General features: G+C 54.5%; 102 protein-coding genes (1 of these 102 running past the window's edge). 50 read left to right on the forward strand and 52 right to left on the reverse strand.

Features of this window, described 5'->3' with window-relative positions; all coding sequences use genetic code 11:
• Nucleotides 1-770 precede the first annotated feature (770 nt).
• From Q4551_RS08365 to Q4551_RS08395, 7 genes are all read left to right on the forward strand, one after another.
• On the forward strand, nt 771-2,414 hold the full coding sequence (locus tag Q4551_RS08365; RefSeq protein ID WP_303433092.1) for an alkaline phosphatase: 1,644 nt from the start codon (nt 771-773) through the stop codon (nt 2,412-2,414).
• A 113-nt stretch (nt 2,415-2,527) separates the two neighbouring features.
• Nucleotides 2,528-3,463 (forward strand): stomatin-like protein, encoded by a 936-nt coding sequence (locus Q4551_RS08370; protein WP_303433093.1) that lies wholly within the window; start codon nt 2,528-2,530, stop codon nt 3,461-3,463.
• Between the two features lie 101 nt (nt 3,464-3,564).
• The gene (locus Q4551_RS08375; RefSeq protein WP_303433094.1) at nt 3,565-4,128 is read left to right on the forward strand and encodes a nucleoside 2-deoxyribosyltransferase; all 564 of its coding nucleotides are present in this window, start codon (nt 3,565-3,567) and stop codon (nt 4,126-4,128) included.
• Nucleotides 4,129-4,171: 43 nt separating this feature from the next.
• Nucleotides 4,172-4,636 (forward strand): NfeD family protein, encoded by a 465-nt coding sequence (locus Q4551_RS08380; protein WP_303433095.1) that lies wholly within the window; start codon nt 4,172-4,174, stop codon nt 4,634-4,636.
• Entirely contained in the window at nt 4,633-5,703 is a 1,071-nt protein-coding gene (locus Q4551_RS08385) for an RluA family pseudouridine synthase (protein WP_303433097.1), read from the forward strand. Before Q4551_RS08380 ends, Q4551_RS08385 begins: the two co-directional genes overlap by 4 nt.
• An 87-nt stretch (nt 5,704-5,790) precedes the next feature.
• Complete coding sequence (locus Q4551_RS08390) at nt 5,791-6,459, forward strand: response regulator transcription factor (RefSeq protein WP_303433099.1); 669 nt, start codon at nt 5,791-5,793, stop codon at nt 6,457-6,459.
• Nucleotides 6,459-7,784 (forward strand): sensor histidine kinase, encoded by a 1,326-nt coding sequence (locus Q4551_RS08395; RefSeq protein WP_303433100.1) that lies wholly within the window; start codon nt 6,459-6,461, stop codon nt 7,782-7,784. Before Q4551_RS08390 ends, Q4551_RS08395 begins: the two co-directional genes overlap by 1 nt.
• On the opposite strand, the gene Q4551_RS08400 is transcribed toward Q4551_RS08395, so the two are convergent.
• The 5 genes from Q4551_RS08400 to Q4551_RS08420 all read right to left on the reverse strand — a co-directional run bounded on the left by Q4551_RS08400 (nt 7,775) and on the right by Q4551_RS08420 (nt 15,515).
• Nucleotides 7,775-8,104 carry a DUF3240 family protein gene (locus tag Q4551_RS08400; RefSeq protein ID WP_303433101.1) on the reverse strand — a complete coding sequence of 110 codons (330 nt, stop codon included), beginning with the start codon at nt 8,102-8,104 and terminating at the stop codon, nt 7,775-7,777. The genes Q4551_RS08395 and Q4551_RS08400 overlap by 10 nt on opposite strands.
• The gene (locus Q4551_RS08405; RefSeq protein ID WP_303433102.1) at nt 8,101-11,154 is read right to left on the reverse strand and encodes an efflux RND transporter permease subunit; all 3,054 of its coding nucleotides are present in this window, start codon (nt 11,152-11,154) and stop codon (nt 8,101-8,103) included. Before Q4551_RS08405 ends, Q4551_RS08400 begins: the two co-directional genes overlap by 4 nt.
• A complete protein-coding gene (locus Q4551_RS08410) occupies nt 11,154-12,338 on the reverse strand; it encodes an efflux RND transporter periplasmic adaptor subunit (protein WP_303433103.1) in 1,185 nt (394 codons plus the stop codon). Before Q4551_RS08410 ends, Q4551_RS08405 begins: the two co-directional genes overlap by 1 nt.
• The gene (locus tag Q4551_RS08415; protein WP_303433104.1) at nt 12,335-13,564 is read right to left on the reverse strand and encodes a hypothetical protein; all 1,230 of its coding nucleotides are present in this window, start codon (nt 13,562-13,564) and stop codon (nt 12,335-12,337) included. The genes Q4551_RS08410 and Q4551_RS08415 overlap by 4 nt, the downstream gene beginning before the upstream one ends.
• Nucleotides 13,565-13,994: 430 nt before the next feature.
• Nucleotides 13,995-15,515: an aldehyde dehydrogenase family protein gene (locus tag Q4551_RS08420; RefSeq protein WP_303433105.1), complete on the reverse strand. Its 1,521-nt coding sequence runs from the start codon at nt 15,513-15,515 to the stop codon at nt 13,995-13,997.
• Nucleotides 15,516-15,866: 351 nt separating this feature from the next.
• Between Q4551_RS08420 and Q4551_RS08425 the strand changes: the two genes are divergently transcribed.
• The 4 genes from Q4551_RS08425 to Q4551_RS08440 all read left to right on the forward strand — a co-directional run bounded on the left by Q4551_RS08425 (nt 15,867) and on the right by Q4551_RS08440 (nt 20,805).
• Nucleotides 15,867-16,931, forward strand: coding sequence for a type I glyceraldehyde-3-phosphate dehydrogenase (locus Q4551_RS08425; RefSeq protein WP_303433106.1), 1,065 nt, complete (start codon nt 15,867-15,869; stop codon nt 16,929-16,931).
• 98 nt (nt 16,932-17,029) lie between these two features.
• On the forward strand, nt 17,030-18,190 hold the full coding sequence (locus tag Q4551_RS08430) for a phosphoglycerate kinase (RefSeq protein WP_303433107.1): 1,161 nt from the start codon (nt 17,030-17,032) through the stop codon (nt 18,188-18,190).
• Between the two features lie 73 nt (nt 18,191-18,263).
• Complete coding sequence (gene fba / locus Q4551_RS08435) at nt 18,264-19,328, forward strand: class II fructose-bisphosphate aldolase (protein ID WP_303433108.1); 1,065 nt, start codon at nt 18,264-18,266, stop codon at nt 19,326-19,328.
• A gap of 445 nt (nt 19,329-19,773) precedes the next feature.
• A complete protein-coding gene (locus Q4551_RS08440; RefSeq protein ID WP_303433109.1) occupies nt 19,774-20,805 on the forward strand; it encodes a hypothetical protein in 1,032 nt (343 codons plus the stop codon).
• A gap of 235 nt (nt 20,806-21,040) precedes the next feature.
• Here Q4551_RS08440 and Q4551_RS08445 read toward each other — a convergent pair whose 3' ends face one another.
• The 3 genes from Q4551_RS08445 to Q4551_RS08455 all read right to left on the reverse strand — a co-directional run bounded on the left by Q4551_RS08445 (nt 21,041) and on the right by Q4551_RS08455 (nt 23,691).
• Entirely contained in the window at nt 21,041-21,472 is a 432-nt protein-coding gene (locus Q4551_RS08445; protein WP_303433110.1) for a SufE family protein, read from the reverse strand.
• Between the two features lie 10 nt (nt 21,473-21,482).
• Nucleotides 21,483-22,700: a succinyldiaminopimelate transaminase gene (dapC, locus tag Q4551_RS08450; RefSeq protein WP_303433112.1), complete on the reverse strand. Its 1,218-nt coding sequence runs from the start codon at nt 22,698-22,700 to the stop codon at nt 21,483-21,485.
• A 127-nt stretch (nt 22,701-22,827) separates the two neighbouring features.
• Nucleotides 22,828-23,691, reverse strand: a complete 864-nt coding sequence (locus Q4551_RS08455; protein WP_303433113.1) for a Tim44 domain-containing protein — start codon at nt 23,689-23,691, stop codon at nt 22,828-22,830.
• 416 nt (nt 23,692-24,107) lie between these two features.
• On the opposite strand from Q4551_RS08455, the gene Q4551_RS08460 reads away from it, so the two are divergent.
• From Q4551_RS08460 to Q4551_RS08480, 5 genes are all read left to right on the forward strand, one after another.
• Nucleotides 24,108-25,922, forward strand: a complete 1,815-nt coding sequence (locus Q4551_RS08460; protein ID WP_303433114.1) for a TonB-dependent siderophore receptor — start codon at nt 24,108-24,110, stop codon at nt 25,920-25,922.
• A gap of 11 nt (nt 25,923-25,933) precedes the next feature.
• A complete protein-coding gene (locus Q4551_RS08465) occupies nt 25,934-26,194 on the forward strand; it encodes a hypothetical protein (RefSeq protein WP_303433115.1) in 261 nt (86 codons plus the stop codon).
• Entirely contained in the window at nt 26,194-26,487 is a 294-nt protein-coding gene (locus tag Q4551_RS08470; protein WP_303433116.1) for a hypothetical protein, read from the forward strand. Before Q4551_RS08465 ends, Q4551_RS08470 begins: the two co-directional genes overlap by 1 nt.
• Nucleotides 26,484-28,124: a PepSY domain-containing protein gene (locus Q4551_RS08475; protein WP_303433117.1), complete on the forward strand. Its 1,641-nt coding sequence runs from the start codon at nt 26,484-26,486 to the stop codon at nt 28,122-28,124. Before Q4551_RS08470 ends, Q4551_RS08475 begins: the two co-directional genes overlap by 4 nt.
• Before the next feature lie 207 nt (nt 28,125-28,331).
• Nucleotides 28,332-28,511 carry a hypothetical protein gene (locus Q4551_RS08480; RefSeq protein WP_303433118.1) on the forward strand — a complete coding sequence of 60 codons (180 nt, stop codon included), beginning with the start codon at nt 28,332-28,334 and terminating at the stop codon, nt 28,509-28,511.
• A gap of 42 nt (nt 28,512-28,553) precedes the next feature.
• On the opposite strand, the gene Q4551_RS08485 is transcribed toward Q4551_RS08480, so the two are convergent.
• Nucleotides 28,554-29,147, reverse strand: coding sequence for a glutathione S-transferase family protein (locus Q4551_RS08485; protein ID WP_303433119.1), 594 nt, complete (start codon nt 29,145-29,147; stop codon nt 28,554-28,556).
• A 50-nt stretch (nt 29,148-29,197) separates the two neighbouring features.
• A complete protein-coding gene (locus Q4551_RS08490; protein ID WP_303433120.1) occupies nt 29,198-29,647 on the reverse strand; it encodes a VOC family protein in 450 nt (149 codons plus the stop codon).
• A gap of 113 nt (nt 29,648-29,760) precedes the next feature.
• On the opposite strand from Q4551_RS08490, the gene Q4551_RS08495 reads away from it, so the two are divergent.
• The gene (locus Q4551_RS08495) at nt 29,761-30,657 is read left to right on the forward strand and encodes a LysR family transcriptional regulator (RefSeq protein ID WP_303433121.1); all 897 of its coding nucleotides are present in this window, start codon (nt 29,761-29,763) and stop codon (nt 30,655-30,657) included.
• A 70-nt stretch (nt 30,658-30,727) separates the two neighbouring features.
• On the opposite strand, the gene Q4551_RS08500 is transcribed toward Q4551_RS08495, so the two are convergent.
• The 3 genes from Q4551_RS08500 to Q4551_RS08510 all read right to left on the reverse strand — a co-directional run bounded on the left by Q4551_RS08500 (nt 30,728) and on the right by Q4551_RS08510 (nt 33,312).
• The gene (locus Q4551_RS08500) at nt 30,728-31,216 is read right to left on the reverse strand and encodes a CreA family protein (protein WP_303433122.1); all 489 of its coding nucleotides are present in this window, start codon (nt 31,214-31,216) and stop codon (nt 30,728-30,730) included.
• A 53-nt stretch (nt 31,217-31,269) separates the two neighbouring features.
• Complete coding sequence (locus tag Q4551_RS08505; RefSeq protein ID WP_303433123.1) at nt 31,270-32,328, reverse strand: MalM family protein; 1,059 nt, start codon at nt 32,326-32,328, stop codon at nt 31,270-31,272.
• Nucleotides 32,329-32,430: 102 nt separating this feature from the next.
• Entirely contained in the window at nt 32,431-33,312 is an 882-nt protein-coding gene (locus Q4551_RS08510) for a dienelactone hydrolase family protein (RefSeq protein WP_303433124.1), read from the reverse strand.
• A gap of 488 nt (nt 33,313-33,800) precedes the next feature.
• Between Q4551_RS08510 and Q4551_RS08515 the strand changes: the two genes are divergently transcribed.
• Entirely contained in the window at nt 33,801-34,490 is a 690-nt protein-coding gene (locus Q4551_RS08515; protein ID WP_303433125.1) for a hypothetical protein, read from the forward strand.
• Nucleotides 34,491-34,551: 61 nt separating this feature from the next.
• Here Q4551_RS08515 and Q4551_RS08520 read toward each other — a convergent pair whose 3' ends face one another.
• Complete coding sequence (locus Q4551_RS08520; RefSeq protein WP_303433126.1) at nt 34,552-35,100, reverse strand: VF530 family protein; 549 nt, start codon at nt 35,098-35,100, stop codon at nt 34,552-34,554.
• A gap of 62 nt (nt 35,101-35,162) precedes the next feature.
• Here Q4551_RS08520 and Q4551_RS08525 point away from each other — a divergent pair, with 62 nt between their 5' ends.
• The 3 genes from Q4551_RS08525 (at nt 35,163) to Q4551_RS08535 (ending at nt 38,073) form a co-directional block, all read left to right on the forward strand.
• A complete protein-coding gene (locus tag Q4551_RS08525) occupies nt 35,163-35,324 on the forward strand; it encodes a hypothetical protein (protein ID WP_303433127.1) in 162 nt (53 codons plus the stop codon).
• Between the two features lie 69 nt (nt 35,325-35,393).
• Nucleotides 35,394-37,382 carry a transketolase gene (tkt, locus tag Q4551_RS08530; protein WP_303433128.1) on the forward strand — a complete coding sequence of 663 codons (1,989 nt, stop codon included), beginning with the start codon at nt 35,394-35,396 and terminating at the stop codon, nt 37,380-37,382.
• 262 nt (nt 37,383-37,644) lie between these two features.
• The gene (locus tag Q4551_RS08535) at nt 37,645-38,073 is read left to right on the forward strand and encodes a hypothetical protein (protein WP_303433129.1); all 429 of its coding nucleotides are present in this window, start codon (nt 37,645-37,647) and stop codon (nt 38,071-38,073) included.
• A gap of 117 nt (nt 38,074-38,190) precedes the next feature.
• Here Q4551_RS08535 and Q4551_RS08540 read toward each other — a convergent pair whose 3' ends face one another.
• From Q4551_RS08540 to bioB, 3 genes are all read right to left on the reverse strand, one after another.
• Entirely contained in the window at nt 38,191-39,228 is a 1,038-nt protein-coding gene (locus tag Q4551_RS08540) for an NAD(P)-dependent alcohol dehydrogenase (RefSeq protein WP_303433130.1), read from the reverse strand.
• A 220-nt stretch (nt 39,229-39,448) separates the two neighbouring features.
• The gene (locus Q4551_RS08545; RefSeq protein WP_303433131.1) at nt 39,449-39,973 is read right to left on the reverse strand and encodes a Crp/Fnr family transcriptional regulator; all 525 of its coding nucleotides are present in this window, start codon (nt 39,971-39,973) and stop codon (nt 39,449-39,451) included.
• A 138-nt stretch (nt 39,974-40,111) separates the two neighbouring features.
• Nucleotides 40,112-41,191 carry a biotin synthase BioB gene (bioB, locus tag Q4551_RS08550; protein WP_303433132.1) on the reverse strand — a complete coding sequence of 360 codons (1,080 nt, stop codon included), beginning with the start codon at nt 41,189-41,191 and terminating at the stop codon, nt 40,112-40,114.
• Between the two features lie 332 nt (nt 41,192-41,523).
• Between bioB and Q4551_RS08555 the strand changes: the two genes are divergently transcribed.
• Together Q4551_RS08555 and glp are read left to right on the forward strand one after the other, a co-directional pair.
• Nucleotides 41,524-42,213 carry a fumarylacetoacetate hydrolase family protein gene (locus tag Q4551_RS08555; protein WP_303433133.1) on the forward strand — a complete coding sequence of 230 codons (690 nt, stop codon included), beginning with the start codon at nt 41,524-41,526 and terminating at the stop codon, nt 42,211-42,213.
• Nucleotides 42,213-43,448: a gephyrin-like molybdotransferase Glp gene (gene glp / locus Q4551_RS08560; protein WP_303433134.1), complete on the forward strand. Its 1,236-nt coding sequence runs from the start codon at nt 42,213-42,215 to the stop codon at nt 43,446-43,448. Before Q4551_RS08555 ends, glp begins: the two co-directional genes overlap by 1 nt.
• 204 nt (nt 43,449-43,652) lie before the next feature.
• On the opposite strand, the gene Q4551_RS08565 is transcribed toward glp, so the two are convergent.
• The 9 genes from Q4551_RS08565 to Q4551_RS08605 all read right to left on the reverse strand — a co-directional run bounded on the left by Q4551_RS08565 (nt 43,653) and on the right by Q4551_RS08605 (nt 53,990).
• A complete protein-coding gene (locus tag Q4551_RS08565; protein WP_303433135.1) occupies nt 43,653-44,609 on the reverse strand; it encodes a PDR/VanB family oxidoreductase in 957 nt (318 codons plus the stop codon).
• Between the two features lie 124 nt (nt 44,610-44,733).
• Entirely contained in the window at nt 44,734-45,525 is a 792-nt protein-coding gene (locus Q4551_RS08570; RefSeq protein WP_303433136.1) for a phytanoyl-CoA dioxygenase family protein, read from the reverse strand.
• Nucleotides 45,526-45,563: 38 nt separating this feature from the next.
• A complete protein-coding gene (locus tag Q4551_RS08575) occupies nt 45,564-46,379 on the reverse strand; it encodes an ABC transporter permease (protein ID WP_303433137.1) in 816 nt (271 codons plus the stop codon).
• A 12-nt stretch (nt 46,380-46,391) separates the two neighbouring features.
• Nucleotides 46,392-47,660: an ABC transporter permease gene (locus Q4551_RS08580; protein ID WP_303433138.1), complete on the reverse strand. Its 1,269-nt coding sequence runs from the start codon at nt 47,658-47,660 to the stop codon at nt 46,392-46,394.
• A gap of 63 nt (nt 47,661-47,723) precedes the next feature.
• On the reverse strand, nt 47,724-48,779 hold the full coding sequence (locus Q4551_RS08585) for a polyamine ABC transporter substrate-binding protein (RefSeq protein WP_303433139.1): 1,056 nt from the start codon (nt 48,777-48,779) through the stop codon (nt 47,724-47,726).
• Nucleotides 48,780-48,802: 23 nt separating this feature from the next.
• On the reverse strand, nt 48,803-49,957 hold the full coding sequence (locus Q4551_RS08590; protein ID WP_303433140.1) for an ABC transporter ATP-binding protein: 1,155 nt from the start codon (nt 49,955-49,957) through the stop codon (nt 48,803-48,805).
• Nucleotides 49,954-51,036, reverse strand: a complete 1,083-nt coding sequence (locus tag Q4551_RS08595) for an aromatic ring-hydroxylating dioxygenase subunit alpha (protein ID WP_303433141.1) — start codon at nt 51,034-51,036, stop codon at nt 49,954-49,956. Before Q4551_RS08595 ends, Q4551_RS08590 begins: the two co-directional genes overlap by 4 nt.
• Before the next feature lie 832 nt (nt 51,037-51,868).
• Nucleotides 51,869-52,633 carry a single-stranded DNA-binding protein gene (locus Q4551_RS08600; protein ID WP_303433142.1) on the reverse strand — a complete coding sequence of 255 codons (765 nt, stop codon included), beginning with the start codon at nt 52,631-52,633 and terminating at the stop codon, nt 51,869-51,871.
• Complete coding sequence (locus Q4551_RS08605) at nt 52,617-53,990, reverse strand: MFS transporter (RefSeq protein WP_303433143.1); 1,374 nt, start codon at nt 53,988-53,990, stop codon at nt 52,617-52,619. Before Q4551_RS08605 ends, Q4551_RS08600 begins: the two co-directional genes overlap by 17 nt.
• 260 nt (nt 53,991-54,250) lie before the next feature.
• Between Q4551_RS08605 and Q4551_RS08610 the strand changes: the two genes are divergently transcribed.
• The 3 genes from Q4551_RS08610 to Q4551_RS08620 all read left to right on the forward strand — a co-directional run bounded on the left by Q4551_RS08610 (nt 54,251) and on the right by Q4551_RS08620 (nt 58,564).
• Entirely contained in the window at nt 54,251-54,919 is a 669-nt protein-coding gene (locus tag Q4551_RS08610; protein ID WP_303433144.1) for a LuxR C-terminal-related transcriptional regulator, read from the forward strand.
• Nucleotides 54,920-55,139: 220 nt separating this feature from the next.
• Nucleotides 55,140-57,986 carry an excinuclease ABC subunit UvrA gene (gene uvrA / locus Q4551_RS08615; RefSeq protein ID WP_303433146.1) on the forward strand — a complete coding sequence of 949 codons (2,847 nt, stop codon included), beginning with the start codon at nt 55,140-55,142 and terminating at the stop codon, nt 57,984-57,986.
• Nucleotides 57,986-58,564: a tRNA-uridine aminocarboxypropyltransferase gene (locus tag Q4551_RS08620; RefSeq protein WP_303433148.1), complete on the forward strand. Its 579-nt coding sequence runs from the start codon at nt 57,986-57,988 to the stop codon at nt 58,562-58,564. The genes uvrA and Q4551_RS08620 overlap by 1 nt, the downstream gene beginning before the upstream one ends.
• Nucleotides 58,565-58,593: 29 nt before the next feature.
• On the opposite strand, the gene Q4551_RS08625 is transcribed toward Q4551_RS08620, so the two are convergent.
• On the reverse strand, nt 58,594-59,934 hold the full coding sequence (locus Q4551_RS08625; protein ID WP_303433150.1) for an adenylate/guanylate cyclase domain-containing protein: 1,341 nt from the start codon (nt 59,932-59,934) through the stop codon (nt 58,594-58,596).
• A 273-nt stretch (nt 59,935-60,207) separates the two neighbouring features.
• On the opposite strand from Q4551_RS08625, the gene Q4551_RS08630 reads away from it, so the two are divergent.
• Entirely contained in the window at nt 60,208-60,378 is a 171-nt protein-coding gene (locus Q4551_RS08630) for a hypothetical protein (RefSeq protein WP_303433152.1), read from the forward strand.
• Between the two features lie 34 nt (nt 60,379-60,412).
• A complete protein-coding gene (gene serB / locus Q4551_RS08635; protein ID WP_303433153.1) occupies nt 60,413-61,654 on the forward strand; it encodes a phosphoserine phosphatase SerB in 1,242 nt (413 codons plus the stop codon).
• A gap of 74 nt (nt 61,655-61,728) precedes the next feature.
• Here serB and Q4551_RS08640 read toward each other — a convergent pair whose 3' ends face one another.
• Nucleotides 61,729-63,831, reverse strand: a complete 2,103-nt coding sequence (locus Q4551_RS08640) for an EAL domain-containing protein (protein WP_303433155.1) — start codon at nt 63,829-63,831, stop codon at nt 61,729-61,731.
• A gap of 210 nt (nt 63,832-64,041) precedes the next feature.
• The gene (epmB, locus tag Q4551_RS08645; RefSeq protein WP_303433156.1) at nt 64,042-65,067 is read right to left on the reverse strand and encodes an EF-P beta-lysylation protein EpmB; all 1,026 of its coding nucleotides are present in this window, start codon (nt 65,065-65,067) and stop codon (nt 64,042-64,044) included.
• A gap of 35 nt (nt 65,068-65,102) precedes the next feature.
• Between epmB and efp the strand changes: the two genes are divergently transcribed.
• From efp to Q4551_RS08660, 3 genes are all read left to right on the forward strand, one after another.
• Nucleotides 65,103-65,669: an elongation factor P gene (gene efp / locus Q4551_RS08650; RefSeq protein WP_303433158.1), complete on the forward strand. Its 567-nt coding sequence runs from the start codon at nt 65,103-65,105 to the stop codon at nt 65,667-65,669.
• A gap of 127 nt (nt 65,670-65,796) precedes the next feature.
• Nucleotides 65,797-66,723, forward strand: a complete 927-nt coding sequence (gene epmA, locus Q4551_RS08655; RefSeq protein ID WP_303433160.1) for an EF-P lysine aminoacylase EpmA — start codon at nt 65,797-65,799, stop codon at nt 66,721-66,723.
• Nucleotides 66,724-66,821: 98 nt separating this feature from the next.
• Nucleotides 66,822-67,232 carry a hypothetical protein gene (locus tag Q4551_RS08660; protein WP_303433161.1) on the forward strand — a complete coding sequence of 137 codons (411 nt, stop codon included), beginning with the start codon at nt 66,822-66,824 and terminating at the stop codon, nt 67,230-67,232.
• Nucleotides 67,233-67,265: 33 nt separating this feature from the next.
• On the opposite strand, the gene asd is transcribed toward Q4551_RS08660, so the two are convergent.
• The 8 genes from asd to Q4551_RS08700 all read right to left on the reverse strand — a co-directional run bounded on the left by asd (nt 67,266) and on the right by Q4551_RS08700 (nt 75,182).
• Complete coding sequence (gene asd / locus Q4551_RS08665; protein WP_368501380.1) at nt 67,266-68,423, reverse strand: archaetidylserine decarboxylase; 1,158 nt, start codon at nt 68,421-68,423, stop codon at nt 67,266-67,268.
• A 70-nt stretch (nt 68,424-68,493) separates the two neighbouring features.
• The gene (locus tag Q4551_RS08670; protein ID WP_303433162.1) at nt 68,494-69,318 is read right to left on the reverse strand and encodes a sulfurtransferase; all 825 of its coding nucleotides are present in this window, start codon (nt 69,316-69,318) and stop codon (nt 68,494-68,496) included.
• Nucleotides 69,319-69,386: 68 nt separating this feature from the next.
• Entirely contained in the window at nt 69,387-70,415 is a 1,029-nt protein-coding gene (gene rsgA / locus Q4551_RS08675) for a small ribosomal subunit biogenesis GTPase RsgA (protein WP_303433164.1), read from the reverse strand.
• A gap of 137 nt (nt 70,416-70,552) precedes the next feature.
• Nucleotides 70,553-71,740 (reverse strand): acetylornithine deacetylase, encoded by a 1,188-nt coding sequence (gene argE, locus Q4551_RS08680; protein ID WP_303433165.1) that lies wholly within the window; start codon nt 71,738-71,740, stop codon nt 70,553-70,555.
• On the reverse strand, nt 71,733-72,407 hold the full coding sequence (locus Q4551_RS08685; RefSeq protein ID WP_303433166.1) for a DUF1028 domain-containing protein: 675 nt from the start codon (nt 72,405-72,407) through the stop codon (nt 71,733-71,735). The genes argE and Q4551_RS08685 overlap by 8 nt, the downstream gene beginning before the upstream one ends.
• Nucleotides 72,404-72,838, reverse strand: coding sequence for a RidA family protein (locus Q4551_RS08690; RefSeq protein ID WP_303433167.1), 435 nt, complete (start codon nt 72,836-72,838; stop codon nt 72,404-72,406). The genes Q4551_RS08685 and Q4551_RS08690 overlap by 4 nt, the downstream gene beginning before the upstream one ends.
• Before the next feature lie 13 nt (nt 72,839-72,851).
• Nucleotides 72,852-74,096: an NAD(P)/FAD-dependent oxidoreductase gene (locus Q4551_RS08695; RefSeq protein WP_303433168.1), complete on the reverse strand. Its 1,245-nt coding sequence runs from the start codon at nt 74,094-74,096 to the stop codon at nt 72,852-72,854.
• A gap of 153 nt (nt 74,097-74,249) precedes the next feature.
• Complete coding sequence (locus Q4551_RS08700; RefSeq protein ID WP_303433169.1) at nt 74,250-75,182, reverse strand: LysR substrate-binding domain-containing protein; 933 nt, start codon at nt 75,180-75,182, stop codon at nt 74,250-74,252.
• Between the two features lie 432 nt (nt 75,183-75,614).
• Here Q4551_RS08700 and Q4551_RS08705 point away from each other — a divergent pair, with 432 nt between their 5' ends.
• The 4 genes from Q4551_RS08705 (at nt 75,615) to Q4551_RS08720 (ending at nt 79,868) form a co-directional block, all read left to right on the forward strand.
• Nucleotides 75,615-77,132, forward strand: a complete 1,518-nt coding sequence (locus Q4551_RS08705; RefSeq protein ID WP_303433170.1) for an amino acid ABC transporter permease/ATP-binding protein — start codon at nt 75,615-75,617, stop codon at nt 77,130-77,132.
• Nucleotides 77,133-77,155: 23 nt separating this feature from the next.
• Nucleotides 77,156-78,028 (forward strand): phytanoyl-CoA dioxygenase family protein, encoded by an 873-nt coding sequence (locus tag Q4551_RS08710; protein WP_303433171.1) that lies wholly within the window; start codon nt 77,156-77,158, stop codon nt 78,026-78,028.
• Nucleotides 78,029-78,064: 36 nt separating this feature from the next.
• The gene (locus Q4551_RS08715; protein WP_303433173.1) at nt 78,065-78,910 is read left to right on the forward strand and encodes a transporter substrate-binding domain-containing protein; all 846 of its coding nucleotides are present in this window, start codon (nt 78,065-78,067) and stop codon (nt 78,908-78,910) included.
• Nucleotides 78,911-79,136: 226 nt separating this feature from the next.
• Nucleotides 79,137-79,868: a class II aldolase and adducin N-terminal domain-containing protein gene (locus Q4551_RS08720; RefSeq protein WP_303433174.1), complete on the forward strand. Its 732-nt coding sequence runs from the start codon at nt 79,137-79,139 to the stop codon at nt 79,866-79,868.
• A 77-nt stretch (nt 79,869-79,945) separates the two neighbouring features.
• On the opposite strand, the gene Q4551_RS08725 is transcribed toward Q4551_RS08720, so the two are convergent.
• The 9 genes from Q4551_RS08725 to urtA form a co-directional block, all read right to left on the reverse strand.
• Nucleotides 79,946-80,332, reverse strand: coding sequence for a zinc ribbon domain-containing protein (locus Q4551_RS08725; RefSeq protein ID WP_303433175.1), 387 nt, complete (start codon nt 80,330-80,332; stop codon nt 79,946-79,948).
• A gap of 90 nt (nt 80,333-80,422) precedes the next feature.
• Complete coding sequence (fmdA, locus tag Q4551_RS08730; RefSeq protein WP_303433176.1) at nt 80,423-81,655, reverse strand: formamidase; 1,233 nt, start codon at nt 81,653-81,655, stop codon at nt 80,423-80,425.
• A complete protein-coding gene (locus tag Q4551_RS08735) occupies nt 81,648-82,832 on the reverse strand; it encodes an AAA family ATPase (protein WP_303433177.1) in 1,185 nt (394 codons plus the stop codon). Before Q4551_RS08735 ends, fmdA begins: the two co-directional genes overlap by 8 nt.
• A 12-nt stretch (nt 82,833-82,844) precedes the next feature.
• Nucleotides 82,845-83,891, reverse strand: a complete 1,047-nt coding sequence (locus Q4551_RS08740; protein WP_303433178.1) for an aliphatic amidase — start codon at nt 83,889-83,891, stop codon at nt 82,845-82,847.
• Between the two features lie 28 nt (nt 83,892-83,919).
• Nucleotides 83,920-84,609, reverse strand: coding sequence for an urea ABC transporter ATP-binding subunit UrtE (gene urtE / locus Q4551_RS08745; protein ID WP_303433179.1), 690 nt, complete (start codon nt 84,607-84,609; stop codon nt 83,920-83,922).
• Nucleotides 84,610-84,639: 30 nt separating this feature from the next.
• Nucleotides 84,640-85,404 carry an urea ABC transporter ATP-binding protein UrtD gene (gene urtD, locus Q4551_RS08750; protein ID WP_303433181.1) on the reverse strand — a complete coding sequence of 255 codons (765 nt, stop codon included), beginning with the start codon at nt 85,402-85,404 and terminating at the stop codon, nt 84,640-84,642.
• Nucleotides 85,391-86,581: an urea ABC transporter permease subunit UrtC gene (gene urtC / locus Q4551_RS08755; protein WP_303433182.1), complete on the reverse strand. Its 1,191-nt coding sequence runs from the start codon at nt 86,579-86,581 to the stop codon at nt 85,391-85,393. Before urtC ends, urtD begins: the two co-directional genes overlap by 14 nt.
• An 11-nt stretch (nt 86,582-86,592) precedes the next feature.
• Nucleotides 86,593-87,522 (reverse strand): urea ABC transporter permease subunit UrtB, encoded by a 930-nt coding sequence (urtB, locus tag Q4551_RS08760; protein ID WP_303433184.1) that lies wholly within the window; start codon nt 87,520-87,522, stop codon nt 86,593-86,595.
• Nucleotides 87,523-87,639: 117 nt separating this feature from the next.
• Entirely contained in the window at nt 87,640-88,899 is a 1,260-nt protein-coding gene (gene urtA / locus Q4551_RS08765) for an urea ABC transporter substrate-binding protein (protein WP_303433185.1), read from the reverse strand.
• Nucleotides 88,900-89,092: 193 nt separating this feature from the next.
• Here urtA and Q4551_RS08770 point away from each other — a divergent pair, with 193 nt between their 5' ends.
• The 4 genes from Q4551_RS08770 (at nt 89,093) to orn (ending at nt 95,375) form a co-directional block, all read left to right on the forward strand.
• The gene (locus Q4551_RS08770; protein WP_303433186.1) at nt 89,093-92,485 is read left to right on the forward strand and encodes an ATP-binding protein; all 3,393 of its coding nucleotides are present in this window, start codon (nt 89,093-89,095) and stop codon (nt 92,483-92,485) included.
• The gene (locus Q4551_RS08775; protein WP_303433187.1) at nt 92,472-93,407 is read left to right on the forward strand and encodes a response regulator transcription factor; all 936 of its coding nucleotides are present in this window, start codon (nt 92,472-92,474) and stop codon (nt 93,405-93,407) included. Before Q4551_RS08770 ends, Q4551_RS08775 begins: the two co-directional genes overlap by 14 nt.
• A 160-nt stretch (nt 93,408-93,567) precedes the next feature.
• Nucleotides 93,568-94,767 (forward strand): leucine-rich repeat-containing protein kinase family protein, encoded by a 1,200-nt coding sequence (locus Q4551_RS08780; RefSeq protein ID WP_303433188.1) that lies wholly within the window; start codon nt 93,568-93,570, stop codon nt 94,765-94,767.
• A gap of 59 nt (nt 94,768-94,826) precedes the next feature.
• Nucleotides 94,827-95,375: an oligoribonuclease gene (orn, locus tag Q4551_RS08785; protein ID WP_303433189.1), complete on the forward strand. Its 549-nt coding sequence runs from the start codon at nt 94,827-94,829 to the stop codon at nt 95,373-95,375.
• Between the two features lie 44 nt (nt 95,376-95,419).
• Here orn and Q4551_RS08790 read toward each other — a convergent pair whose 3' ends face one another.
• The 4 genes from Q4551_RS08790 to Q4551_RS08805 form a co-directional block, all read right to left on the reverse strand.
• Nucleotides 95,420-96,331 (reverse strand): lysophospholipid acyltransferase family protein, encoded by a 912-nt coding sequence (locus Q4551_RS08790; RefSeq protein WP_303433191.1) that lies wholly within the window; start codon nt 96,329-96,331, stop codon nt 95,420-95,422.
• Nucleotides 96,332-96,364: 33 nt separating this feature from the next.
• Nucleotides 96,365-97,042, reverse strand: a complete 678-nt coding sequence (locus Q4551_RS08795; RefSeq protein WP_303433192.1) for a fatty acid desaturase CarF family protein — start codon at nt 97,040-97,042, stop codon at nt 96,365-96,367.
• A gap of 238 nt (nt 97,043-97,280) precedes the next feature.
• Nucleotides 97,281-99,551, reverse strand: coding sequence for a glucosylglycerol-phosphate synthase (gene ggpS, locus Q4551_RS08800; RefSeq protein WP_303433194.1), 2,271 nt, complete (start codon nt 99,549-99,551; stop codon nt 97,281-97,283).
• A 276-nt stretch (nt 99,552-99,827) separates the two neighbouring features.
• Nucleotides 99,828-101,162 carry an MFS transporter gene (locus Q4551_RS08805; protein WP_303433196.1) on the reverse strand — a complete coding sequence of 445 codons (1,335 nt, stop codon included), beginning with the start codon at nt 101,160-101,162 and terminating at the stop codon, nt 99,828-99,830.
• Nucleotides 101,163-101,810: 648 nt separating this feature from the next.
• Between Q4551_RS08805 and Q4551_RS08810 the strand changes: the two genes are divergently transcribed.
• From Q4551_RS08810 to Q4551_RS08825, 4 genes are all read left to right on the forward strand, one after another.
• Complete coding sequence (locus Q4551_RS08810; RefSeq protein WP_303433197.1) at nt 101,811-102,590, forward strand: ABC transporter ATP-binding protein; 780 nt, start codon at nt 101,811-101,813, stop codon at nt 102,588-102,590.
• A 125-nt stretch (nt 102,591-102,715) separates the two neighbouring features.
• Nucleotides 102,716-103,465, forward strand: a complete 750-nt coding sequence (locus tag Q4551_RS08815) for an ABC transporter substrate-binding protein (protein ID WP_303433199.1) — start codon at nt 102,716-102,718, stop codon at nt 103,463-103,465.
• 73 nt (nt 103,466-103,538) lie between these two features.
• Nucleotides 103,539-104,231 (forward strand): ABC transporter permease, encoded by a 693-nt coding sequence (locus Q4551_RS08820; protein ID WP_303433201.1) that lies wholly within the window; start codon nt 103,539-103,541, stop codon nt 104,229-104,231.
• Nucleotides 104,228-104,929 (forward strand): ABC transporter permease, encoded by a 702-nt coding sequence (locus Q4551_RS08825; RefSeq protein WP_303433202.1) that lies wholly within the window; start codon nt 104,228-104,230, stop codon nt 104,927-104,929. Before Q4551_RS08820 ends, Q4551_RS08825 begins: the two co-directional genes overlap by 4 nt.
• Nucleotides 104,930-105,061: 132 nt before the next feature.
• Here the strand turns inward: Q4551_RS08825 and Q4551_RS08830 are convergent, their stop codons facing one another.
• Nucleotides 105,062-105,973: a LysR family transcriptional regulator gene (locus Q4551_RS08830; protein WP_303433203.1), complete on the reverse strand. Its 912-nt coding sequence runs from the start codon at nt 105,971-105,973 to the stop codon at nt 105,062-105,064.
• 168 nt (nt 105,974-106,141) lie between these two features.
• Here Q4551_RS08830 and Q4551_RS08835 point away from each other — a divergent pair, with 168 nt between their 5' ends.
• Nucleotides 106,142-107,290 carry an MFS transporter gene (locus Q4551_RS08835; RefSeq protein WP_303433204.1) on the forward strand — a complete coding sequence of 383 codons (1,149 nt, stop codon included), beginning with the start codon at nt 106,142-106,144 and terminating at the stop codon, nt 107,288-107,290.
• A gap of 60 nt (nt 107,291-107,350) precedes the next feature.
• On the opposite strand, the gene queG is transcribed toward Q4551_RS08835, so the two are convergent.
• Nucleotides 107,351-108,427, reverse strand: coding sequence for a tRNA epoxyqueuosine(34) reductase QueG (gene queG, locus Q4551_RS08840; protein WP_303433205.1), 1,077 nt, complete (start codon nt 108,425-108,427; stop codon nt 107,351-107,353).
• 186 nt (nt 108,428-108,613) lie between these two features.
• Between queG and Q4551_RS08845 the strand changes: the two genes are divergently transcribed.
• The 6 genes from Q4551_RS08845 to hfq all read left to right on the forward strand — a co-directional run.
• Nucleotides 108,614-110,140 (forward strand): NAD(P)H-hydrate dehydratase, encoded by a 1,527-nt coding sequence (locus tag Q4551_RS08845; protein ID WP_303433206.1) that lies wholly within the window; start codon nt 108,614-108,616, stop codon nt 110,138-110,140.
• A gap of 107 nt (nt 110,141-110,247) precedes the next feature.
• Nucleotides 110,248-110,757, forward strand: coding sequence for a tRNA (adenosine(37)-N6)-threonylcarbamoyltransferase complex ATPase subunit type 1 TsaE (gene tsaE, locus Q4551_RS08850; protein WP_303433207.1), 510 nt, complete (start codon nt 110,248-110,250; stop codon nt 110,755-110,757).
• On the forward strand, nt 110,754-112,127 hold the full coding sequence (locus tag Q4551_RS08855; protein ID WP_303433208.1) for an N-acetylmuramoyl-L-alanine amidase: 1,374 nt from the start codon (nt 110,754-110,756) through the stop codon (nt 112,125-112,127). Before tsaE ends, Q4551_RS08855 begins: the two co-directional genes overlap by 4 nt.
• A 6-nt stretch (nt 112,128-112,133) precedes the next feature.
• Nucleotides 112,134-114,062, forward strand: coding sequence for a DNA mismatch repair endonuclease MutL (gene mutL, locus Q4551_RS08860; RefSeq protein ID WP_303433209.1), 1,929 nt, complete (start codon nt 112,134-112,136; stop codon nt 114,060-114,062).
• A 35-nt stretch (nt 114,063-114,097) separates the two neighbouring features.
• Nucleotides 114,098-115,018 carry a tRNA (adenosine(37)-N6)-dimethylallyltransferase MiaA gene (gene miaA / locus Q4551_RS08865; protein ID WP_303433228.1) on the forward strand — a complete coding sequence of 307 codons (921 nt, stop codon included), beginning with the start codon at nt 114,098-114,100 and terminating at the stop codon, nt 115,016-115,018.
• A 76-nt stretch (nt 115,019-115,094) separates the two neighbouring features.
• On the forward strand, nt 115,095-115,343 hold the 5' portion of the coding sequence (gene hfq, locus Q4551_RS08870) for an RNA chaperone Hfq (protein WP_303433210.1). 3 nt of this gene lie beyond the right edge of the window; the window shows 249 of its 252 coding nt (coding positions 1-249); it begins with the start codon at nt 115,095-115,097; its stop codon lies beyond the right edge, outside the window.

Consider the following 115,343-nt stretch of genomic DNA (forward strand, 5'->3'; position numbering starts at 1 on the left):
CGGTGCAAAACTGGAACCTGACGCTGTCGCAGCTGAGCATCCACTTCGAAGGACGGATCGACGGCTACGTGGATCTGTAAGTAATGTGTGACACAGAACTATGAACACCCTCGTGCTTTTCGGTTTATTCTGCCACCACACAGTCCGCTTGCGGTGAAATCCTTGTCAGCGAGATGATCCATATTCATAAAAACAGGGCCAAAAATGACGATGACAGCCAGATTTTTATGAGTGTGATCGACGTTGAAAAACTCTGTGCAGCTGCTGCCCCAAAAGAAAGCCGGATACCTGCGAATATGCTCTGCATCATGTGATTGCCAGCCGGGTTATTTTTCTGAAAATCATGCGGTTTGCAGGCCAAGGGGGGCATCTATTTAATCCGGTGCTCACTCTGGGCTACCGGATGGTTTCGAATCACGAAGCCGACTTGCAGGCCTGACGGGTCAAGTCAAAAGTCGGCGACACCGAGTCGAGATCATCCGGCAGTCCCCGAAGGGCGCGGGTTGCCGCCGTCCAGTGCGGTGTTGACGAATTTGAAAAGGACTCGTCATTTCGCTGCATTCGTCGCCTTGCCCTGAACAACGGCAACACTCGCGCAGAGCCGTGCAGGATTAAATGGATGTCCCCAAGGGTATTACCCCATCAATCTCAGTCGACTACCGCTGTCATCTATCTGACTCTAAATCGCAACATGAACGTCAAGGGCTGGCCATCGGGTTGTCATCGGCCAACGGCTTAATCCGGCTGATGAGATTTGTTGCGGAGAGACCATGGCCCTGACTCGTCGGGAGTTCCTGTTGGACAGCGCCAGTACCAGCCTGTTTGCCCCGGTAGTCAAGCCGGGTGGGAAACGTACGCCTTACCCGTTCCAGCATGGCATCGCCAGTGGCGATCCGCTGACCGATCAGGTCTTGCTGTGGACGCGTATCACGACGACCGGGAGTGCGTTTGGTATTTCCTATCGCTGGCTGATAACCACGGATCCGCAGCTGCAGCAGGTCGTGAAGGAAGGAACCGGTTTTACCGATGCCAGCCGTGATTTTACCGTCAAGGTGGATGTTGGCGGTTTGCAACCGGCCACTACTTATTATTACGCCTTCGAGGCCGACGGCCATTACTCCGATGTCGGCCGCACCCGAACCTTGCCGGAAGGGTCGGTGGCGCATTTGCGTATTGCCTACACCTCGTGCTCCAACTTTGCCAAAGGTTATTTCAATGTGTATCGGGAGCTGGCGCAGCGGGCCGATCTCGATGCCATTTTGCACCTGGGCGATTATATCTATGAATACGCTGATCTTGACGATTGTCTGCACAGTGGCCGTATTAACGTGCCTTTGCATGAGACTCGTTCGTTGCAGGATTATCGCCAGCGCCACGCCTGTTACAAGCAGGACAAGGACTTGCAGGAAGTGCATCGCCAGCATCCGTTTCTGGTGATTTGGGATGACCATGAAGTGGCCAATAATGCCTGGACGGGAGGGGCCGACAACCACGATATCGAGAGCGAGGGCGACTGGCGTTCACGTCTGAGTGGTGCGGTGCAGGCGTATCTGGAGTGGATGCCAATCCGTGAACCGTCGCAACCGGAGATGGGGATCTATCGCAGCTTCCGGTTTGGGGATCTGGTCGACCTGAGCATGCTGGACACCCGGCTGGCCGGGCGTGATGCCCAGGCCGAGTCGATGGAAGAGCGCAACTTGCCCGGTCGTACGTTGTTGGGTTACTCCCAGGAAGAGTGGCTCTACACCAATCTCGCCAACGCCCAGCAACAGGGAGTGACCTGGAAGCTGAGTGGTCAGCAAGTCATGGTGGCCCAGCTGGGCACCAATGATATGCCCTTCAATTACGACCAGTGGGATGGTTATCCTGCTGCCCGTCAACGCCTGTTTGATGCCGTCAGTCAGGCCAATGTCGATAACTGGGTGGTGCTCACCGGGGATATTCATTCATCCTGGGCGTTTGAGTTGTATCAGAATCCGTTTGCGGCGGAGGCGGGCAAACCACTGGGGGTGGAGTTTGTGACACCGGCAGTCACTTCGCCGGGTATCGAGAGTTATGCCCAGGCGCAGATGGCCGCTGCCTCGCTGGAAGCCTTGCTGCCGCATCTGGCGTTTGTGAATTTTTACTTCCGCGGTTATGTGTTGCTGGACATTACCCACGACCGTCTGCAAGCGGAATGGTGGGTGGTCGATAATATCGATAGCCATCGCTACAGCAGCGATTGCCTGCGGGCATTGCAAGTGCCACAAGGCAGTAACCAGTTACAACCGGCGCAGGGGATTACCCAGGCCAAGGCTGCGCAGCCTCTGGCACCGGCCTTTGCCGATGATCTGGCCTTTTTGCGCCACTGGAAACAGCGCTACAACCACCTGGATGGTGTGCTGGCGAACCATACCGAGCGTGGGGCACTCTGATCCAGAACGGTATCACCTTGTTGGCACTCACTGGCACAAATGCTTGTTGAGCGCTTGCGCCGAGTGTAAGAGCCGCCTCAGAATACAGGTCTTCTTCACACAGGATGTCCATCATGGATTCACTTTTCTCGCTGGTTTTTTCGGTCGAAGCTATTGTCTTGGTGTTTGTGCTGGTACTGGTGCGCAGCAGCATTAAATTTGTACCGCAAAACCGGGCCTGGCTGATTGAGCGATTTGGCAAATACCACTCCACCAAAGAGGCTGGCCTTAACTTTATTGTGCCCTTTATCGATCGGGTAGCCGCCGACCGCAGCCTCAAGGAACAAGCGCAGGATGTCCCCAGCCAGTCGGCTATTACCCGCGACAACATTACCCTGAGCGTTGATGGCGTGTTGTATTTCCGGGTACTGGATCCGTACAAGGCGACTTACGGCGTCGATAACTATGTGTTTGCCGTGACTCAGCTGGCGCAAACCACCATGCGTTCCGAGTTGGGCAAGATGGAGCTCGACCGTACCTTTGAAGAACGCAGCTTGCTGAACATCAATATTGTGACCTCCATTAACGAAGCCGCCGAGCCTTGGGGTATTCAGGTACTGCGTTACGAAATCAAGGATATTGTGCCGCCGCAATCGGTGATGCAGTCGATGGAAGCGCAGATGAAAGCCGAGCGGGTCAAGCGTGCCCAGATTCTGGAATCCGAAGGGGATCGCCAGTCAGCCATTAACGTGGCCGAGGGTGAGAAGCAGGCGCGGGTACTGGCGGCAGAAGCCGACAAGGCAGAACAGATGCTGCAGGCCGAAGGTGAAGCCCAGGCTATAGTGGCTGTGGCGCGCGCCCGTGCCATGGCATTAAAAATGGTTGGTGATATTGCCAATACCGAGGATGGCCAAAAAGCGATTCAGCTGGAGCTGGCTTCCAAGGCCATTGAGGCCAAGCACGCCATTGCCAAGGAATCGTCTGTTGTCTTGCTGCCCGATAGCGGCACCGATGCCAGCAGCATGGTGGCAACGGCCACTACGATTATCAACAGCCTGAACAAGGGCTAGCAAATACCGCGTCGGCGTCAGGCATCTTGTGCCTGACGGCTTTTGCCGCCACCATCCCCACTTATCACCAATACCACTAATATCACCAATCAGATGCTGCCATGACCACTGCTGTAATTTACCTTGCCGGGCCAGAAGTATTTTTAGCCGATGCTGTCGAACTGGGAATGGCCAAGAAAGCCTTGTGCCAGCGTCACGGTTTTATCGGCCTGTTTCCGCTGGATGCGGAAGTCCAGAGTCCGGACCCCGATGAATTACCCTGGGCGATCAGCCGAGGCAACGAAGCGCTGATCCGGCAAGCGGATATCCTGATTGCCAATCTGACGCCTTTCCGTGGCCCCAGTGCCGATGTGGGCACGGTATACGAGCTGGGTCTGGCGCGCGGGCTGGGAAAACGGCTGTCAGGCTACAGTAATGATCCTGCCTCTTTTCTGGCTCGCAGCTGGTCGCAATTTGGCCCTGCCGGACAGCCAGTCCCAGGCCCGGAGGGCGATATTCGTGATCGGGACGGATTAAAAATAGAAGAATTTGGTCTGCACGATAACCTGATGATCGAAGGTGGCATCCGTCAGTCAGAAGGGACGTTTATCAGTCACGCCGCCAGCGAGGCGACACGTTATACCGACCTGACGGCATTTGAACGTTTGTTGCAGCAGCTGGCGTGACCACCTTGCTCGCCTTAATCACCCTATTACAAGGAAACTCATCATGAGCTACCTGTTGTCACACCTTCCCCAGGCTTTGCTGGTGGCGGGGATTCTGGCTTTGATCGTTGAAGTCGCCATCCTGGGTTTTGCCTCGCTGGTGCTGTTTTTTCTGGGCTTGTCGTTGGTGGTATCGGGCTTGCTGATGCTGGTTGGTCTGTTGCCGGAAACGCCGACTTCGGCGTTATGGAGCAATGCCGCGCTGACTTGCGGCTTTGCCCTGGCATTGTGGCGGCCCTTGAAGCGATTACAAAACGAACAGCAAATCACCCCGGTCAACAGCGACTTTGCCCGTGATGCGTTTGTGCTGGAGCAGGATGTGGATCTCAGCGGCAACAGCAGCCATCGTTATTCCGGCATTGACTGGAAACTCAAAAGCCAACAGCCGCTGGCGGCCGGAACCACCGTCAAGGTGATACGGGTGGATGTCGGGGTGTTGTGGGTTGAGGCATTGGAGCAGGATGCTTGAGCCTGTCCAGAGCGGCAGCGTCTGACACCGGGCCTGACAGCACAACGATCAACAGCACGGCACCCGACAACACAGGGTTTGACGCAGATGGTTTCTGGCTGACAGGGCAGTGCTTCGATGATCAGCCCTTGGTCACCCTGTGGCCTCACTGGTGTGAGCGTCGCGATGGACTGTCGTTGGCTGCATCGCTCGACCGGGGCGAGATCTTGGTTGACGGGCAGCGCTGCCACGATGCCTCGTTGGTATTGAGGGCAGGGCAAGGGTTTGCCTTCTGGTTGCCCGGGCATCAGGAAGGCCCGGCCGATACGCGCTGGCAATTGCTGTGGCAAAGCCATGAGTTGATGGCGGTGCACAAGCCTCCCGGCTTGGCGGTGTCTCGTACCACCCGCAATACCTACGATACCTTGATCAATCTGGTGCGCCGTCAAAGTCCGGCGACCGAAGCACACTTGCTGCACCGGCTGGATGCGGAGACATCGGGCATTCTGGTCCTGGCCAAGCATTCCGCCGCCAACAAACGTTGGAAAAAACGCTTTGACCGTCTGCTGCAACGCAAGTGTTATCTGGCGCTGGTGTATGGCCAGCCGGATTGGCAGCAGCTGGATTTTGAATGTTATCTGGCGGAACGACGTGACAGCCCCATTCGTTGTCAGATGCATGTGGTGGACCCTGAGCAGGATCAGACTGCCTGCGTTGGTGCGGCAAAACTCAGTCGCACCCTGTTTCAGTGTCTGGCCAGTCAGGCCGGGATGACGCTGGTGCAATGCGAATTAAAAAGCGGCCGTAAACACCAGTTGCGGACGCAGCTGGCAGCATTGGGACATCCGATTGTGGCCGACAAGATTTACGCCCACGGCGGCCGCTATTATCTACAGCGCCTGCAGCAGGCGCTAACCCCGGCAGAGATTGCTGATTTGGGTGCATCCCATCATTTGTTACACGCCTGGCAGATTGAATTGAATGCTTATGGCCAGCGGTTCGATATTCAGGATGATCAGTTGTCGGAGCAGTGGCCAGCCTGGGTGCAGCAGTGGTTGAAGCGTACCCGGAGCCAACCGCCCCTCTGACATATGTTAGTCTTGGTTTCTGGATTAGTGGTTGTTTACTGACTCTGGCTGCGGGTGGTCTGGCGTCAGCGGGGTTGGAGGTTGTTGTTGAATATTCTGTTGGTTGAAGATGATCCCCAGCTCAGTCGGGATGTTGGACGTTATCTCAGCAAGGCTGGTTATGGTGTCGAGTATCTGGAGCGGGGGGACTGGGCTGCCCGGTATTTACCGGAGCATCAGGATGTTATCGGGTGTGTGGTACTCGACCTGGGTTTGCCCTATCTGTCGGGCCTGGAAGTACTGGCTGGCTGGCGTCGTCAAGGGATCAGCACACCGGTGCTGATTCTGACTGCGCGCAACAGTTGGCAGGAGCGGGTTGATGGTTTGAATGCCGGGGCTGACGATTACCTTGGCAAGCCGTTCCAGAGTGAAGAGCTACTGGCGCGGCTCGAAGCATTACGGCGTCGGGTTGAGCAACAGGGGCAAATTCAGCTGGTGGTGGATGGTCTGATTCTGGATGAAACCAAACAGCAGGTCTCTGATGGTGCCGGCATGTGTGCAAGCCTGACTGCTACCGAGTTCGCCATGTTGCGTTTGTTGATGCAAAAAGCCGGGCAAATTGTCTCCAAGCAGCAGCTGCTGGATACAACCTACGACTGGCAAGAAGAAAAGAATGAAAATCTGGTGGAGGTCTATATCCGCCGCTTGCGCAAGAAAATCGGCCAGCAACGCATCCACACCTATCGGGGTCAGGGTTACTTGATGGGGAAACGCTAATGTGGTCCTTGTCGGCCCGGTTGTTCCGCTCTTTGCTGGTGGGGCAGTTGGTGATCATCGTACTGATTGCCACTGCCACGGCTATCGCGCTGTTTGTATCCGCTACCGATTATTTCAAAACCCGGCTGGAGCATGATCGAGACCTGTTGTTGCAGGAGATTCACTGGCACGACGACCGCATGGATATTGATGAACATATTTTACCGCCCATCTTTGTTGCCCTGGAATCCGGCCATTATTACCAGGTGAACTGGAATGGCCAGCAACTGAAGTCGCCTTCGTTGGGGGATCGGGCGCTGGAAATGCAACGCCTGGCGGGAGAGACCTTGTGGAGCTGGCAGCAGGTCATACCGGAGCAAAACCTGTACGTGATGAGCCAGTCGCTGACGGTGGGGCAGCGGCAGGTAGAGTTGCAGATCGCAGAAGATTTCCTCCCTATTATGGACGTATTTGTACAGGCGTTTGTAACCTTGCTGCTGTTGCTGAGTGTACTGATGGCGGCTATTTTTGTCTGGCAGCGCCGTCAGCTCAACGAGGCGTTATTGCCCTTTGAACAGATCCAGCAGCAATTGCGCCAGTTGGCACGGCAGGAACGGGATCACCTGGAAGCACCCGAAATGCAGGAGCTGGAACCTCTGGTGGATGAAATCAACCGGCTGGGTGAACGGACCCGCGAACGTTTGTTACGTGCTCGTATGGCCAGCGGTAATCTGTCGCATTCGTTAAAAACGCCGTTGGCGGTGTTAAACAATCGCCTCAACGATGTCGCCCGCAGTCAGCCGGAAGGGGACTGGCATATTTCTCTGCAGCAAATCGAACAGATGAACCATATGATCGATAATGAAATGAAGCGGGCCAGAATCGCCGGGTTGATGAGTCGGGCACCGCAAATTGATCTGACGGAGCTGCTGCAGCAGCTTTGTCAAAGCATGGCCAAGTTGTATCCCGAGGTGATTATTCGCCAGCAATTACCAGCGGCGTTGCCTTTTCCCGGTGATCGGGAAGATATGTTTGAACTGCTGGGGAATCTGGTGGATAACGCCTGTAAATGGACCTCCACCACTGTTGACGTACAGGCCACCGAAATTGATGGGCAATTGCAGCTGACGATTACCGACAATGGCCCCGGCGTTGCACCGGAGCAATTGACGGTATTGCATCAGCCTGGGGTTCGGGGGGATGAAAGTGGCCCGGGTTTCGGCTTGGGGCTGGCTATTGTGGCGGATATTGTTGAGCAGTATCAGGGCCGGATCCGGTTTGAAAACGGCGCTGAAGCTGGGTTGATTGTCCGTCTGTCCTTGCCTCTTAATCCGGATTACCGCTGAGTCAGGCGACCACTGGCCAGCAGTGCTTGTACCCAATAGTGAATATCAAAACTACTGAACCTCTGGCGCAAATTCTCCAGGACTGCCTGGTATTGTGGCTCGCTCAGATGCAGGCTGATGAACGTACGGTTTTGTTTTCCCTGAATCTGCTCACTGATGGAAAGCTGGTCAAGGCGGTTGCTATGGCCCCAACCGGTCCAGGAGCTGAAGCCGGGTAATCCCTGTTGCAGTAACCAGTCGGTCACTACATCGGCCTGTCGGGGTGGCAGTGACAGGGTCAGCAAGGTGTGTGGTTGTGTGTTGGTCTCGGTTGCACTCATTGGGTGGCCTCCAGAATAAAACGGCGATAAAGCAGTGGCAGAACATACAGGGTCAGTAGCGTCGATGTGACCAGACCGCCGATAACTACAATGGCCAATGGCTTCTGGATTTCACTGCCCGGCCCAGTAGCAAATAACAACGGCAGCAAACCAACCGCACCGGTGCTGGCGGTCATCAATACCGGCCGCAGCCGTCCGGCTGCCGCCTCCAGAATCATCGCCAGTCCGCGCTGGCCCAGTGCCTGTAAATGCCGGAACTGATCAACCAGCACGACACCATTCATAACGGCAATACCTAATAAGGCAATAAAGCCGACAGATGCCGGTACCGATAAGTACTCGCCACTGAGCCAGAGCGCCAGCACTCCACCGATCAGGGCAAACGGGATATTACACAGGATCAGGAGAGCCTCGTTGATGCGGCCAAAGGTGGTAAACAGCACCAGTAAAACCAGTGCAATGGCTACCGGAACCATGACTGCCAGACGAGTATTGGCCCGTTGCTGGTTTTCAAATTCACCTCCCCAGTTGAGGTAATAGCCGCCGGGCAGGTCGATGTGTTGGCTGACAGCCAGTTGTGCGGCGGCGACATAGTCGCTGAGGGCGATGCCTTCGACATTGACGGTGACGACAGCAAAACGCTGACCATTTTCCCGTTTCACCAACACCGGGCCGGGTGCTTCGGTGGCGTTGACCAGTTCCGCCAGCGGTACGGCATCCCCCGCGGGAGTGACCAGCCAGTGTTCGTTCAGCAGGGCACTGATTTGTGCCGGGCGCGGATGGCGGAGCAGCAAGGGTACTTGCCTGTCCGGGTAAATCACTTCTCCAGCCCTGATACCTTCCAGAGCGGCCCGCAGAGATTGTTGGACTTCATTAACGGTCAATGCCAGCTGCTGGATACGGGTCGCATCCGGGGTAATGGTCAGATAGTGCATGCCATCCGCCTGGTTCAGCATGACTTCTGCTGTACCTGGCAGGGATTTCATCAGGCTGGCAATGCGTTCGGAGACCGCTTGCAGTTGTGACAAGTCTGCACCAAACAACTTGATGGCCAGGTCGCCGCGAGAACCGGAAATCATCTCGGACACCCGCATATCAATCGGTTGGGTAAAACCGTAGTTCAAACCGGGAAACTGTTCCAGAATGGTACGAATCTGTTCTCTCAGCTCTGCCTTGCTATTGGCTTGCCATTGTTCGACGGGCTTGAGCTGCAAAAACATATCGGTCTCGTTGAGTCCCATCGGGTCCATGCCAAGATCGTCAGAACCGGCGCGGGCAACAATGCGCTGGATATCCGGCACCGCTGCCAGCAAGGCTTTTTCGACCTGGGTATCAATGGCCAGCGAAGCCTCCAGATTGATGGTCGGAATTTTTTCCAGCTGTACGATCAGGTCTCCTTCATCCATCTCAGGCATAAATGCTTTACCGGTCTGAGTGAAAGCCACCAGGCTGGCCACCACGGCCAGAGCCAGACCTGTGAGCATTGGCCATGGGTTGGCTAACGTCCGTTCGAGTGAGTGGCGATAGGCCGACTGCAAGCCAGATACCCATCGCGGGGTGGTTACCTTGTCGGCCTGGATCAGCCAGCTGGTCAGTACCGGAATCAGGGTCAGGGATACCAGTAAACTGCTTGCCAGGGCGAACATAATGGTCAGCGCCACCGGAGCAAACAGCTTGCCTTCCAGACCTTGCAAGGTCACCAGCGGTGAAAACACCAGCAGGATAATCAGGGTGCCGGACACAATGGGGACAGCCACTTCGTGAATCGCCCGGAAGATCACATTCAGGCGGGGCAAACCGGCATGACTGGTTTGCAAGCGGGTTACGGTGTTTTCAACCACCACAACGGAGCCATCGACCAGCATACCAATGGCAATCGCCAGTCCGCCGAGACTCATCAGGTTGGCGCTCATGCCGAGTTTGTCCATGATGATAAACGTCATCAGCGCTGACATTGGCAGGTTCACAGCCACTACCAGTGCCGTACGGACATTACCAATAAACAGACCGAGCAAAACAATCACCAGTACTACGGCGATCCATAACGCTTCGGTGACAGTACCAACGGCCCGCTGGGTCAGGTTGCTGCGGTCGTAAAAGACCCCAATCTCCATTCCGGCTGGCAGGTTGAGGGTGTCGAGAGCTTGCTGGACTCCCTGGATTACTTGGCGGGCATTGGCATTTTTTAAAGCCACGACCAGAGCTTCGACAGTTTCGCCCTGACCACTGTCGGTAACACCGCCATAGCGGGTCAGGCTATCGAGCTGGACAGTGGCAACGTCACTGAGGCGTACCGGGCTGCCGTTACGATAGACCAGGACGCGATTCGCGAGGTCATCCCGCGTGGTGATGCGGCCGGTGCTACTGACCAGAATGGCTTCTTCGCCGTCTTCCAGCCGTCCGGCGCCGTCATTGCGGTTGTTCTGTTGCAGAAAGTGTTGCAAGTCGGCCAGAGTCAGATCGGCCTGTGCCAGGGCTGCCATATCGGGAATCACAGCCCAGGCTTCAACCTTGCCACCCAGGGCATTGATATCGGCGACACCGGGTACCGTGCGCAACAAGGGCCGGATTTGCCAGTCGAGAATACGGCGTTTTTCGGCCAGCGATTGTGGCCCGTCGAGGGTAAACATATACAGTTCGCCCAGTGGGGTGCTCATGGGGGCAATTCCGCCACTGATGTCGGCTGGCAGCTCAGGCCAGACAGCGGCCAGACGTTCGGATACCTGCTGGCGTGCCCAGTAAATATCGGTGCCATCGGCAAAGTCGACGGTAATATCGGTCAGGCCGTATTTTACGACGGAACGCAGGATCGACTGGTTTGGAATACCGAGTAATTCAACTTCGATCTTGCGGGTTACGCGGGTTTCCAGCTCTTCTGGCGGTAATCCCGGGGCCTTGAGGATGATCTTGACCTGGGTTGGAGATATTTCCGGAAAGGCGTCAATCCTCAGGTTCTGATAGCTGACTACCCCTGCGGCCAAGATGCCGAAACTGATCACCAGAATCAGTATCCGCTGCATCAGAACCGTTTGAATCCAGTGCGACAGCATTATTTGTCCTCCTCACTACTGGCTTGCCAATAAGACATCAGGGCCGCCGTGCCGCGGGTAGCCAGTGTTGGCTGCCGAGGCAAGGTCGCGGCCGGGATTAGCAAGTAGCCGCCGCCTTCGGCGATGGGCTTGACCGCCAGCGGTTTGATCTCATGATGCTGTTGTAGGAATACCCAGGATTGGCCCTGAGCCCGGACTCGGGCAGAGGCAGGAATCGCCCAGCCGGACTGCGCCGACGGAATGGTGACTTGCCAGCGTTGTCCGGGAACCGGTTGTCCTGTTTGTAGTTGCAGCCAGACCTGTTGCTGACCCGTGATGCTGATGCCTTGCTCAATACGCTGCACTGTTGCGGTGTGGGTGTCGGTCACGCTGGGGTCGTCGGAGCCGACAGGACGTACCGCTAACGACTGTCCAGGCTGTAGCTGTTGGGCCAGCCGGATCGGTACCTCAACCAGAATCGCCAAGGCGCTGTCTGGCCAGAATTCCGCCAGACTTGTGCCCGGGCTGGCGATTTGCCCTGTCTGTTGATTCAGCCGGATCAACCAGCCTGAGCTGCGGCTGTTAAGGGTAAATTCGGCGTCGTGAGTGTTCAGCCATGCGGATGGCAAATGGGTCAGCACCTGTTGGTTGCTGCTGACGCTGTCGCTCAGTTGCTGGCATTCGAGGGATTTTTCTTCGATATCAAGGCGGGTGCTCAGGCCGCTGCGCTGGCGATCTTGCAGATAGGTCAGTCGCTGTTGGCACAGCCGGGCGGTTTGTTGCTGGCGTTGATGATTCTGGATAAACGCCTGTATTTCGTGGCTGTGCAGTTGTAATAGCGGCTGACCGGCATTGAGATGCTGGCCGGAGGGTTGTAGCCACTGCTCGATCCGGGTTTCGAATGGCATTATCAGTTGCAGGCGCTGGTGGTCACTGACAGCGGTACTGCCAGGCAACACCGCCAGTGGCAGTTGGGCCTGGGTTGTCAGGGTGCTGAATTCGACCCCAAGTCGTTGCTGTTCGGTGCTATCGAGAGGTAATGCCTCGGCCTGATACGTTAGCAGCGGCAGGGCGAGGATACCGGTCAGGGTAACGATCAGTGTGGCGGATGCCAGATTAACCTGCTGTTGTGGTGTGTTGCCCACTTGGCAGTGTGCGGATTGATCTTGGCTCAAATGGCCAGACAACATATTCAAAAACGTCATTGTGGTATCACCCCCTGAAGTTGGTTCCAGTCACTGATGGCTTGTTGGTAAGTAAGGCGGGCTTCGTCAGCCTGTTGCTGCAGTTGCCAGATACTGTTTTGCACCTGTAGCCAGGCCAGCCCTGACAGTTGCCCTTGCTGCCAGGCCCGGTACTGGGCGTTGTACTGCTGGCTGGCGTCGGCGCTCAATTGCTGCAGCTCGGCTACCCGTTGAGCCAGAGCGGGTAACTGGCTGGCCAGCACCTGTTGCTGGCGTTGTAGTTGTTGGCGAACATCCCGTTCGGCCCGCTGTTGTTGTGCCACCTCACGCCATTGCGCCCGTTGGCTCTGGTAACCATCGCTGCCCAGAGGCAGGCTGAGTCCCAGCACAAGCAAATCACTGGTAGGGGTATCCGAGGTCGCGGCAAGATGCTTGACGCCTACAGAGACACTGGGTGTCAGTGCCTGTTGACGGCTGAGAGACTGGTTGAGCAGTGCGTATTGGCGTTGCTCTATCTGGAAACGCAGCAGCGGGTGTTGCTCCAGTGGTTGTGCCGCAGCGGCGGAAAACTGCCAATCGTCCGGCAGATCTTCCTGGCCTGTCCACTGGCGAAACTGGATGGATAAGTCGTGTTGCTGGCTTTGCAAGGTTAGCTGGCTGGCTTTTAATTGCTGCAAGGTTTGCTGCAAGGGCAGGCGATCCGCGGCCGGGCGTTCACCTTGACGAATCAGCAATTGCAACCAGTCGAGTTGCTGGGTCATTGCGCTCAGACGCTTGGTATTTCGCTGTTGCTGTAGCGATAGCTGTTGCCATTGCCACCACCAGTGTTGTAATCGCCCCGACCAAAGCCAGCGTTGATAGTCCCGTTCCGTGTGGATCAATCGGGCTGAGGTCTGGTTGAGTTGGCTGCGGGTGTGATATTGGTTGGGTTTGCTGAGTGTTGCACTCAGGCTTAACTGCCATTCGGAACCGATAGCGGCGGCCGGATCTCCCTGGGTGTAATCGACAGCCAGCTCTGGCGCACTGGTTAACCAGTCTGGGCGACGTTGTTGATACAGTGTTTGCGTGGCGCGCAGGGCCTGTTGCTCTGGAGTGGCTTGCCAGCTGGCTTCCAGTGCGGCGGTAAATGAAGGGGTGGCGTCAGCTTGGCTGGTGGCTGTTAGTAGCAGCAGGTACAGCAGCTGTTGTACGGCCTTTGGGCAGGCTGAGCGGCCAGCTGCTTGCTCTGGTTGGGGTTGCCTGATCATGGCGGAATCTCCTTGATTGATCACAAGAGATTACAAGGGGAGGCTGAACTGAAACTGAATATCACCGGAGGGGCGGCAAATCTGGGAGGCAAGAGGGGTGAAAAGGTCACCGGAGGCATCACCGGCAGATATCCGTCGATAGGTTAACCGGTTCAGGTGCGTGCTGGTTGAATGAGGTGTGGTCAGCTCAGGTCGACCAGTCAGGCTGGCTTGTATCGAGGCAGTTTGTGGCGCTGGTCATACAATAGGAGAGAAAAAACCGCTGCCACGGAGGGCAGCGGAAAGGCGTATAAAACGCCAACAGGCCTCTCTGAACGAGAGGTTGAGGTCTGAACAATACGCTAAACGATGTGCAGTCTGATCGTTGTCGAACAGTACGGACAGATCTGTCAATCTGCCCGTACTGGTTGCCGGCTAATCGGTTCCGGGCTTAGAAGAAACCCAGTGGATCAGTGCTGTAGCTGACCAGCAGGTTTTTGGTTTGTTGGTAGTGATCCAGCATCATTTTGTGGGTTTCACGGCCAACACCAGATTTTTTGTAACCACCGAAGGCAGCGTGAGCAGGGTAAGCGTGGTAGCAGTTGGTCCAGACCCGACCAGCCTGAATGCCACGACCCATACGGTACGCTACGTTCATGTCGCGGGACCAGACACCGGCACCCAGACCAAACTCGGTATCGTTGGCAATTTCCAGTGCTTCGGCTTCGTCTTTAAAGGTGGTTACTGCAACCACTGGTCCAAAGATTTCTTCCTGGAAAATACGCATCTTGTTGTTGCCTTTCATCAGCGTTGGCTGAATGTAGTAGCCAGTGCCAAGATCGTCAGCCAAGGTTTCTGCAGAACCACCTACCAGGACTTCTGCACCTTCATCACGGCCGATATCCAAGTAGCTCATGATTTTTTCATACTGCTGTTGTGATGCCTGTGCACCAACCATGGTATCGGTATCCAGCGGGTTGCCACGTTTGATCTGGGCAATACGCTCGATGACTTTGCCAATAAATTGTTCGTAAATGCTTTCCTGGATCAGCAGACGGCTTGGGCAAGTACAGATTTCACCCTGGTTGAAGAATGCCAGTACCGCACCTTCAACACATTTGCTGACGAAGCTGTCTTCGTGATCCATCACGTCGGCGAAGTAAACGTTAGGTGATTTACCACCCAGCTCAACCGTTGACGGAATGATGTTTTCAGCCGCACATTTCAGAATGTGGGAACCGACTGGAGTGGAACCGGTGAACGCGATCTTGGCGATACGGGTTGAGGTGGCCAGAGCCTGGCCTGCTTCGGCACCGATACCGTTAACGATGTTCAGGGTACCTGGTGGCAGCAAGTCGCCAATACACTCCATCAGAACCAGGATGGAAGCCGGGGTTTGTTCGGCTGGCTTCAGGACGATACAGTTACCGGCGGCCAATGCGGGAGCCATTTTCCAGGCAGCCATCAGCAGCGGGAAGTTCCATGGGATGATCTGACCAACGACACCCAGTGGCTCGTGGAAATGATAAGCCACAGTGTGCTCGTCGATATCACCGATGGTGCCTTCCTGGGCGCGGAGACAGCCGGCGAAGTAGCGGAAGTGGTCAGCGGCCAATGGCACGTCTGCTGCCAGTGTTTCACGTACTGCCTTACCGTTGTCCCAGGTTTCTGCAACGGCCAGCTTTTCGAGGTTGGCTTCAATGCGATCGGCGATTTTCAACAACACGTTGGAGCGTGCAGTAACGGATGTTTTGCCCCAGGCTTCTTTGGCAGCGTGAGCAGCATCCAGAGCCAGGTTGATATCGTCTTCGTCGGAGCGGGGAACCTGACAGAATACCTGACCGTTGATTGGGCTGATGTTGTCCAGGTAACGACCGTTAACAGGCTCGACCCATTGGCCGCCGATGAAGTTGCCGTAACGTTCTTTGAAGGTAACTACTGAGCCGTCTTGGCCGGGATTTGCGTAGATCATGTTAGTTCTCCGGGGAATTATTGTTATCGCAAACAGAGTTTATTGTTCAAGGGGCAGTACACGCTGACCTGAATCAATCGGAACGCTGTCAGTTTGCTGGAAGCTCTGGCATGCCGTCATTGACCATCCCTGTTTAAAAAGGCACTACCTTGGTACTAGTTCTCTGGGATGCCATCCTGGCGCATGCAGGCAAGATTCTGAGAGTGGGTAAATAGTGGCGCGACGAGAGGTGGCCTGAGTGGTAAGCCATACTGAATAGAACGGCCTGACATGCGCCTTGGTGGATTTGCTACTGAATGGCAATTACCGGAGAATAGCGCTCCCTGATATTGACTGACTCTGTCGGATTCTATGACTACCCGCATCGCCATTAACGGTTTCGGCCGTATCGGCCGCTCGGTTCTCCGGGCGCTTTATGAAAATCGTTACCACCCCCAACTGCAGATTGTGGCCATTAATGAATTGGCGGATATCGACTCCGTCAGTTATATGCTGCGTTACGACAGCACCCACGGCCGCTTTCCGGGCGAGGTGGTGGTCGAGGCGGATAATTGTCTGCGGATCAATGGCGATCTGGTACATCTGTACCACGAATCCAGTCCATCACGGCTGGACTGGTCCGAGTGCCAGGTGGATATTGTGCTGGAATGCAGTGGCCAGATTCGCACCCGGGCCGACGCCGAAGCGCATCTGCTCAGCGGTGCAGGCAAGGTACTGATTTCCAATCCGGCTGACAGCGCCGTCGACAACACCATTGTGTACGGCATCAACCACACGGATATTCGCCCAGAGCAGCGCATTATTTCCAACAGCTCGTGTTCTACCAACTGTCTGGTGCCGATACTGACCTTGTTGGAAGAAGCCTTCGGCATCGAACGGGGGGTGACGACCACCATCCACTCGGCCATGAACGATCAGCCGGTGATCGATGCTTACTCCTCGGATCTGCGCCGTACCCGGTCTGCGGGACAAAGCATTATTCCGGTTGATACCGGCTTGCCAAGAGGGGTGGCCCGGCTGATGCCAGCGTTGACAGGCAAACTGGAAAGTCTGCATTTGCGCGTCCCAACCATCAATGTGTCCGCTCTGGACGTCAGCTTGCAGCTCAAGTGCGACACCAGCGCACAGGCCGTTAACGAACTGATACAATCCGCTGCCAATGGTGTATTTCGTGGCCTGCTGGGTGTGACGTACGAGCCGCATGCTTCGATTGATTTTAACCATGACCCACGTTCCTGCATTGTTGATGCGACCCAGACTCGGGTCAGCGCCGGTTCAATGCTGAAGTTGCTGCTGTGGTTTGATAATGAATGGGGATTCGCCAACCGCATGCTGGATACGGCGCTGTATATGAAACAGGCGCCAGGCTTGGCAACAATATCCGGAGCAGGTGATACCGTAGCGGGTTCCATGTGAATCCGCGATGTCACCGCGTTGGGTCAATACACAAGTAATTACTAACAAAAACAGTCAGGGCGCTTGCGACGCCTGCAACACATATGAGGAAAGCCACAATGTCTGTGATCAAAATGACCGATCTGGATTTGAAGGGAAAGCGCGTTCTGATTCGTGAAGATCTGAATGTGCCTGTTAAAGCAGGCAAAGTGACCTCCGATGCGCGTATCCGTGCCTCTTTGCCCACCATTCAGCTTGCCCTGGCCGCTGGTGCTCGCGTCATTGTGATGTCTCACCTGGGGCGCCCGACGGAAGGCGTTTACGAAGAAGAATTTTCCATGCAGCCAGTGGCAGACCACTTGTCGGGTCTGTTGGAACGCGATGTCACGGTGGTGAAGGATTTTGCCAACGGGGTTGATGTTGCGGAAGGTGAGCTGGTGCTGTTGGAAAACGTCCGTTTTAATCCGGGCGAAAAGAAAGATGTCGATACGCTGGCACAAGCCTATGCGGCGTTGTGTGATGTGTTTGTAATGGATGCGTTTGGTACTGCTCACCGTGCCCAGGCCTCGACCCATGGCGTGGCAAAATTTGCTCCGGTTGCTTGCGCAGGGCCATTGCTGGCGGCAGAACTGGATGCACTGGGCAAGGCATTGGCAACACCCGCACGCCCGTTAGTGGCCATTGTCGGTGGCTCCAAGGTGTCAACCAAGCTGCAAGTGCTGGAGAGCCTGTCAGATATCTGCGATCAAATTATTGTGGGTGGTGGCATCGCCAATACCTTCCTCGCCGCTGCTGGTCAGCCGGTGGGTAAATCACTGTGTGAAGACGAACTGATTCCAGCCGCCAAGGCTCTGATGGAAAAAGTTTCCATCCCGGTACCTAGCGACGTGGTATGTGGTAAAGAATTCTCTGAAACCGCCGCTGCTACATTAAAACCGGCGGCGGATGTCACCGAAGACGATATGATTTTTGATATTGGCCCGGATTCTGCCGCCGCTTTGGCCGAACAACTGAAACAGGCCGGTACTATTATCTGGAATGGCCCGGTGGGCGTTTTCGAATTCGACCAGTTTGGTGAAGGTACCAAAGCCCTGTCATTGGCCATTGCAGAATCCGATGCTTTCTCGATTGCCGGTGGTGGTGACACCCTGGCAGCTGTTGATAAATACGGCATTGCCGATAAGGTGTCTTATATCTCCACTGGTGGCGGCGCTTTCCTGGAATTTGTTGAAGGAAAAGTACTGCCTGCGGTTGCGGTACTGGAACAACGCGCCAAATAAGAATCACAACATATAAACGGACTGACCTGATGTGCAGGTCAGTCAGCATAATCAGTTAGAAGGATAGTAATTTATGGCACTTATCAGTATGCGTCAGATGCTGGATCACGCCGCCGAATTCGGCTACGGCGTACCGGCGTTCAACGTCAACAACCTGGAACAAATGCGCGCCATCATGATGGCCGCCGACAAAACCGATTCGCCAGTGATCGTGCAGGCATCGGCCGGTGCACGTAAATACGCAGGTGCTCCTTTCTTGCGCCACCTGATTCTGGCCGCGGTGGAAGAATTTCCACACATTCCGGTGTGTATGCACCAGGATCACGGCACCTCGCCAGACGTATGTCAGCGCTCCATTCAACTGGGCTTCAGCTCTGTGATGATGGACGGCTCGCTGGGTACAGACGGCAAAACCCCCACCAGCTATGAATACAACGTTGACGTTACCCGTCGTACCGTTGAAATGGCGCATGCGTGTGGTGTTTCTGTAGAAGGTGAGCTGGGTTGTCTGGGTTCTCTCGAAACCGGTCAGGCCGGTGAAGAAGACGGTATTGGCGCAGAAGGTATTCTGAGCCACGACCAGATGCTGACCGATCCGGAAGAAGCTGCCGATTTTGTCAAGCAAACTGGCGTGGATGCTCTGGCTATCGCCTGTGGTACTTCACACGGTGCCTACAAATTTACGCGTCCACCAACAGATGACATTCTGGCTATTGACCGCATCAAGGCGATTCACCAGCGTATCCCGGGCACTCACCTGGTGATGCACGGTTCATCGTCTGTGCCGCAAGAATGGCTGGCCATCATCAACGAATTTGGTGGTGATATTCCAGAAACCTACGGTGTGCCGGTTGAGCAAATCGTTGAAGGTATCAAGTATGGCGTGCGCAAGGTGAATATCGATACCGACCTGCGTCTGGCTTCTACGGGTGCGATTCGTCGTTTTATGGCGGCCAACCCGAGTGAGTTTGATCCACGTAAATACCTGAAAGAAACCGTTACTGCGATGTCTGACATTTGTATCGCCCGTTACGAAGCCTTTGGTACCGCGGGTAACGCCAGCAAAATCAAGGTGGATTGCCTTGATGTGATGTATGAGCGTTATTTGACCGGCGAGCTGGATCCAAAGATCGTTTGATCTGAAGCCCAGCCCTGGCTGGGTTTATGATGAGCTGATGGTGGGCCGTATCCTTGCGGCGCGCCAATATCAGCAGCCATGCTGGCAGTCAGGGAGGTGTTTGAGCGCCTTGACTGTCAGCGGCGTTTGCATGATTGTCCTCTGAATATTTATCTTTCCCGCTTTGTATCACTGCCCGTATTGCTCCTGTCGATTACCTCTCACAACTGCCAATCACAACTCTTGATAGCAACTGCCAATCACGACCGTAGCCAGCTTTCTTCCTGCCGCAATTCGGGGAAGGTGTGATCCTCTACGCATAAAAATGTATTTATTTGGTAATGAATTGTATTGATATGTAATTACTGGTTATTATTTGGCCACCATAAACATTGGAATATATCCCCATTTACCGGTGCCCAGGCCCAAATAAAGCACCCTGTGATTAGCAAAAAGGAATCAAATCATGAACTGGACACATTCATTGACGAGCTGGATGTCTGTCGCTCTGCTCAGTAGTACGTTGGCCATCGCTGGTTGCGGTGGTAGTGATAGTAGTGGCAGCAGCAGTGACGACAACACATCAGATGCAACACTGGAAGGTACGGCGGCCACCGGTGCGGCGATTGACGGTTTTGTATATGTCACCGATGCCAGTGGTACCGAGGTCAATGTCGCGACTGAGGATGATGGCAGCTACACCATTACCGTTACCGGCATGACAGCCCCTTTCTTGCTGCGTGCTATTCCTGATGATGGCTCGGACGTACAGTATTCGTTTGCCGCAAGCGCCAACAGCGTTGCCAACATTACACAGTTGACGACACTGGCGATGTTCCTGGCCAATGGTGAAATCAGCCTGGAAGTGCTGCAGCAACGCTGGTCTGATGCCGCTGCCAGTTTCTCCAGCGACGATCTTGAGGATGCCCAGGCGCAGGTTAATGCCAATTTCAGCGAACAGTTTTCTGACAATGGACTGAATGCCGACAGCTACGACTTTTTTACTGCGGAGTTCAGCGCCAACGGCAATGGCTTCGATGCGGTACTGGATCTGATCAGTATTGATATCAACTTCAGCACCGGTTCTTTCACCGTGGCGGTGGATGGTGTGGTGTATGACTACGATATGGATATTGATGCAGGTACGGATAACGGCGGCATCGTTATTGGCGGTGATGACAGTGATCTGGATGGCGAGTGGACGCTGACCTTCAGTGGTACATTCAGGTCTGGAGCAACGACGACGGTTATTCCTGAGGTTACTATCGATGGGCTGGAGGCACCGGATTCCCTGTCTGAAATTGAAGATCGGGTCAGTGATAGCTATGAGGCATCTGGTTCTGAAATCAGCAATCTGGAAGTCACCACGCTAACCGATACCGATACACGCAAGACCTTTACGCTGAGCTTTACGCTGACAACAACCGTCGATGTTGGTGACTCTTCTGTGGATGTTCTCTCCGACTACGATATGACCTACGACTATCAGCTTGACTGATACTCGCAGCAGAGCATGACTATTGGTAAAGGGCGCTTCGGCGCCCTTTTTAATGGCTGGTGGCCAGTCAGTTTTGGTGTTGTTTTGGCGTTACTGCGGATAATCAGGCATGCCATACGCCATACCGTCGCAATCACCGCAATCACCGCCGCCAGTGTTGGCATGAAGAAGACAGACACCCCTTGTGGCAAGGGGTGTCTGTCGAGTCGATATGATTTTGTGGATGTGTACTGGCTCAGGCGTTTGCCGCAATCTCTTGAATTCGTTGCACCATGGCGCGGATACCGTTACCTCGGGTGGGGCTCAGGTGTTTGATCAGATCAATGGCGCCAAAGTAGCCGTCGATATCAAAGGCGCTGGCCGCTGCCGGGGTTTTGCCATTGTAGGCACTGAGTACCACGCCAAGCAGGCCTTTGACGATATGGGCGTCGGAGTCAGCTTCCAGTACCAGCTTGCCGTCAATGATATCGGAGTCAATCCAGACCTGGCTCTGGCAGCCACGAATCAGATGCTGTTCGGTTTTCTTGTCATCGGGCATTGGCGGTAATTGTTTGCCAAGCTCGATGATGTATTTGTAGCGCTCTTCCCAATCGTCAAAAAAGCCAAGGGTGTCAAGAATATCGTCGGTAGTAATCTCACTGCCGAAGGGATTCGGGGTCAGGCTCACGGTGCTCTCCTCAGGCTGATTCAGCCAGCTCGGCGTTCAGTGTTTCGATAAAGCTGCGGATACGTTGGGCAGCTTCACGGCATTCTTCGACGCTGGCGACCAGAGCCATACGAACACGACCGGCGCCGGGGTTAATGCCTTCGACGGTGCGGGAAATATAGGAGCCGGGTAATACCGTGATGTGTTGCTCGGCAAACAGGCGCTGGGCGAACAGGTCGTCGGCAATCGGGGTTTTTAACCACAAGTAGAAGCTGGCATCGGTTTGTTGAATATCGATCACCGGCTCGAGAATCTCGATAAAGGTTTTGAATTTCTCGGTGTACTGGCGGCGGTTTTCTTCCACATGAGCTTCGTCTTTCCAGGCGGCAATAGCGGCCATCTGGGTTTGTACGGGTTGCGCGCAACCATGGTAGGTGCGGTACAGCAGAAAGGGCTTCAGCAGTTTGGCATCACCGGCAATAAAACCGGAGCGCAGGCCGGGCAGGTTGGAGCGCTTGGACAGGGAGTGGAAGACCACACACTTGTCGTAATCGTCGCGGCCCAGTTCCGCGCAGGCTTGCAGCAGCCCGGCGGGAGCTTCTTTGCCATCGACCCAGAGCTCGGAGTAACACTCATCAGAGGCGATAATAAAGTTGTACTGATCGGCCAGGGCAATCAGTTCCTTGTATTGGGCAAGGCTCAGGGTCGAGCCGGTCGGGTTGCCCGGAGAGCAGACAAACAGCAGTTGGCAACGCTGCCAAATGTCAGCCGGAACAGATGCATAATCGGCATTAAATCCCGTGGCTTCGAGACATGGCAGAAAATAAGGCTCGGCACCGGCCAGATACGCTGCCCCTTCGTAAATCTGATAGAAGGGATTTGGGCTCAGGACCAGCGGCTGTGGCTGGCTGCGATCCACAGCGGCCTGGGCGAAGGCAAAAATGGCCTCGCGGGTGCCGTTAACCGGAATAACCTGGGTCACCGGGTCGATGGCGTTCAGCTTGAAACGGCGGCCGAGCCAATCGGCACAAACACTGCTGAGCTCTGGCAGACCCTTGGTGGTGGGGTAGTTTTCCAGTGACCGGATGCTGTCGATCATGGCCTGTTGGACAAAGACGGGCGAAGGGTGTTTGGGTTCGCCGATCGACAGGGATATGTGCTCCAGAGCCATATTGGGGCTGACAGCAGCTTTCAGTTTCGCCAGTTTTTCGAATGGGTAGGGCTGGAGTTTGCTCAGGTCTGGATTCATGTGACACCAACAAAGACAACGACAGGCAGCCACAGCTGCCGTGAAAAAGTGCTGGTGATTATACCTGCTGACATCGGAAAGAGCAGGTCATTATGACAAAAGTATGGCGGTGGCTGCGGTATGGCGATTATTCGCTGGCTTCAATCCCGGTGATCAGCCAGGGGGCATCGTCAATCGACATATCCCGTTCCAGGTGCCAGGTATCGCGAATACGGTCTTCGCTGTGGTCGCCATGATCCCGGCTATGGCCACGAAACAGCAAGCTGATCTTGCGTACGGAACCAACCTGGCGTGCCAGTACTATATCCGCGGCAAGATCGAGGACTTCCGTCTGGGGTGGCGCTGCCGCCATGGTAGCCCGTTGACGGGCCAGCAAGGTGTACAGCTCGGCAACGACGTATTCCCTGAGGGTGCGCATGTCACCATCATTCCAGGCCTGTTGTACCAGTCGATAGTGATCCAGCGCCCGCTGGACAAAGGCTGTGCGGTCAAAGTCCTGAGGCAGGTTGATCGGAGGTTCGTTGTTGATGGTTTGGTTCATTATCACGCTGAGATCCTGGCGCGGGTGATGCTGAGAGCCAATGGTATCGGCGACCGAGGACAGGAAGGTGCCGTGGTGTTGGTCTGCACCAGGAGGGTGTGCAGGTTGTCTGCGAAACAGTTTCAACAAGACCAGTCCGGTTAATACCAGCCACAGGATATCGATCCATTGGATGCCATCAAAAGCGCCGTTGGCAAACAGAAAAGCAAACAGGCTGCCACTGAACAAGCCATTCAACAGGTCTTTTATCAAGCTGCTTGTACTTGTTTGGGTCCACGGTCCTGTAGCGGCATCTGTCTGGCTGGCCAGGAGTGCCGACTTGGCTGGAACCGCGGCTATGAAGGTGTGATGGGTAAAGCTGTCACTGTCTATTTGGGGGGCTGCCTCGGCGGATTGCATCAGGGCCATTAATAGAAAGGCTGTCGCAAACAGGGACCAGAAGAACTTCATAATAACCTCTGTGAATGTCATCTTTGTCAGAGTGGCCGCCACTGTAACAGAATTGGCCGGCTTCAGAGGTCGGAAATATCAGACAGGCCAGAGCAGCCACGGAGAGGTTGTGCCGGGAGGAAGCACTGGGTGAACGCTAGTGCAGAGAATTGTAAGGTGCTGTCAGTGGGTGTATTTACCAGAAGACAATACAAATGATAGGTAATATCATTTGTGTTTGATAAGGACGTCGACGTCTAACCACCCACTAAGAGTAGAAATATATGCCCAAGTTCCGTTCTCGTTCTGTCTTTTCTCAAGGAGCTCACAGTTGGCTAACGCCTGCTTGTCTGACCCTTGGTTCTTGCTTGTCTGCTACTGCGATGGCTGATGATTCATCGAACATCGAACTCGAGTCCATGGTGGTTACGGCCACGATGAGTGCACGGCCAATCGAAACCGCACCGGCTTTTACAACCGTTTTGAGTGCTGAAGAAATTGAATCGGCTCCGGTTGATAGTCTGGGTGACTTGCTGCGAGCCAATGCAGGGTTGAATAATCTGACGGACAGTAATGGTCGGGATGATATCCAGATCCGTGGTTTGGACAGCGATTACACCATGATCCTGATCAATGGCAAGCGGGTGTCATCCGGCGGTGCATTTGCCAAAGGCAGTGATGTTGATTTCAACTCAATTCCTGTGTCCTCGATTGAACGCATTGAAGTGATCCGTGGGCCGATGGCGGCCTTGTATGGTTCTGATGCCATTGGTGGGGTGATTAATATCATCACCAAAAAGTCCGCTGGCGAGTGGCGCGGCAGTGTCAGTGGTGAATACACCGTGGTCGACTCTGGTGAAGATGGCGGCCGTTACCGTTTGGGCGGGACGGTTATGGGGTCTCTGAATGACAAGGTCAGCTTGTCAGTATCGGCGGACCAGTACAGCCGCGATGCCTGGTACGCCAATGATGCTGATGACGTACCGGAGCAGGAAGAAAAAACGGCCAGCAATCTGACGTCAACGCTGACCGTGGATCTGGATGAACAGCAAAGCATCGATATTGACCTCGGTTATAACCATGATGATCGTCCCTATCAGCTGTACGGCACCAGCTCGTACCGCGATCAGACCATCAATCGTTATGACCTGGCACTGACTCATACGGGTCAATGGAGCAATGCTTCAACCACCGCTTATATCAAATATGAGCACAGCGATGTTGACGACTACAACACCAGTTATGACATCCCCCAGCATCACACCAAGGAAACCAACCTGTACGCCAAGGCCTATGGCCATACCTCTCTGGGAATGAACGACCTGGTAGCCGGGTTCGATTTCCGTCATCAGGAACTGGAAGACCCGGTCAACTATGTGGAAACCGGCAAATACAGCATCGATCAGGCTGGTGTGTTTGTGCAGGATGAACTGGCGCTGACGGATCAGCTGACCCTGACGCTGGGCGGCCGCTGGGATCATCACGAAATCTTTGGTGGTCACTTTTCTCCGAAAAGCTATCTGGTTTACCAACTGAATGATGCCGTGACATTAAAAGGGGGCGTTGGCAAGGCGTTCAAAGCCCCGGATGGCCGTAAGTTAAGCCCGGAATACAACGAAATCAGTTGTGGTGGCAGCTGCTACATTCCCGGTAATCCGGATCTGGAACCAGAGACCAGTATCACCAAAGAGCTGGGGGTGGAAGTACGCCAGCCTTATTGGAGTCTGAGTGCGGATGTGTTTGATACCGAGGTCAAAGACAAGATCGAACGGGAACTGGGCGAAGCCGATGAGGATGGTGTGTACTCCCCGGTCTGGGTCAACCTGAGCAAGGTCACGTCGAAAGGTTATGAAGTAAGCGGTGATCTGGACCTGACCGATAGTTTGGTGATTACCGGTAATTACACCCGACTGATCGTCAAGGACGAAGACGACGCCGTGATTGAGTATCGTCCTGAGCATCAATCGAATCTCGGTATCAAAATGCAGGCGACGGATGCCCTCAGCGCCAGTCTTAATGTCAATTATGTAGGGGGTATGACCTATTCCTACTGGGCCGACTCCCAGACCAATGTGCGTAAGCTGTCGTATTACCGCACGGATCTGGGTTTCCTGATGGATATGAGTGAAGCGGTACAGCTCAAATTTGGCGTCAACAATATCGGTGATATCAATCTGACGGATATGGATGACAATATTTCCACCGTCGAGCTGGGCCGTAACTATTACTTTGGCGGCACTTACTACTTCTGATGGATGTTCTTATGACCACAATCACCTTGCTTATTGGCCTGACGACGCTGGCGGTGGCTTTGTTGTACCTGAGTTTGCCTAACCAGCGCTGGCTGGCACGGCCGCTACCGGCCAGATATCGGCCGTTGGTGCTGGCAGCACAGGGAGTGCCGTTACTGGGGTGGCTGCTGTCCGTGCCGCCACTGACTGCAGTCCTGGCCTGGCTGGTGGTGGTCATGCTTGCGCTGGGGTTACTCCCGGCGCTGTTTTTACTGTGGTGGAGGGCCGACTGATGGCAGCACGGGATTTTCGTTATGACTGGTGGTCAAAAAGCCTCAGCGGCATCATCGCCGGATTTTTGTTGGCACTGGGCATCAGTGGTCTGTTTGCCTGGTGGGGGCCGGGAGGGATTGATGCCACTAACAAGGTGCAATTCAACATGTGGTTGATCGTGCTGGTCTGGGTACCCTTGCTGGCAACCGTGTATTTGTTTCGTAATGGTGTCCGGGCCTGGCTGGTATTGGGGAGCCTGGCGCTGATCAGTCATACGGCACTGTATTTTGTTCGCACCGGAGGTATGGCATGAAAAACGGATTCAAGGTGCGGGGCGACATTCTGAAAATGTACAAGACCCTGCATACCTGGGTTGGTATCAGCTCTGGCATCTTGCTGTTTATCTGCTTTTTTGCCGGTGCACTCACCATGTTCGAAGAGCCAATCCAGCAGTGGTCGGAGGCGGCCAGTGACAAGCTGCAGCCGACATCACAGCTTTCTCCGGTTGAGCTGGACTCGCTGGTGGATCAGGTGCTGGCGCAGTATCCGGCAGCCCACCGGGGGATGACGCTGCAGTTGGGGGAGCATCCACAAGGCAATGCACCGCTGTTCTGGCAAGGAGGAGGGCGGAGCCGCGATTTGAATCTGTCGGCGGCACGCTGGCAAGCGAGTCTGGATAACGACGGGCAATTGCAGGTCCAGCAGCAGACCCCTGGTCAGCTGGGGGAATTGATTGATCTATTACATCGTACTGCCGGAATACCGGGACAGTGGGGCCATGGCTGGATTGGCCTGTATCTGATGGGCGTGGCATCGTTGCTGTACTGCCTGGCGCTGGTGTCGGGCATCGTATTGGTATTGCCCACACTGATACGGGATTTTTTGATTGTGCGGCCGGAAAAGAGCCGCAAGCGTTTCTGGCTGGACAGCCATAACCTGATTGGTATTACCAGCCTGCCCTTTCATCTGATGATTGCGGTGACGGTGGTGGTGTTTGCCTTCCATGACGAGCTTTACGATGCCTTGCAAGAGGTAGTGTACGGTGACAAATCCATGTTTGGTGTACGGGTGGAGGCGACGGAGCAGTCGGTCACCGAGCTGCCAGCGATCAGTCAGCTACTGGAGCAAGTGCAGCAGCAAGCTCCGGGGTTTGAGGTCAAGGCAGTCGAGCTGATGAATCTGGATTCGTCGCGAGCGATTGCCCGGGTTGCGGTTACTCATGACAGCTACCTGACCCGTGGCGCACGGGAAGGCTATGTCATTCTTGATCCTTATACCCTGGAGGTGATCAACACCAGTGTTTTGCCTGGGCAACAGGATGACTGGAGTATGCTGGTGAGCAGCTTCTTTGGTATGCATTTTGGCAGCTTTGGAGGCACCGGAGTGAAGTGGCTGTATTTTGCGCTTGGTCTCAGTGGTGCGTTTATTTTCTACAGCGGCAATGTGCTGTGGATTCAGAGTCGGCGCAAAAAATCCGGCAAGGCGGCATTAGCCATGGCAGAGCAGCCACGCTCGGTACGCTGGATGGCCAATGCCACGACCGGGGTTTGCCTTGGCAGTATCGCCGGGGTTGCGGTAGCCATGGCGGTGAGCAAGCTGTCGGAGGGGATGCTGGTTGAAAACAGTGAAGGCAATCCGTCGAATATCCTGCTGTTATGGGGGTATTACCTGACCTGGCTGGTCTGGTTGTTATGGGCCTGTGTACGGGGCAGTGAACGGGCCGGTAGCGAGTTGCTGCAGGCCACGGCGGTGAGTATTTTGCTGATTCCGGCTTGCAGCATGTTACTGGTGTTGTCGGGGGATCTGGATATTGCGGCAGTGACCGGGGCAAGCCTGGCTGTGGATCTGGTGGCATTGCTGAGTACAGGGTTGATTCTGCTGCTGGACTGGCGATTACGTCGACGGGCAGTGCCGGTCGGCGCGGCGCTGGCTGATGCGGTCACCAGCTGAAGTGAAATGAATCGCCAGTGGGGATGGATAGTCAGTGGGGATTGATAGTTGGTGATGGCGATAGTTGGTGATGTATTAATAGTTGGTGAAAATTGATAGTAATTTATTGATTGTCAAAGGCTATTAAGGCAAGAGATATATGCCATTGTTAGTGATAGAAAATAGCGATTAATCTGACTGTGTTGATAGACAAACAGAGGATTCGTTATGAACAGTATCTTGCGTTATATCTCCGTGGTGGCCCAGCCCGAAGCCAATCTGACAGCTGTAACGGCAACATCGCCAACCACCACTTCCCCTAAGGTTGACCGCCCGTCGCGCCAGGGGTGTAACTACAGTGACAACTATTACGGTGATCAGTGCTGTGGCCCTCATCACCGTTGTTGAATACACCATCAAACCCTTGCCCGCTATGGGCAGGGTCTGGATTTAGATACCCGGCATCGGAATAAATTTGGGCAACGCCTTGATACGGGCCATCCATTGGTTGATGTGCGGGTAGCCCGACAGATCAATGCCGCCTTCCCAGGCAATGGCAACGTATGGGAAAACCGCACATTCAGCAATGGTTGGACGTTGCAATGCCAGCCAGTCATGGGTTGTCAGGTGCTGCTCCAGCAAAGCCAGAATACGGTTGCTGGTGTCCAGAGTCTGTTGCTTGTTCAAAGCATAACCAAACTTGTCGACCAGTCGCGCGGAGTTTGGGCCATGCTGGATTTCGTTGGCTGCCGTAGACAGCCATTGCATTACCTCACCTTGTTGGGCCGCACCGTCTGGCCACCATTGATGACCGCCATATTCCCGGGCCAGGTACACCAGAATGGCCTGGGAATCACGCAGCGTGACATCACCATCGACTAATACCGGCAGTTCTCCCCAAGGGTTCAGATCCGTTACAGGGGCACGCTTGTGGGCTCCATCGAGAAAATCAACGGCGATCAATTCCAGTGGCAGATCGATCAGTGCCGCAAACAGCCGCACCTTGTAGCAGTTACCGGATGGTTCCAGATCATAAAGTTGCATGAGGTATTCCTTATTGTATTTGTTGTTGGAGTCTTGGGGCTGTGATGCCGTTACAGTACGGCATCGGAGTCGCTGTCAGGCACTGCCGGCAGCAATTGGTTAAATTCAAGCACATTGCCATCCGGGTCCCGGATAAACAGCGTAATTCGCCGTGGGCCAATGCGATGGATGCCTTCGGTAATGGCGATGCCTTCCGCCTTGAGCCAGTCTTGCAGGGCATAAATATCTTCGATCACAAACGCTGGGTGGGTGATGCCCGGTAATTTCACCGGTTCATCCAGCAGTGGATTGCGACCATGATGCAGTCGGGTGGCGTTAAAAATCAGGTTGATTCTGACGCCGCTGGGGGACTCCATCTCATTGGCTTCATGGTGGTCGAACAGGGCGGTTTGCCGAAACCCCAGTCGTTCATAAAAATGCACGGAACGCTGCTTGTCACTCACTCGTATGCCGACGTGGTCGTATTGCAGAACGGGTTGCGGGTTGCGGGCATTTATCAAGGTGTCGACCTGTCTTATGACGTGGATGCTGTTCAGTAAACACTCTTCGATAATCGCAATAAATAGGATTATCCTGATAGGTTTATTACGTTTTTTGCACAAGTGGGACAAGCATGGATAAATTCAGAGCGATGGCGACTTTTGTGGCGATTGTGGATAACGGCAGCCTGACCGCCGCTGCCAATACCATGAACCGCTCTCCTGCGGCGATTGTCCGGGCGCTGGCGGAGCTGGAAAAATATCTGGGAGTACGGTTGTTAAATCGCAGCACCCGCCGCATTGCCCTGACCGATGAAGGGCGTGAATATTTGCAATATTGCCGCCGGATTCTGGCAGATGTTGAAGCCGCCGAGTTTCGTTTGGATGTACGTAAAACCACGCTCACCGGCTCAATCCAGATTACGGCTCCGGTGATGTTCGGGCGTTTGCATCTGGCGCCATTGCTGAACCAGTGGCTGGTGGAACATCCGGGTATGGCGGCAGAGCTGGTCCTGCTGGACCGGATGGTGGATGTGATTGAAGAAGGGTTTGATCTGGCCTTGCGCATCGGCCATCTGGCGGACTCCTCGCTGATTGCATTGCCGCTGGGTATTACTCACACGCGCATTTGCGCCAGCCCGACATTGATTCAGCGGCTGGGCCAACCACAGCACCCGACTGACCTGGCCAATTGGCCCGGGATTCTGTTTGCGCCGCAGGGCAATCAATGGCGTTTTATTGATCATGAGAAGCTGGTTATCCAGGCTGTTACCCCGGTCCTGACCAGCAATCAGGTGGATGTGGTGCTGGCTGCTGCGGTGGATGGTCTGGGTGTGGCTCGGGTAATGTCGTATCAGGCACAGGGGGCGATCCAGAATGGGCAGCTATTGTCGCTGCTGGAGCCATATGCTCCGGCTCCTTTTCCGGTGCAGTTTGTCTACCCGCACAATCGTCTGGTGTCGCCCCGGGTACGGCAATGTCTTGACTGGATGGTGCCGCGCTTGCGCCAGCGTTTACAGGATCCGTCTTGATACATAGCCCGATAAGCCCCTGTGTCGGGTTTATGACGTCTGCACCGAGGCGTCCTGACTCGTTGTGCTATCAGTCTTTATAACCGGTGGTGGTCGGAGCGTGCCATTCCTGGATCGGCACCGTCGAAATACTGTTTTTGGGTGAGCCATCGACCATTTTGTCGGAGTAGACCAGATAGATCAGTGTGCTGCGTTTCTGGTCAAAAAACCGTACTACCTGCATGCTCTTGAACAACAGCGAGGTACGCTTGGTGAACACCTTGTCGCCGTCTTCCAGATCATCGAGAAAACGGATTGGACCAATCTGGCGGCAAGCGATAGAGGCGTCGGAGGTATCTTCTGCCAGTCCCAATGTGCCGCTGATGCCACCGGTCTGGGCGCGGCTCAAATGGCAAGTGACGCCGGAGACTTTGGGGTCATCAAAGGCTTCGATCACAATCTTGTGGTTCTTGCCGATCAATTTGAAGACGGTATCAACTTCTCCGACAACTTCGGCCTGGGTCATGGCAGACATCAAGGGAATCAGGCCCAGCAGGGTGGTACGTAGAAACGTGGTCATGGTTGGCACTCCAATACAAAATATAGTGATCCATCGGGTTCAAACACACGCATTTAATAATAATGGTATGTCATTGCTACCCCGATGGCGTCGCGGTTCTGAACTTCCCAGCCGGTTTGAGCCGCGATGGATCGATACGCCAACTCGAACCGTATGGCCCGACTGGCCTTGTATTCAATAAACAGTCGTGGGCTGAGTGTGTTACTGCGTATCGGGCGGCTATCATCCCTGCTCTGGTGGTGATGGGCAATGTCGAGCTGCAGGCCGACACCGGCTGACCAGTCGGGTAGCTGGTAACTGCTATCAAATTGCATCATCAGCCCCCGATGACGGTTATCACCACTGGCATAACGCATACCAAGCCTGGCCCTGGTTTCAATACGCGGGTTGACAGGCATGGCGTAGCCACCATAGAGCAGCAGGCCGGGGCTGTTGCCCTGGTGGTTTGAATCCATTCCCAGACCGGCTTCCCAGCCGTGATGCAAGTAGTTGGGGGCGGTATCGGTACGGGCTGGAATCGCCAGATCCAGCAGTGGACTGTCGGTGGTGAAATAACGATCCCGGTAAAGGTGGTGATATTGTGGCCGGTAGGGCTCACCCACCGCCAGCAGCCGGCTGTCTTCTTGGATCAATAGTAGCCGTCCCAACCAGTCAGCCTCGGTAAATACCACCAGATAACGGTCGCCCGGGGCGATTTCCAAAGGGAGATACACCGCCTCTGTGCGAGTCCGGGTCGGATTGGCCAGCACTGGACTGTTGTAGATGCTTACGGCGTTAAACTGCGCATCGAGCACCAGAACAGAGGGATAAAAGACAGTGTATTCGTCGATTAATGAGTGCAGGTCGATACGGATCGGGTGATCGTAGTGTGGCAGCTCCAGCCCGGTGGCGAGTACCTGATGCTGGCCCAACAAGAGTGGCTCGGTGGTTGGAATCAACTCATCCTGAAAGCCATATTCGAGCCGGTGGTAATGCAGTGTCGGCAAGCTGGCCAGCCAGTCCAGAGGAGAGGCCTGCGGCGGTGTGGGTGTCAGGGGAGCGGGAGCCGCCAGTACCGTATGGCTGAACAGCAGGCTCAGTAACAAGGTACAGAAAGAAAACGCATACGTCATTCAGGCTCCTGATCTGCCAATAATCGATAACGCTCGCGACTGTAGCGCAGAGCGTTATCCCGGAGCCAGTGGAATCAACCTGGCTGAGCTGTGGAATATGCCTCAGGTCAGCTGTTGCTGGAATAAATCCAGAGTGCGTTCCCAGGCGAGATCGGCCTGTTGCTGATTAAAACGTGGGGTGGAGTCGTTATGGAAACCATGTCGGGTACCTTGATATTGGTACATGGCAAAGTCTTTGTTATTGGCCGTTAATGCGGCTTTATAGTCCGCGCTCATGGCATTGATACGCGGGTCATCTTCGGCAAAATGAATCACCAGCGGCGCTTGAATGGCCGGGACATCCTGGCTATTGGCCGGGCGGCCGTAAAAAGGTGCGGCTGCGTTCAGGTCACCCCCCATGGTCACCGCCAGCTGATTCACAACGCCGCCGCCATAACAGAAACCGGTGGTTCCCAGCTTGCCAGTGGAGAGAGCGTGACGTTTGACAAAATACGCACTGTTAAGCATATCGGTAAACAGTTTGCCCTGATCCAGGCTGGCTTGTAGCTGCTTGCCGTCATCATCATTTCCGGGATAACCGCCAACCGGTGATAGACCATCCGGAGCCAGGGCGAGGAAACCGGCTACCGCCAGACGTCGGGCCACATCTTCGATATAAGGGTTCAGCCCCCGGTTTTCATGAATAACCACTACCGCGGGGAATGGGCCGTCGCCGCTGGGCTGCACCAGATACCCCCGCATTTTGCCCGACGTACCACCAGGGGAGTCGTAGTGCACATAGTTGGCCTTGATACGGTTGTCGGTAAAGGAAATGGTTTCGGCTTCGGCGTAGCGGGGGAGCAACGACTGCGCCATTATCAGTCCGGAGCCTGCGGCCAGTGTGAGGGCGGCAGCACGGGAAAGGAAGCTGCGGCGACTCATGTCGGAGTGGCAATACTCATCGTATAAATCGTAAACCTGTGGATCGATCGGATCGTTACTCATTGGAATATCCTGTGCGGGCTGTGGTGGTCGTTACAAGACAAGGGGGGCATCTATTTAATCCTGCACGGCGGCAACACTCGCCCTTCGGGGGCTGCCGGATGATTTTGACTCGGTGTCGCCGACGTTTGACTTGACCCGTCAGGCCTGCAAGTCGGCTTCGTGATTCGAAACCATCCGGTAGCCCAGAGTGAGCACCGGATTAAATAGATGTCCCCAAGGGTTGACCACAAAATACAAGATTTGTGGGTAAAAGCCAGACACGATGACGATGTAATGATCGTTGGTCGATTGTGCGGTATGAGAGGCATAAAACAGAATGACTGCACAATGTTCGGATTGTGCTGGTTAAAACCATTATTTTTGTGTGGATATTGGAGTTGGGCAAAACAGTAATCATTGATGTGCTAGGGTGAGGCACCACAAGCCTGAACTGCCACACTCTGTGCCGGTTTTGATTCGCGTGTGCCATCTGTCTCACCGGATCACTTATGAGTAAACGTAAAACCGCCAGTACCGGGCAGGATAACCAGGCCTGGCTGGCGATGTGGCGTAACGACCAGATCGAGTTTCATCAGAAAATAACCAGCAATTTGTTGGTGCGGCACTTTCCTGAGCAGACAACGGCGGGGAGATGCCGGGTTTTTGTGCCCTTGTGTGGCAAAAGTCTGGATCTGCTCTGGCTGGCACAGCAGGGATATGAGGTGATCGGAGTTGAACTCAGCCAGATTGCTGCCAAGGCTTTTTTTGTCGAGAACCGGATCGATTATCACCGCAGTCGTGAGGGCGATTTTATTGCTTGGCGCAGTGAACATATCACCATACTCAGTGGCGATTTTTTCCAGCTGACCATGGCGCAGTTAGGAGTGATTGATCTGGTGCTTGACCGGGCTTCGCTGACAGCATTAAATCCGGCGATTCGTCCACTTTATGTACAGCACATGCACGACATTCTGCCAGCCGGGCAATGTCCGGTGTATTTACTGACGGTAGAAGACCCGGATGAGCACGAACAGCTGTTTGATATCGACCAGGAATTGCTGGGGTTGTATCAGGCAACCTTCGATATAGAAGTTATCGATGCCGAGCGGTGTCAGGTCGCGGCGTTGGCGGATATTGTAACCACCGATACCAAGCTCTATCGTCTGCTACCGCACCAGATAACCGCAGACCTTTGTTGATCTGATCGGTTGATTGCGCAGGAACCAGAACAGCTCGAAACAGAAGGTACAGACATCAGGCCTATTCGAACTTGTTGCGTGCCTTGGCCCAAGGATCCGGCTTGCTGTTACTGTCAGAACCACTGGAAGGTTGAGCTGAAGAGGCCGGCGGTTCAGCCGATGTCGACGTGCTGTGTCGATAGCTGCTTGAGCGGGCGTGGTTGCTGGTACGTTTATTGTCCGAACGTGGTTTTTTACCGTGTTCCGCCGCCTGTTTTGCTCGTTTTTCCCGTAACCGTTCCGCATCTTCCAGACTCAGAATCGCCGGTTCACCAGGTTGCTGGTGGGCTGGAATAATCCGGTCTCGGGGTGGCAGGGCAAACTGGGTGGACGACGCTTTGGGCAGATTCTTGAACTGATACAAGTAAAAGACTTCCACCTTCTCACGAGCCCAGGTGGTTTTTTTCAAAAACTTCACACTGGCGTCGATGCTGGGGTTGGTTTTGAAACAGTTGATGTTCAAGTACGCAAACAGAATATCAAAACCATAATGGCCGACCAGCTCAACCAGCATCTGTTTTAATCCCACGCCATGTAATGGGTTGTTCTTGTAATTGATATCGTCGCTCATGAACCATCCGCAAAAAAAGTGAAGGCCGTGATTGTACCTGTTGCTGTCAGGAAAACACACGAATGAAATACTTGAATCAAACGGGACATCAGAGCGGTGCCACGGCTTTTTATTCTGTAAATAAAGGTCAGCGCACACGGGATAGAGGGATCAGCATTGCCCTTGCTGTAGCTCTGCGCGACAATGCGCGCCTTTACATGCCAGAGCAATTGTCAGGAGAGTGATTCCCATCGCCCGACGACCCGTCTGCTATCCTGTGCTGGCTAACCTTGACACAAACCAGGAGTCGTAACATGACCTCTCGTACAGAACTGGCTAACGCCATCCGCGCATTAAGTATGGACGCAGTCCAAAAGGCCAAAAGTGGCCACCCCGGTGCGCCAATGGGCATGGCTGATATCGCTGAGGTGTTATGGAACGACTACCTGAAACATAACCCGGGCAACCCCGAATGGGCTGACCGCGACCGTTTTATCCTTTCCAATGGTCACGGCTCCATGTTGATTTATTCCTTGCTGCATCTGACCGGGTACGACCTGTCGATCGACGACCTGAAAAATTTCCGTCAGCTGCACAGCAAAACACCGGGTCATCCGGAATATGGTTATGCCCCTGGCATTGAAACCACCACCGGACCTTTAGGTCAGGGGATTGCCAACGGTGTCGGTATGGCCGTAGCCGAAAAAGTGCTGGCTGCCCAGTTCAACCGTCCAGGGCATGAGATTGTTGACCATAACACCTATGTCTTTATGGGTGACGGCTGCATGATGGAAGGCATCTCTCACGAAGTGTGTTCACTGGCCGGTACTCTGGGGTTGGGCAAGCTGGTTGCCTTCTACGATGACAACGGCATTTCCATTGATGGGGAAGTCGAAGGCTGGTTTACCGATGATACCGCCGCTCGTTTTGAAGCCTATGGCTGGCAAGTGATACGTCATGTGGATGGTCACGATGCGGAAGAAATCCGTATGGCTATCGAGACAGCTCGTGCCAACACCGAGCAACCGACGCTGATTTGCTGCAAGACCATTATCGGTTTTGGCTCACCCAACAAGGAAGGCAAGGAAGATTGCCACGGCGCCCCATTGGGCGATGACGAAATCGCGTTAACCCGTGCTCGCCTGGGCTGGGAACATGGCCCATTTGATATTCCGGCTCATATCTATACCGGCTGGGATGCCAAAGAAAAAGGTGCCGCGGTCGAACAATCCTGGAAGGAAACATTTGCTGCCTATGCGGCTGCCTATCCGGAATTGGCAACTGAGTTTGAACGCCGTATGAAAGGCGACTTGCCTGCGGATTTCAGCGAGCAGGCCACAGCCTACATCGCCGAATGTCAGGCCAATGGTGCAACGATCGCATCCCGTAAGGCTTCCCAGAATACGTTAAATACCTTTGGCCCCTTGCTGCCAGAATTCCTGGGTGGTTCGGCGGATCTGGCGGGTTCCAACCTGACCCTGTGGTCGGGCGCCACTGGTATCAGTGCCGAGGATGCCAGCGGTAACTACCTGTTTTACGGTGTCCGTGAATTCGGCATGAGTGCCATGATGAATGGCGTGGCATTACACAAGGGCTTTATCCCTTACGGTGCGACCTTTTTGATGTTTATGGAATACGCCCGTAATGCGGTGCGCATGGCATCACTGATGAAGCAGCGTGCTATTTTTGTGTATACCCATGACTCCATTGGTCTGGGTGAAGATGGCCCGACTCACCAACCGGTCGAGCAGGTTGCCAGCCTGCGTAATACGCCAAACCTGGAAACATGGCGTCCATGCGATACCGTGGAAAGCGCGGTTGCCTGGAAGTCGGCAGTAGAGCGGGTTGACGGCCCATCGGCGCTGATCTTTTCACGTCAGGGGTTGCCTCATCAAGCACGTACTGAAGACCAACTCGCCAATGTGGCACGGGGTGGTTACATTCTGAAAGACTGTGATGGCACTCCGGATGTGATTGTAATTGCCACCGGTTCAGAAGTTGGTTTGGCGATGGCGGCAGCAGAGCAAGTGACCGATAAAGCCGTTCGTGTGGTTTCCATGCCGTGCGCTGAAATATTCTGTAAACAAGAAGCTGGTTATATAGAGTCCGTATTGCCTGCTGCAGTAACAGCACGAGTAGCTGTTGAGGCGTTGCACAAGGATTACTGGTACAAATTTGTTGGGTTGCAAGGTGCTATTGTCGGGATGGATACGTTTGGCGAATCCGCTCCGGCCGCTGATTTGATGGCTCACTTTGGCTTTACCGTAGACAAAGTGGTTAATTCCATCGCGACGGTTGGCTGAAAAACGGCGGGATCTGCGGGATACTTGCAGGAGCAGGTCCCTGACCATCAGGCTTGGCGTTAAATGATGGGCACTTGGCTGCTGATTTGCATCAATGGTGTTATAAGCATCAGACTGTATTCCGAAATTTCTACAATGTAATATGTAATCTGTCAGTAAGTGTTGCCGCGTTTCCCCTCTCAGGACCGGTAACACTTACTGGCTACCTCGCCGCTTTATAGGCACTCCGTATTGTAAGCCCCGTAAGCTGTAAGGATGCGTAATGGAAGAATCGACAGTCCGCTCACCGGCTCAGGCCAGACAAGGAAGCCACACGTTTCAGTTTGAAAAATTCAGTATTCGTGGTGCGACGCACAAAAACACCCAGCTGACTGTGTTCCCTACCGGGGAATGGAAATCCGTTAGCAGTGTCAGTACTCATGTAGCTTCTTTTAAACCCAGAATCAGTCTGTCCGTGGAATTTTTCCTGCGTGACGCTGGTATGGTCATACCGGTTGGTAATGTCCCTGAGGACTGGAGTCCCAAGCATCTGTGGAGCACCACCTTCGCCAAACTGGAAGACCGTGTTATTCACAGCTCCGGTAAAAGTGAATTTATAGCCAATCAATTTGAGACTCTGGCCCAGCATGCGGAAGGCAAGTTGAAGTTACGCTTGCAGCATAAACAAGGTTTTCTGGGGCGCTTTTTCTGAGCCCTGATCACGCCTGTTATCCTGGCCAACGGCCAGCGACAATAAAAGCCCTGTAAAAAAACCCTGCCAGATGAACGGCAGAGCCTCTCAATATTCGCCGCCAGGATTGGCCCGGCATTATGCGGAAGCTGAATCCAGCCCGGATATCACATCGGGTTGGACAACGTCCTGTTGCAACACAATACGGTAACGTGGTTTACCAGCCTCCAGATGGCTGAGTGCCTGATTGATGGCACTCATTGGCATCACTTCTGTTTGCGGTACGATGCCGTGGCGGGCGGCAAAATCAAGCATGGTCTTGATGGTGCCCGGACTGCCCACTTCCGATGCCATCACCGCCCGTTGGCCAATCAGGCTGATATCCAGTGGCTCCAGCAACACCCCCAACAAAACCAGCTTTCCTTTAGGCTTGAGCGTGGCGATATAACGTTGCCATTCGAGTTTGACATTGACGGTCGAAATAATCAGATCGAAGTGGTTGCGGGCGGCCTTCAGAGCGCTGCTGTCGCGGCTGTTGATAATTTCATGAGCGCCAAAACGACGCGCTTCTTCCGCTTTGTCTGGTGATGAGGTAAAGGCAGTGACCTCACAGCCCCAGGCTTTAAGAAACTGCAGCGCCAAATGCCCCAAGCCACCAATACCAATCACAGCAACTCGGGCAGTAGGAGATAACTGCTGCTGCATCAAGGGGTTAAAGGTTGTTACACCGGCACAAAACAATGGCCCGGCCTGTTGCAGCGGAATACCGGGCGGGATCGCAACCACACTACTGGCTGCTGCCCGAACACGGTCGGCAAAACCTCCGTGGCGGCCAACAATGGTTTCTTCAACGGAATAACACAGGTTGTGGTCACCGTTCATGCAGCAATCGCAGGTATGGCAAAAGCCGGATTGCCAGCCCAAGCCAACGGCATCCCCCACCGTAAACTGTGTGACCAGTTCACCAACCGCAGCAATGCGGCCAACCGCTTCATGACCAGGAATAAAAGGGTATTGGCTGACACCCCAGTCGTTATTGATCATGCTCAGATCACTATGGCACAGGCCGCAATATTCCACGGCAATCTCAACCTGATGGCTGCCTAATGGGCCGGGGTCGTACTGATAGGGGCGTAATGTTCCACCGGCTTCAAATACCGCATAACCTGTAATCATGATCTGCTCCTGGCGAATATTGAAACGGCTATTGTGACCTTAATCCGGCATCGGGCTATCAGAGAACGGCAAGTTTTTGCCGCGTGCTGGCGAGATTGGTTAACCGGGATCGCAAAAACCGACAGATCGTATGGCGCCCGGCAAAAGTTGTCTTGGGTGATCTCCGGATCATTCCAGGCAGAGGGATGGCAAGAAAGAAGCGCGGTCGGGAACCGGACCGCTAGAATTTTGAAGCGGTTTCGAGGATATCCGGGTGAGTGGCGGCTAACTTGGCATTAAGGAAGCGCAGGCGGCGGCTGATTTCCCGCAGCATATTCATTTGAATCAGGGTGAACTGTTCGAGATCGTATTGATACAGCTCATAGAGTGCTGCTGTGGGTAACTCAAGGGCGATACAGTCGGTAATTGCCCGCACGGTTGCACCACGAGGGTTCATGTCGACAACAGCCATTTCGCCAAAACTGTCACCCGGCCCAAGTTGCCGTAGCTGGCGCATCTCGTCACCGCATTGTTTCATTACTTCAGCACGGCCGGTTTCCAGGATGAAAATAGAGCTGGCCGGATCGTCTTCGTAAAAAAAGACTTGTTGTGCCTTGAGTTGTCTCGGGATACAGCGTTGTTCGATAAAATTGATGGCATCCGCACTGAGAGCGCCAAAAATTGGACGATTCTGCAGTAACTGCAGACGTTGTGGACTCAGTCGGGCAGTTGTGGAGGAGCGGGGACTGGCAGAGTCAGGAATCATGGCGATCACTTGTGACTGGAACCTGATTCCCATGGTACTGCCAAGCAGCATATAAAGGAAAGCAGAACCATGTTCCGGGCGGTGATGGCCTATATGCTGGCAGATTCTGCCAGCACTATCGGTCTCAGTGGGCGCTGATCAGGCGCCTAAACGTTCGTATAATTCCGATTCATCCCGGGGTTCTGGAATCAGGTCATCCAGTTGCTGTGGTGCCTGGGTGACCTTGTGTTCCGAGTTGATACCCAGTTTGCGAAACAGCTGCTGGTCTTTGTTGGCAGCAGGGTTGGGTGTGGTCAGCAGGCATTCACCGTAGAAAATGGAATTGGCACCGGCAAAGAAACACATGGCCTGCATTTCTTCGCTCATTTCTTCACGTCCGGCACTTAACCGCACATGGGACCTGGGCATCAGGATACGGGCCACGGCAATGGTGCGGATAAAGTCGAGTGGGTCAACGTCGGCTTCATGTTCCAGTGGCGTACCGGCGACTTTCACCAACTGGTTAATGGGCACAGAGTCCGGGTGTTGTGGCAGATTGGCCAGCTGGCGTAACAGACCGGCACGGTCCCGCTGGCTTTCACCCATTCCCAGAATCCCGCCAGAGCAGACTTTCATACCGGCTTTACGGACGTTATCGAGAGTTTCCAGGCGGTCGCCATAGCTGCGGGTGGTGATGATTTCACCGTAATAGTCGGGTGAGGTATCCAGGTTGTGATTGTAATAATCCAGACCGGCTTCGCCCAGACGGTTGGCCTTGTCGGCATCAAGCATGCCGAGGGTCATGCAGGTTTCCAGACCAAGCTCCTTGACGCCTTTTACCATGGCCAATACGTAAGGCATGTCTTTTTCACGCGGCGAGCGCCAGGCGGCTCCCATGCAAAAGCGGTCGGAACCGGCGGCTTTGGCGGCCTTGGCTTTTTCCAGAACCGCTTCCACTTCCATCAGGCGTTCTTTTTCGAGGCCGGTATCGTAACGGGCACTTTGCGGGCAGTAGGCACAGTCTTCCGGGCAAGCGCCGGTTTTGATCGACAGCAGGGTGCTGACCTGTACGGCGTTGGGATCAAAAAACTGGCGGTGTACGGTTTGAGCCTGGAACAGCAGGTCATTAAACGGCAGATTCAGCAATGCCTGTACCTCGTCCAGAGTCCAGTCATTGCGGATGGCCGCGTTGTTTGGCTGCGAAGAGGACGGAAAGTTGGCTGCTACGGCACTGCCCATGGCGGTCTCCATTTGCTGATACAGGAATATAAAGGTGAATACTGCAGCCTGCCGAGGCAACAGGCAATTTGGGGCCAGCCATTTGCTGACTATTGTTTAAAAAACGTTCGATAGTCAGCTGCCAAGGTCGGGGGCGTCAGTCGGAACAGGCCGCTGAAACAAACCGACGAAATAGTCAGGAGTCATGGCGGCGACCAGGACAAAGAGCGCTGTTGCAACCACTGAATGGAACACGGGTGGCTGGAGCGGGTTTGGTATCGGTGCTCATGGTCGGTTTTAGGCGATTTCGCGTTATAGTAGCAGCTTGATTTTGCTGTCAGTCGAGGTTTGCCGTGTACTACCCATTTCTGAATGATGCACCCTTTGCGTTTGCGACAGGCAAGGCTGTCTGTGTGGGTCGCAACTATGCTGCTCATGCCGCTGAATTAAATAACCCCATCCCGGAACAGCCGCTGCTGTTTATCAAGCCCGCCGATGCGGTGGTCGCCATGGAGGGGGACATCTCGATCCCCGACGGTATGGGGGCCGTGCATCATGAACTGGAAATTGCCTTGCTGATTGGAGAGACACTGTCCCAGGCCAGTGCCGATGAGGCTCTGGCTGCCATTGCCGGGGTGGGCCTGGCTCTGGATTTGACCTTGCGCGATGTACAAAGCGGGCTCAAAAAGAAAGGCCACCCCTGGGAACGGGCCAAGGCATTTGATGGTGCTTGCCCGGTATCCCGTTTTATTGCCGCAGAACAGGTGAGTGACTGGGGGGATCTGGAGCTGTCCCTGACGCGAAACGGTACCTTGCAGCAGCAGGGCAACAGCAAGGCGATGTTGTTTCCAGTGGCGGATCTGCTGGTCGCGATCAGCCAGCAATTTACGCTTAATCCCGGGGATCTGGTGCTGACCGGCACCCCGGCCGGAGTTGGGCCGCTGGAAGCAGGGGATCAGTTGACTGCGACCTTGCAGGACTGGTTGTCGGTCTCATGCCAGGTAGAGGCTCGACCGTCCAGTGCCATACAAGGAGGTCAATAATGGCTTCTTGTGATGCCCCGGGCCTGCAAAGCCTGGATGAGGCTCTGGAACAAATCCTGTCGTCGCTGACGCCTCTGACCGAAGAAGAGTGGGTGCCACTGTCCCAGGCTGACGGCCGCATATTGGCTGCCGATGTGCAAAGCTGTCTGGACTTGCCACCGACCGATAACTCCGCCATGGACGGTTATGCCGTGCGGGTAGAGGATCTGACCGAATTTGATTGGCTGGACGTTAACCAGCGTATTCTGGCGGGAGATGCCACAACCCAACCGATATTACCCGGAGAATGCGCGCGTATCATGACCGGCGCGATGCTGCCGGAAGGCGCCAATACCGTCATCATGCAAGAAGATGCCGAACTGGATGACGACGGCAAGGTGCGCTTTCTGGCGGCGGTCAAACCATCAGCGAATATTCGGCGGCGCGGAGAAGAAGTGGCCGTTGGTGATATCGTTCTGGCCGCGGGTCGGCGTTTACGGGCGGCTGACATCGGATTGCTGGCCAGTCTTGGTATTGACCAGGTAGTGGTACGCCGTCGGGTACGAGTTGCCATTATGGCCACCGGTAATGAACTGGTGACACCGGGGCAGTCGTTACAAGCCGGGCAGATTTATGAGTCCAACAGCCAGGTACTGGCCGCCTTGCTGGTACGGTTGGGCTGCACCGTCATTCATTTCGGCATTATCGCGGATGACCCGCAGGCATTACGGCAAGCCTATCAGAATGCCGACAGTCAGGCGGATCTGGTCATTGCTTCTGGCGGCGTCTCAGTGGGGGAAGCAGATTTCAGCAAGCAGGTGCTGGATGAACTGGGCCAGGTGGGATTATGGAAACTGGCCATCAAACCGGGCAAACCGTTTGCCTTCGGTCGTTTGCCAAACAGCTGGTTTGCCGGTTTGCCGGGCAATCCGGTATCGACCATGGTGACGTTTGATCAGCTGGTGGTGCCGATATTGACAACATTGGCAGGAGACAATACTCCACCACGGCTTGCCCTGCGCGCTCGTCTGACCTGTGGGTTACACCGTCGTCCGGGGCGGTTGGAGTTTCAGCGTGCCGTAGTCTCAACGACCGAAGACGGAGTGCTGCAAGTCACACCATTGGCACGTCAGGGATCTGCACTGCTAAGTACCATGTCGGCAGCCAACGCGTATATTTTGCTGGATGGCGATAGCTCCAGTCTGGAGAAAGGCCAACCTGTCCGTATTGAGCTGTTTGATGGGCTGTTATTGTAGGGAGCGTTATTGTAGGGGTTGGCACTGTGCTTATTCCTGATCGGCGCAAGTACAAACAGCAGAGTGAGCAGGGCAAGGTGTTTTACAAGGAAAGGAACGGCACTTCCAGAGATTGGCTGTCGATGCTCTGTTGGGGATCGTCATGATGTTGGGTACTGCAATGATCTGGCGGCCAAACATAAAAAAGATGTCCGCCTGATATTTTTAGAGATCGAGCGTTAATTTGGCGCTCTTGCAGCCCGAGACACAGACCATCATGGTGGTATTTGTTGCCTGTTCGCTGGGTGACAAAACACTGTCACGATGATCCACTTCGCCGTCGATAACAGTCACTTCACAGGAACCGCAGAGCCCTTCCTGACAGGCAAAACCAACATCAACGCCAGCATCCAGAAGGCGATTCAGCAAATTTTCTCCAGCCTGGATCTGTAACGTTTGGCCGGATTGGGCCAGTTCAACCTCATAACTTGTCCGAGCATCCGCTGACGCTGCTATCTCTGCTGCTGTGAAGCGTTCGATATGAACAAACTCATAGCCCAGTTGCTCACAGGCAGCGTGAAAGGCATCCAGCATGGCTACCGGGCCGCAACCGTAAAAATGGCTGTCTTTATCATATCCGCGCAAGAGCGCCTGAAGGTCTGGAGCGGAGCCGGACTCATCGTCGAAATGATAATAAACCTTGCCACCCAGAGCCGTGATTTCGTCCAGCATGGCTGCCTCTGCCCGCGACCGTGCGCAATATATCAGCACTGGGGAACTCCCCTTCAGAAGCAGCTCCCGGTACATACAAAAGATAGGCGTTATGCCAATGCCGCCTGCAAGCAGTACATTTTTCTGCGCTGATGCATTCATCGGAAAGTGATTACGTGGCGCTGATATCACCAGCTCAGTACCGACCCGCAACTTGTCATGGATCCACGCTGAACCACCGCGACTGTTCTGGTCTCTCAATACCGCGACCACATAGCGATCCAGAGTGTGCGGTGAACCCAGCAAGGAATAGCTGCGGTTAATACCGCAAGGCAAGTGCAGATCAATATGCGCTCCCGGCTCAAATGAAGGGAAGACAGCATCAGCCAAAGGGCGCAGTTCAATACTGATTATCCCTTGTGCTTCATAACGAATCCCATGCACCAGTGCGACTATATTTTTATCAGCCATCGGTTTTCTCATTTAAAGATTGAAGTGGGCCAGTCTCTGGCCCGGGGTGTCAGTTCCTCCCTTGCAGGAGACGGTATCCCCGGTGGTTGTGGCTACCGTGTCTCCTGCGATACCAGCCAGGGTTTTAGAGGATAAAAGGGAACTCGTCCTCTGGCAGAGGATCACCGTTTTTCAGGCGGCCGATCAGCTCTGGAAAAGGGGGTGAGGTTTCACCTCCGCGGTCGACATAACAGGCGTTATCGCCGAGCCAGCGGGTAGAAATAACGCGTCGTGATGTGTCTCTGGATGCGTTACCCGGCGCACCGTGTACCGTCAGGTAGTCAAACGCGATTGCGTCACCAGGCTCCAGATCCCAGCCCAGAATCGTGTAGTCGTCCTTGTTGGCTTCAATATCGGGCATGACTTCGAGGTTGGTTGCCTTGTGGTCATAATCCACCCCGGTAAACTTGCGCGGACGAAACAGCTTGCCCCAGCGATGGGAGCCAGCAACAAATTCAACACTGGAGCTGCGTGGTACCGGATCAAGAGGCAACCAGATGCTGACGGTTTGATCGGCTTTGGTACAGTAATACGGCTCATCGTGGTGCCAAGGGGTCAGTTTGGTATTGCCCGCCTCCTTGATAAGCACGTGTTCATGGAAAATCCGTACCTGCTTCGATCCCATGACCTGCTGGGCCACACTTGCTGCTGGTCCTTCCTGTACAAATTGGCGATAGCCCGGGTTATTTGCCCAATTACAGTAGTCTGCGATGAAGCGCCCTTTGCTCTGATCTGGCGTGTAGTTCTTGAAGAAAGGCCCTGGGTGCGCCAGATTGTAATCGACCGCTTCCCGCAGCGGTTCAATCCAGTCTTTGAATAGCCCGCGAATGACCACGGCGCCATCACGGGCAAAATCCTCACGTAATGTCTTGTTCACAGTTTGCTCCTTGGTTCTGATCATGGTTTCAGGTTTTCTTACGGCATCTCGTTCCGGTGACGATTGCTCAGCCAGCTGGCACAGCCGTACAGCGCCAGAACAAAGAGGATGAGCAATGTGGCAACCGCGAGGATTGACGGGTCAATCTGGTCGCGGATGCCGCTCCACATCTGGCGTGGCACGGTGCGTTGTTCGGCACCGCCGATAAACAGCACGACGATCACCTCATCAAATGAGGTGGCAAATGCAAAGATGGCTCCGGTGGCAACGGAGGGGGTAATCAATGGCAGGGTGACGCGGCGAAAACAGACCCAGGGTGTGGCACCGAGGCCACTGGCGGCGCGGGTCAGGCTGTGGTCGAACGACTGCAAGCCGGCACACACGGTAATCACCACAAACGGCGTGCCCAGTACGGTGTGAGCGAGAATTACACCCAGATACGAATCCACCAGGCCGAACGGCGCAAAAATGTAGTAGAAGCCGGCGGCCACCACCACAATGGGAATAATCATCGGCGAGATCAGCAGCGGCATGATTAACCCGCGCAAGGGGAATCCGGGCCGGGTCAGCCCCAGTGCTGCCAGTGTCCCCAGTATGGTGGCCAGCAGTGTGGAGGCAAAGCCAATCCCCAGGCTGTTCAGCAAGGCCCGCTGCCATTGATCGTCAAACAGGGCAGCCTGGTACCAGCGCAGCGATACACCATCCATCGGATAGGAAAAGTAGGTGCTGGTATTGAACGACAAAGGGATGATGATCAGGATCGGTGCGATCAGGAAAAACAGCACCACTGCTGTGTGTACTCGAACCCAGCGTGCACTCCAGCGCTCAAGGCGCGACCAGTAATGAGATTTCATAAACTTCTCCGGTTAGCCGAAGCGCAGGCGGTCAATACCGACCAGGCGATTAAAAATGAAGTAAAAGATGGCGGTGAAAATCACCAGGTAAGCCGATAATGCTCCAGCCAGGCCCCAGTTCAGCTGCTGGTTCGTCTGTATCGAAATCAGCTGGCTGATCATTTCATCACCTGCGCCACCGAGTAGCGCTGGCGTGATGTAGTAGCCCAACGATAGGACAAACACCAGAAAGCAGCCGGCACCGACACCGGCAAGGGTTTGTGGTACGTAGACCCGGATAAAGGCGGTCAGTGGCTTGGCACCCAACGACTGGGCAGCCCGTAAATAGACGGGTGATATGCCTTTCATGACCGAATAAATGGCCAATATCATGAACGGCAACATAATATGCGTCATGCCAATCAACACGCCGGTACGGTTGAAGACCAGCGGTATGGGCTGGCTTACCAGTCCGAGACCACTGAGCAGGCTATTGATTACGCCATTGGGTTGCAGCAATACATACCAGGCGGTGGTGCGTACCAGTAGCGATGTCCAGAAAGGGATGATGACCAGCAGCATCAGCTTGCGGCCTTGACGTGCGGGCAAATTCGCCAATAACCAGGCCACTGGGTATGCCAGCAGCAGGCACAGCAGGGTCACGCTGGTACTGATCCAGATGGTCCGGGAGAAGGCAGCGAGGTAGACCGACTCTTCTGGCGGCAGACTGGCCACACTCCCGGTCTTGTCGACATAGCTGTCTACCGCATTGAGCAGGTAATCAGGGGTCGGGGATTGTCCGGCACGCTTGAGTACGCGCCAGATTTCCTTGTCACCCCAGCGGGAATCGCTGGCCAGTAACGCTGCCTGAAGATCATCGCGTGAATCCCGTTTCAGTTTTCGTGCTGTTTTCAACAGCAAACTGCGCATGGCCGGGTTGTAAAAATTCATGCGTCGGGCAACCCGCCCCAGCTTCCCCTGTTTACTGGCCTGCACCAGGTCCTGTGCCATCGCGGCATAAATATCAGCACCAGGCATTGCGGCCTCATCCCAATGCTGTAACAGCTTGGTGGCCTCTGGCAGCGCCAGCGGCACTTCTGGATTTTGTACGCTGCGCAGAAGCAGAGTGCCGATAGGAGCAATAAAGGTAATCAATAAAAACAGCAGCAGAGGGGCGGCCAGCAATAAGGCTTTGCGTGATTCCTGCCGTTTTACTCGGCGATACGCCTGAAGCCGTTCGGCATCATTCAATGCGTCGGGTGCAGCCAGGCCACCCTCTGGCGTGGGTATAGTCTCATTCATACGGAACTCCGGGATAATGCAAGCATCGGTGCTGGCCACCGATTGGTGGCCAGCCGAGGTCTGTCAGCGAGCTAGCCACACCTGGAAGCGCTTGTTGATGACGTCAAAGTTATCGACCCAGAAATCCACATCAATCTGGACTGCATTCTTGAAGTTGGCATCAGCCGTTGGCAGGTCTTCGAGAATGTCCTTCTCAATCAATGGCAAAGCATTTTTGCGCGGTGGCGCGTAAGAGATGTAACGGGAGAGCTGGGAGGTGACATCCGCGCGAGATGCATAGGCGATGAACTCAAATGCCTCTTCAGCATTCGGGGCACCAGCCGGTACACCCCACCATTCATAATCGTAGATCTGTCCGTCCCAGACCGTGACAAAGGCACTGCCATCGTTTTTCACGGAATCATGAATACGGCCGTTATAGGCTTGCGTCATCACAACCGCGCCATCGGCAAGCAGTTGAGGAGCTTGTGCGCCGGATTCCCACCAGATGATATCCTGCTTGATGGCATCGAGTTGACGGAATGCACGGTCCAGCCCTTTTTTGGTTGCCAGGACGTCGTAGACCTTGTCTTTACTGACGCCATCGGCCAGCAGAGCCCATTCCAGCGTGCCTTTGGGGCTTTTGCGCAAGCCACGTTTGCCAGGGAATTTGTCCGTGTCAAAGAAGTCGCTGATCAGAGTGGGGCCAGTGGCCAGCGCCTCTTTGTCATAGGCAAATACGGTCGACCAGATCATGCTGGCAACGGCACAGTCGCCAATGGAGCCGGGAATAAAATCACTGGTGTCTCCCAGAATGGATTCATCCAGTGGCATCAGCAGTCCTTCATCGCAGCCGGCAACGGCGTCGTTGGACTCCAGATCAATAAGATCCCAGCTGGTATTGTTGGCCTGAACCATTGCAGCCAGCTTGGCCAAGCCGCCGTCATAGGCTTCAAGACTGAATTCAGTTCCTGTCGCTTTTGCATAAGGCTTTAAATAGGCTTCTTGCACAGCGTTCTCAAAGGCACCACCGTACGTGACCACCGATAACGTTGTCTCTGCATGGAGAGGCCCGGCAGCGAGTAAAGTGGCTAGCATTGAAGCGCCTGCCAGGAAATTGGTTTTGGGCATGGTTTTCATATCAGTCCTTCTATCAGTTAGAGTTAACAGGGAGAGGAGGTGCTTTGATGAGACGCAAGCAATGGGGATAAAACCTTGCAATCATCGATTCGCCAGGTGACGTTCACTGTACTTCCGGCAATTGGCAGGCAATGTTCCCGACTATTGGGGAGCTTACACAGTAGTCGATCCGACTCGCCCAGACGCAGATGAACACGATGGTGATCACCGCAGTAGACGATATCTTCCACCAGTCCTTGCACGCGGTTGCCGAGATTGAGGTCGCCATCCGCGATGCGAACTTGCTCCGGGCGAAGAAACAGCATTCCCGGTGTGTCCTGTCGCAGGTTCTGGCTGACGCCACCACGAATTTTTGTGCCGTTTGATAACGTCAAAGTGGCTGTGGCGTGATCGATCTCAGTAATCCGGCCATCGAGCCCGTTATTTTCACCAACGAAGTTGGCAACGAAGGCATTGTGTGGGGACTCATATAATTCATGGGCCGGCGCAATTTGCTGGATACGACCATCGAAGAACACGGCAACACGATCGGACATGGTTAATGCTTCGGATTGATCGTGTGTCACATAGACGGTGGTGAGCCCCAACTCACGGTGCAAACGCATTATTTCGTACTGCATTTGTTCGCGCAGGCGCTTGTCCAGCGCTCCCAGGGGTTCATCCATCAAGACCAGACTGGGCTCGAACACCAGTGCCCTGGCCAGTGCAACCCGCTGCTGCTGGCCACCGGAGAGCTGCGACGGGCGGCGGTTCGCCACATGGGACAGCTCCACCATATCGAGTGCCTGTTTGACCCGGGTTTTGATCTGCTCGCGTCCGACCTTGCGTACCGACAGGGCAAAACCTACGTTTTCCGCAATCGTCATATGAGGGAACAAGGCGTAGTTCTGGAAAACCATACCGATATCGCGGTTATAAGGCGGCAGATCATCCAGACGTTTGCCACCCATACGTATCTCGCCCTGGCTCGGCGTTTCGAACCCGGCCAGCATCATCAGGGTGGTGGTCTTGCCGGAGCCTGATGGCCCCAACAGTGAGACAAACTCGCCCTTGTTGATGGTCAGATTCAGGTCATACACCACATAGTCTCTGCCGTCGTATGACTTGCAGACATCGCTCAGATTGATAAAGGCTTGTGAATCCTGAGGCTGGTCGGCATGGTTCATTGCTACATTCATGCGCTGCCCACCTGCTCGCTAATATAGCGGGCGAAATCATAGAGCGGACGCTCCAGATGACTCAGTTGTCCGGCCTTGGCCAGCGGTGCGCGAACCCCACGCATTACCGCTTCAACCCCTGTGCGATCTTCGGCATTGACCACATCCAGCATGTCTTTCAGAGCGCTCAGATACTCGGCGGCTTTGGGATCATTGATGTATTCCGGTGCCATGCCGCCGCCAAAGCTTATGCTTACCTGATCGGCGCCGCGGGGTTGCAACACCAGATACCAGAAATATCCCGGCGTCAGGGTAATCAGATGGCTTGGATAGATAGAGATTAACGCCGATGTCTTGCGCCAATGGCCTTCGAGGTGGTGGTTGTCGGGATGGGCATTACCGATTGCCAGGGTCGCTTCCTTGGTAAACCAGTGATAATTGAACGTCGGGTGTCCAGGAGGGCATTCCACTTCACTCAGGCGTGTATGTGGTCCCACGGTCGCCTTGTGCACAATGGGCAAGTGGTAACTTTCCATGAAGTTTTCAGCCAGAATTTTCCAGTTGCAGTCCCAGACGTGCTCTTCGTGGAACGCCTCGACATAACCTTCCATATGGTAGTGTCCAACCAAATCGGCCAGCGCTGCGAGCTGCTCCTTGACCGGTGGCAGTGCTTCATTCAGGGTGATGTAGATCCAGCCTTGCCATTCTTCGCAACGCACAGCGGGCAACTGATAGTGACTTTTGCAGAAACCATTTTGCTGGTTCATCTGCGGGGCTCCCCGTAGTTGCCCTTCAAGGTTGTAGCCCCAGGCATGGTAGGGACATACAATTGAGCTGACGTTGCCTGTGCCTTGCAACAGCTCGGACATACGGTGCAGGCACACATTGGAGAGCGCACGTATGTGCTCGTTATTGTCACGCAGCACCACGACTGGTTGATCGCCAATAGTACTCGTCAGGTAATCCCCGACATTCGGCAAGCGCGATACGTGGCCAACGCACAGCCATTGCTTACGGAAAATATTGTTCTGTTCCAGATCGGTAAATTGCGCAGATGTGTACACCTCTGGCGGCATGGCTCGGGCATTCGTAAAATCCAAATCGCAATTCTCACGGAGAGCAGCAACAAGCTCACCGACTGGCTTTGGACTGTTCAACTGCGTCATTAGAGGCTCCTTGATTTAGAAGTTGAAATAGGCAACGTGTACCTCCAACACGTACAGCACCGGTGTGGCTTATGTGTCTGGAGGGAAGGCTTGAAATGAATAGTGTCCGACTGGAACTGATAAATAAAATATTAAAAATGTTCTTATAACATTTGAAAATAGTATTCAGATATGCGCCATTAATGTGCTCATTGCGCCATTTGTGTGCATAATTAAAACAAGACCGGAGGATATTAAAACCCATGATCAATGTTGTTGATTAAGCAATCAGCCAACGGATCTCAGGCTGTATTACAGTTCCCAGACAAGGCGGAAGCTTGATAAAAGAGAAGGCTGCTCCCCTGAATATAGCGGGATTCAGAACAGCGGAGCTGCTTCACTGACAAGGGTGTGTTGTGGCCAATGTAGCCAGGATATGCTTTCAGATTAATATCATTATTTAATAATTATCGCCGTTGCAGGCTATTAAATATGAGGTGCAGGTCCATGCGGGCAGCCAGCCCATAACAACGATATGTCGCGCTGCTGCTATCAAACAACGGATGTTATTGCATGATAAGTTCATGATTCAGCGTGCGATGGATATCGATATGTCTGGTTATCGGTTTTCGTGTTTATTGCCGTTTGTCAATCAGAGACGGCTGAATTTATTTATCAGACCGTACACCAGATAATACCCAATGTTTATCCTGGCTCCTGTGGAAATAACAAAGCCCTGTGGTTACAGGGCTTTGTTAGAGTTATTCAGCGTTATAAACAAGAATGACTAGAACGGAATATCATCGTCAAAATCATCAAAGCTGTTGCCCTGTTGTGGTGCCGGTGCTGCTTGAGGTGCAGGGGCTTGTTGATAACCACCGGGGGCTGGCTGCTGTGGAGCCCGTTGTTGGGGCTGTTGCGGTGCCTGCTGTGGTGCTTGTTGTGGCGGCTGTTGCATTGGTGGTTGTTGAGGTTGGGGAGCCGGTTGTTGATACGGCTGCTGATACCCACCCTGAGGGTTGTTATGCATGGGGGCTTGTGGTGGTGCTGGTCGCTGTGCAGGCTGTTGCGGCGCTTGCTGTGGTTGCTGGCCATAACCCTGACCTCCCATACCACCCTGGGCTGGTGGTGGAGTCGGGTTCATCATGCTTGCAGCCCCTTGTGGCGGGTAGCCAGCACCAGCGCCCATGCCGTTGCTCATGTCGCCACCATTGCTGTTGCGGCTGTCGAGCATCATCATGTCGTTACAGATGATTTCCGTGGTGTAGCGTTTGACGCCGTCTTTTTCCCATTCGCGGGTTCTCAAACGACCTTCAAAGTAGGCTCTGGAACCTTTTTTCAGATACTGCTGGCAGATTTCTGCCAATTTGCCGTACACGGTCAAACGGTGCCATTCGGTTTGTTCTACCTTTTGGCCGGTTTGTTTGTCGTTATAGCTTTCATCGGTCGCCATCGTCATGTTGGCAACGGCATTGCCATTCGGCATGTAGCGTACTTCCGGGTCTCGGCCCAGAGTACCAATCAGTGTCACTTTGTTAACGCTGCGACCCATGAGATTCTCCTGTGGTATGTGTAATGGCGCGTGCCAGTTCCTGATCAAACTCGCTGGCAGTCACTTTTAGATAAACAGCCTGCTCTTCTGGTAATTCGGTGAGTTCGGCGACGCCGTTGAGCGCCAGCAAAGCCCGGTGCTGATACTGGGATAATGGGCTCGGCAGAGTGATTCGCACACTGCTGAGGTGACGCGGAGCAGGTGTCATCAGCATCAGTAATCCCCATAACAACACGGCGGCAGCAAAAATGGCAAATACACTGCTTGCCCCCCAATGAGACAGCACCCAGCCACCGATAGTGCCACCGGCGAAGGCACCCAGGAATTGCATGCTGGAATAAATCCCCATGGCACTGCCTTTGGAACCAGCCGGGGCAATTTTACTAAGCCAGGACGGCAGGCTGGCTTCCATCAGATTAAAGCCGAGGAAGTACAACAGCATCAATACGGCCCAGTGCCATAACGAAACTGCTTGTGTCATCAACAGTAGAGCAAGCAGAATCAGAGCGGCAGCGATCAGTACCACATTTTTCATCTGACGGCGTTTTTCCGCAATAATAATCAGTGGAATCATCAGGCCAAAGGCCAGTATCAGTACCGGCAAATACAAGTAACTATGGTGCTCTGGTGGCAGATCAAGATTGCTGAGTTGCAACGGGATGGCGACAAAAATAGCCACCATCAGGGCATGTAACACAAAGATGCCAATATTTAATGGCCAGAGAGACTTGTTGGCGAGCTGCAGCCGCACTTCACTGAGCACGGCGACGGAGTCACGGTGGCGGGTTCGTGGTGGCGAAGGAATCAGCAGCAGGGTGACAGCAATACCGCCCAGCGCCAAAACACCGGTTAGCGTAAAAATCAGTGACAGTCCGCCAATGCCAGCCAGCCAGGGGCCAACGACCAGCGCGACCGAGAACGACAAGCCAATACTGGCACCAATAAAGGCCATGGCTTTCATGCGGCTCTGTTCATTGGTGAGATCGGTGACCAGTGCCATGATGGCACTGGCAATCGCGCCGCCTCCTTGCAGGGCGCGACCAATAATCAGGCCATAGACACTCTCGGCATTGGCGGCAATCAGGCTGCCAGCGGCAAAAATCAGCAACCCGGCGATAATCACGGGTTTGCGGCCAATACGGTCAGACAAGGCGCCCGCAGGAATTTGCAGCAGTGCCTGGGTCAAGCCATAGACCCCCATGGCCAGACCAAGCAGCTCGGGGGTGGCATCTTTCAGCGTCAGGCCGTCCAGCATCAGGACGGGCAGTACCATAAACAGGCCCAGCATACGCAGGGCGTAAAGGGCAGCGAGTGAGGCGATGGCGCGCTGTTGTGCAGATTCAGGTATGGCGGTCATGCGATGTCCAGTGAGAGGAGCCAGCCCTGGCTTCCGGGGTCGGTAACGGCAGTCGAGTTTAAAAAGTGCGCCAGTTTAACAGGAATAACAGCCAGTTTTCAGTAATGACGTAGGGGAGTTCGTGGTTCCGTTGGAATTTTTTGAAAACTAGGAATTGTGTCTGTTTCATGCTCTTTTTTTGAGCGTTTGATTGGGTAGAATTATTCTCAACCGTCATGGGCAGGGTATGCCGGTGGCAAGTCAGGTCAAGGAGAGACGTTATGGATCGGCAATACAGTACTGACAGGCGCTACATCCTGTTATTCGGACGCCAGAATCTGCAGAACGCGATATTGCTGGATTATATTCAGACCCACCTTGGGCTGCATGCCCAGCTGGTGCATAAACTGGCCTGGCCCCCCGCGCATTTTCCTGCTGATGGACAGACTTTGCTGATGTTTGACACCGATGGTGTCCGGCCAGAGCGGCTGGCCAGAATCCTGGATGAGATTTATGAGGCCGATGCCGTGTCGCTGATCGGGTTATTTAATGTGCCGGAGCATCATGCACTGGAAGAGTTTATTTGCTGGCCGCGAGTCAGTGCCCTGTTTTATCGTCATACAAGCCAGAGTCTGCTGTTTGAGGGTATCAAGGCCGTGTTTAATGGCGAATTATGGCTGCCTCGCAAGTTGGTGAATGATCACCTTGAGCGGACGCGGCAGCGGCCACGGGCGCTTGAGCCGCCTCCTGTGTCACTGACGGGGCGGGAAGCTGAAATTCTGCATCTGGTAGAAACGGGTGCCACCAACCAGGATATCGCCGATGCCCTGGAAGTCAGTACCCATACGATAAAAACGCATCTATACAATCTGTTTAAAAAAATAGGCGTCAAGAACCGGGTGCAGGCCATTAACTGGGCCAAGGAGCACCTCAGCAGTATCACTGTCTGATTGGCAGGTTAAGCTGGATGGCTACCGTATTGCTGGGGATTGCTGGCGACTTCCGTTGCATTAATGGTGCAGCAATCGTGTATCAATGGCGCATCAATGCTTGATACGGAAGGCATGGCAGCGTTGGATGGCGGCTCTGTTGCCCGAATAAACAGATCAATCCTGTATCTGGGCACAGGTTCTATTACAATAGCGCTTTTGCCTTGGTGTAAAGAGCTGCATGGACAAGATTCTGGTCAGGGGTGCGCGCACTCACAACCTCAAAAACGTTGATCTGGATATTCCACGCGACAAACTGGTGGTGATTACTGGCCTGAGCGGGTCGGGTAAGTCCTCGTTGGCATTTGATACGCTGTATGCCGAGGGGCAGCGCCGTTATGTTGAGTCGCTATCAACCTACGCCCGCCAGTTTCTGAGTGTGATGGAGAAGCCCGATGTCGATCTGATCGAAGGGTTGTCCCCGGCGATTTCCATCGAGCAAAAGTCCACCTCGCACAATCCTCGTTCCACGGTGGGTACCGTCACCGAAATCTACGATTATTTGCGCTTGCTGTTTGCTCGTGTCGGCACGCCGCGTTGCCCGGATCACGGGGTTGCCCTGGAAGCCCAAACCGTCAGCCAGATGGTTGATGGCATCCTGACGCTGGCGGAAGACAGCAAGCAGATGATTCTGGCTCCGGTGGTACGTGACCGCAAAGGTGAGCATGCCAATATCTTCGATAGCCTGCGGGCGCAAGGGTATGTGCGTGTACGTATCGATGGCCGTATCTATGATCTGGACGATACCCCGGATCTCGACAAGCGGCGCAAACACAGCATTGAAGTGGTCGTCGATCGCTTCAAGGTCAAACCCGGTCTTGAGCAACGGTTGTCGGAATCCATCGAAACCTGTCTGGAACTCAGTGGTGGCCTGGCGCTGGTGACACCGATGGATGACGACGATGCCGAGCCGTTATTGTTCTCATCACAATTTTCCTGCCCTCATTGTGGTTACAGCCTGTCGGAACTGGAACCCCGGTTGTTTTCGTTTAACAACCCGGCTGGTGCCTGCACCACCTGTGATGGTCTGGGGGTCAAACAGTTTTTTGATCCGGACCGGGTGATTACCGACCCGAGCCTGTCGATTGGCGAAGGGGCGATTCGTGGCTGGGATCGCCGCAGCGTCTATTATTTTCAGCTGCTGAGCGCCGTCGCCGAGCATTATGGCTTTCAGCTGGATGTCCCCTTTGCCGAATTGAGCGTGCAGGCCCAGGAACAACTGCTGTACGGCAGTGGTGATGAAGAAATCGGTTTTGTGTATGTCAATTCACGCGGCGACCAGATTCGCAAACAGCATCCTTTCGAAGGGGTGTTGCCCAACCTTGAGCGGCGTTATCACGAGACCGAATCACAAACCGTCCGGGAAGAGTTATCCAAGTACCTGAGTGTACAGCCCTGCCCGGATTGTGGTGGCTCGCGCTTGCGCCAGGAAGCCCGCAATGTCTTTATTGAAGACAAGAACATCCATGCCTGTACCAGCATGTCGATTGAAGATGCCCACGCCTATTTTAGCCAGCTGGTGTTGGCGGGTAACAAGGGCGATATCGCCGAGAAAATCCTCAAGGAAATCCGCGAGCGATTACGCTTTCTGGTGAATGTCGGGCTGGAATATCTGAGCCTGAACCGCAGTTCCGATACCTTGTCTGGGGGAGAATCCCAGCGGATTCGTCTGGCTTCCCAGATCGGTGCCGGGCTGGTGGGAGTCTTGTATATTCTGGATGAACCTTCCATTGGTTTGCATCAGCGTGACAACGACCGTCTGCTGCAGACGCTGTTTCATTTGCGGGATCTCGGCAACACCGTGTTGGTGGTAGAGCACGATGAAGATGCCATGCGCAGCGCGGACTATCTGATCGATATTGGCCCCGGTGCCGGTGTGCATGGCGGTCAGGTGATTGCCCAGGGGACGCCGGCACAAGTGGCAGCGGATCCGAACTCGGTGACGGGGGAATACCTGTCGGGGGCACGGGCTATCCAAGTGCCGGAAACACGGACGCCGTACCCACTGAGCAAGGAACTGAAACTCAAGGGTGCTCGTGGCAACAACCTGAACGATGTTGACCTGACCATTCCGCTGGGGCTGATGACCTGTATCACCGGGGTATCCGGCTCAGGCAAGTCGACGCTGATTAACCGGACTCTGTATCCGCTGGCAGCCACGGCCCTGAATGGCGCCACAACACTCAAGGCTTCTGAACACGACAGCATTCAGGGGCTGGGCCTGCTCGACAAGGTGGTCGATATTGACCAAAGTCCGATCGGTCGTACCCCGCGTTCCAACCCGGCCACTTATACCGGTATTTTTACCCCGGTACGTGAGCTGTTTGCCGGTACCCAGGAAGCCCGTTCCCGTGGTTACAAGGCTGGTCGTTTTTCCTTTAACGTCAAGGGTGGCCGCTGCGAAGCCTGTCAGGGTGACGGGGTCATCAAGGTGGAAATGCACTTTCTGGCTGATGTGTATGTGCCATGTGATGTCTGCCACGGCAAACGTTATAACCGTGAAACACTGGATGTGCGCTACAAGGGCAAAAACATCCACGAAGTGCTGGATATGACGGTAGAAGATGCCCGCGACTTTTTTGATGCCATCCCGGCGGTGGCGCGTAAATTACAAACCCTGATGGATGTTGGCCTGAGCTATATTCGATTAGGGCAGGCTGCGACGACCTTGTCAGGAGGCGAAGCGCAACGGGTCAAACTGGCGAAAGAGCTGTCGAAGAGGGATACCGGCAAAACCCTGTATATCCTTGATGAACCAACCACCGGGTTGCACTTCCACGATATTGAGCAGCTGTTGGCGGTGCTGCATCGCTTGCGTAATGACGGTAATACCGTGGTGGTGATTGAGCATAATCTGGATGTGATCAAGACCGCGGACTGGGTGGTCGATCTTGGCCCGGAAGGCGGTTCCAAAGGGGGGTATATCATTGCGGAAGGTACGCCGGAAATGATCGCCGCGAGTGAACAATCCTACACTGGCCGTTTCCTTGAACCATTGCTGGACGTGGCCAGGCAACGCCAGAGCTGATGGCCGGGCGGTTGATTTGTCGCGCTTGTGAACGCCCCGTCAGCGTCTGTTTGTGTGAGGCGCTGGTGCGGCGGGAAGCGCCACTGGATCTGGTGATCTGGCAAGATCCGAATGAAGCGCGGCATCGTTTGTCGACGGCGCCACTGCTGCATAAAAGCATTATCAACAGTCGGCTGGTGGTGGCGGACCGGTGTGACCCGGTCGCTTTGCTCGGGCCAGACTGGCATCAGAATACGGTGCTGTTGTTTCCACTGGAGGGCAAGCCTGAATGCCCGTTAGACCAGGCTCGGCAGTGCCGGCAACTATTGATACTGGATGGTACCTGGCGCAAGGTCAGGCGCTTGCTGTTGTTAAACCCCTGGCTGACCCGTCTGCCACATTTGCAGCTCACTCCGGCAGAGCTCAGCCGTTATCACCCCATTCGTAAATCCCCCCGGCCGGATGGCCTGTCAACGCTGGAGGCTGCGGTGGCAGGACTGAATCGCCTGCAGGGGACATCTGGGTTTGATGACGTGGTAGGGGTACTCGACCGGTTGGTGGAGTTGCAATTAGCGGCCCGGAAAACACCGGGCCAGTAAGTGCGGGCTAATCCGAGCTCAATGGCACGTCAGGCTTGCCCTGCCATATTGGCAATCCGTAAGATCTGGCGATCAATCAGAGCCTGACTTTTTTCAGGTAACGTTGTGAGCCAATAGCCCGGTTGGTTATCACCATTCAAATCCGGTACTGCGGCGCCGGCTTCCCATTCCAGCCCGTATTCGGGCGGCAATTCACTGATCAGAGCCTGACTGGCCAGCAGCCGGAATGCTTCGCTGCGGCGGGCCAGGGTGGATGCCCAATACAGGCTATCACCGACCAGCCGGTGGCCATGGCTGTCGTCAGCAGAATCGGTCGGCGTGAGTAAGACCGGCCCCCAGTGCGCCGCTACCCGAAAATGGATATCGGCCAGTTGTGGGTTTTTCTGGCTAGCGTTACGCATCAGTCCCAGACACAGCTGGGCCGCGTAGACGCAGTGCAGCGTGTCACGTTCGCTTTCATCGTTGAGACCAAAAATCATCACAACACCGTCGTCCTGATAATGATCCAGCTTGCCGTTATAGAGTTTGGCGGCCTGATTTAACAAACGATGATATTCATTCAGAAGCTGCACCAGCTCATCCGTATCGAGCTGGGCCTGCAGGGTCGCCAGTTCGGTCATTTCGATATAGATCAAAGCGCAGTGCTGATAGCACAGGGTTTGGCCTGATGGGGGAGTACCCTGATAACGAAACTGGCCGAGGGCTTGGGCCATGGCCTGACGGTGACGCTGGTCGTCGCGCAAGACTGACAGGCCGCCGTGTAACTGCTCAAACTCCTCTATCGCTGCCGGTGGTGGAGGTAGCTGCAACGGTTGGTTGTGACGGCTGTTTTTCAGGGCTCGGGACAACTGCTGTAAATAATGGGCGATCTGTTCTGCCAGAAAATAGCCCGCCAGCCCGGCAAGCATGGCACCAAGGCCGGTTGCTATCAGTGCCAGGGACAAATAATGGCCGCTGTCTCGGCGAGCAGGTGCCAGGTTGATATCCGCCTGGATAATCCCGACCACCTGATTATCCTGAGTGATGGAGCGGCTGATATTGATACGGTCGTCCAGGGTTTTACCTATTTCGGCAATAACCACGCCGTCGGTATCGAGCACTCGCAAGGCACTGATTTCTTCACCACGATGCCATTCTGTCAGCGCCAGATTGAGGCTGATCCGGTCACGTTGAATCAGGCTGTGAGCCAGCGTCATGGCGAGGCGTTGGGTTTGCTGGGTGGCATCCTGTTCCAGTCGCTGTTCCAGCTGATTGCTGAGATTGCTATAGGTCAGAAATGCGAGCAGTAGTCCGAATATCAGTACTTGTGTGGCTGCGGCGCAACCGCAGAGCAGGCTGAAATGAAAACTACAGGGCAACTTGAGCTGCATCGGGTCCGCCATTACGGTCTTGGAATTGGCTCTGACCGGAGATCACTGACGATAAGGGTGATGAGGTTACAACCGGGAGGTCGTACCGGTCGTTACCAACGCGGGTAACGTTGGAAATATTTCATCGGCCACAATCAGTACCATCGCAGTGATAGTCAGAGGTGTCTGAGGTGGTATTATAGGCGCCGCCCGATAGATGGCCAGAACCGAGCGGCCGTGATGCCAATCCCGTCGGGCTTCGGACGACCCATACAGAACCCAAGAGGAACCGCCATGAGCGACACCAAGCAATCTCTGCAAGAAAAACTGGAACAGCTGGAAAAAGGCCTGTTTCTGATGAGTGTTGACCGCCACCGTGCATTGTCTACTCATGAAACTACCGATCTGATTGAAGAGCTGCGTATCGTGCTGGCTGCGGCCAAGACCGATTTGGGCAAGCTGTAAACCGACAACCGCCTGAGGGCAACAGGAACGCATTGTGACTGAATTGGTTCTTATCCGGGTAACCGGTGCTGACAAACCCGGCCTGACCGCCAGTATCTCCGCGATTCTGGCCCAGTATGGTGTCACCATACTGGATATCGGCCAGGCTGAAATTCACGATACCTTGTCTTTGGGTATTCTCGCGGCGATTCCTGACAGTGCAGAATCCGCTCCGGTATTAAAAGATGTGTTGTTCAAAGCACACGCGCTGGGGCTTTCTATCCGCTTTACGCCGGTCACCGCCGAAAGTTACGAACACTGGGTGGCTGGTCAGGGTAAATCCCGTCATATCATTACGCTGTTGGCCCGTACCATTGAGGCCGATGCCATTGCCAGTGTGACCGCGATTGTGGCTGAGCATGGCCTGAATATCGATCAGATCAGCCGACTGTCTGGCCGGGTACCGCTGGATCAGGCAGAAAGTTGCCACGACAACACCCGTGCCTGTGTCGAATTTTCGGTTCGGGGCGAGGCTGACCAGAGTGAATTACGCGCCCGCTTTTTGGATATCGCGAATGAGCTGGGGGTCGACGTGGCGTTTCAGGCTGACGACGTGTATCGCCGTACGCGCCGGTTAGTGGCTTTTGATATGGATTCCACCCTGATTGAAACCGAAGTTATCGACGAGCTGGCCCGTGCTGCCGGTGTGGGTGATCAGGTTGCCGCCATCACCGAGCGGGCAATGCAAGGGGAGCTGGACTTCAAACAAAGTTTTGCCGAACGCATGGCGCTACTGAAAGGCCTGGATACCCGTGTACTGGATGGTATCGCTGAGCGCTTGCCTATCACCGAAGGGGCCGAGCGGTTGATCTACAATCTGCGGGCGCTGGGCTACAAGACCGCTATTTTGTCGGGTGGATTCAATTATTTTGGCCGCTATCTGCAACAGCGTCTGGGCATTGATTATGTCTTTGCCAATGAGCTGGAAATAGAAGATGGCCTGGTTACCGGACGTGTGATCGAGCCGGTGGTGGATGGTCAGCGTAAAGCCGATCTGTTACGGGAGCTGGCCAAAAAAGAAGGTATTCGTCTGGAGCAGACAATCGCAGTAGGGGATGGTGCCAATGACCTGCCGATGCTGAGTATCGCTGGTCTGGGCATTGCGTTTCGCGCCAAACCTCTGGTGCGGAAAAACGCCCGCAATTCGATCTCGACGCTGGGGCTGGATGGCATTCTGTATCTGCTGGGTTATCGGGATCGGGATATTGCTGAACCCGGTACGACTGAACAGGTATAAACACAAACACCGCCGTTACTGCTTATGTGGCTGACCCCATCGTTGGGTTGGCGAGCTTGTCAGGCAGCTTCTGATCAGAAGCTGCTTTCTTCTTCGAAGTTGTAATTCATGCTGCTTTGTGGCGCTTGTACATAATCCCCTTGCACAAAATGAACCCCCATTTGCCATAGACTGGCCAAGGTTGAGGCGCTGTCGACCATCGGGATAACGGTTTTCTTTTCTGCTTCGTGCAAAGCGGTTAACAGGGTTTGCAGCTGTTGCTGATTTTCCGGGCTTTGGCCCAGCTCACTGGTGTAAGAGCCATCGAGCTTAACGTACTCAACCGCCAGATGTTGCAATGTACGTAAGGGGTTCAGAGAGCAACCAAAGTGATTGAGCGCAGTGGTAATACCGCTGGCATTCAGTTCGGAAACAAAGTGTTGGGCCTGCTTCAGTACGCGGGTAGCACTGTCTTCGGCCAGCTGTATGACCAGTGAACCTTTTGGCAGGCGGGCTGCTCGCATCGCAACACTGATCCAGTTGGGCAGGCTGTCATCCTGGATGGACGGGGTCGCCAGATTAACAAAAACACGGGAGTTGTGACCCTGTTGTCGATGTTCTCCCAGCTGCTTGAGGGTATTGAGCAAGACCCAGCGATCGACCTTGCGTTTCAGGCCCTCATTGATATCCGGGTTGTTCATCAGCTCATCAGAGCTGATACAGCGACCATCGGCCAGAGGCAGTTGCATCAGCGCTTCGTAATGTTCAACGTCCTCACCACGCAGGCTGATTTTGGGCTGAAACAAGAGCTGGAAGCTGTTCTGGCGCAGAGCGTCGGTCACGGCTTCTTCGATACTGACATCCGCGACGACGACATCTTCAGGGATGTCCGGTACAAATAACATGACACCATTGCCATTGTGATGATCTGGCTGTTGATGTACTTGTTCACTGGCGGTGTGGGCATTTTGCAGCACATCTTCCGGGCGTGAACAGGTGTCGTTGATCAAGGCGACACCGATACTGGTGGTGACGGTGATGGTACGATCGCCAAGATCGATAAGCAGGCCTTCTACATGGCTGCGCAGTTGTTCTGCCAGTTTCATCGCCTGGTCAGAGCTGTAGCCAGTGAGGATGGTGGCAAAAATATCTTCGCTGATGCGGGCCAGACTGTGATCGGAGCCAATGGTTTTCTTGAGTGATTGGGACAGTTCGGACAGTACGGTATCGGCACGACTGATGCCGACCTCACTTTTGATTTTGCCAAAACCATCGATGTTCATATAAATAATGGCGCCGTTGCTGCCTCCAAGTACGGCATTATCGACGGCAATTTCCAGCTGGGCGATAAAGTAGGGCTTGTTGTACAGGCCCGTCATCATGTCGATATTGCTGACTTTGCGCAGCTTGTCTTCGAGAGCTGTATTCTTGGCGTGGGAGTGAATCGTGACCATGGTGCAACGTTCTTCGGCATAGCTCGCAGGTGAAAAATTCATTTGCATCGGAAACAGCTGCCCATCGCCGTCGACCCCAAGCGTGCTGAGCTCGGATTCTTTATGAGGGGCGTTGAGGTATTTTTTGAAGAAGCGTTTAAAGTCACTCTGACCAGAGCTATCGACCATATCCATCAAGGGCATGCCTTCCAGCTCATCGACGGATGAATAGCCAAACATGGACAGATAAGACGGGTTGGCAAAAATATGCATGCCGTCATGGACATAGGCAACGGCATCGCGAGAGCTTTCCAGCAGGGCCTGGGCGCGTTTTTCGGCGTCACGCAGGCGCACTTCGATGGATCGTAATTCCCGGCGATGTTTCAGATGACGCAGTTCACGCTGAATGGCCAGTACCATCAGGTTGCTTTCATCCCGGGGGACAACACTGCAGACACCGTGTCTGAGCGCGTTTTCCATGGCAATCAGATCAATCTCTTTACTGATCAGAATAATGGGCAAGTCTTTGTTAAGGCGGCGAATGCGCTCTTGCAGGGATGGGTAATGAACGCCGTTGGCGCCATCCTCGGCAATCAGCAGATCCCAGGATTTTTGTTCCAGCTGTTCGTCAAGGTCTTCCAGCGAGCTGATCTGGTGCGCGCGAGTGGCATTGCCTGAATTTCGTAGCAGGCTGACAATACCCTCTGCATCATTCTGGGATTGGGTATGAATCAGCAGGTGTAGTGTCTCTTGGTTGGTCGCCATGACTCGGGTCACTCAGTCTTATTGTTCGGGTCCGACCTTCCTGTCAGTTTTGCCCAAATGGGTTATCAAAGCCGGTTTTGATCAAAAACCGGCGAAGGCAGTACAAATAGCTGTTTGTGCGCATTTTGTGACAATAAACAATAATAACAGACAGATATTGTCACAATCATGATTGTAGCGGTATATGACCATTAAAGAGGGAAATGTCTGTCAAAATTTGTCATTAGTCATAATTAGAGACTTGCCAGCTTTGCCAGCCTCCTCCCGTACCAGCCTGGGAAGCAGGTAGCCGGGCAATTGCTGATGCAGTTGCTGGTAAATAGCCAGCGCCTCGGCAGTCGGAGTATCAAACTGGTGTGTGCCTGTGACCGGGTCGAGCAGATGCAGGTAGTAAGGCAGGATGCCGGCATCAAATAACGACTGGCTCAGTTCGATCAGGGTAGCGGCCTGGTTGTTGACGCCTTGCAGCAGTACCGACTGGTTCAGCAAGGTGATGCCCGCCTGGCGCAGTGTCTGGAGGTGTTGACGAAACAGCTCGTCGATCTCATTGGCATGGTTAATATGTAATACCACACTGATCGACAGGCGGCTGTGGCCGAGCAACTGCGCCAGGGCCGGGGTCAGGCGCTGGGGAATCACCACCGGCAGACGGGTATGAATACGCAAGCGTCGCACGTGAGGTATCTGCCCGATGGTATCAACCAACTCTGCCAGCGCCTCGTCTTTCAGCATTAATGGGTCGCCACCACTCAAAATCACCTCACTGATGGATGGGTCATCACGAACATAATCCAGCGCACTTTGCCATTGCCGGCGGCTGAGACGATTGTCGGCATAGTCAAAATGACGGCGAAAGCAGTAGCGACAGTTAACTGCACAGCCCGTCGCCGCCAGTAACAAGAGCCGACCCTGATATTTGTGAACGATACCGGGGGTGATATTGGCGTGTTGCTCATTCAGTGGATCACTGACATAACCCGGCATGGCGATAAGCTCTTCAGCGTCTGGCAGTACCTGGCGCAGCAAGGGATCGTGGGGGTTGCCAGGTTCCATTTTTTGCAGATACGGCGCAGGAACGAGCACCGGAAACGTACTGGCAGCCAGCTGTCGGTCGCTCAAATGAGTCGGAGCAAGATGCAGTGCCGAGAACAATTGTTCGGGGCTGCGAATGGCGCTGGCCAGAATCTGTTGCCAGTCTTGCTGCTCAATGGCAGCAGATCGCGTTATGATGTGCACTTTATAACAATGTCCTACTCTAATTGGATTGCGAAATGGCGAACTATTCTACCAACGAATTTAAACCCGGTCTTAAAGTCATGATGGATGGAGAGCCGTGCTCCATTATTGAGAACGAATATGTAAAACCCGGCAAAGGTCAGGCATTTAACCGCGTCAAACTGCGCAACTTGCGTATTGGCCGGGTGATTGAAAAAACCTTCAAGTCCGGCGAATCACTCGAAGGTGCCGACGTGATGGAAGTCGACATGGAATACCTCTACAACGATGGCGAATTCTGGCACTTCATGGCCACCGATGGTTCTTTTGAACAGCATGGTGCCTCTGCTGAAGCGGTTGGCGATACCGTCAAATGGCTGAAAGAGCAAGACCAGTATGTCGTCACTCTGTTTAACGGTGCCATCCTGACCGTTGCGCCAGCCAACTTTGTTGAGCTGGAAGTGGCAGAAACCGACCCGGGCATGAAAGGGGATACGGCACAGGGTGGCAGCAAGCCGGCGACGCTGGTGACCGGTGCGGTTGTGAAAGTCCCACTGTTTATCAATATTGGCGACATCTTGCGGATTGATACCCGCTCAGGTGAATACGTCAGCCGTGCCTGATCGATAACCGTGACTGATCCAAAGGGAGCCTGACGGCTCCTTTTTTTGTGTCGGCGTCTGGTGCGGCTGGCCGATAGTCTGACCTGACTTTATCATTTCATGACTGGATACATGCGTAGAGAATCTTATGACCAAATGCTGGACCCCGACGGCTTCCCTTGCCGCGCTTCAAGCCAGAGCCTTGATGTATCAACAGATCCGTCAGTTTTTCGCCGAGCGGCAGGTGCTGGAAGTAGAAACTCCGCTGTTGGCCCAGGCTCCGGTGAGTGATCCGAATATTGAACCCATAGCCACAGCCGATGGCCGTTATCTGCATACCTCGCCGGAGTATGCGATGAAACGGCTGTTATGTGCCGGTAGTGGTGATATCTACCAGATCTGTAAAGTTTTCCGCCGGGGTGAAGCCGGTCGCCGCCATAACCCGGAATTCTCCATGCTGGAATGGTACCGGTTGGACTGGAACGAGCATCAGTTGATGGATGAAGTAGCGGATATTGCCGTCCTGATGCTGGGACTGCCATCAACACCGCCCCGGGTGATGCTGACTTATCAGCAGGCATTGTTGCAGTACGCCGGTCTGGACCCGTTGCAGTGTCGTGATGTGACGATTGCTGAGTGTGGCCAGCAGCTGGCTGGGCAAGATCTGTCGCTGGATCGGGATGGCTGGCTCGACGTTATCATGAGTCATGCGGTTGAGCCTGCCTTGCCACGGGATACCCTGGTATTTGTTTACGACTTTCCGGCATCCCAGGCGGCACTGGCTAAAACCCGCCGGACGGTCGATGGTCATGATGTGGCTGAGCGTTTTGAGCTGTTCTGGAACGGTGCAGAGTTGGCCAATGGTTATCATGAATTGACGGATGTTGCTGAACAGACGCGCCGTTTTGAGCAGGAAGCTAACGGTCGTCCAATCGATAAGCGGCTACTGGCGGCACTGGGTTCCGGCTTGCCGCCATGTGCCGGGGTAGCCATGGGACTGGATCGGTTATTGATGCAGCGGTTACAGGTCTCCACAATTGCTGAGGTATTAAGCTTCGATTGGCTGCAGGCCTGACATTTTCGCGCAAACATTTTCAGTAACTTACCGCTTGCCAGACCTGATTGACAGAAGGTTATGGTCAGATTTCCCCTCACGTAGTGAGGGTAGATAGGATGACTGGAAAGCAGGCGTTAAGCCGGTTGCTGTTGATGGTGGGGATTGTGACGGGCGCGGTGATGGCCATGCATTCACCGCTGGTGGCAGCTGCAGGAATTGATTGTGAACTGATGATTGCCCGGGTGGGCGTTGGCGGTGGTTTGCAAGTCCGGGTGCCATTAACCCGTATGGTGGCTGAGGATCAGCAAACCCTGCAACACCTGAAGTCGGCTGACGCCGAACAGATTGCCCATTTGATGACGTCACTCAGCCGGGTTATCTGGCCGGGTCATGAGCAACAGAGCGAGCAATGGCGTTTTGCTGATATGCATCTGGATGGTAGTCAGCAGTGGCTGGTCTTGCGTATCCGGCCACAAGGCAGCTTGCCGGATATGCCCGGTGGTTGCCTTGTGGCCAGTCGGCACTGATAAAGAGATACCGATAAACCGACGCTGACGTTATCAGGTACGGGGTTTGTCGGTGTCTGACTCCGGGGTGTGTTCATCAACAGGTGACGGTTGGTCGGTACCGTCGGGAGCTTGTGTTTCTTCTTTTTTGAGCTCTTCTGCTTCAATAGCTTCAACGGCTTCAACCGTATCCGTTACCGGCTGCTCTGTTGCCGGTGTCAGGGTTTCCGGTGTTGCTGAAGTGCTGCTTGGGCTGCTGTGAGTGTCTGTTTCTGCTTCAGCTTGTTCTGTTTCTGGCTCTGGCTCTGGCTCTGTTGTTTCTTCTGGCTCTGCTGTTTCCGGTTCATCAGGGCGCAGTGCACTGATTGAGCCCAGTCGGCTACCCATTCGAATCGGGCTACCGGCCTCCAGCTCCTTGCTCCAGTCGACCATGCCATCCGGGAAACACAGCACCACAGTGGAGCCAAGGCAGAAGCGACCCATTTCTTCACCCTTATCCAGTTCCACCGGTTGCGGATCACGATAATCCGTTACCTTGATCTTGCGCGAGGCCGGGGTGATCTGGCCAGCCCAGACGGTTTCAATGGCCGCCACAATCATGGCACCCACCAGCACCATGGCCATGGGGCCGTGTTCGGTATCAAAAATACAGACCAGTCGTTCGTTACGGGCAAACAGACCGGGAACCCGTTCAGCAGTGGTCTGATTGACCGAAAACAGTGCTCCGGGGACGTAGATCATTTCTCGCAGTTTGCCGGGCATCGGCATATGGACACGATGATAATCCCGTGGCGACAGATACAGGGTGGCAAACTGGCCACCGGCAAAGTCTTCAGCGCGCTGACGCGAGCCACCCAGTAATTCAGTCAGGGAAAAAGCCTGACCCTTGGCCTGGAAAATACGCCCGTGCTGAATCCGGCCCAATTGGGAAACCGCGCCGTCAACCGGTGACAACAGGCTGTCAACGGCTTGATCCTGGGGTCGGGCTTCGGGCAGCAGTTCACGGGTAAAAAAGTCGTTAAAACTGCGAAAGTCCTGCGGGTGCTGACGCTGGGCTTCATCCAGGCGTACGTCGTACTGACGGATAAAGCGGGTGATCAGCTGGTTTTTGAGCCAGCGGCTTTCACAGGCAGCCAATTTGCCAACCAGACGAGACAGCCAGTGGTGAGGCAGCACGTATTGGCTGGCAATAAACAGATCATCTTTTAACAAAGGGGGACTCTCTTTTATTAGGCCAGGCACGTCCTTGGCCGGAATGGGTGATCATTACTCGTGTGTCGACTCAGGGCTGATCGCCAGTGGTCACCGGGGTGTTGGGGTCGTTGCCCCACTCAGACCAGGAACCAGGGTAGGCTTTGATATTCAGCCCCAGAATCTTGCCCACCAAATAGGTATAGCCAGAGCGGTGATGAGTCTGGCAATGGGTGGCAATTTCCTTGTCGGCAGTCAGTCCCATGTCTGACAGCAGTACACGGAAGGGTTCCAACGGGTTGATACGCAAACCATTTTCCGGGTCCATTCCCCGCGTCCATTCGTAGTTGACGGCACCGGGAATATGGCCACCTCGGCTGGAAATAACCTTGTCGCCGCAGTACTCCGCCTGGGAACGGGCATCCCAGATGGCGAAGTCTGGCTGGCCAATACGGGCGAGGATATCGTCTTTGCTCAGCGAGAAACCATCGCACAGCTGTTCGACCTGATAGCTGGAAGGTACAGGGGCTACATTACCGGCTTCTGTGGGCAGACCGTCCTGCAACCAGGCCTTGATACCACCATTCAGATAGCTGTAATGACGATGGCCAATCATATCGAGTACCCAGATCAAGCGACCAGCCCAACCGCCACCCTCATCGTCATAAGCAATAACGTGGGTGTCCGGGGTTAACCCCAAGGCGCTGAAGACTTCGGACAGTTGTGGTAACGAGGGCAGGGCACCGGGTGTTGGAGCAATGCCCAGCTGCAGGCGCTTGAAGTCCAGGTGTACGGCTCCAGGAATATGATGCTGGAGATAGCTGTCGAGTTTGCTCTGATCAATGATCAGCACGTTATTCAGCGGCAATTGCTCAGCAAGCGTTTGAGCTTCCAGCAGCAGTGGCAGTGGACTCATGAATAATACTCCGGATAAACAGGTCGCAAAGAAGCAGTGTATCCAAGCCGGAGACCGCTGTCAGGCGTTCAGAGCTCCGACAGGGTCTCGACAATCCGTTTGTAGCTGATAAAGCGTTCCTGACTGATCAGTTCTTCATCGACGGCTTGCAGCAAGGCACAACCGGGTTCGGATTCATGATGGCAATCACGGAAGCGACAATGTCCCGCCAGTGCCCGTAACTCACGGAAACCGTACAGCACGTCGTCTTCGCTCATATGCCAGAGACCAAACTCACGGATTCCCGGGGAGTCAATCAGGTCGCCACCGGCGGGAAAATGATACAGCCGGGCGGTGGTGGTGGTGTGTTTGCCTTTGCGGGTATTTTCCGACAGCGGCCCGACCTTGAGTTCTTCACCGGGTAACAGGGTGCCAATCAGGGATGACTTGCCGACCCCGGATTGGCCAACAAAGACGCTGACGCGATCGTTAAGGAATTCTTTTAATTCCCCAAGGCTTTCCGGTTCATTGGCACAGACCTGCAGTATGCGATACCCCAGATCGGCATAACGCTGTAGCAGTGGCTCCAGATGGAACAGACTGAGGTCGTCCAGCAGATCGGTTTTGTTGAGCAGAATAATGGGTTCGATGTGGCAGTTTTCGGCGGCCACCAGATAACGGTCAATCAGATTGGCGTGCGCGTGTGGTTCGGGGGCAATCACCAGCACAATAAAGTCGATATTGGCGGCTACCGGCTTGATCTCGTTGTACGGGTTGGGGCGTGACAGCTCGGAGTCACGTTGCTGCACCATTTCAACGACGCCCTGATTGACTCCCTGGGCATTGGCCGGTGCCGGGCGGAAGACAATTTTGTCGCCAGTGACCAGAGAGCCAAGGTTGGCCCGCAAAAAACAGCGGTAGGTATTGCGGTCGTTGTCTTCCACTTCTACCTGGGCACCAAAGTGGGCGATCACCTGGCCGTGCATCTCGTCGCCGAGTTCACCGGCGTTGAGCTGGTCGGAAATCACCGCCTCTTTTTGCTGGGCGCGCTGGGCTTTTTCTTCCTGAATCTTGGCAATACGCCAGGATTGTTTTTTGGTGAGTTTTCGTTTGGCCATGCATTACTCAGAGTGTCGGTTCGGCCGTCATTCTCCGTGCTGGCTGCAGGAAGCGCAAGCGTTGGCCAGCGGTGATTCTGGCCAGAGTCAATGCACCGGCTGCACAATGGCTGCCGGTGCCTCGTTATCCGGGTGGCTCAGTGGCTGACCATCCAGTTACGCAAGTTTTCCAGCATGTCGCAACAGCGCCCAAGCTGCCCGATCGTGACGAACTCATCCGGCTTGTGTCCTTGATCCATACTGCCAGGGCCACAGACCAGCGTGGCCACACCAGCCTGATCGAACAGTCCACCTTCGGTACCAAAAGCGACGGTGGTGAAGTCATGGCTGCCGCTCCATTCGCTGAGCCATTGGGCAAAGCGGGATTGCGGATCAGTGAGCAACGGCGGGTAGGATGCCAACATCTCAAAATGAATCCCTGCGTCCGGGTGCACGGTTTGCATTGCCGGCTGCAGGGTTGAAGCGGCAAAGTCCTTCAGTTTGTCCAGTGTTGCGTTGACATCGGTATCGGGCAGATAGCGCATTTCAAAATCAAACTGGCAGGCTTCCGGTACGATATTGAGCGCCACGCCACCCTGGATCTTGCCCGTTTGCAGCGTGCTGTAAGGGGGATCAAAACGGCGATCCTGTTGCTGCTTCAGCGGCTCGGCCAGATCCGTCAGCTTGCCGATCAGCCTGGCTGCATACTCAATGGCATTGACTCCCTCGGGCGCGTAGGCCGAATGGCAGGCATGGCCCTTGACCTTGCAGCGCATACCGACCTTGCCCTTGTGACCATAAACCGGCTGCATGCTGGTTGGCTCGCCAATAATGCACATGGCAGGATGGTCCGGTGATGACTGGATATGGTCAATCAAACCGGGTACGCCAAGGCAGCCGACTTCCTCGTCGTATGAGAAAGCCAGATGCAAAGGCATGGTCAGGGCGGATTGCTGAAAGCGGGGAACCGCCTCCAGTACACAGGCAATAAAGCCTTTCATATCGGCGCTGCCGCGGCCGTAACAACGGCCCTCGTCTTCGGTCAGCTGGAAGGGTGGGTAAGACCATGACTGGCCATCCACCGGCACCACATCCGTATGGCCGGATAACATGACGCCGCCGTCCCCAGCCGGGCCAAGCCGGGCATACAGGTTGGCCTTGGTGCGCTCTGGGTTGAAGATCAACTCTGATGGGATACCGAGTTGATCGAGGTAGTCCCGGATTGATTCAATCAGCGCCAGATTGGACTCGCGACTGGTGGTGTCGTGGGCCAGTAGCATGGCCAACAAATGGCGAAGTTCTTCGCTCAGTGTTGGCCTGGCTTGGCTGGTGGTCGGGTTATTCATCGCCGGGAACGCCATAGCTGGGGGCGTCGCGGGGGTCCAGTGCCCGAGTTACATAAGCCTGCATTTGTGGTTCATAGTCTTGCCACAGTTGTTCGAGTACGCCAATGGGGTTCTCGTCTGCCCAGTCGACACGCAAGTCGACCAGCGGCCAGATATAATCATCGACAACCTTGACGGCCGCAGAATGCACCGGCCCAGCTTCGCCACCCTGGGCAATCCCGGCCGCCAGCGCCTGGATCAGGCGGCCGGTCAGCTCACCGGAGGAGGCTTCAAAGGCACTGATCATGGCATCGATAACACCGTCATTCGCGAGCATGTTTCCCGCTGCAACACAGTGCAGGCCTTGTTTCATGGCGGATGTGCCGAGGGTTTCGGTACCACTGAAACAGGCGCGGACCCCTTTGTTGTCGATCACTGTCACCTGGCGATAGGCACTGAAACGGTCGTCGGCCAGAGCAGCTTTCAAGGCCTGTTCGGACGACTGGTTTTGCTCCAGTCGGGCGAGAATGGCAGGCCCCAGTGCGGGCAAGGTGATGTTCTGGCTGGAAACCGCGCCAATGCCTGCTTGCAACCAGGGGCAGCGGGCGCCAACGGCAATACTGGATGAACTGATTGCTACGCCCAGTTGACCGGTTTCCGGGCAATAGGCGGACAGGGAGACGGTCATGCTGGCTCCTTGTCTGCTGCCTGATCTGGAATCACGGCGATGACGTCGATTTCCATCAACCACTGAGGCTGTGCCAGACCGGCCACTACCAGTCCGGTAGAGATAGGGTAAACCCCTTTGAGCCAACGACCCACTTCCCGGTACACCGGCTCACGGTAACGCGGGTCGGTAATGTAGGTCGTGGTTTTGACGATATGACTCAGGTCGCTACCGGCTTCTGCCAGTAGCTGTTTAACGTTTTTCATTGCCTGCTCGGCCTGGGCTTGCGGGTCTCCCAGGCCAACCAGATTACCTTCGAAGTCGGTACCGACCTGACCACGAACATAGACGGTATTACCCGCTCGTACCGCCTGGCATAGATCGTTATCCAGCGTCTGGTTCGGGTAGGTTTCTTTAGTGTTGAACATGCGGATACGGGTATGCGTTACCATGATGATTCCTGTTTCAGCTGTGACGGTAGTACTGGTATTGACGTTGGATAACGATCTGGTCAGCGATGTATTTGGCGTCATGCCATACGCCCCAGATAAAGGTTGAGCCGCGGCGGGAGAGCCATGGCAAGCCGAGGAAGTAGACACCAGGCTCGCTGGATACGCCGCGATGATGTTTGGGTTGTCCCTTGTCATCAAAGGCATCGACCTGCAGCCAGCTGTAATCGGTGGCATAACCGGTCGCCCAGATAATGGCGGTGATACCTGCTTGCTTGAGATCCAGCTCCAGCGTCGGTTGGGTCATGCACTCCGGGTCGGCAAGGAATTCCCGAGCCTGTGGTTCTTCGGGCAAATCCAGTCCGTGACGGCTGACGTAGGCATCGGCGCGGTCGAGTAACGATAGATAATTGGCGTCACCGGCCTTGATATTGTCGGCCAGGTCGTTGCGGAAGCAGGCAACACCGTTGTCGAAAGACTCAGTACGGCCAACCAGGTTCAGGCCCTGTTGTGCCAGCTGGCGGAAGTCGATGGTTTGGCCACCGTGGGCACCACTGACCGCAATGGTAACGTGTTCCTTACCGGGTTCGTTGGCAGCGGCATCCCACAAACCCAGCACACCCAGCCACCACACAAAGTCGCGGTCGCGGTAGCTGCGGGGTGGACGGTCGTGAGGTCCGACCGACAGATATACTTTTTTGCCTGACCGTTGCAGCTCGTCGGCAATCTGTACGCCGGACGAACCGGCACCAATTACCAGTACCCCACCTTCTGGCAGCTGTTCCGGGTTACGGTAGTGGGCGGAATGAATCTGCAATAATTCCGGGTCTTGCGGGGCTGCGGCAGGAATCACCGGAATCTGGAAGGGGCCAGTGGACGATACCACTCGCTGGGCCTGGATAATGCCGTCGGATGTCGTGACGGTAAAACCGCCAGCGCCTTCGTTGCGCACGACGCTCAGGACTTCGACGCCGGTACGAATCGGCGCGTTGAATTTTTCTGCATAGGAGACAAAATAATCAGCCACCTTGTCTTTGGGGACAAAGCTGTCAGCATCGGCTCCGGGAAAGGTCATGCCCGGGAAACGGTCATGCCAGGCTGGGCCATTGGCGACCAGAGAATCCCAGCGAACGCTGCGCCAGGCTTCAGCAATACGATTCTTTTCCAGAACCAGATGAGGTACCTCCAGGCGCGTCAGATGCTCACTCATGGCGATGCCTGCCTGACCAGCCCCAACGATAAGGGTATCGATGTTTGTCATATTTTCTGTCATGTCTGCATGCCTTCTAAATGCCAGGCTTTATTACCTTGGGATGAATAAAGCTAGGTTATGGCAGACAATAAATTCAGTAAATTATTATAAATATACGATCTCGATAGAAAAAATATCTCGCACCAGCAGTGATCATTCAGGCTAATAATTATTAGCTGTTTTTATGGTGGATTCGCCCAGATTGTAATTACGGCAATAGTCCATAAACAAGCGAGCAGGGTGAGTGGGTTCATTGTTTTTAAGATAAGCCATAATCAGGGTAGAGCTTTCCATTTCATCTTCAATCTCCACATGAGCCAGCTCCTGGCCGTCGTAGGTTGTATTGGTCAGTGGCCGGGTAACCAGTATTGAAAACCCTTGTCCCTGACCCACCATACAGCGGACCATTTCAATAGAAGGCGAAGCGTAGGCGACTTCCGGGTGGAGTCCTTTTTCGGTAAACAGGCTTAAAAAATAGTTTCTGCTGGGAATGACATCCAGCAACACCATAGGCTCCCGGCTCAGTTCGGTCAGGGTCACTGATGGCTGCTGGGCCAGCGGATGGCCGATGGGCAGCAGGGCATAGGGGCGATGGGGCGCATTCAGGGCTTCCCGTCGGATGGAGTTGTCCAGCTCCAGGTCGTACAGAAACGCCAGGTCAAACTGGCCCCGGTGCAAACCGATCATCAGTTCGTGCTGCTCGCCATCATGCAGTTGTACATCGATGCCCGGGTACACTTTCTTGAATCCGGCAATCAGCCGGGGAATATACAGCGGTGCAACGGATTCAAAGCTGCCAACCGTGATTTTACCTGAGGTCTGGTCACTGCTGGCCAGTGAATTTTGCTCAAATTCATAGGAGAGGCGCAGGAGCTCTTTGGCTTTTTCATAAAAGCGGCGACCTCCTGGTGTCAGCGACACCCCTTGGGCATGATGCCGTATCAACAGCTGCTGGTCGAAGGTGTCTTCAAGGTTCTTGATGGCGATAGATATAGACGGTTGGGCAATGTGCAGCCGACGGGAGGCCTCGGCGATACTTTGGGTTTCAACGACCGTGGTAAAGTAGTGCAACTGCTTCAGCGTGAAGTTTTTCATGGATGAATCATCTATAAAATATTGTCAGTGTATTAGTTCCTATATATTTTTTATTTGCAATAGGCATGCCATGATCGGAATGAATTGGCCTGTTCGCTAGCGGAAGTGATTTGGACCGGAATGCCCTGAAATATGCCGGTTTGGCTTTGGATATGGTACTAATAAATCAATATGTGTGCGTTGTTTTGGGGCGTTGTGATTTCTGCTGGTGCATAAAATGCCATGTATTCGGGTGCAATTTGGTAATGGGCGTAAAAGGTTTGTGAAAAATTGATCTGGATACTACCTATTTTTTTTAAATCTAGAAGCTCAAAAAATAATAATTGTTTACGATTTGTATATTCCTTCATAGTAATTACACCTATTTGAAACCCGCTTGCTCTTTGGAAGAGCATAGACGGTTTTATAATTTTATTATCAGGTGGTAACCCTATGGCATTTGATTGGGACTACATGTTCAGTCTATTCAGTCTAACCGATTTCTGGTTGGCAACCTGGACCGTTATCAAACTCAGTTTGGCCAGTTGGGGGTTGAGTGTTGTCGTGGGCTTTTTACTGGCCTTGGGGAAACAATCCAGTCGACCGCTGTTAAATATACCGGCGAGCTTTTATATCTGGCTGTTCCGAAGTGTACCGTTACTGGTACTGCTTATTTTTGTTTATAACATGCCGCAGGTATTGCCGATCAGTAGCGTGATCATGAGTGATCCTTTCTGGGCTGGTCTGATTGCCCTGGTGCTGTGCGAAAGTGCCTATGTTGCTGAAATCCACCGGGGTGGTTTGCTGTCGATCCCCAAAGGACAGGGTGAAGCGGCCCGTGCTCTCGGGGTGCGTTTTTTTGGTATCCAGTGGCTGGTGGTGATTCCCCAGGCATTACGAGTGGCGTTACCCTCCCTTGCCAATGAGTATATTTCCATCGTCAAACTGACGTCGCTGGTCTCGGTGATTTCGCTGACGGAAATTCTGATGGTGGGTCAACGCCTGTATTCCCAGAACTTTCTGGTGTTGGAAACCATGGCAGCGGTGGCAGCGTTTTATGTCTTTATCGTTACCTTGTTTGATTTTTTGCTGAAGCGTCTTGAAGGCTATCTCGACGTGACCAACAAGAAAAGCAAGGTCCCATCAGCAGCACTGACCGCCGCTGTCAATCAGGCGCCGGCGGCTGCTCTGACACCACCCAATGAATTTGATGGCCCGGCGTTGCAGGTATCGCAGCTACACAAGGCCTTCAATAATGTTGAAGTCCTTGGGTCGGTCGACCTGAGCATCAATCCCGGAGAAGTGGTGTCCATCATCGGGCCATCCGGCTCCGGCAAAACCACCCTGATTCGGCTGATGAATGGTCTGGAGCAACTGGATCATGGCGAAATCGATCTGAATGGTCAGCCGTTTCTGCAGCTGCATCACCATGGGCCAGATAAGTCCCACTTTGTTGAGCACTCAGAGCATCGCCGCAAGATTGGCATGGTGTTCCAGAGTTTCAACCTGTTTCCACACCTCAGTGTGCTCGATAACCTGATGCTGGCACCCTGCTATCACCGCATCGCCGACCGGCATGAGCTAGAGATGCAGGCTTACCAGCTATTGAACAAGGTGGGCATGCTCGAACACGCCTGGAAATACCCTCATCAATTGTCCGGTGGTCAGCAACAGCGGGTCGCAATTGCCCGGGCGTTGATGATGCGGCCGCAAATCATGTTGTTCGATGAGCCGACGTCGGCGCTGGACCCGGAGAAGGTGAACGAGGTGCTGCAGGTGATTGAAGACCTGGCACGAGAAGGCATCACCATGGTGATTGTTACCCACGAGATGAACTTTGCCTTCAAGGTATCCGATCGCATTGTCTTTATGGAAAAAGGGCGCGTGGTGTGTGACGACACGCCCGAGGTATTACGCAGTGGCCAGAACCCTCGCGTGGATGCCTTTTTGAAAGATGTTTCTTTGGCCTGATTTAATATATTTGGGAGTGACTCATGATTGAACAATGGCAAATAGACCAATATCACGAACAAGGTTTTCTGCTTGTTAACAATGTACTGAACCCGGATGACGTTGCGGCCCTGCAATCCGAATTTGATGGTTGGGTAGAAGAAAGCCGCAAGCACGAAACCCCATGGGGTGAAACGATTGATGGGCGCGCCCGTTTTGATATCGAAGGTGACCACGCAGCGGATCACCCATCGCTGCGACGCGTCAGCTCGCCGACTGAGATTTCAGACGTCTTCAAGCGTATTGCGCTGCAATCACGGGTTGCACAAATTGCCGGTCAGCTGGTCGGCAGTCGCGGTGCCCGCCTGCACCACAGCAAGGTGAACTCCAAACTGCCACACACTGCGACGGAAGTGAAATGGCATCAGGATTTTCCGTTTACCCCCCACAGCAATGATGATCTGGTGACCTGTCTGCTGATGATCAGCGAAGTCACTCCGGCCAACGGCCCTTTGCAAGTGGTACCGGGCAGCCATCGTGGCCCGCTGTTCTCCCACTGGCAGCATGACCGCTTTACCGGCACGGTTGATGACGCCGTGATCGCCGAGCACTGCCAGCAACCAACCTCTTGTTACGGCCCTGCTGGTTCCGTGTGTTTTATGCATACTCGTGTGTTGCATGCTTCCAGCCCGAATGAAACCGAATTGCCTCGCACCATTTTTATCAATGTGTACGCCGCTGAAGATGCCTTGCCATACGGGGACAACCCGCTGCCGAGCATCCATTCTGGCGAACTGGTATGGGGTGAAGAAAGTGGTGAAATACGCAGCACCAACAATACCCTGCGTCTGCCAGAAAAGCCCAAGGGCGCCTCGTTCTTTGTGCAACAGGCGGGTAATGATCCGCTCAACTACTGATTCCTGATTCCCAATAGACTCTCGAGAGAAATGATCATGACGTTTTTTGCCCGTACTGCAGGTTCAACGGTGCGTTCTGTCGCCGTAGGTATTGTTGGAGCAGCGCTGTCGCTGACATCCCTCAGCACCTTGGCATTCAAGGAACCTGGTAAAATCATCGCTGGTTCAGATATCACCTTTTTTCCTTATGAATATATGGAAAACAACAAACCGAAGGGGTTCGATATTGAATTCCTGGAAGGGCTTGGCAAGGTCATGGGCCGGGAAGCCATTAATATTGATACTCGTTGGGCTAACCTGATTCCCGGTTTGCGGGGTGGCCGTTTCGACATCACCAACTCGTCGATGTACATCACTGCCGATCGTATGAAAGTGATCGACATGATTCCTTACCTGAAAAGTGGTGAATCCATTCTGTCGATCAAAGGCAGTGACTATCAGCCTGAAATGCCAGAAGATTTCTGTGGTCACCGCATTGGTTCCATGGCGGGCACGGCCTGGCTGAAACAGTTGCAGACGCTGTCGGTAGAATATTGTGAAGCCAATGGACTGAAGCCAATCGCGATCAGTGAATACCCAACCGATCCCCAGACTACCCAAGCAATGCTGTCGCATGCAGTAGAAGCCCAGATTACCGATGCGGCTGTTGCTCGGGGTGTGGTGGAGAAACTGGGTGGTCGAGTTGTGATTTCTTCCAGGACGCTGATTTATCCGGTGCTGAACGGTTTCGGGGTGAAAAAAGGCAACGACATCGTTCGCAACGCCCTGATTGCAGGGATCGAAAAATTCAGTAAAACGCCGGAATACGCCGCGTTATTGAAAAAATACAACTTCCAGGCACCGACCGCGGCCGATATTGAGTCGTTGTTGCCGAAAAAATAAGCCTGCTTTTGAGGGTTCAATACTGGGTTCTGGTTGCTGTTGCCGCATCAGAATCCAGGGTTGGAGCCACGGGTATGAAGAGCCAGCGTCAATCGCTCTGGATACCTGGCTACCCATAACAATCCCCATTGGCTGGCAGTCAACACATCATTATCGACAGCAGCCCCTATCAACGCTGACGCATCATTGACGTATAGCGCAAGTACGCATTTTACCGGAGTAACCTATGTCGCTTTCTCTCGAAGAGCAGTTGCGGATCGATCTAGCAGCCAGCCTCCGCATTGTTGCCCACCTGGGTATGCATGAGGCTGTGGCTAACCATTTCAGTGCCGCCGTTTCCGACGATGGCAAACAGTTTCTGATGAACCCCAAGTGGAAACATTTTTCCCGCGTCTGTGCCAGCGACATGCTGTTGCTGGATGCCGACGATGCCAGCAACGCCGAACGGCCTGAAGTGGATGCCACCGCCTGGTCGATCCATGGCCAGCTGCACCAGCGTTTGCCCCATGTCCGTGTTGCGATGCATCTGCACCCGGTGTACACCACCGCTATCGCGACGATGAAGAACCCGCACATTCCTGCGATTGATCAGAACACCGCCCGGTATTTTAACCGGATGTCTGTCGACACCCTGTTTGGCGGCATGGCCAATACCGTGGAAGAAGGGGCGCGTTTGTCCGGCCTGCTGAAAAACAACAGCCGCTTGTTGATGGGTAATCATGGCGTGATGGTGACCAGTACTGATATTGGCGTGGCGTTTGATGATATCTGGACACTGGAACGCGCCTGCCAGATTCTGGTGGCCGCCTGGTCAACGGGTCAGCCGCTGAATATCCTGCCGGATGAGGTGGCGGAGAAAACAGCACGGGACTGGGAAAGTATCCCGGACTTTTCGCGCCAGCACTTCGAGGAAATGAAGCAGCTGATGATCGTTCAGGACCCATCGCTGCTGGATTAATGGTACCGGGGCCGGGCCGGCTTTTTTGCCGCGCAGCCTTGCACCAGACGGCAGAGCTGCACGGGTCATAACCAGCCTCAATGGCTGATCATCCAGGGCCGCATGCCCGGGAACATTTTTTCGCCATTGGCGGTGTACATCAGGTTACTCTTGCGCTTGCTGCCACAGCCGCAGCCCTTGTCATGCTTGTGACGGTTATCAAACAGGTGTTGCTGCTTTTTCTCGTGCTCTTTTTCCTGGTACTGGCTGGCGCTCATGACATCGGGTGCTTCGCGGGATTTCTCGTTACGCTCCATGGCGGCGCGGGTTTCCTTCAGCACTTTGGCAATGGCCGGGGGCAAAACAATGACCCGGGCCGAACGGGTGTGGCATTGAGGGCATGGCTGGGGCTGGTCGTGCTCTTGCATCGGGGCCAGTTCCTGAAAAACCCCGTGGTGCGGGCATTTGTAGTCATACATGGGCATGGTGGCTATCTCCGGCAGTCTGTCAGTGCACATCATGGGAAAACAACAGCAGTGGCGCGGTTACCCGGCCACTGCCAATGGGCGCGTGGATCAGTCGAGATCGGCTGCTTTGGGAATATCGATGGAGCCATCCAGATGCTTGATGGGGCCATCGGCAGACGGTTTGATATCAAATTCGAAGATATCGGTCGGTAACCACAAGGTGGCGCAAGAGTTCGGAATATCCACGACGCCACTGATGTGTCCCTGAATCGGTGCACAGCCAATAATGGCGTAACCCTGGGCTTCGGTATAACCGAATTTGGTCAGGTAATTGATGGCGTTCATACAGGCTTGCTTGTACGCCAGGCTGGTATCGAGGTAATGCTGTTTGCCGGCATCATCCACTGAGATACCTTCAAAAATCAGATAGTCATCGTATTTGGGAACCAGAGGGCTGGGTTTGAAGATCGGATTTTTGACCTGGTATTTGGCCATGCCATCCTTGATCAGGTTGACGCGCAAATGAATCCAGCCGGCCATTTCAATGGCGCCACAGAAGGTGATTTCACCATCTCCCTGGCTGAAATGCAGATCGCCAACCGATAAACCGGCACCGTCCACATAGACCGGGAAATACACCTTGGCACCACGGGTCAAGTCTTTGATGTCACAGTTACCCCCGTGCTCTCGTGGCGGTACGGTCCGTGCGCCTTCGGCGGCTGCGGCGGCTTTTTCGTCCCCTTCCAGTCGTCCCATATGAGCGGTGTCGGCGTACGGCAGGCAGGCGAGCGCCGGTTCCCGGTCCGGGTCGGTATCAAACAGTTCTTTTTCCCGGTGATTCCAGGTATCCAGCATGTCCCGTGAAGGCAGACAGCCAATCAAGCCGGGATGCAGAATGCCCGCAAATTCAACGCCGGGAACGTGGCGGGATTTGGTGTAGATGCCGTTAAAGTCCCAGATGGATTTTTGCGCTTGCGGGAAGTGGTCGGTCAGGAAACCGCCGCCATTTGTCTTGGCAAAAAAGCCGTTGAAGCCCCATTGTTGCTCGGCAAAGGTGCCGATATCGAGAATATCCACTTCCAGTAAGTCTCCGGGCTGAGCGCCTTCCACCGCGACCGGGCCGGAGAGAAAATGCACCTGGGTCAGGTCGACATCACGGATGTCTTCGGCGTTGTCGTCGTTCTTGATCTGACCGCCTGTCCAGTCATAGCACTCGATAATAAAGTCATCGCCGGGCTTGACGGTAGACACCATGGGAATATCCGGGTGCCAGCGGTTGTGGACGCTGTCGTTCTCGTAAGCAGACTGGTTAAGGTCAATTTTGATGATGGTATCAGTCATGGTTAGCTCCTTGATGGGCAAGTACGGCTTTGGAAAAAACGTGTGGATCGACGGCGACCGGGCCGTCTTCGCGGGTATTGGAGGGTGAAGGCGCTGAAGCGTGTGTGGCCGGGTCGGCCGCGGCGCTTGGCATGGGGCCTGCGCTGAACGTCAGGGCGTCGTTGCGTAGCAAGGCGCGCAGCTGGCGAGGATGGGCGCAAGACGGCAGGGTGAGCAGGTAGCTGGCCAGTGGCACAACAACCTGGCGTTGAAACAAGCGCTGAATGGCCCGGGCACCGTAGTGCTGGTCAAAGTCGCCACGACTGAGCCAAAACAGGCAGGCGTCGTCGAGCAACAGGGTCAGCTGATGTCTTTTCAGGCGCTGGTTAAGCTCATTCAGCAGGGTGGTGACTACCTGTGGCAGTTGTTCGCTGCCGAGGCTGGCAAAACGTTCGATGCAATGAATCCGGTTGAGGAATTCGGCATCAAAGTGATTATCGAGGGCGCGCTGCTGCAACCGGTGTTTGAGTCTGGCCTGCCATGCGGGTGGCAGCCATGGGCGCAGCGGGTGGCGCTGCCATGCCCGTGAACCCAGGTTGCTGGTCATGAACACCAGAGTGTTACGGAAATTCAGTGCTTTCTGACCCGATGCCAGAGTCAGCTCGCCGTTATCCAGAATATTCATCAGGCTGCGGACCACGTCCGGGCTGGCTTTTTCTATTTCATCAAACAGCACGATGCCGGGGCGGCTGTTGCTGCCCTTGATCAGCTCCTCGTTGAGCAGCGTCAGGTTGTCCTTGCTGCCGACGTAGCCCGGCGGCGCCCCGGTAATGGCGGCGCTGTAATGGCTCTGCGACAAGGTATTCATGTCGATGCGGCAGAAGTGGTTGGCATCACCATGCAGGGCTTCGGCAATGCGGCGCACCATTTCGGTTTTGCCCACTCCGGTATCGCCAAGGAACAATGCCGTCAGCAGTGGGCGACGATCGTCACTGAGCCCTGCCTTGAGCACATCCAGCTGGCGGCACAAGCTATGAATAATTTGCTGCTGCCCCACCAGATGACGCTCCAGTTGCTGTTGCAGCTGCGCCGGTTCGAAAGCAAAGCGGGAGTAAAGCGCCGGGCGTTCGGATGCCGCGGCGTCACTGGTGTGGGACTGGCGCTGTTGTGATTGCAGACGATCGTTAATAAACACCATGGTCGTCGCGCCTCAGGAACCGGATTCCATGGTTTTTTCCGGTGTCGGAATACCACCTACCGGGCATTCTTCCGTACCGATGGTGCTGCGCGTCATGGCCTCGACGTCGTCGCGGGCCTTCTCGGCATCGGTGACCCAGGTGCGGTAAAACTCGAACGGGCAATCGGCAACGCCACGGTCACCATCACCGGAGGCGTGCATGCCGGTGTAACCCCGGTGCAGCAGCTTGAACAGATGATTCTGGGACTGATCGTTTTTGCGGGCATCGCGGATTTGTGACAGCGATAACTGGGCGTATTGGATGCCCATGTCTTCTTCGCCACATTCACCAAGGGTGCGGCCATCAAAACCAATAATGGCGGAGTGGCCAAAGTAGGAATAAACCCCGTCGAAACCGGCGGCGTTGGCCACGGCGACGTAGCAGTTGTTGGCCCAGGCCATGGACTTGGACATCATCACCTGCTGCTCTTTGGCCGGGTACATATAGCCCTGGCAGCGCACAATCAGCTCGGCGCCTTTCATGGCGCAGTCACGCCAGATTTCCGGGTAGTTGCCGTCGTCACAAATGATCAGGCTCAGCTTCATGCCTTTGGGGCCATCACTGACGTAGGTACGATCGCCGGGATACCAGCCTTCGATCGGGCACCAGGGCAGGCATTTGCGGTATTTCTGGACGATGTCACCGAGATTGTTGATCAGCACCAGGGTGTTGTAGGGCGCCTTGTTGGGGTGTTCTTCGTGCTGCTCGCCGGTGAGGGAAAACACCCCCCAGGTGTTGGCCGCACGACAGGCAGCGGCAAACATATCGGTTTCCGGCCCTGGAATGGTGGTTGCGGTGGCCATCATTTCGTCGTGGTCGTACATGATGCCCATGGTGCTGTATTCCGGAAATACAATCAGATCCATCCCTGGCAGACCTTTTTTGATGCCCTGGATCATATCGGCAATGCTGGCCGCGTTGTCGAGCACATCGGCCCTGGTGTGCAGGCGGGGCATCTTGTAGTTCACCACGGCGACGCCGACGGTATCGTTGCTGCTTGAAATATCACCATGACGCATGGTTGTTCTCCTTTGGCTCAGATTCGGTTTAGACGGACAGGTAGCGGGTGATGGTGGCCTGATCGGCCTCCTCGACAGGCACGTCGAGGACGATGTTGCCTTTCTCGATCACCAGGATGCGATCGGCGACGTCCAGGGCGAAACTGAGCACCTGCTCAGAAACGATGATCGACAATTTGCGCTGGTCGCGGATCGTGCGCAGGGTGCGCGCCATTTCCTTGATGATGCTGGGCTGGATGCCTTCGGTGGGTTCGTCCAGCAGCAGCACGCTGGGATTGCTGGCTAACGCCCGTGCGATGGCAAGCTGTTGTTGCTGGCCACCGGACAGGTTGCCGCCACGACGGTGCTGCATTTCTTTCAGTACCGGGAACATGACGTAGAGATCTTCGGGAATGTCATTCTTGCCGGTGGAGGTGAGGCCGGTTTCAATATTTTCTTTCACCGTCATGGTGGAGAAAATCATCCGCCCCTGTGGCACAAAGCCGACACCGGCGCCGACGCGTTCGTAACTCTGGAGTGGCACCAGATCGACTCCGTTGAGGGCAACCGTTCCGGACTTGCTCGGAATCATGCCGATCAGCGATTTCATCAGCGTGGTTTTGCCCATGCCGTTACGGCCCAGCACGGCGACAATTTCTTCGTCTCCGACACTCAGGTTCATATTGCGAATCACGTCACTTTGACCGTAGGCAACGTTGTAATCGGTTAGCTCAAGCATTGTTTATCTCCTCGTTTACCGGCTTGGCGATCAATGGCCCAGGTACACTTCAATGACTTTGGGATCGTTCTGAACCCGCTCCATCGAGCCTTCCGACAGCACCTTGCCCTGATGCAGGACGGTGACGCGGTCGGCGATGTCGGCAACAAACTGCATGTCGTGTTCAATCACCAGCACTGAACGGTCCTTGGTGATTTTTTGCAGCAGTGCCGCGGTTTGCTGGCGTTCAGAAACCGACATGCCCGCCACCGGTTCGTCGAGCATCAGCAGCTCGGGGTCCTGGATCAGCAACATGCCGATTTCCAGCCATTGTTTCTGGCCGTGGCTGAGCAGGTCGGCGGACATATCGAGCTTGTCGGCGAGGAAGATCATCTCGGCAATTTCGATAACCTTGTCGATTACCTGCTGGTCGCGCCGGAAGGTCAGTGCTCCCCAGACGTTGCGGCCTCTGGGGTAGGAGAGTTCGAGGTTTTCAAACACCGTCAGGTCTTCGTAAATCGACGGCGTCTGGAACTTGCGGCCGATACCGGCATGGACGATCTGGTGCTCGTTCATGCGGGTCAGCTCCTTGCCCTTGAACTTGATCGAGCCTTCAGTGGCCTTGGTGCGGCCACAAATCAGATCCAGTACGGTGGTTTTACCGGCACCGTTGGGGCCGATAATGACGCGGATTTCCTGCTCCTCGACGTAGAGCGAGAGGTCGCTGACGGCCTTGAAGCCATCGAACGAGACCGTCAGACCCTCCACGCTGAGGACGAAGTCCTTCTGCTCAATGTGCTTGTTAGTTTCCAGCATGACGGTGCTCCACGGTGGGGTTGGCAGAAGGAGTAGACGAGGTTTCGGCCGTTGTCGTCACCGCGACGGCGGGAATGGTGCTGGGCGGTACGGGAGAGCGTAAGCGGGCCGGCAGGCGTGGTTCGATATAGGTTGTCCAGACACCGGCGAGGCCATTCGGGAAGGCCATGACCACACCGATAAACAAGGCCCCCATGGCAAACAGCCACAGTTCCGGAAAGGATTCCGAGAAGCTGGTTTTGGCGGCGTTGACCAGCAGAGCGCCATACACCGCCCCCAGCAGCGAAAGACGACCACCAACGGCGCAGAAAATCACCATTTCGATCGACGGCACGATGCCAACAAAGGTGGGTGACATAAAACCGATCTGCAGGGTGAACATGGCACCACCAATGGCGGAGAACACCGAAGCCAGACAGAAGATAAAAATCTTGAATGCCGAGACGTCATAGCCAGAGAAACGCACCCGGTCTTCCCGTTCCCGCATCGCGACTAACAGGCGTCCCAGTTTGCTGTTGATGACGTATTTGCCAATAAACAGACAGACAAACAGCAGGGCCACGCAGACGAAATAAAGAATGTACTTGGCTTCGTCGGTACGAATATCCCAGCCGTGCAGGGTGCGCAGGTCGGTGATGCCGTTAACCCCTCCGGTGTAGCCTTGCTGGCCAATGATCAGGATGGTCAGGATGGCGGCCACCGCCTGGGTGATGATGGCAAAATACACCCCGCCAACCCTGCGTTTGAACATGGCAACCGTCACCACAAAGGCGAAAAATGCCGGTACCAGAATAATGGCGAGCAAGGTAAAGCCGAAGCTGTGGAAGGGTTCCCAGAACCACGGCAGCTCGGTGAGCTGGTTCCAGTCCATAAAGTCCGGGATGCCCGGCGTTGTCTGGATGGCGGTGTTTTCCGGGCTGGAGGCTTCCAGCTTCAGAAACATCGCCATGCAGTAACCGCCAAGGCCAAAAAATACACCCTGACCCAGGCTGAGAATGCCGCCGTAGCCCCAGCACAGCACCAGACCAATGGCGACGAAGGCATAGGTCAGATATTTGCCGATCAGGTTGAGGCGGAAAATATCCATACTCAACGGTAGAACCACGATCAGCAACAGCGCCAGAATCAGCATATGGCTGAGCTGGTAGCGAGCGAACAAATGGGCAATAAAGTTCATGGGCGACCTCTTTATTTACGTATTTTGAGAGAGAACAGCCCTTGTGGACGCAGCATCAAAATGCCAACGACGACGAGCAGGGTGAGCACTTTGGCCATCGAGCCACTGAGGAAAAATTCCATGGTCGATTGCGCCTGAGAGATAGTGAAAGCCGATGCGATGGTGCCCACCAGACTGGATGCGCCACCAAAAACCACCACCAGAAAGGTGTCGACGATGTACAGCTGGCCGGAGGTCGGGCCGGTTGAACCGATCATGGTAAAAGCGGCTCCTGCGATCCCGGCGATCCCACAGCCGAGCGCAAAGGTCAGGCGGTCAACGCGGGCGGTGTTGATGCCGACGGCAGAGGCCATCGGCCGGTTTTGCACCACGGCCCGGGTTTGTTTGCCGAGTCGGGATTTCTGCATTGTCAGACCCACACCAACGGCGACCACCAGCGTAATGGCCATCACAAACAGGCCGTTGATGGGAATTTCCACCATATCGGTCAGGGCGATGGAACCCATCAGCCAGTCGGGCAGGGTGACGCCGACTTCCCGCGGGCCAAAGATGGTGCGATACAGTTGTTGCATGATCAGGCTCAGGCCCCAGGTGGCCAGCAGCGTATCGAGTGGGCGTTTATAGAGGTGCCGGATCATGGCCCATTCGATAAAGGCCCCGAGCGCGCCGGCGGCCAGAAAGGCGAGGATCAGGGCGACAAAAAAATACAGGCTGTACAGGGATTCCGGCAGGTATGACGAAAAGACATTGGACGTCAGGTACGTGGTGTAGGCGCCGAGAATCATGAATTCGCCGTGGGCCATATTGATGACGCCCATCTGGCCAAAAATAATCGCCAGCCCCAGTGCCATCAGAACAAAAACAGAAAACAGAGTGAGACCGGCAAATCCCTGCATGGCAAAAATCGAGGTCAGCTCGGTCATGGTGTAGTCGGCAAACATGGTGTTTCCTCCCAGTGGGTTGTAGCGCTACAAGCAGCAAGATAAGCAGAAGGGGAAGCGGCCCTGGCGGGCCGCTTGTTGCGGTTCTTGCTGAGTCACTTGCCTGGTAACACTGGCTTAGTAACCTTCAGGGAACGGGTTAGGCTCGATCAGCTCGGAGCTTTCGTAAACCACCTTGTATTGACCATCCAGCTGGGCGTGGCCGATACGGGTTTTGGACCAGAGGTGATGATTGTCGTGGATGCGGACATAACCTTCTGGAGCGGTGGTCAGCTCGATGTCAGGAGAGGCGGCGCGGACTTTGTCGATATCGAAAGAACCGGCTTTTTCAACAGCGGCTTTCCACAACCAGGGGCCAAGGTAAGCGGCCTGGGTGACATCACCGATCACAATGTCGTCGCCGTATTTGGCTTTGAAGGCTTTAACAAACGCTTCGTTGTTGGCGTTTGGCAGACTTTGGAAGTACTTCATGGAGGCGTAGATGCCATCGATGTTCTCGCCACCAATGCCGAGGATCTCGTCTTCGGTCACGGAAATGGTCAGGAACAGCGGCTTCTCTTTGGTCATGTCGATGCCCGCGGCTTTCAGCTGCTTGTAGAACGCCACGTTGGAGCCACCAACCACCGAGATAAAGACGACATCCGGTTTTTTCAGTTTGATTTTGTTGATAACCGAGTTGAACTGGGTGTGTCCGAGCGGGTAATACTCTTCGCCAACCACTTTGTCGCCAAGGACACTTTCAATGTGTTTGCGGGCAATCTTGTTGGAGGTACGTGGCCAGATGTAGTCAGACCCCAATAAAAAGTATTTTTTCGCGTCTTTGGCATCATCCGCCCAGTCGAGACCCTCGAGAATTTGCTGGGTGGCTTCCTGACCGGTATAAATTACGTTGGGTGATTGCTCCAGTCCTTCGTAGAAGGTCGGGTAGTAGAGCATGCCGTTGTATTGCTCAAACACGGGCAATACGGCTTTGCGGGAAGCCGAGGTCCAGCAGCCGAACACGGCAGCGACCTTGTCGCGGACCAGCAGTTTCTTGGCTTTTTCGGCAAAGGTTGGCCAGTCGCTGGCACCGTCTTCCTGGGTATATACAATCTGGCGACCCAATACGCCACCCATGGCATTGATCTGGTCGATGGCCAGTTTTTCAGCCTGTACCGAACCGGTTTCACTGATGGCCATGGTGCCGGTAATGGAGTGCAGGATACCGACAGTGACGGTGCTGTCGGTCACGGCAAGGCCGGTTGAGTTGGCGCTGTCAGCCAGTGCTGGCAGGCTGACGTGTGCCAGCGCCAGGGCGGCCGGAATGGCCAGCATGCGACGTAGCAGGGTACGGCGTGTACCTCTGGTTGAGTCGTAATTCCTTGATTTTGAAATCATAATTGGGCCTCTTCATGGGGTCTGCTGTTGGCGTAAGGAACGTTATTCAGCATCCATCATCGGCCGGGGAATGGATATTCGCGTCTTGTGACATCGATGTACGTACATTGACGCATACCCGCAAGCCAGGCTTGTCGTTATGGTCTTGATTCATTCGGGAAGGCGATACGATCGCCGTGGATATAAACCAGACATGTCGCAACCGTCGCCGTATGCCAGTCGTCGCAGTTACAACCGCTGGGTCGCAAACCAGACACTGGAAGACTTTGCCTTACGTTTTACCGCCAAAGATGCCCGCCGCTGGTCAGCGGCCCGGGTTTCCAATACCGCACTGGGCGCCATTTCATTTCTGGCGATGGAGGCCATTGGGGCCACCGTGACGCTGATGTACGGTTTTGATTCCGCTGTTGCTGCCATCATGGTGGTGTCGGCGATTATTTTTCTGACCTCGATTCCGATCAGCTATTACGCCGCCCGCTATGGGGTGGATATCGATTTGCTCAGCCGTGGCGCCGGGTTCGGTTATATCGGCTCGACCGTCACCTCGCTGATTTATGCCTCGTTTACCTTTATCTTTTTTGCCATCGAAGCCGCCATCATGGCCTCGGCGATGGATATCCTGTTTGGTATGCCGCTGTGGGCGGGGTATCTGTTCAGCTCCTTGCTGGTGATTCCGCTGGTAACCCACGGGATTACCGTTATCAGCCGGTTTCAGCTGTGGACGCAACCGTTGTGGATTGTGCTGCAGGTACTGCCGATTGTGTTCATTCTCTGGCAAGAGTGGTCGGTGGCGCTGGAATGGGTGAATTACCCGGGAGAAATGTCGCAGGCTCAGGGCGTCGAGGGAGCTGATGGGCATTTTGACCTGATGTATTTTGGCGCTGCATCGGCGGTGGTATTTGCCTTGATTGCGCAAATTGGTGAGCAGGTTGATTTTTTGCGCTTCCTGCCGGAGCCGCAGCCCAAAAACCGTTTGCGCTGGTGGCTGGCACTGATCGGGGGCGGCCCAGGCTGGATTGTGGTGGGCATGTTGAAAATTCTGGCCGGGTCATTCCTCGCGGTACTGGCGGTGAGTTCAGGCATGTCGATTGCCGAGGCGTCTGACCCGACTCGCATTTATTATATTGCCTTTGGTTATCTGACGGACTCACCCATGGCGATTCTGGCCATGACCGGGCTGTTTGTGGTGCTGTGTCAGGTCAAGATCAACGTCACCAATGCCTATGCCGGATCGATTGCCTGGTCGAATTTCTTTTCCCGCCTGACTCACAGCCACCCGGGGCGGGTGGTGTGGCTGGTGTTTAACGTCGTGATCGCGCTGCTGCTGATGATGCTGGGGGTATATGAATCGCTGGAGCGGATTCTGGGTATTTATGCCAACGTTGCGGTGGCCTGGGTCGGGGCGCTGGTCGCCGATCTGGTGATCAATAAACCACTCGGACTAAGCCCCAAACATATCGAATTCAAACGGGCCTATCTGTACGACATCAACCCGGTGGGTTTCGGAGCCATGGTGCTGGCCTCGGTCATTGGCGTGATCAGTTTTATGGGGGTATTGGGCCCGGTCGCTCAAGCGTTATCACCCTATGTTGCGTTAACGACCGCGCTGCTGGTGTCTCCCCTGATTGCGATACTGACACGCGGACGTTATTACCTGGCCAGGGATGTCATTGTCCAGGATTCCGCGGTCTGTGAGTGTGTGGTGTGTAATAACCGTTTTGACGCCGAAGACATTGCCAGCTGCCCGTTGTACAAGGGCGCTATCTGCTCCTTGTGCTGCACGCTGGAATCCCGTTGCCACGACCTTTGCAAAGACAACGCACGACTGAGCGACCAGATTCAGCAACTGTTGGAAATGGTCTTGCCCGTTTGGATGGTGGAACGAATGAACCCGAGGCTGCTGCAGTTTTCCGGGTTGATGGCGATAATCGGATCGATCGTGGGGGGCCTGTTCTGGCTGGTGTATGCGCAGATTCCCTCCTATGCCGAAGGGCATTCACTGCTGGCCGGGACGCTGGCGCAGGTTTATCTGCTGTTACTGATCATCATCGGCGTGTTGATCTGGCTGTTTGTGCTGGCCAACGAAAGCCGTTTGTTTGCGCTGAACGAATCCCAGCGGCAAACCGAGCTGTTGCAACAAGAGATTATTGCCCACGAAGCCACCGACCGGGCCCTGCAGGAATCGACGGAGCTGGCCGAGGCTGCCAATCGCGCCAAGAGCCGCTATCTCGGGGGCATCAGCCATGAGTTGCGCAGCCCGCTGAATTCCATCATCGGTTATGCCCAGCTGCTGGAAAAGGACGAAACGCTTTCCGGGCGGCAACGGGACAAGGTGAAGCTGATTCATCGCAGTGGTGACCACCTGGCGGATTTGATCGAAGGATTGCTGGATATTTCCCGTATCGAAGCAGGACGTCTGGAAATTCACCGCGATGAGTTTGACTTGCACCGGTTACTGGATGAGCTGGTCGATATGTTCCGGCTGCAAGCCGAAGACAAGGGCGTCCGTTTTGACTATCAGTTGTGCCCATACCTGCCACAGATTGTCCGTTCGGACGAAAAGCACCTGCGCCAGATCCTGATCAACCTGCTTTCCAACGCGGTCAAGTTTACACGGGCCGGGACGGTGTCGCTGAGTATCAGCTATCGCAGCCAGGTGGCCGAATTCATGGTGACGGACAGCGGCCCCGGCATCAGCAATCACGACATGCAGCGGATCTTTCTGCCATTTGAGCGGATTCGCAAGCCCGGTGTCCCCCAAACGCCAGGGACCGGGCTGGGGTTGACCATTTCCCGCTTGCTGGCCGATATCATGGGAGGCGATATCAGTGTCGACAGCCAATTTGGTCAGGGCAGTGTGTTCCGTTTGTCGATGATGCTCGCCAGTGTGGCACTGCCGGAGCCGGGGATTGCACCAGAGCGCAAGATTGTTGGTTACCAGGGCGCAGAAAAAACCTTGCTGGTGGTGGATGATGATCCTACCCATCGGGGCCTGATCAGCGAGATCCTGACTCCGGTCGGTTTCGAAGTGCTGGAAGCAGAAGATGCCGGTGCCTGCATTCGAGTATTGCAACAAACGCCGGTGGATTTGCTGTTGATGGATATATCCATGCCGGGAATGACCGGGTGGCAATTGCTGCGCCAACTGCGGAACGACGGCGTCAGCAGCCCGGTGGTGATGGTCTCCGCCGATGCCGAAGATCGGCAGTCGGCATTGGCTCAGGGGGACGCCAGTGATCCGGCGGAGCGACTCAATAACGGCTATCTGATCAAGCCGATCCGCGATCGCAAGTTGCTGGACATGGTTGCCAGAGTGCTGCAGTTGCAATGGCAATACGACGACGATGCATCTGAGCTGAGTGCGCCGTCGGGTGCCGACCCTGTCGATATGACGTTATCAGAAGCGAGGGAAATGCTGGCGGCTGCCGAAGTGGGGCACATTGTGGGCATGGAAGCCGTGCTTGAGCAGATGGAGCAGCGGGGCGCTGCTGCGACCATGCTGCGACGAGTACGACACTGCCTCTCGGCCTTCCGGTTCGATGAGCTAATCACACTGACCAAGAAGGTGATCAATGATGAAACATAGCGTCAGCGTCACGGCATCGGGAAGCAGTACCCAGGGAGTGGTACTGATTGCTGATGACACCATTGGTTCACTGGGCATGCTGAATGAAATGCTCGTGCAGGCCGGGTATACGGTGTTGGTGGCCATGGATGGTTTGCAAGCCCTCGCCGTGGCCGAAAGAATGATGCCCGACCTGATTCTAATGGATGCCATGATGCCGAATATGGACGGCTTTGAAGCCTGTGAGGCGTTAAAAAAAGATCCTGATCTCGAAGGTATTCCCGTGATCTTTATGACCGGGTTAAGCGATAGCATGGATGTGGTCCGAGGGCTGGAATCCGGCGGCGTGGATTATGTCACCAAACCCGTGAATCTGGATGTATTGCTGGCCCGGGTGCAGGTTCATATCAGCAATGCCCGCAAGACGCGCCGGGCAATCGGTTCGCTGAATGAAATTGGCCAGCCAACCTTTGCCTGTAACGTGCACGGCCAGCTGTTGTGGTGTTCCAGCCGCACCATCGAAGTCTTGGCCAAATCCGGTTTGTCCGAACAGGCGTTTCAGGAGGCGACCAGTGCCGCGTTGGCGAGTTGGTTTGCCAGTGCTCCGGAACGCTTTCAGCAAGTCCGGGTAGAGCAGAATGCAGGGCAGTTTCTGGTGAAATTTCTGGGTTTACCAGCACCGGGCGAATATTTATTGCGGCTGGTGGATGATGATGAAATCTCGCTGCGCCAGACGCTGCGTGACCATTTTCAATTAACGGTACGCGAGGCCGAAGTCTTGCTGTGGTTGTCGCGCGGTAAAACCAACCAGGAAATCGGCCGCATCCTGACCATGAGCCCGCGCACGGTCAACAAGCACCTTGAAACGGTCTTCCGTAAAATGGGGGTTGAGAACCGCACTTCGGCTGCTGCGCTCAGCCTGGGGTATCTGAGCCGGTTGTGAGTTCCTGTGGCATTTGGGCAAACCACCAGAGGGATCGAGGGCTGAGAATCCTGTTTCCCGGTGACTGTGTACGAATGGTTCCCTGAGCGACAACGTATAAACTTGCTCTTGTAAATCAAATGGATAGAGTGAGCAGCAACAGTCATTAAAGGAAGCTGGTGTGCAAACCCTTGAACAGTTACGTAATGGTGAGTTGAAAGGCTGTCGTCATCTGAAGCTGACACAAGCGCTGGAGACCTTTCCGGAAGAAATTTTTACCCTGGCCGACAGTCTGGAAGTGCTGGACCTATCTGATAATCAGCTGACCGCTTTGCCCGATGACTTGTCGCGCCTGCGTCATCTGAAAATATTGTTTGCCTCGAATAATAATTTTCAGCATTTTCCTGAGGGCATTGGTGGCTGTAGCGCGCTGGAAATTGTTGGTTTCAAACACAATCAGATCCATCACCTCTCCGAGACCTGTTTACCACGAACTCTGCGGTGGTTGATTCTGACGGATAATGACATCGTACGTCTGCCAGAATCGATCGGGTCGTTAGGCAAGCTGGAAAAGCTGGCTTTGGCGGGTAACCGAATCGGATTTTTGCCAGACAGCTTCCAACAGTTAACCCAGTTGGGCTTGTTGCGTATCTCTGCCAACCAACTGGCAGAATTTCCGGCGGTTACCTTAACGTTACCCAAGCTCGCCTGGTTCGCTTTTGCCGGTAATCCTTTTTGTGCGCCAAGGCAAACACATGCCGATTTCCCGTTGGTGGACGCTGAAGCGCTGGCCTTGACCGAGACCTTGGGACGAGGTGCTTCCGGAATTATTTCCCGGGCTTATTGGCAATCGCTGGAGCAACAAGAGATATTGCAGTCAGAGCAGTGGGTTGCGGTAAAGGTTTTTCACGGCGATGTGACCAGTGATGGCTACCCTGAGGATGAACTGGATGCCTGTTTGTCGGTGCCCGCCCATAAAAATCTTGTCACGGCGATGGCCCGTATCAACGCAAACAATATGAGCGCATTGGTGATGGAACTGATTCCTGCCCATTACCAGAATCTTGGCCAGCCACCCAGTTTACAAAGTTGTACCCGGGATACCTTTACCCAGGGGCAGCGTTTTTCTTCCCGGCAAGTCGAGCATATGGTTAAGCAAATGCGCAGTATTGTGTCGCATCTGGAACAGGCTGAAGTGTGTCATGGTGATTTGTATGCCCATAACACCCTGATTGATGCCGAGGGTAATATCCTGTTTGGGGATTTTGGTGCGGCTTCCCGGTATGAGTATTTGTCGGCGCAGCAGAAACAAGGCATTCGCACCATTGAACGCCGCGCTCTGGATCATTTTATTGATGACCTGCACGGCCTGATTCCATAAACACCGCTTTTCAACAACCTGCTAGACTCCGGTCATTGGATGAACACAGGAAAAACAACATGAGTCAGCAAGACAATTTGGTGTGGATGGATCTGGAAATGACCGGTCTGGAGCCAGAGCAGGATGTGATTATTGAAATCGCGACGATTGTGACCGATGGTCAGCTGAATCTGATTGCCGAAGGTCCGGTGATGGCGATTCATCAACCTGCGATTCTGCTGGATGCCATGGATGAGTGGAATACGCGTACCCATGGCAATTCAGGGCTGGTGGAGCGAGTCACCAACAGTCCGATCAGTTGTCGCGAGGCCGAGCAGCGGACGCTGGCGTTTCTCAAGCAGCATGTCAAAGCCGGAACCTCGCCCTTGTGTGGCAACAGTATCCATCAGGACCGTCGTTTTCTGGTCAAATACATGCCGGAGCTGGAAGCGTTTTTCCATTACCGCAACCTGGATGTCAGTACGCTGAAAGAGTTGGCCAAGCGCTGGTCGCCGTCGGTGGTGTCTTCGTTCGACAAGGCGGGCAGTCATCAGGCGCTGGATGATATTCGTGAGTCCATTGCGGAGCTGGCGCATTATCGCGAGCATTTTCTCCGTTTGCCGGAATAAGGGCGCATCACAAGGTCAGGTGTCCGAGCCAGTCAGAGCAGAGACTATGGCCCCCAGCGGTTGGTATCCCATAACAGCCAGCTGGCCGGGTCCTGCTTGAGCTGGTTGGCCAGGGACTGGTTGATGCGTTCGGTGATTTGGCGGGCTTGTGCCGGCAGCTGGTCGTCAGCGACGGCTTGTGTCGGGGTCAGTGATGGCTCAAATACCTGACGGTACTGGCCATCGTTGGTTCTTAGGGTGTAGGTCGGAATCAGTGCCATGTGATGACGCAAAGCCATTTCAGCGGCAAAGGTTGAGGTCCAGGCGGGCTGTCCGGCAAAGTCGATTCGTTGGCCGTTACGGCCTTTCTTGACCTTGATGTCGATCAGAATATGGGCGTTGTCACCGTTTTTCAGATGTTGGATCAGTTCACCGGTACGGTTGGTCGAAATCATTCTGGGGCCGACCCGAAAACGCCGGTTAAAACCCAGGTAATCAAAACGGGTATCGGCAAAGTCGCGGTACAACTCCCAGGCTGGAAATCCCAGTTGCTCGATAATCCGGCGGTTCATTTCCCAGTTATTGATATGGCCGCTGACCCATAATATTCCTTGTCCCTGGTCTTTGGCGCGCTGTACGTGTTGCAGCCCTTCTATCTGTGTTCGTTGCCGTTCGTTGCCATCCATGGTGAGGGATTCGGTGGCGGTGAGCAGCATATTGGCGTAATAGCGGTGACGGATATGCTGGCGCTGGGCGACGCTGGCATCAGGCAACAGGCGTTGCAGGTTGTTGTCGAGGTAATGGTTTTTTTTGGCCAACAGCAGGCGTGTCAGTCGGGCAAGGATGGGGCCGGTGGCGGCGTAGCGGCTGATTTTCTGTATTCTGGCCCGGCCCATTATCCGGATCAAACCCACCAGCACTGAAGCCAATAACCAGAGTAGCGGGCGCAGCAGATAACGCTGAAGATAAGTGGTCATAAGGTGTACTCGGTGGCGTGGCCAGGCAACGGCTTAAATCGGCTCCAGCCCATCTTCGAACACCCAGCCGTGTTTGCGGCAAAAGCGGAAAATGCGATTAACAACCGGATTGGCCCAACCGTTCAGAATACAGAAGTCGACGCCAAGGTCGAGATGGTGGGATTGATGCTGCTCTTTTGTCATAAACAGTCTGGTTTTTTGCAGGACTCGCACCAGCAGGGAAAGTTTGGGCCGATGGGCACAACTGTGTGCGTATTGGGTCAGCATCAGGGCACCGATCAACGTCCAGCCAAACAAGGCCGTCAGGGAGCCGATCCAGTCGAGGGTGTGCAGCAACAGTAACGACACGGTGGCTGGCAGGGTGACAAAATACATCGCGGGCATGATCAGCCGCAGGAAACTGCGGCGGCCCAGTGCGCCGGGGCTAAGGTGGTGAACCTTGAAATCAAAGACAATGGTTTCCAGTGGTGAAATCTTTTTCATCACCGCAGTGCGTTGTTTGAGATACTCCTCCGAGCCTTTACTGCCTTGATAAAAGTACAGTTCCTTGAGGCCAGAGTTTGGCGTAGTGCGCCGATAATCGAGAATAAAATGGGCGACGCCAGACAACAGGTCGGCAAGATAAATCGCCAGAAAAATGACCGGGACAGCCCAGAGAGTTATCTCGCCAGACGTCGCAATACCGACCAGCAAACAGAAATACAGGGTCATGCACAAGCTCACCGCACCGTAGTGCAATAACTTGTTACCTGTAACCCCGTTATTGGCGGCAGAGGGCTTTATCTTTGGGGAGATCCGGGATCCAGGCAAGGTCAGGACTTTCCATATGGGCTGGTCAATAAGCGCTCTATAGTATCGAGCGGATTGGCATATTACAAACCGGCAGGCCAGGTTACTTGACCTGCCGGTCGAAACGAAGGTGACGTTGGTCTGTGTGGCGGTATTGCGATCAGGCGGGCTGATTGTCCTCGCTGACTTGTTCAAGGTTGGCCAGTCGTGCGCCTTCTACAGCGTCGAGGAAGTCGTGCCCCCAGCGTTCGATATCATGGTGTTGCACGGCGTCAAACGCATCTCGTATACGAGAGCGTGCTTCGGCTTCATCCATCACCAGCCCTTGCCAGGCGCTGTCGGCCAGTTCATGGGGTGAGTGAGGGTTGGTAAGTAGCGCTCCACGCAGTTCGGCAGCGGCACCGGCAAATTCCGACAATACCAGCACTCCGGCTCCGTCGACCATTCCTTGGGTGGCAACGTATTCCTTGGCTACCAGATTCAGGCCATCGCGCAGAGGGGTAATCCACATCACATCGGCCATGGCGTAATAGGCAACCAGTTGTTCAAACGGCACTTTGCGGAAGAAAAACTGCAAGGGTGTCCAGCCGATTTGGGCAAAGCGGCCGTTGATGCGTCCGACGGCCTGTTCGATATCTACCTGCAGTTCGGCGTAAACGGTCATCTCGGCAGCGGCAGGAACACAGATAGTGACCAGGGTGACGTTTCCAATCAGCTCTGGGTGTTCATCCAGCAAGCGTTCGAAAGCGAGCAGTTTTTCCAGAATCCCCTTGGTGTAGTCGAGGCGTTCGACAGACAGCAAGACCCGGGTGCCTTCCAGCTCCTGTTTGAGCTGGCGGATTTGTGTCTGGATTTCCGGCTTGTCGAGCGCATGGGTAATACGGCCAAGATCCAGCCCTACCGGATGCGCACCCAGATGAATGATGCGGCCATGGACCTTGATAACGGAGGTCATTTCTTCCAGACCGACGGCACAGCCGTAGGTCATGAAGCGCGGTGCACAGTTCTGTTTTTCCAGCACCTTGATCGGCGTAACCCCACGGGCAACATCGACGAAGTTTTCTGACTGGCGTGGAATATGGAAGCCGATAAAATCGCACTGCAGCAGGCTGCCGATAATCTCACGACGCCATGGCACTACGTTGAAGACGTCGGCAGACGGGAAGTAGGTGTGGTGGAAAAAGGCAATGGTGACGTCGGGACGCAGTTCGCGCAGGAAAGCCGGCACCATCCAGAGGTTGTAGTCGTGGATCCAGACAACGGCGTTTTCGGCGGCTTCGGCGGCGGCTCGTTCCGCAAACAGGCGATTGACTTCCAGGTACACCAGCCAGTCTTCTTCAAGAAAGGTAGCGCGCTCCCAGAAGGTATGCAGTGTTGGCCAGAAGGCTTCCTTGGAGAACTTCTTGTAGAAGATATCCACTTCATGAGGCGTCAGGGCAACACGGGCCGTCATCAGTTTGGGGTATTTGACAGCATCAACCGGGCTGCGGGTTTTGTAGCCCGGAGTCTCGGGGTCCACCGTCGACCAGGCAACCCAGGAGCCGGGTTTGCCGTCACCAAAAAAGCTCAGCAGCGTCGGGATAATACCGTTGGGGGAGGATGGCGGCCGTTCGACCATCACACCGTCTTCTACTTTTTCTTCAAACGGCAGGCGGTGGTAAACAACCACCAGGTCGGACTTGCCGGTTTGTTGTTCTTCGCGGGATTCTGCTTCGACACCGGCCATACCCAGAAAGCCAAAATGATTGAAGGCTTCAATAATGCCGCCACAACCGGCTTTTTCTGCGTGGTAGACCATGGTGCTGCGCTCGGTGGCTTCCAGCAGACGGCTTTCGGAGCCGCCGACACAGACAGACGGGTAGTCGAGCTCAATCATTTCCAGATCATTAAAGCTGTCGCCAGCAATCAGTACTTGATCCTGGCTCAGCTCCAGCCATTCGATCAGGCTGTCGAGGGTGGTGCCCTTGTTGACTCCACGAGGCAAAATATCCAGATACTGGTCGGAAGAATACATCAGGTCGCAGCCCAGCTGACTGACCGCGGCTTTTAATTCGTCAGACAGGGTGTCTTGCTCGCAATAGAAGGAGCAACGACGCTCCTGGGGGACATCCTGACGTTGCAGCTCGGTAAAGGGTTCCAGTGCATTCAGTACTGCCAGCTCCCCCGGCCAGTTTTGTTCCACTTCTCCCTGGATATGAGTAATGGGTTGCAGGGTTTCTCCATCCACTATGGTGGCACCCACATCACAGATAATGTAATCCGGTTGGGGAATGGACGGATCAGATAGCAGTGGCAGAACCATTTCGATGCCGCGGCCGGTGACAAAAGCCAGGCGGATATCGGGGTGGTGATTGATCAGGTGATAAAGCTGTTGGCGATCGTCCGGGTTGCCGGACAAAAAAGTACCATCAAGGTCTGTGGCAAGTAACATCGTGCGTATTCTCCTTCCGGGGCTGGGTTCATCTTGAACGATGGGCGGCCCTGGTTGACTGGTCGTGATGTCGTCTTGGACATCGGGTTAATTGGCTTCTGCAGCCATGATGCCTGAGCCTTGGCTCGGGCCATGTGGAACAACCGGTCAAACTGCGCTTGCTGTAATAACTGGCCGAGTGACGGTGTTCCTGAATGCGTTTGTGTATCTCTGTTGTATGTTTCTTTTGTTACGTTTTGTCGGATAAGGTTCGTTGTTCTGTGGCCTCCGCCCTGCTCACGAGGTTGGAGGCTGGGTTAACGGTGGTTCATCTGGCTTCGTGGAACTGCCCGGTTCCTCTGTATTATCCACTGCGGATGTATCCGCTGTCGGCTCGCTGTCGTCGATGTCATCTTCCGGCAGCATTTCCAGTGCGGTAGGCGTTGTCCGTACCATGGGTACAAACGGCGCGGCGGATTCAATGTCATCGGCCTTGGTTTGTGGCCGTTTCAGCGAGTAAAAGGCATAAGCAGCAATCATCATATGAGCCAATACAAAAAACAGCAGCAGTGCCAGCGGGCTGTAATATTCCATCAGAGTCCCTGCAACAGCGGGGCCAGCTGCGGCACCCATGCCATGAATCAGCAGCAAGGCACTGCCGGCAGGCAGGATATCACCAGGTTCCAGATGGTCGACCAGATGCGCAACGGATACCGGATACACCGCGAATGCAGCACCACCCCAGAGAGCCATTAACGACAGTACCAACCAATAGGAGGCCGGTAGCAGAAACAGCAGCAAGGCTGCTACCACACCGGCGGAAGCCGTGATTGCCAGCACCTGGCGGCGATCGTGGTGATCCGAATAGCGCCCCAGTGGGTACTGGAAGATAGCACCACCAATAATAGTTGCCGACATCAGCATGGCCACCTGGCTGCTGTCGAAGCCGATGCGCTGGCCAAAGACCGGCATCAGTCCCCAGAAAGCCCCCATCGCAAGACCGGAAAAGACGCCACCAACGACGGCGACCGGTGCCAGCTTGACCAGTCTTTTGGGTGAAAAACGTTTCACTTCCGACACCGATGGCTGGGCCAGACGCGTCCAGGTAATCGGCACCAGACTAATACACACCAAGATGGCCGCCAGCGCGAAGAGGGTAAAGTTGGCCGGGCTGTCGAGCTGCAAGAGTTGCTGCGCCAGCGCCAAGGAGACCAGGTTAACGGCCATATAAATCGCAAACACCTGACCACGCTGCTGTTGTGGTGTCTGGTTGTTGAGCCAGCTTTCAATAATGGTGTACAGAATCACCAGTACTGCCCCGGTGACGACTCGTAGCAAAATCCAGGCGATCGGATTGACCAGCAAGCTGTGCAACAACACAACCGCAGCGGCAATGGCAGCACAGAGCGCAAACGCCCGAATATGACCAATGCGGCGCAGAATGGGCAGGCCAATATAAAACCCGACAAAAAACCCGGCAAAATAGCCCGAACTGATATAACCGATCAGGCTGTCACTGTAGCCCTCGAGGCCACCCCGCAAGGCCAGCAAGGTGTTCAGCAGACCACTGCCGAACAGCAGCAGGGATACCCCAAGGAGCAGTGAACCAATAGGAATAATCAGCGGCAGCATAATAATGTTGTTCCTTTCATGTAGGTGTCGTTCATGGCTGACGATTAACAACCGGGAAAACAAACCTGGCTGTCTTGCTGACTTGTCGCCTGCCAGATTGGACCGTGTAACGGCCAGGGAATCTAGCGGTTGCATCACAGGGAATTGACCATTGGCCGACACCACCTTCGTTATGGCAATGTACCCGTGTACACCAGGGATCGGGGTGATTGCCCTTGCCCAGGTAATAAGGAGCTGATTGACTGAGAATATGGTCGTTGCGTTGGATATGTGCCGCCATCTGAAATGAAAACAAGACCTAGAATGGCCCTAAAACAGGGCATATTGCCAGTATTGTCCACAATGCGAGGCGCCAGAGTTGGTTTTTTTGAGAGATATCGGACGGGTTATCCGTATTGATCGGTAGCCTTTGGGCTCTTGATCGGAGAGTGGGCTTTGCATGTTGTTATCAGCGTCTATCTGGTGGCGTCAGTATGGCTGCCGGATCTGATTCTTGTCGGTGAACATAATCCGGCAATGGCCACATGGGCATTTTACTTAAACGATCGTTTCATTTGTGGTTGTCATCCATTCGCAAGCCATTGAAAATGGAAGGATAACAAGAGTGTCGGTCGCGGCACTGACCATTTTACGAGGATGAAGTCTGGAATGAGTACTTCGAATCTGGCGTTGGAACTGATCGATATTCACAAATCCTACGGCGACCTGAACGTATTAAAAGGGGTCACGTTAAAGGCTGCCAAGGGCGATGTGATTTCTATCCTGGGTTCCAGTGGCTCGGGCAAGAGCACCTTGCTGCGGTGCATTAATTTGCTGGAAAAACCCAGTCAGGGCGAAATTGTTATCGGTAATGAACAACTGATGCTGAAGCCGGGCAAACATGGCGAGCTGGAAGCCGCCAGCAGCAAGCAACTCGAAAGGCTGCGCTCCTGTCTCGGGTTTGTGTTCCAGCAGTTTAATCTCTGGCCGCATATGACCATTTTGCAAAACCTGATTGAAGCTCCGATACATGTTCTGGGCGTTCCCAAGGCTGAAGCCATGGAACGGGCACGGAAATTGTTAGCAAAAGTGGGGCTGGCTGATAAGGAAGGTGCTTATCCCGCACATTTGTCCGGTGGCCAGCAGCAACGGGTGGCTATTGCCAGAACCCTGGCGATGGAGCCTAAGGTACTGTTGTTTGATGAACCGACATCGGCACTGGACCCGGAACTGGTCAATGAAGTGCTGGCGGTGATGCGCGAGCTGGCCGACGAAGGCCGTACCATGCTGATTGTCACCCATGAGATGCGGTTTGCCCGTGAGGTGTCCAGCCAGGTGGTGTTTTTGCATCAAGGGCAAGTGGAAGAAATCGGCACACCCGAACAGGTGTTTGATAATCCGAAATCCCCGCGCGTCAAAGATTTTATGGCCAGTCACCAGGGCGGATGATGGCTCTGGTGTTGCGATGGCTGGTGTTGCGATGGCTGCCATGGGACCCAACGATAGGTCTCGGCGGCTAATTCCCTGATTGATATTCATAACTCTGATATTCACAACCATGAGGAAAGAGAACGATGCGTAAGGTAATCACGACAGCCTGTTTGTTGGTATCCTGCCTGACAGCTCCACTGGCATTGGCGGGCGACAAGGTCCGTATTGCAACAGAAGGTGCCTATGCACCGTTTAATATGACGGATAACCAGGGCAACCTGATTGGTTTTGACGTCGATATCGCCAAGGCCTTGTGTGCCGAAATGAAAGCCGATTGTGAAATTGTGGCGCAAGACTGGGACGGTATTATTCCGGGGCTGCGTGCTCGCAAGTACGATGCGATTATTGCTTCCATGTCGATCACTGAAGAGCGTTTGCGGGTCGTGGATTTCAGCGAAAAATACTACGCCAACATGCTGGCTTTTGTTGGGCCTGAAGGCAAAACCCTGGATGTCACCAAAGCCGGTCTGAAAGGCAAGGTGATTGGTGCCCAGCGTGCCACTATTGCTGGTCAGTATCTGGAAGATAACTTCGGCGATATCGTTGATGTGAAGCTCTACGATACCCAGGACAACGCTTATCTGGATCTGGCGAATGGCCGCCTGGACGGCATTATGTCGGACAAGTTCCCGGCCTACGACTGGTTGCGTACCGACGATGGCAAAGGCTTTGAATTCAAGGGCGACGACCTGGATATCGATGACCATATTGCCATTGCTGTTCGTAAAGGCGACAAGCTGGCGAACAAATTCAGCGCTGCTATCAAGGCTATCCGTGCCAATGGCAAATACGCTGAGATCAACGCCAAATATTTCCCGTTTGATATTTACTGATATTGCCTGCCGGAGTCACTCGCTCTGAGTGCTCCGGTGCTATTTCTGCTTCTGGACGAGAGTCGCAACTGTTATGGATTTACAAGGGTACGGCCAGCTGCTGTTGAGCGGCTTGTGGGTCACCATTGAGCTGGCCTTGGTCAGTCTGTTTTTTGGCCTGATCATCGGCTTGTGTGGTGCTTCGGCCCGGCTGTCTGCTTCTCCTGTTGCCCGTGCGATCGCAACGACCTACACCACGGTTGTACGGGGTATTCCAGAGCTGTTACTGGTGTTGACTCTGTATTTTGGCGGTTCACAGCTATTGATGTGGATTGCCAGTATGTTTGGCTACGACGAATATATCGATGTTGGCCAGTTTGCGGCGGCAGTGGCGGCGCTGGCGATTGCCTTTGGTGCGTACTCCACCGAAGTGTTCCGAATGGCGATGATGGATTTACCCAAGGGCCAGTGGGAATCCGCTGCGGCCATGGGTATGACGCCATTAAAAACCTTTGTTCGTATCATCATGCCGCAAGTGTGGCGCCTGGCTATTCCTGGTTTGGGCAATCTGTTTCAGGTCTTGCTGAAAGATACGGCTCTGGTCTCTGTGGTTGGTTTGAATGAGCTGATGCGGCAAGCGTCGGTCGGTGCTGCCAATACCAAACAACCGTTCGATTTTTATCTTGCTGCTGCCTTGTTGTATCTGTTACTCACGGTTGCCACCACACTGATTACCGGTTATCTCGAACGTCGCAGTAAACCCGAATTAAGAGGAAACCGCGCATGAGCTGGGAGTGGGGGGTTATTTGGGAATATCTACCGCGGTTATTGGGAGGGGCTTGGCTGACTCTGGAGCTGGTGGCTGTTTCCGGCTTGTTGGGATTGGCTCTGGCGGTGCCGTTGGCGCTGGCGCGAGCATCGGCTAATCCGCTGGTGAGAGCGTTTCCGTACGCCTATATCTTTTTCTTTCGCGGTACACCATTGCTGGTGCAAATCTTTCTGATCTATTACGGCGCGTCACAGTTTGATGCTGTGAAAGAGTCCTTTTTGTGGCCTGTTCTGCGTGAGCCTTACTGGTGCGCGATTATTGCTTTCTCGATGAATACGGCCGCTTATACCGCCGAGTTGATTCGGGCGGCGATTCAGGCGATTCCCAAAGGTGAGATCGAAGTCTCGCTGGCGTTGGGGATGAGTAAATTGACCATGATCCGGCGTATTATCCTGCCGCGTGCTGCTGGTATCGTGTTGCCGGGTTACAGCAACGAAGTGCTGTTGATGCTGAAAAGTTCGGCGCTGGCCTCGACGATTACCTTGCTGGATTTGACTGGCATGGCACGGACGATTATTGCCAGAACCTACACGCCACTGGAAATGTTTTTTGCGGCAGGCATGGTGTACCTGGCCATTGCTGCCGTCATGATTCTGGTGTTCCGTTTGCTGGAGCGGCGACTGAACCGTTATCAGTTTGCCAAGCGCCCGTCATGATCTGACGCCTGGCTTCAGCACTTCTTGACGGAGCAAGAGTGGGGGAGTGCTGTGCTCACTCTCTCACTCTCTCACTCTCTCACTCTCTCACTATGTTGGTTGTTGCTCGTCGATCCGAGGTCTGTAGGGCGTCTATGCCTGAACGCTGTTTTGAATCCACGGCACGGATTCTGAGGCAATGTTCACAAAGGCTTGGGCTGTGGGTGCCAGTCGGGATGAGCGGTAATGCATTTGCGTCAGTACCTGGGTGTGGTCATCTTCAATCGGCATAAATCGACAGCCTTGTGTAAACAGCTTCGACACGCACAAGGGCGCGATAGCAACCCCCAGCCCGGCGGCCACCATGGTTAACACTGTCTGCATGTGTTTGGGCTGGGCAGAAATATGGGGTGAAAAATGATGGCGTTGGCAAAGATTGATAATGCTGTCGAATAAACCTACGGCTTCTTCCCTTTGAAATAAAATAATGTGCTCTTGCCTGAGGTCATCCAGACGTATTGACTGCCGCTGTGCCAGCGCATGCTGCGAAGGCAGTACAAGGGTTAACTGATCGGTATAGAGCAATTGGCTGGTAAAAGTGGTTTGCAGCTCCTGCGGCAGTGGCCGAGAGATACCAATATCAATGTGATTGGTTTCAAAGGCGAGTAATTGCTCGGATGCGGTCATTTCAAACAGACTGATTTCAACATCCGGGTACTGGCTATGAAAACGTTGCACCAGATCCGGAATAAAGGTCAAACAGGCGGAAGGTAAATAGCCTACTTTCAGGCTGCCCAATTCACCATTGGCGGCTTTTTGGGTACGCAGGACGGCTTCTTCTGCTTGTTGCAATATGCGCGTTGCATCGGTGAATAATTGTCGGCCAGCCGCCGTGATATGCACATCGCGTGTGTTGCGAATAAACAACAGGGTGCCCAGTTCTTTTTCCAGCGCTGCGATATGGCGACTGATTGCTGGCTGCACGGTATGCAGCTCCCGCGCCGCAGCGGAAAAACTTTTTAATGTCGCAACGGCAATAAAACTTTTTAACGGCTTCAATTCCATTTATTGATACTCAATCCGTATGGCTGTGATGATATTAAACCATTTCTGTTCTAGCTGCCAAGGACTTACTCTTTGTGTTCCGGTGCGGATTTCAGGCAGATATTGGCCGTTGAATCTGTCTGTGTCATGACGCCGGGTAATTTTTATTCATGCAGGAGCTTTTGATTAATGAGCCGACTTTCTTCTTTGGGCAGCTATACCTTGCTGTGTATTTCCTGCCTGACCATTATGGTGGGGGCGGTGGTTGCGCCAGGGTTGGCCAGTATTTCGATGTCTCTGGGGGTCGCAGATCACGCCGGTTTCCTGATCACATTGCCTGCGCTGGGAGCGGTGTTGTTCGCGCCGTTTGCCGGGCGTTTGATTGATCGGTTTGGTGCTTATCCATGTACTTTTGTTGCTTTGTTTTTGTACGGTGCACTGGGCGTTTCCGGGCAATGGTTGTCTGGGCCTATAGCGGTATACAGCAACCGGATCGCACTGGGGGCGATGACCACGGTGGTGATGGCTGGCAGTACGACACTGATTTCACAGTTTTACGTTGGGCATGAGCGCTTGAAAATGATTGCCCGGCAAGGCATGGCGGTGGAGGCAGGAGGTGTGATTTTCCTGTTTATTGGTGGCTTGCTGGCGGTTCAGTCCTGGGAATTACCCTTCTTTATCTATCTGGTTGCCTGGCTGTTTCTGGGGATGCTGTTTTTGTTTGTGCCTGATACGTCTGCCCAGCCGATATCGTTAGCGGAAAGCCCTGAATCCAGCGGGTCAGGCTCCAGGTCATTGTTGTGGGTGTATCTGTCGGCCTGTATGGCAATGATGATATTTTTTACGGTGATCGTGGTGTTACCGCTCAGTATGGAAAAGTCGGGTTATAGCGCCGATCACATTGGGCTGTTGCTGGCATTTATATCGTTTGTTGCGGTTATTACTGCCCACTTTTTGCCAAGGGTAAACCTGCGCTGGAAAGATAAGGGCACACTGAGTCTGGCGTTTGTATTTTATGCGCTGGGGCATCTGGCTTTTTATGTCGGAGCCAGCGTGTCGGTTCTGGTCTTGGGTGGATTGCTGGCGGGGATGGGATTCGGGCTTTCGATTCCATTGCTGAATCATATGACGGTTGAACGAAGTGACCCCGGCCAGCGCGGTAAAAATTTATCGTATTTTGCCATGGCTATATTTCTGGGCCAGTTCCTGACTTCTTTTGTGGAGCTTGTTTCGGGTCATTTCCTCTATCTGATCGCGGCGTTGGTGGCAGCCTTGTACGGTATTTGTGTCTGGGTGGTGTTTGCTCAACGTTCACCGGCAGCGCCGACAGCATCGTGACGGGCTGCGTGTCAGTGGGTTGTTGTAATCGCCGTGCCAGTGGTTGATGACTTGTTTGTGTTATCGCGACTGCTGTGCCAGCGCCCAGTCGATATGTTGCTGCACCAGCTCACTGACTTGTGGGCGTTTGTTTTCCAGCGCCGCCACCACGTCGAGGCTGGCGGGGGCGTTTCCCAGAGCGACCGCGATATTGCGTAGCCAGTTTTCATGGCCGGTACGACGAATGGGCATGCCTTCGGTTTTTTTCAGGAAGGTTGCCTCATCCCACTGGAACAGTTCCAGCAGGGTGGCCTTGTCGAGCTGGTGGCGGGGGGTGAAGTCGGTTTCCTTGCTGCTATTGCTGAAGCGATTCCAGGGGCAGCCAATCTGGCAGTCGTCACAACCAAAAATACGATTGCCCATGCCTGGGCGCAGCTCTACTGGAATCGGGCCGTCCAGTTCAATGGTGAGATAGGAAATGCAGCGCCGGGCATCCAGTACCTGGGGGCCAACAAAGGCCTGGGTCGGGCAAATATCCAGACAAGCCGTACAGCGGCCGCAATGCTCTTGCGGGTAGGGTGGATCGATGGGCAGGGGCAAGTCGGTCAACAGTTCGCCAAGAAAAAAATACGATCCGGCTTTACGATTGATTAACAGGGTGTTTTTGCCAATCCAGCCCAGCCCGGCTTTGGTGGCTAACGCTCGTTCCATAATCGGGGCGCTGTCAACAAAGGCCCGAAACCCCAGGTTGTCGACTTCTGCTGCCAGTTTTTTTCCCAGTTGGGTTAACCGTTTGCGGATCAGCTTATGGTAATCCCTGCCCAGCGCATAACGGGAAATATAGGCGTTGTTGGGGTTTTGTAACTGTGGGATCAGGTCGACCTGCGGAGCCAGATAATCCATGCGGACACTGATTACCCGCACCGTGCCGGGCATCAGTTTGTCGGGACGCCAGCGCATGTCGTCATGGTCGGCCATATAGTGCATTTCACCGTGATAGCCCTGACTGAGCCACTGTTGCAGTGTGTGACTGTGCTCACTCAGGTCAATATCTGTCACTCCTACTTGCTGGAACCCCAGTTCATTTCCCCAGTCTGTCAACTGTTGGCGCAGCGCATTAAGCGTAGAAGATGGTATAACGTGAGGATTGTCAGACATGATTTCGCTTAGTGGCAAGAGACTGGTTATAATTCGGTCATTTTATCACAGCGACAAATAGCCCTCGGTGTTAATCTTGGAGTCACTCATTATGTTTAATCGCCGCCTTATGATTGTTGTGTGCTGTCGAGGTAGCCTTGATGCTGATCAGAAGCAATGGCGTTGTTCTATTTGCAGGAATCATGGATGAAACGACCAAACAGTATTGTAGATCACCTGCCCGGAGCGCTGTATAGCGCCGAACAGGTAAGAAAACTGGATCAGGCTGTAATGGCAGCCGAAGGTATTCGATCCTTTGAATTAATGGCCCGTGCCGGAGAAGCAGCGTTTGCCTGCTTGCTGGGACGTTGGGGCTCAACAGAATCCGTATGTGTCATCGCCGGTGCCGGTAATAACGGCGGTGACGGTTATGTATTGGCGGCTCTGGCGGCCTTGCATGGTATGGATGTGCATTTGTATACGCTGGGTGATCACGACCAGCTGTCGGAGGCCAGTACCGAAGCCCGGCAAATGGCGCTGGATGCTGGCGTGCTTCCCCGTGCATTTGAAGGGGAACTGGATTTTGACGGTGAACTGATTGTGGATGCCCTGTTGGGTATCGGTTTGAATACTACCGTCGCCGGTTTGTATGCGGATGTGATCTGGGCTGTCAATGGGCACCCGGCCGATGTACTGGCGCTGGATATTCCGTCGGGCCTGGATGCCGATACCGGTGGCGTTATGGGCGTGGCGGTCTACGCCGCCATGACGGTCACGTTTATTGGTGTCAAACGCGGCTTATTGGTGGCCGATGGCCCGGATCTCTGTGGTGAGATTGCTTTTGCGGCTCTGTCGACGGAAAGCGATAGCAGCGGTCGTCTGGTTCCTGATTGTGAACGCATCAGCTGGCACCGCTTGCGGCAATTGAGCCAGCTATTGCCGTTACGTTCCGGTAATACACACAAGGGCCAGTTTGGGCATGTGCTGGTTATCGGCGGTAATCTGGGCATGGCCGGTGCGGTGATAATGGCTTCTGAGGCGGCTGGTCGTTCCGGTGCGGGTTTGGTCAGCTGTGCGACGCGTCCAGAGCATGGCGTTGCAGTGCTGGCACGTCGCCCGGAAGTCATGGTGCACGGGGTTGTTTCTGGTCTGGAACTGGCAAGCTTGCTCGACAGTGCCAGTGTACTGGCCGTTGGTCCGGGGATGGGGCAAGGCAGCTGGGCTGAGTTGATGCTGCAACAGGCATTGAAAAGCGAAAAACCGCTGGTGCTGGATGCGGATGGCTTGAACTTGCTCGCGACACCGGCCTGGTTCCACGAATTTTCCCAGCGTAATGTTGTGCTGACCCCGCATCCCGGAGAAGCGGCGCGCCTGCTGGGGATGGATACCCTGCATGTGCAGCAGAATCGTTTTGCGGCAGCCAGAGCATTGGCGGAGAAATATCAGGCCGTTGTGGTCCTGAAAGGGCGTGGCACTCTGGTGGCGCATCCGGATGGCCGGGTAGCCGTCTGCACCGATGGGAATCCGGGTATGGCCACTGGTGGCATGGGAGATGTATTGACCGGGGTGGTTGCAGCCCTGATCGCCCAGGGGTGTGATGCCTGGCAGGCGGCCCGGTTGGGCGTTTGTCTGCACAGTGCTGCTGCTGATCTGGCGGCAGAAGAAGGAGGGAGTCGTGGTTTGTTGGCCAGTGATTTGTTTCCTTACCTGCGTGCATTGAATAACGACAGTTGAGTGTTTGATGCCCGGATGGTTCGTTGCCATTTACATTGGGAATCGGCGGGTGGGCTGCTACACTTGCCCGCTTTCCGATATCTGAAATACTTCTCTCGAACGAGTTAATGATCGCCGTGACCGATTGTCCCCCTTCTGCCCGAAAGACTTTCACTTGTGAATTACATGGTGAGGCCGCCACACGACAGCTGGCAGCGCGTCTGGCGCCACTGTTGACGGATGGCGGGCTGATCTTTTTGCAAGGGACGCTGGGGGCTGGTAAAACGGCGTTTTGTCGAGGGCTGATTCAGGCGCTGGGCCATACTGGAGCGGTCAAAAGCCCGACCTATACACTGGTCGAAGACTATGATCTGGCCAGTTGCCAGGTCTGTCACTTTGACCTCTATCGTCTGGGTGATCCGGAAGAGCTGGAATTTATGGGCATCCGTGATTATCTCGCTGGTCAGGTGTTGTGTTTGGTGGAGTGGCCCGATAAGGGTCGGGGCGTGTTACCAATAGCGGATCTGGATATTCACTTTGATGACCTGGGTGACTCCCGTCGTCTGAGTTTGCAGGGGCAGACCGAGCGGGCGGTAGCCTGGTTAACGGCGCTGGAGCAAGAGGATGCCGAAGGATGATGGGCATCACCCTCAAGGCAAACCGGGCGACTGTGCTTGGCCACCTGTGTCGTTGTGCTTGTTGGCTGTTGGCGCTGACTGGCAGCGTATTGGTGCAGGCGGATGTACGGGATATCCGGGTCTGGCAATCACCGGACAGCACTCGGCTGGTGTTTGATTTGACCGAGCCATCCGAACACAAGATTTTCCCTCTCAGTTCCCCCAGTCGCGTCGTGATCGATCTGAATGATGCCGAGATGCTATTGGATACTGCTGACATTGACCTGGAAGGAACGGCGGTGGCCAGTATTCGTATCGGCCACCCCAGTAAAAAAGTACTGCGTATTGTGCTCGACCTTGATGAAACGCTGAAACCGAGCAGCTTCCCGTTGCCGCCGAACGATGTGTACGCCAATCACCGGTTGGTGGTTGATCTGAAGCGGCCAGAAACCACCCAGTCACTATCGCCAGTGAAGCCGGTCAAACAGGCGGAGACTTCCGCAGCTGGCCATCGGGATATTATTGTGGCTATCGATGCTGGCCACGGCGGTGAAGATCCGGGGGCTTCCGGGTCGAAAGGTACCCAGGAAAAACATGTGGTACTGGCGATCGCCAAGGAATTACAGGCGCTGTTGAAAAAAGAAGCCGGTTTTACCCCCTTTATGGTACGTACCGGTGATTATTATATTGGCTTGCGGGAACGTACCGAAAAAGCCCGGTCGGCCAACTCGGATTTTCTGGTATCGATTCACGCCGATGCCTTTATGCAGGCCAGCGCCAACGGCAGTTCGGTATATGTCTTGTCGGATCGTGGTGCGACCAGTGAGACAGCCCGCTGGTTGGCAGACAAGGAAAACAACGCCGACCTGGTCGGTGGGATTTCCCTGGAAGATAAAGACGATCACCTGAAAATGACGCTGCTGGATCTGTCGATGACCTATCAGCGTAATTCCAGCAAGCGGATCGGTGCCGATATTCTGGGTTATATGAAAAAAATCTCTTATCTGCATAAACGACAGGTAGAAGAAGCGGCTTTTGTGGTGCTGAAAGCACCGGATATTCCGGCTCTGCTGGTTGAAACCGGCTTTATTTCCAACCCGGAAGAAGAACGTAAACTGGGCACCCGCAAGTATCAGCGCCAGATGGCGACCGCTATTTTTAATGGCATCAAGGACTATTTCAGTGAACATCCACCGAGTGGCACCTTGCTGGAAGCGCAACGGCAGCGTAATCAGGGCAGCGGAGCCCACTCTTATGTGATTCGCAGCGGCGATACCCTGTCGGACCTGGCTATTAAACATGGTGTTGGCCTGAATGAGCTACGCCGCGTTAATGGCCTGAACAGCGATCAGATCCGTATCGGCCAAACCATCAAAATTCCTGGTCTCTGAACTGTCATGCCCAATATCCATTTGCTTTCCCCGCGCCTCACCAACCAGATTGCTGCCGGGGAAGTGGTCGAACGCCCCGCCAATATCGTCAAAGAGCTGGTTGAAAATGCCCTGGATGCCGGTGCCACCCGTATCGATGTGGATGCCGAGCAAGGGGGCGTCAAGTTGTTACGGGTGCGTGACAATGGCGCCGGGATAGAAAAAGACGATCTGTCATTGGCCCTGAGTCGCCACGCGACCAGCAAGATCAATACGCTTGATGACCTGGAAGCTGTGATTACCATGGGGTTTCGCGGAGAAGCACTGGCCTCGATCAGCTCGGTGTCGCGGCTGACGTTAACCTCTCGTTATCAGGAGGCGGCAGAGGCCTGGCAAGTGACTGCAGAAGGCCGGGATATGGTGACACATGTTGCACCGGCGGCGCACCCGCCAGGGACCACGCTGGAAGTTCGGGATCTGTTTTTTAACACGCCGGCGCGGCGCAAGTTTCTACGCACTGAAAAGACCGAATTCTCACACCTGGAAGATCACCTGAAAAAACTGGCCCTGAGCCGTTACGACGTGGCGTTTTGCCTGCGCCATAACAATCGGGTGATTCACCAGTTGCGTGCGGCTGAGCGAGGTGTCGAACAGGAACGCCGGGTGGCGGCCATTCTGTCGCCACAGTTTATTGATAACGCCTTGCATGTGGATACCGAAGCGGCGGGATTGTTGTTGTCGGGCTGGGTGGCGTTGCCGACGTTCTCCCGCTCGCAGGCGGATATGCAATATTTTTACGTCAACGGCCGGGCGGTACGAGACAAGCTGGTGGTGCATGCCATCAAGCAGGCCTATCGCGATGTATTGTTTCATGGTCGTCACCCGGCGTTTGTGCTGTACCTGACACTGGACCCGAAGCTGGTGGATGTGAATGTGCATCCCACCAAGCACGAAGTGCGGTTTCGGGATGGTCGTCTGGTGCATGACTTCCTGTTCCGCACCCTGCATCGGGTGCTGGCGGATGTACGACCCTCTGACCAGTTGCCACCAACCAACGGTGCTGGCCTGGGGGCATCAACTGGCGTGGTATCCACAGATGGTACGGCCCCCGTGGGCGAGGCTGAGACACGTCCGCATGGCCAGCCGACGGCGAGACCAGGGCAGGACAGCGGCGAATTTACCAGCCAGGAACGACTGCCATGGCAAGCACCGGCTGCCAATCCGTATCCGTCGGCTAACTCGTCCTCCGCGCTTGATCCGCGACCATCGACCAACCAGATTGCCAATCAGCTCAGTGCCTATGAAAGCATGAGCAAGCCGTTGCCATTAAGCGCTCAGCCCATGGCGATGCCTGCGGCCGACGATGGTGATCTGCCGCCATTGGGGTTGGCTGTTGCCCAGCTGCATGGCATTTATATTCTGGCGCAGAACAGCGTTGGTCTGGTGCTGGTTGATATGCACGCCGCGCATGAACGCATTACCTATGAGCGGCTGAAAATATCGGTCGATCAACAGCAAGTGGCCAGTCAGCCCTTGCTGGTGCCCGAAACGCTGGCGGTCAGTGAACGGGAAGCGGATATGGCCGAACAGCACGCGGAAGAGTTCCGGCGCCTGGGAGTGGAGCTGGCACGAGTGGGGCCGGAATCGTTGCTGATCCGACAAATCCCCGTGTTACTGCAACAGGCCGTGGTGCCACAATTGGTCACGGATATGTTGGGCGATTTGTTGGAACACGGCACCTCTGACCGCATTCAGGCGCACCGCAACGAAATACTCTCGACAATGGCCTGCCATGGTTCCGTGCGGGCCAACCGTAAACTGACGATTGCCGAAATGAACGCGTTGTTGCGTGATATGGAAGCGACGGAGCGCAGTGGCCAGTGTAATCATGGCCGTCCAACCTGGACCCAGCTCAGCATGACCGAGCTCGACAAACTGTTTCTGAGGGGACGCTAGTGACACACTCGGGATTACCACCCGCCATTTTTCTGATGGGGCCGACTGCGTCTGGCAAGACAGCCCTGGCGCTGGAGCTGGTCAAGCGTTACCCCTGCGATATCATCAGTGTGGATTCGGCGCTGGTGTACAGGGATATGGACATCGGCACCGCCAAACCGGATGCGGCGATGCTGGCCCAGGCACCGCACCGGCTGATCAATCTGTGTGATCCGGCCGAGCCTTATTCTGCCGCCCGTTTTCGCGAGGATGCGCTGCGTGAAATGGCGGATATCAGTGCCCAGGGACGGATTCCGTTGCTGGTGGGCGGCACCATGATGTACTTCAAGTTCCTGCGTGATGGGGCTGCCGACCTGCCGCGCGCGGATGATGTGGTGCGTAGCCAGCTGTTGGCTGAAGCACAGGCACATGGCTGGCCGTGGATGCATGCCCAACTGGCTGACGTTGACCCGGAATCCGCGGCGCGTTTGCAGCCCATGGATCAGCAGCGTATCCAGCGGGCGCTGGAAGTGTATCGGGTATCCGGCAAAACGCTGACCCAATACTGGCAGGAACAACAGACGGAACCGCTGCCCTATCGGGTGGTCAACCTTGCGGTTTGCCCCAACGACCGGGCGCAATTGCATCAGCGTATTGCGTACCGTTTTGAGCAAATGCTGCGCGAAGGTTTTGTGGAAGAGGTGCGGCATCTGTACCAGCGCGGCGATTTGCATACCGGGTTGCCATCGGTCCGGGCTGTGGGGTATCGCCAGGTATGGGACTATCTCGAAGGGCTGTGTGATTATGACAGCATGACGGAACGCGGCATTATTGCCACGCGCCAGCTGGCCAAACGGCAGATTACCTGGCTGCGTGGCTGGCCGGATTTGCACTGGCTTGAGACAGATTCAGCGGATCTGTTGACAAGTGCCTTGAAAATACTCGAGGTGAACGCCATATTTAGCGAGTTGCCCTGAAAAAGCAGCGGACTGGGTTTATTCTATTTTTTGCCGCCGTATATTGGGGGCACCACTCTTTGAGGAGACTATTACAATGTCAAAAGGGCACTCGCTACAAGACCCTTACCTAAATCAGCTCAGGAAAGAGCGTATTCCTGTATCTATTTTTTTGGTTAACGGCATCAAGCTGCAAGGGCAAATCGAATCTTTCGACCAATTTGTGATTTTGTTGAAAAATACCGTCAGCCAAATGGTTTACAAACACGCCATCTCAACCGTTGTGCCATCCCGTAATGTACGGATGCAGCCAATGGAAACCGGTGACGAGTCTGGCGACGATAAC

Source organism: Oceanobacter sp. 5_MG-2023, from assembly GCF_030548165.1.
Lineage (GTDB): Bacteria > Pseudomonadota > Gammaproteobacteria > Pseudomonadales > Oceanobacteraceae > Oceanobacter.

Excerpts from the sequence above, each read along its gene's own strand:
- Q4551_RS08365 (WP_303433092.1), top strand. The coding sequence starts at position 771 with ATGGCCCTGACTCGTCGGGAGTTCCTGTTGGACAGCGCCAGTACCAGC.
- Q4551_RS08370 (WP_303433093.1), top strand. The coding sequence starts at position 2,528 with ATGGATTCACTTTTCTCGCTGGTTTTTTCGGTCGAAGCTATTGTCTTG.
- Q4551_RS08375 (WP_303433094.1), top strand. The coding sequence starts at position 3,565 with ATGACCACTGCTGTAATTTACCTTGCCGGGCCAGAAGTATTTTTAGCC.
- Q4551_RS08380 (WP_303433095.1), top strand. The coding sequence starts at position 4,172 with ATGAGCTACCTGTTGTCACACCTTCCCCAGGCTTTGCTGGTGGCGGGG.
- Q4551_RS08395 (WP_303433100.1), top strand. The coding sequence starts at position 6,459 with ATGTGGTCCTTGTCGGCCCGGTTGTTCCGCTCTTTGCTGGTGGGGCAG.
- Q4551_RS08400 (WP_303433101.1), bottom strand. The coding sequence starts at position 8,104 with ATGAGTGCAACCGAGACCAACACACAACCACACACCTTGCTGACCCTG.
- Q4551_RS08405 (WP_303433102.1), bottom strand. The coding sequence starts at position 11,154 with ATGCTGTCGCACTGGATTCAAACGGTTCTGATGCAGCGGATACTGATT.
- Q4551_RS08410 (WP_303433103.1), bottom strand. The coding sequence starts at position 12,338 with ATGACGTTTTTGAATATGTTGTCTGGCCATTTGAGCCAAGATCAATCC.
- Q4551_RS08415 (WP_303433104.1), bottom strand. The coding sequence starts at position 13,564 with ATGATCAGGCAACCCCAACCAGAGCAAGCAGCTGGCCGCTCAGCCTGC.
- Q4551_RS08420 (WP_303433105.1), bottom strand. The coding sequence starts at position 15,515 with ATGATCTACGCAAATCCCGGCCAAGACGGCTCAGTAGTTACCTTCAAA.
- Q4551_RS08425 (WP_303433106.1), top strand. The coding sequence starts at position 15,867 with ATGACTACCCGCATCGCCATTAACGGTTTCGGCCGTATCGGCCGCTCG.
- Q4551_RS08430 (WP_303433107.1), top strand. The coding sequence starts at position 17,030 with ATGTCTGTGATCAAAATGACCGATCTGGATTTGAAGGGAAAGCGCGTT.
- fba (WP_303433108.1), top strand. The coding sequence starts at position 18,264 with ATGGCACTTATCAGTATGCGTCAGATGCTGGATCACGCCGCCGAATTC.
- Q4551_RS08440 (WP_303433109.1), top strand. The coding sequence starts at position 19,774 with ATGAACTGGACACATTCATTGACGAGCTGGATGTCTGTCGCTCTGCTC.
- dapC (WP_303433112.1), bottom strand. The coding sequence starts at position 22,700 with ATGAATCCAGACCTGAGCAAACTCCAGCCCTACCCATTCGAAAAACTG.
- Q4551_RS08455 (WP_303433113.1), bottom strand. The coding sequence starts at position 23,691 with ATGAAGTTCTTCTGGTCCCTGTTTGCGACAGCCTTTCTATTAATGGCC.
- Q4551_RS08460 (WP_303433114.1), top strand. The coding sequence starts at position 24,108 with ATGAGTGCACGGCCAATCGAAACCGCACCGGCTTTTACAACCGTTTTG.
- Q4551_RS08465 (WP_303433115.1), top strand. The coding sequence starts at position 25,934 with ATGACCACAATCACCTTGCTTATTGGCCTGACGACGCTGGCGGTGGCT.
- Q4551_RS08470 (WP_303433116.1), top strand. The coding sequence starts at position 26,194 with ATGGCAGCACGGGATTTTCGTTATGACTGGTGGTCAAAAAGCCTCAGC.
- Q4551_RS08475 (WP_303433117.1), top strand. The coding sequence starts at position 26,484 with ATGAAAAACGGATTCAAGGTGCGGGGCGACATTCTGAAAATGTACAAG.
- Q4551_RS08480 (WP_303433118.1), top strand. The coding sequence starts at position 28,332 with ATGAACAGTATCTTGCGTTATATCTCCGTGGTGGCCCAGCCCGAAGCC.
- Q4551_RS08485 (WP_303433119.1), bottom strand. The coding sequence starts at position 29,147 with ATGCAACTTTATGATCTGGAACCATCCGGTAACTGCTACAAGGTGCGG.
- Q4551_RS08495 (WP_303433121.1), top strand. The coding sequence starts at position 29,761 with ATGGATAAATTCAGAGCGATGGCGACTTTTGTGGCGATTGTGGATAAC.
- Q4551_RS08500 (WP_303433122.1), bottom strand. The coding sequence starts at position 31,216 with ATGACCACGTTTCTACGTACCACCCTGCTGGGCCTGATTCCCTTGATG.
- Q4551_RS08505 (WP_303433123.1), bottom strand. The coding sequence starts at position 32,328 with ATGACGTATGCGTTTTCTTTCTGTACCTTGTTACTGAGCCTGCTGTTC.
- Q4551_RS08510 (WP_303433124.1), bottom strand. The coding sequence starts at position 33,312 with ATGAGTAACGATCCGATCGATCCACAGGTTTACGATTTATACGATGAG.
- Q4551_RS08515 (WP_303433125.1), top strand. The coding sequence starts at position 33,801 with ATGAGTAAACGTAAAACCGCCAGTACCGGGCAGGATAACCAGGCCTGG.
- Q4551_RS08520 (WP_303433126.1), bottom strand. The coding sequence starts at position 35,100 with ATGAGCGACGATATCAATTACAAGAACAACCCATTACATGGCGTGGGA.
- Q4551_RS08525 (WP_303433127.1), top strand. The coding sequence starts at position 35,163 with ATGAAATACTTGAATCAAACGGGACATCAGAGCGGTGCCACGGCTTTT.
- tkt (WP_303433128.1), top strand. The coding sequence starts at position 35,394 with ATGACCTCTCGTACAGAACTGGCTAACGCCATCCGCGCATTAAGTATG.
- Q4551_RS08535 (WP_303433129.1), top strand. The coding sequence starts at position 37,645 with ATGGAAGAATCGACAGTCCGCTCACCGGCTCAGGCCAGACAAGGAAGC.
- Q4551_RS08540 (WP_303433130.1), bottom strand. The coding sequence starts at position 39,228 with ATGATTACAGGTTATGCGGTATTTGAAGCCGGTGGAACATTACGCCCC.
- Q4551_RS08545 (WP_303433131.1), bottom strand. The coding sequence starts at position 39,973 with ATGATTCCTGACTCTGCCAGTCCCCGCTCCTCCACAACTGCCCGACTG.
- bioB (WP_303433132.1), bottom strand. The coding sequence starts at position 41,191 with ATGGGCAGTGCCGTAGCAGCCAACTTTCCGTCCTCTTCGCAGCCAAAC.
- glp (WP_303433134.1), top strand. The coding sequence starts at position 42,213 with ATGGCTTCTTGTGATGCCCCGGGCCTGCAAAGCCTGGATGAGGCTCTG.
- Q4551_RS08565 (WP_303433135.1), bottom strand. The coding sequence starts at position 44,609 with ATGGCTGATAAAAATATAGTCGCACTGGTGCATGGGATTCGTTATGAA.
- Q4551_RS08575 (WP_303433137.1), bottom strand. The coding sequence starts at position 46,379 with ATGAAATCTCATTACTGGTCGCGCCTTGAGCGCTGGAGTGCACGCTGG.
- Q4551_RS08580 (WP_303433138.1), bottom strand. The coding sequence starts at position 47,660 with ATGAATGAGACTATACCCACGCCAGAGGGTGGCCTGGCTGCACCCGAC.
- Q4551_RS08585 (WP_303433139.1), bottom strand. The coding sequence starts at position 48,779 with ATGAAAACCATGCCCAAAACCAATTTCCTGGCAGGCGCTTCAATGCTA.
- Q4551_RS08590 (WP_303433140.1), bottom strand. The coding sequence starts at position 49,957 with ATGAATGTAGCAATGAACCATGCCGACCAGCCTCAGGATTCACAAGCC.
- Q4551_RS08600 (WP_303433142.1), bottom strand. The coding sequence starts at position 52,633 with ATGGGTCGCAGCGTTAACAAAGTGACACTGATTGGTACTCTGGGCCGA.
- Q4551_RS08605 (WP_303433143.1), bottom strand. The coding sequence starts at position 53,990 with ATGACCGCCATACCTGAATCTGCACAACAGCGCGCCATCGCCTCACTC.
- Q4551_RS08610 (WP_303433144.1), top strand. The coding sequence starts at position 54,251 with ATGGATCGGCAATACAGTACTGACAGGCGCTACATCCTGTTATTCGGA.
- uvrA (WP_303433146.1), top strand. The coding sequence starts at position 55,140 with ATGGACAAGATTCTGGTCAGGGGTGCGCGCACTCACAACCTCAAAAAC.
- Q4551_RS08620 (WP_303433148.1), top strand. The coding sequence starts at position 57,986 with ATGGCCGGGCGGTTGATTTGTCGCGCTTGTGAACGCCCCGTCAGCGTC.
- Q4551_RS08625 (WP_303433150.1), bottom strand. The coding sequence starts at position 59,934 with ATGCAGCTCAAGTTGCCCTGTAGTTTTCATTTCAGCCTGCTCTGCGGT.
- Q4551_RS08630 (WP_303433152.1), top strand. The coding sequence starts at position 60,208 with ATGAGCGACACCAAGCAATCTCTGCAAGAAAAACTGGAACAGCTGGAA.
- Q4551_RS08640 (WP_303433155.1), bottom strand. The coding sequence starts at position 63,831 with ATGGCGACCAACCAAGAGACACTACACCTGCTGATTCATACCCAATCC.
- efp (WP_303433158.1), top strand. The coding sequence starts at position 65,103 with ATGGCGAACTATTCTACCAACGAATTTAAACCCGGTCTTAAAGTCATG.
- epmA (WP_303433160.1), top strand. The coding sequence starts at position 65,797 with ATGACCAAATGCTGGACCCCGACGGCTTCCCTTGCCGCGCTTCAAGCC.
- Q4551_RS08660 (WP_303433161.1), top strand. The coding sequence starts at position 66,822 with ATGACTGGAAAGCAGGCGTTAAGCCGGTTGCTGTTGATGGTGGGGATT.
- Q4551_RS08670 (WP_303433162.1), bottom strand. The coding sequence starts at position 69,318 with ATGAGTCCACTGCCACTGCTGCTGGAAGCTCAAACGCTTGCTGAGCAA.
- rsgA (WP_303433164.1), bottom strand. The coding sequence starts at position 70,415 with ATGGCCAAACGAAAACTCACCAAAAAACAATCCTGGCGTATTGCCAAG.
- argE (WP_303433165.1), bottom strand. The coding sequence starts at position 71,740 with ATGAATAACCCGACCACCAGCCAAGCCAGGCCAACACTGAGCGAAGAA.
- Q4551_RS08685 (WP_303433166.1), bottom strand. The coding sequence starts at position 72,407 with ATGACCGTCTCCCTGTCCGCCTATTGCCCGGAAACCGGTCAACTGGGC.
- Q4551_RS08690 (WP_303433167.1), bottom strand. The coding sequence starts at position 72,838 with ATGGTAACGCATACCCGTATCCGCATGTTCAACACTAAAGAAACCTAC.
- Q4551_RS08695 (WP_303433168.1), bottom strand. The coding sequence starts at position 74,096 with ATGACAAACATCGATACCCTTATCGTTGGGGCTGGTCAGGCAGGCATC.
- Q4551_RS08700 (WP_303433169.1), bottom strand. The coding sequence starts at position 75,182 with ATGAAAAACTTCACGCTGAAGCAGTTGCACTACTTTACCACGGTCGTT.
- Q4551_RS08705 (WP_303433170.1), top strand. The coding sequence starts at position 75,615 with ATGGCATTTGATTGGGACTACATGTTCAGTCTATTCAGTCTAACCGAT.
- Q4551_RS08710 (WP_303433171.1), top strand. The coding sequence starts at position 77,156 with ATGATTGAACAATGGCAAATAGACCAATATCACGAACAAGGTTTTCTG.
- Q4551_RS08715 (WP_303433173.1), top strand. The coding sequence starts at position 78,065 with ATGACGTTTTTTGCCCGTACTGCAGGTTCAACGGTGCGTTCTGTCGCC.
- Q4551_RS08720 (WP_303433174.1), top strand. The coding sequence starts at position 79,137 with ATGTCGCTTTCTCTCGAAGAGCAGTTGCGGATCGATCTAGCAGCCAGC.
- Q4551_RS08725 (WP_303433175.1), bottom strand. The coding sequence starts at position 80,332 with ATGCCCATGTATGACTACAAATGCCCGCACCACGGGGTTTTTCAGGAA.
- fmdA (WP_303433176.1), bottom strand. The coding sequence starts at position 81,655 with ATGACTGATACCATCATCAAAATTGACCTTAACCAGTCTGCTTACGAG.
- Q4551_RS08735 (WP_303433177.1), bottom strand. The coding sequence starts at position 82,832 with ATGGTGTTTATTAACGATCGTCTGCAATCACAACAGCGCCAGTCCCAC.
- Q4551_RS08740 (WP_303433178.1), bottom strand. The coding sequence starts at position 83,891 with ATGCGTCATGGTGATATTTCAAGCAGCAACGATACCGTCGGCGTCGCC.
- urtE (WP_303433179.1), bottom strand. The coding sequence starts at position 84,609 with ATGCTTGAGCTAACCGATTACAACGTTGCCTACGGTCAAAGTGACGTG.
- urtD (WP_303433181.1), bottom strand. The coding sequence starts at position 85,404 with ATGCTGGAAACTAACAAGCACATTGAGCAGAAGGACTTCGTCCTCAGC.
- urtC (WP_303433182.1), bottom strand. The coding sequence starts at position 86,581 with ATGAACTTTATTGCCCATTTGTTCGCTCGCTACCAGCTCAGCCATATG.
- urtB (WP_303433184.1), bottom strand. The coding sequence starts at position 87,522 with ATGTTTGCCGACTACACCATGACCGAGCTGACCTCGATTTTTGCCATG.
- urtA (WP_303433185.1), bottom strand. The coding sequence starts at position 88,899 with ATGATTTCAAAATCAAGGAATTACGACTCAACCAGAGGTACACGCCGT.
- Q4551_RS08770 (WP_303433186.1), top strand. The coding sequence starts at position 89,093 with ATGTCGCAACCGTCGCCGTATGCCAGTCGTCGCAGTTACAACCGCTGG.
- Q4551_RS08775 (WP_303433187.1), top strand. The coding sequence starts at position 92,472 with ATGATGAAACATAGCGTCAGCGTCACGGCATCGGGAAGCAGTACCCAG.
- orn (WP_303433189.1), top strand. The coding sequence starts at position 94,827 with ATGAGTCAGCAAGACAATTTGGTGTGGATGGATCTGGAAATGACCGGT.
- Q4551_RS08790 (WP_303433191.1), bottom strand. The coding sequence starts at position 96,331 with ATGACCACTTATCTTCAGCGTTATCTGCTGCGCCCGCTACTCTGGTTA.
- Q4551_RS08795 (WP_303433192.1), bottom strand. The coding sequence starts at position 97,042 with ATGACCCTGTATTTCTGTTTGCTGGTCGGTATTGCGACGTCTGGCGAG.
- ggpS (WP_303433194.1), bottom strand. The coding sequence starts at position 99,551 with ATGTTACTTGCCACAGACCTTGATGGTACTTTTTTGTCCGGCAACCCG.
- Q4551_RS08805 (WP_303433196.1), bottom strand. The coding sequence starts at position 101,162 with ATGCTGCCGCTGATTATTCCTATTGGTTCACTGCTCCTTGGGGTATCC.
- Q4551_RS08810 (WP_303433197.1), top strand. The coding sequence starts at position 101,811 with ATGAGTACTTCGAATCTGGCGTTGGAACTGATCGATATTCACAAATCC.
- Q4551_RS08815 (WP_303433199.1), top strand. The coding sequence starts at position 102,716 with ATGCGTAAGGTAATCACGACAGCCTGTTTGTTGGTATCCTGCCTGACA.
- Q4551_RS08820 (WP_303433201.1), top strand. The coding sequence starts at position 103,539 with ATGGATTTACAAGGGTACGGCCAGCTGCTGTTGAGCGGCTTGTGGGTC.
- Q4551_RS08825 (WP_303433202.1), top strand. The coding sequence starts at position 104,228 with ATGAGCTGGGAGTGGGGGGTTATTTGGGAATATCTACCGCGGTTATTG.
- Q4551_RS08830 (WP_303433203.1), bottom strand. The coding sequence starts at position 105,973 with ATGGAATTGAAGCCGTTAAAAAGTTTTATTGCCGTTGCGACATTAAAA.
- Q4551_RS08835 (WP_303433204.1), top strand. The coding sequence starts at position 106,142 with ATGAGCCGACTTTCTTCTTTGGGCAGCTATACCTTGCTGTGTATTTCC.
- queG (WP_303433205.1), bottom strand. The coding sequence starts at position 108,427 with ATGTCTGACAATCCTCACGTTATACCATCTTCTACGCTTAATGCGCTG.
- Q4551_RS08845 (WP_303433206.1), top strand. The coding sequence starts at position 108,614 with ATGAAACGACCAAACAGTATTGTAGATCACCTGCCCGGAGCGCTGTAT.
- tsaE (WP_303433207.1), top strand. The coding sequence starts at position 110,248 with ATGATCGCCGTGACCGATTGTCCCCCTTCTGCCCGAAAGACTTTCACT.
- Q4551_RS08855 (WP_303433208.1), top strand. The coding sequence starts at position 110,754 with ATGATGGGCATCACCCTCAAGGCAAACCGGGCGACTGTGCTTGGCCAC.
- mutL (WP_303433209.1), top strand. The coding sequence starts at position 112,134 with ATGCCCAATATCCATTTGCTTTCCCCGCGCCTCACCAACCAGATTGCT.
- miaA (WP_303433228.1), top strand. The coding sequence starts at position 114,098 with ATGGGGCCGACTGCGTCTGGCAAGACAGCCCTGGCGCTGGAGCTGGTC.